At 55.0% G+C, this 115343-nt stretch carries 73 protein-coding genes, 1 tRNA gene and 1 pseudogene (2 of these 75 running past the window's edge); 58 read left to right on the top strand and 17 right to left on the bottom strand.

Annotated elements, in window-relative coordinates:
* Both SH421x_RS16100 and SH421x_RS16095 read left to right on the top strand, forming a co-directional pair.
* Positions 1-617: the end of a serine/threonine protein kinase gene (locus SH421x_RS16100; protein WP_488850407.1), read on the top strand. 1786 nt of this gene lie to the left of the window's left edge; 617 of the gene's 2403 nt are visible here — the last part of the coding sequence; its start codon lies beyond the left edge, outside the window; the stop codon is at positions 615-617.
* 109 nt (positions 618-726) lie between these two features.
* On the top strand, positions 727-1683 hold the full coding sequence (locus SH421x_RS16095; protein WP_488850406.1) for a helix-turn-helix domain-containing protein: 957 nt from the start codon (positions 727-729) through the stop codon (positions 1681-1683).
* Here SH421x_RS16095 and SH421x_RS16090 read toward each other — a convergent pair.
* The gene (locus SH421x_RS16090; protein WP_488850405.1) at positions 1680-2249 is read right to left on the bottom strand and encodes a hypothetical protein; all 570 of its coding nucleotides are present in this window, start codon (positions 2247-2249) and stop codon (positions 1680-1682) included. The two genes, SH421x_RS16095 and SH421x_RS16090, sit on opposite strands and share 4 nt — an antisense overlap.
* A 266-nt stretch (positions 2250-2515) precedes the next feature.
* Here SH421x_RS16090 and SH421x_RS16085 point away from each other — a divergent pair, with 266 nt between their 5' ends.
* From SH421x_RS16085 to SH421x_RS16060, 6 genes are all read left to right on the top strand, one after another.
* Positions 2516-4633, top strand: a complete 2118-nt coding sequence (locus tag SH421x_RS16085) for an aryl-sulfate sulfotransferase (protein ID WP_488850404.1) — start codon at positions 2516-2518, stop codon at positions 4631-4633.
* Between the two features lie 99 nt (positions 4634-4732).
* The gene (locus SH421x_RS16080) at positions 4733-6880 is read left to right on the top strand and encodes an alkaline phosphatase family protein (protein ID WP_488850402.1); all 2148 of its coding nucleotides are present in this window, start codon (positions 4733-4735) and stop codon (positions 6878-6880) included.
* Positions 6877-8922 (top strand): alkaline phosphatase family protein, encoded by a 2046-nt coding sequence (locus SH421x_RS16075; protein WP_488850400.1) that lies wholly within the window; start codon positions 6877-6879, stop codon positions 8920-8922. Before SH421x_RS16080 ends, SH421x_RS16075 begins: the two co-directional genes overlap by 4 nt.
* A 30-nt stretch (positions 8923-8952) precedes the next feature.
* Positions 8953-9138 carry a hypothetical protein gene (locus tag SH421x_RS16070; protein WP_488850399.1) on the top strand — a complete coding sequence of 62 codons (186 nt, stop codon included), beginning with the start codon at positions 8953-8955 and terminating at the stop codon, positions 9136-9138.
* A gap of 4 nt (positions 9139-9142) precedes the next feature.
* Positions 9143-9976: a hypothetical protein gene (locus tag SH421x_RS16065; protein WP_488850398.1), complete on the top strand. Its 834-nt coding sequence runs from the start codon at positions 9143-9145 to the stop codon at positions 9974-9976.
* A 39-nt stretch (positions 9977-10015) separates the two neighbouring features.
* Positions 10016-10600 carry a sulfotransferase gene (locus tag SH421x_RS16060; RefSeq protein ID WP_488850396.1) on the top strand — a complete coding sequence of 195 codons (585 nt, stop codon included), beginning with the start codon at positions 10016-10018 and terminating at the stop codon, positions 10598-10600.
* A gap of 439 nt (positions 10601-11039) precedes the next feature.
* On the opposite strand, the gene SH421x_RS16055 is transcribed toward SH421x_RS16060, so the two are convergent.
* Positions 11040-11330 carry a hypothetical protein gene (locus SH421x_RS16055; RefSeq protein WP_488850395.1) on the bottom strand — a complete coding sequence of 97 codons (291 nt, stop codon included), beginning with the start codon at positions 11328-11330 and terminating at the stop codon, positions 11040-11042.
* Positions 11331-11447: 117 nt separating this feature from the next.
* Positions 11448-11675 (bottom strand): annotated as a pseudogene (locus SH421x_RS16050) (efflux RND transporter permease subunit); the annotation flags it as partial.
* A gap of 65 nt (positions 11676-11740) precedes the next feature.
* On the opposite strand from SH421x_RS16050, the gene SH421x_RS16045 reads away from it, so the two are divergent.
* The 8 genes from SH421x_RS16045 (at position 11741) to SH421x_RS16010 (ending at position 53899) form a co-directional block, all read left to right on the top strand.
* Positions 11741-12055, top strand: coding sequence for an SMP-30/gluconolactonase/LRE family protein (locus tag SH421x_RS16045; protein ID WP_488850394.1), 315 nt, complete (start codon positions 11741-11743; stop codon positions 12053-12055).
* Between the two features lie 582 nt (positions 12056-12637).
* A complete protein-coding gene (locus tag SH421x_RS16040; RefSeq protein ID WP_488850393.1) occupies positions 12638-13987 on the top strand; it encodes a DUF1501 domain-containing protein in 1350 nt (449 codons plus the stop codon).
* 191 nt (positions 13988-14178) lie between these two features.
* Positions 14179-15597 carry a DUF1501 domain-containing protein gene (locus SH421x_RS16035; RefSeq protein ID WP_488850392.1) on the top strand — a complete coding sequence of 473 codons (1419 nt, stop codon included), beginning with the start codon at positions 14179-14181 and terminating at the stop codon, positions 15595-15597.
* A 99-nt stretch (positions 15598-15696) separates the two neighbouring features.
* Complete coding sequence (locus SH421x_RS16030; RefSeq protein WP_488850391.1) at positions 15697-20292, top strand: DUF1549 domain-containing protein; 4596 nt, start codon at positions 15697-15699, stop codon at positions 20290-20292.
* A gap of 107 nt (positions 20293-20399) precedes the next feature.
* Positions 20400-21746, top strand: a complete 1347-nt coding sequence (locus tag SH421x_RS16025) for a c-type cytochrome domain-containing protein (RefSeq protein WP_488850390.1) — start codon at positions 20400-20402, stop codon at positions 21744-21746.
* Between the two features lie 822 nt (positions 21747-22568).
* Entirely contained in the window at positions 22569-49226 is a 26658-nt protein-coding gene (locus tag SH421x_RS16020) for a right-handed parallel beta-helix repeat-containing protein (protein WP_488850388.1), read from the top strand.
* Between the two features lie 567 nt (positions 49227-49793).
* Entirely contained in the window at positions 49794-52436 is a 2643-nt protein-coding gene (locus SH421x_RS16015; protein WP_488850386.1) for a PSD1 and planctomycete cytochrome C domain-containing protein, read from the top strand.
* The gene (locus tag SH421x_RS16010; RefSeq protein WP_488850384.1) at positions 52433-53899 is read left to right on the top strand and encodes a DUF1501 domain-containing protein; all 1467 of its coding nucleotides are present in this window, start codon (positions 52433-52435) and stop codon (positions 53897-53899) included. Before SH421x_RS16015 ends, SH421x_RS16010 begins: the two co-directional genes overlap by 4 nt.
* On the opposite strand, the gene SH421x_RS16005 is transcribed toward SH421x_RS16010, so the two are convergent.
* Positions 53889-55349, bottom strand: coding sequence for a high affinity choline transporter 1 (locus tag SH421x_RS16005; protein ID WP_488850383.1), 1461 nt, complete (start codon positions 55347-55349; stop codon positions 53889-53891). The genes SH421x_RS16010 and SH421x_RS16005 overlap by 11 nt on opposite strands.
* 410 nt (positions 55350-55759) lie before the next feature.
* Between SH421x_RS16005 and SH421x_RS16000 the strand changes: the two genes are divergently transcribed.
* The 3 genes from SH421x_RS16000 to SH421x_RS15990 are packed head-to-tail and all read left to right on the top strand — an operon-like array spanning position 55760 to position 57755.
* Complete coding sequence (locus SH421x_RS16000; protein WP_488850381.1) at positions 55760-56152, top strand: GntR family transcriptional regulator; 393 nt, start codon at positions 55760-55762, stop codon at positions 56150-56152.
* The gene (locus SH421x_RS15995; protein ID WP_488850379.1) at positions 56152-57084 is read left to right on the top strand and encodes an ABC transporter ATP-binding protein; all 933 of its coding nucleotides are present in this window, start codon (positions 56152-56154) and stop codon (positions 57082-57084) included. The genes SH421x_RS16000 and SH421x_RS15995 overlap by 1 nt, the downstream gene beginning before the upstream one ends.
* A complete protein-coding gene (locus tag SH421x_RS15990; protein WP_488850377.1) occupies positions 57078-57755 on the top strand; it encodes an ABC transporter permease in 678 nt (225 codons plus the stop codon). Before SH421x_RS15995 ends, SH421x_RS15990 begins: the two co-directional genes overlap by 7 nt.
* A gap of 69 nt (positions 57756-57824) precedes the next feature.
* Here SH421x_RS15990 and SH421x_RS15985 read toward each other — a convergent pair whose 3' ends face one another.
* The 7 genes from SH421x_RS15985 to SH421x_RS15955 form a co-directional block, all read right to left on the bottom strand.
* Positions 57825-58442 (bottom strand): non-canonical purine NTP pyrophosphatase, encoded by a 618-nt coding sequence (locus SH421x_RS15985; protein WP_488850375.1) that lies wholly within the window; start codon positions 58440-58442, stop codon positions 57825-57827.
* A gap of 6 nt (positions 58443-58448) precedes the next feature.
* Positions 58449-60965, bottom strand: coding sequence for a U32 family peptidase (locus tag SH421x_RS15980; protein WP_488850373.1), 2517 nt, complete (start codon positions 60963-60965; stop codon positions 58449-58451).
* Positions 60966-61063: 98 nt separating this feature from the next.
* The gene (locus tag SH421x_RS15975; RefSeq protein ID WP_488850371.1) at positions 61064-61468 is read right to left on the bottom strand and encodes a hypothetical protein; all 405 of its coding nucleotides are present in this window, start codon (positions 61466-61468) and stop codon (positions 61064-61066) included.
* 108 nt (positions 61469-61576) lie between these two features.
* A complete protein-coding gene (locus SH421x_RS15970; protein WP_488850369.1) occupies positions 61577-62614 on the bottom strand; it encodes a DUF1559 family PulG-like putative transporter in 1038 nt (345 codons plus the stop codon).
* A gap of 512 nt (positions 62615-63126) precedes the next feature.
* Complete coding sequence (locus SH421x_RS15965; protein ID WP_488850367.1) at positions 63127-63864, bottom strand: TVP38/TMEM64 family protein; 738 nt, start codon at positions 63862-63864, stop codon at positions 63127-63129.
* Positions 63865-63956: 92 nt separating this feature from the next.
* Complete coding sequence (locus SH421x_RS15960) at positions 63957-64127, bottom strand: hypothetical protein (RefSeq protein WP_488850365.1); 171 nt, start codon at positions 64125-64127, stop codon at positions 63957-63959.
* 390 nt (positions 64128-64517) lie between these two features.
* Positions 64518-64778 (bottom strand): hypothetical protein, encoded by a 261-nt coding sequence (locus SH421x_RS15955; protein WP_488850363.1) that lies wholly within the window; start codon positions 64776-64778, stop codon positions 64518-64520.
* Between the two features lie 294 nt (positions 64779-65072).
* On the opposite strand from SH421x_RS15955, the gene SH421x_RS15950 reads away from it, so the two are divergent.
* From SH421x_RS15950 to SH421x_RS15840, 23 genes are all read left to right on the top strand, one after another.
* Entirely contained in the window at positions 65073-65624 is a 552-nt protein-coding gene (locus SH421x_RS15950) for a hypothetical protein (RefSeq protein WP_488850361.1), read from the top strand.
* A 151-nt stretch (positions 65625-65775) separates the two neighbouring features.
* The gene (locus SH421x_RS15945; protein ID WP_488850359.1) at positions 65776-66852 is read left to right on the top strand and encodes a GNAT family N-acetyltransferase; all 1077 of its coding nucleotides are present in this window, start codon (positions 65776-65778) and stop codon (positions 66850-66852) included.
* 159 nt (positions 66853-67011) lie between these two features.
* Complete coding sequence (locus tag SH421x_RS15940) at positions 67012-67386, top strand: hypothetical protein (RefSeq protein ID WP_488850357.1); 375 nt, start codon at positions 67012-67014, stop codon at positions 67384-67386.
* 329 nt (positions 67387-67715) lie between these two features.
* Positions 67716-68069 (top strand): hypothetical protein, encoded by a 354-nt coding sequence (locus SH421x_RS15935; protein ID WP_488850355.1) that lies wholly within the window; start codon positions 67716-67718, stop codon positions 68067-68069.
* Complete coding sequence (locus SH421x_RS15930) at positions 68062-68391, top strand: hypothetical protein (RefSeq protein WP_488850353.1); 330 nt, start codon at positions 68062-68064, stop codon at positions 68389-68391. Before SH421x_RS15935 ends, SH421x_RS15930 begins: the two co-directional genes overlap by 8 nt.
* A complete protein-coding gene (locus tag SH421x_RS15925; RefSeq protein ID WP_488850351.1) occupies positions 68381-68866 on the top strand; it encodes a hypothetical protein in 486 nt (161 codons plus the stop codon). Before SH421x_RS15930 ends, SH421x_RS15925 begins: the two co-directional genes overlap by 11 nt.
* Positions 68867-69724: 858 nt before the next feature.
* A complete protein-coding gene (locus tag SH421x_RS15920) occupies positions 69725-70894 on the top strand; it encodes a C1 family peptidase (protein WP_488850349.1) in 1170 nt (389 codons plus the stop codon).
* 9 nt (positions 70895-70903) lie between these two features.
* Positions 70904-71197, top strand: a complete 294-nt coding sequence (locus SH421x_RS15915) for a hypothetical protein (protein WP_488850347.1) — start codon at positions 70904-70906, stop codon at positions 71195-71197.
* A 656-nt stretch (positions 71198-71853) separates the two neighbouring features.
* Complete coding sequence (locus SH421x_RS15910; RefSeq protein WP_488850346.1) at positions 71854-72402, top strand: thioredoxin family protein; 549 nt, start codon at positions 71854-71856, stop codon at positions 72400-72402.
* Between the two features lie 71 nt (positions 72403-72473).
* Positions 72474-72854 carry a hypothetical protein gene (locus SH421x_RS15905; RefSeq protein ID WP_488850344.1) on the top strand — a complete coding sequence of 127 codons (381 nt, stop codon included), beginning with the start codon at positions 72474-72476 and terminating at the stop codon, positions 72852-72854.
* Positions 72805-74085, top strand: coding sequence for a phage terminase large subunit (gene terL, locus SH421x_RS15900; protein ID WP_488850342.1), 1281 nt, complete (start codon positions 72805-72807; stop codon positions 74083-74085). Before SH421x_RS15905 ends, terL begins: the two co-directional genes overlap by 50 nt.
* A gap of 122 nt (positions 74086-74207) precedes the next feature.
* Positions 74208-75743 carry a hypothetical protein gene (locus SH421x_RS15895; protein ID WP_488850340.1) on the top strand — a complete coding sequence of 512 codons (1536 nt, stop codon included), beginning with the start codon at positions 74208-74210 and terminating at the stop codon, positions 75741-75743.
* 183 nt (positions 75744-75926) lie between these two features.
* Positions 75927-77045: a hypothetical protein gene (locus SH421x_RS15890; RefSeq protein WP_488850338.1), complete on the top strand. Its 1119-nt coding sequence runs from the start codon at positions 75927-75929 to the stop codon at positions 77043-77045.
* A gap of 102 nt (positions 77046-77147) precedes the next feature.
* Positions 77148-77876: a hypothetical protein gene (locus SH421x_RS15885; RefSeq protein WP_488850336.1), complete on the top strand. Its 729-nt coding sequence runs from the start codon at positions 77148-77150 to the stop codon at positions 77874-77876.
* A gap of 197 nt (positions 77877-78073) precedes the next feature.
* A complete protein-coding gene (locus SH421x_RS15880) occupies positions 78074-79303 on the top strand; it encodes a phage major capsid protein (protein WP_488850334.1) in 1230 nt (409 codons plus the stop codon).
* Positions 79304-79393: 90 nt separating this feature from the next.
* Positions 79394-79816, top strand: a complete 423-nt coding sequence (locus tag SH421x_RS15875; RefSeq protein WP_488850332.1) for a hypothetical protein — start codon at positions 79394-79396, stop codon at positions 79814-79816.
* A gap of 130 nt (positions 79817-79946) precedes the next feature.
* Complete coding sequence (locus SH421x_RS15870) at positions 79947-80189, top strand: hypothetical protein (RefSeq protein ID WP_488850330.1); 243 nt, start codon at positions 79947-79949, stop codon at positions 80187-80189.
* On the top strand, positions 80186-80515 hold the full coding sequence (locus SH421x_RS15865; RefSeq protein WP_488850328.1) for a hypothetical protein: 330 nt from the start codon (positions 80186-80188) through the stop codon (positions 80513-80515). Before SH421x_RS15870 ends, SH421x_RS15865 begins: the two co-directional genes overlap by 4 nt.
* Before the next feature lie 271 nt (positions 80516-80786).
* Positions 80787-81230: a hypothetical protein gene (locus tag SH421x_RS15860; RefSeq protein WP_488850326.1), complete on the top strand. Its 444-nt coding sequence runs from the start codon at positions 80787-80789 to the stop codon at positions 81228-81230.
* Positions 81231-81233: 3 nt separating this feature from the next.
* A complete protein-coding gene (locus tag SH421x_RS15855) occupies positions 81234-82142 on the top strand; it encodes a phage tail tube protein (RefSeq protein WP_488850324.1) in 909 nt (302 codons plus the stop codon).
* Between the two features lie 35 nt (positions 82143-82177).
* Positions 82178-82552 carry a hypothetical protein gene (locus SH421x_RS15850; protein WP_488850322.1) on the top strand — a complete coding sequence of 125 codons (375 nt, stop codon included), beginning with the start codon at positions 82178-82180 and terminating at the stop codon, positions 82550-82552.
* 17 nt (positions 82553-82569) lie between these two features.
* Positions 82570-82956, top strand: a complete 387-nt coding sequence (locus SH421x_RS15845; protein ID WP_488850320.1) for a hypothetical protein — start codon at positions 82570-82572, stop codon at positions 82954-82956.
* Positions 82957-82964: 8 nt separating this feature from the next.
* Positions 82965-83576, top strand: coding sequence for a hypothetical protein (locus SH421x_RS15840; protein WP_488850318.1), 612 nt, complete (start codon positions 82965-82967; stop codon positions 83574-83576).
* Positions 83577-83629: 53 nt separating this feature from the next.
* Here SH421x_RS15840 and SH421x_RS15835 read toward each other — a convergent pair whose 3' ends face one another.
* Positions 83630-83977 (bottom strand): hypothetical protein, encoded by a 348-nt coding sequence (locus tag SH421x_RS15835; RefSeq protein ID WP_488850316.1) that lies wholly within the window; start codon positions 83975-83977, stop codon positions 83630-83632.
* A 69-nt stretch (positions 83978-84046) separates the two neighbouring features.
* Between SH421x_RS15835 and SH421x_RS15830 the strand changes: the two genes are divergently transcribed.
* From SH421x_RS15830 to SH421x_RS15810, 5 genes are read left to right on the top strand one after another with little or no spacing between them, the layout of a single operon-like run.
* Entirely contained in the window at positions 84047-84769 is a 723-nt protein-coding gene (locus SH421x_RS15830) for a hypothetical protein (RefSeq protein ID WP_488850314.1), read from the top strand.
* A gap of 22 nt (positions 84770-84791) precedes the next feature.
* Positions 84792-87674: a hypothetical protein gene (locus SH421x_RS15825; RefSeq protein WP_488850312.1), complete on the top strand. Its 2883-nt coding sequence runs from the start codon at positions 84792-84794 to the stop codon at positions 87672-87674.
* A 9-nt stretch (positions 87675-87683) separates the two neighbouring features.
* Positions 87684-88502 (top strand): hypothetical protein, encoded by an 819-nt coding sequence (locus tag SH421x_RS15820; RefSeq protein WP_488850310.1) that lies wholly within the window; start codon positions 87684-87686, stop codon positions 88500-88502.
* The gene (locus tag SH421x_RS15815; protein WP_488850308.1) at positions 88503-90146 is read left to right on the top strand and encodes a hypothetical protein; all 1644 of its coding nucleotides are present in this window, start codon (positions 88503-88505) and stop codon (positions 90144-90146) included.
* On the top strand, positions 90143-91288 hold the full coding sequence (locus SH421x_RS15810) for a hypothetical protein (RefSeq protein WP_488850306.1): 1146 nt from the start codon (positions 90143-90145) through the stop codon (positions 91286-91288). The genes SH421x_RS15815 and SH421x_RS15810 overlap by 4 nt, the downstream gene beginning before the upstream one ends.
* A gap of 141 nt (positions 91289-91429) precedes the next feature.
* On the opposite strand, the gene SH421x_RS15805 is transcribed toward SH421x_RS15810, so the two are convergent.
* Entirely contained in the window at positions 91430-91717 is a 288-nt protein-coding gene (locus SH421x_RS15805; protein ID WP_488850304.1) for a hypothetical protein, read from the bottom strand.
* A 772-nt stretch (positions 91718-92489) separates the two neighbouring features.
* Here SH421x_RS15805 and SH421x_RS15800 point away from each other — a divergent pair.
* From SH421x_RS15800 to SH421x_RS15755, 10 genes are all read left to right on the top strand, one after another.
* The gene (locus SH421x_RS15800) at positions 92490-92681 is read left to right on the top strand and encodes a hypothetical protein (RefSeq protein WP_488850302.1); all 192 of its coding nucleotides are present in this window, start codon (positions 92490-92492) and stop codon (positions 92679-92681) included.
* A gap of 96 nt (positions 92682-92777) precedes the next feature.
* Positions 92778-93491 (top strand): GDSL-type esterase/lipase family protein, encoded by a 714-nt coding sequence (locus SH421x_RS15795; RefSeq protein ID WP_488850300.1) that lies wholly within the window; start codon positions 92778-92780, stop codon positions 93489-93491.
* Positions 93492-93673: 182 nt separating this feature from the next.
* Positions 93674-96235 (top strand): DUF1592 domain-containing protein, encoded by a 2562-nt coding sequence (locus SH421x_RS15790; RefSeq protein WP_488850298.1) that lies wholly within the window; start codon positions 93674-93676, stop codon positions 96233-96235.
* Positions 96236-96290: 55 nt separating this feature from the next.
* Positions 96291-97616 (top strand): DUF1552 domain-containing protein, encoded by a 1326-nt coding sequence (locus SH421x_RS15785; protein ID WP_488850296.1) that lies wholly within the window; start codon positions 96291-96293, stop codon positions 97614-97616.
* Positions 97617-97706: 90 nt separating this feature from the next.
* Positions 97707-98099, top strand: coding sequence for a hypothetical protein (locus tag SH421x_RS15780; RefSeq protein ID WP_488850294.1), 393 nt, complete (start codon positions 97707-97709; stop codon positions 98097-98099).
* Positions 98100-98356: 257 nt separating this feature from the next.
* A complete protein-coding gene (locus SH421x_RS15775; RefSeq protein ID WP_488850292.1) occupies positions 98357-99598 on the top strand; it encodes a hypothetical protein in 1242 nt (413 codons plus the stop codon).
* Positions 99599-99600: 2 nt separating this feature from the next.
* Positions 99601-101946, top strand: coding sequence for a carboxypeptidase regulatory-like domain-containing protein (locus SH421x_RS15770; protein ID WP_488850290.1), 2346 nt, complete (start codon positions 99601-99603; stop codon positions 101944-101946).
* A gap of 600 nt (positions 101947-102546) precedes the next feature.
* Complete coding sequence (locus tag SH421x_RS15765) at positions 102547-102909, top strand: SpoIIAA family protein (RefSeq protein ID WP_488850288.1); 363 nt, start codon at positions 102547-102549, stop codon at positions 102907-102909.
* 525 nt (positions 102910-103434) lie between these two features.
* The gene (locus tag SH421x_RS15760; RefSeq protein ID WP_488850286.1) at positions 103435-105126 is read left to right on the top strand and encodes a glycoside hydrolase family 88 protein; all 1692 of its coding nucleotides are present in this window, start codon (positions 103435-103437) and stop codon (positions 105124-105126) included.
* A 55-nt stretch (positions 105127-105181) separates the two neighbouring features.
* Positions 105182-105505 carry a hypothetical protein gene (locus SH421x_RS15755; protein ID WP_488850284.1) on the top strand — a complete coding sequence of 108 codons (324 nt, stop codon included), beginning with the start codon at positions 105182-105184 and terminating at the stop codon, positions 105503-105505.
* Between the two features lie 559 nt (positions 105506-106064).
* Here the strand turns inward: SH421x_RS15755 and SH421x_RS15750 are convergent.
* The 4 genes from SH421x_RS15750 to SH421x_RS15735 form a co-directional block, all read right to left on the bottom strand.
* Positions 106065-106138 (bottom strand) — tRNA-Met (locus SH421x_RS15750).
* A 255-nt stretch (positions 106139-106393) separates the two neighbouring features.
* Positions 106394-108184 carry a TolC family protein gene (locus SH421x_RS15745; protein ID WP_488850282.1) on the bottom strand — a complete coding sequence of 597 codons (1791 nt, stop codon included), beginning with the start codon at positions 108182-108184 and terminating at the stop codon, positions 106394-106396.
* A gap of 614 nt (positions 108185-108798) precedes the next feature.
* A complete protein-coding gene (locus SH421x_RS15740) occupies positions 108799-112335 on the bottom strand; it encodes an efflux RND transporter permease subunit (RefSeq protein WP_488850281.1) in 3537 nt (1178 codons plus the stop codon).
* Positions 112336-112347: 12 nt separating this feature from the next.
* Entirely contained in the window at positions 112348-113529 is a 1182-nt protein-coding gene (locus SH421x_RS15735) for an efflux RND transporter periplasmic adaptor subunit (RefSeq protein ID WP_488850280.1), read from the bottom strand.
* A gap of 1515 nt (positions 113530-115044) precedes the next feature.
* Between SH421x_RS15735 and SH421x_RS15730 the strand changes: the two genes are divergently transcribed.
* Positions 115045-115343, top strand: partial view of a CehA/McbA family metallohydrolase gene (locus SH421x_RS15730; RefSeq protein WP_488850279.1) — the 5' end (the start) only. The gene runs 1240 nt beyond the window's last position; 299 of the gene's 1539 nt are visible here — the first part of the coding sequence; it begins with the start codon at positions 115045-115047; its stop codon lies off the right edge, out of view.

Genomic DNA, 115343 nt, shown 5'->3' with positions numbered 1-115343 from the left:
GCCAGGAAAAAGCGATTGTTCTCTCCCAGAGGATCGACGCGATCCGGCAAAGCGAGAATGAACAAGAGTGGGTAGACTCGCTCCCGTTTTCAAAGGAGCGACGCCATCGCCCAGGCGTTTCACGCGATCATTTTTCGATGCCCCCGTTTCCCGGAGGTGGACCTCATCGGTTTCCGCCTGGGTTTGGGGGGCCGTCCGGTATGCCGCGCGAACTCCATTCGTATGTCGCCGGCCTGGCCTATTATCGCAGCGGACGTTCGGAAGCGGCGATCCAAATGCTGCGGGATGTCGTGGAGTCTGACAACAGTCATCCGATCGGCAATTTGATATGGCCGGTCTTGGCGCTAACCGAACACGATCTTGGTAATCACGAAAAGTCGCTCGCCGCACTCGATCAGTCTCAGCAGATAATCGATCGCTGGCTCAACGAGATGACGGCCGATCCAACCTTGCAATCGAGCTTACCCTGGTTTGATTTTTTGGAAATTAACATTCTCCACCGCGAAGCGCATCTGAAAATCGACGGCCATCCGCTCCCCCCAGACCCACGATTTGCCGTGATAGAAGCCCATGCGCAAGCGCTTCTAAGCGGCGAAAACTTGGTTGAGCCGGATTAACTCGGCGATTCTCGGCATGATTTTTGGCACCTTGGGGAGCGCAAATTCGCATTGGACTCTGACTGTTTGCCCGCGCACAGGATGTTCGCCCCGTCCAGCCGAGAGAGTGATGCAGAAACTCGTCCCCCAGGATTCGACTCACGCGAAACCAAATAGCGCCGAACCGGTTTCCGCTGAGAGTCAGCTCGAACTTGATCCTACGGCCTCCTTAATCGACCACTTGAAACTCCGTTGTCTGGTGACAACTGTCGCCGATTTAACGCCGGATGCGCCGCTCAAGCAGAGTCTGTCAGCGCCGCTGTTTTACTACGTCGTCAGGGGGCGTTGTCGATTTAAAACGACCGATCACGTGCAGACCGATTTGTTGGAAGGGGATCTCGTCGTTTTGTTTCAACAAGTTCCGCATGAGATTCGCTCGCCGGCGTCGTCGTTGCGCTCTGGCGACGATCCACTACCCAATCAAGCGCGGATCCTTGCGGGGCGCATCAAGTCGAGCGGAATTGATCTTTTTCCACTGCTGACCGATATTCCCCTCAGCATCTATCACGCGTCGGAGTGGGGAGACGATTGTCTTTTAAGACGCATCCTGCCGTTGATCACTCCAGAGCTTGTCGATGATCGGCAAGGCGGCATCGCGGTAGTCAATCTGATGCTGACGTTGGTGGTGGTCGAAATCTTGCGAGACCGGCTAAGCACGCTACGCCAGGACGCGACCGGCTGGATAAAAGCGCTGCAAGACGAAGAAATCAGTCCCATCTTGGCGGCGATGCTGCATCAGCCTGAGCATCCTTGGTCGGTCGAACGATTGGCGGCCGTTAGCTGTATGGCCCGGTCCACCTTCGCCCGCAAGTTTCGCGAGATCGTTGGAGAGGCGCCGATGGACGTGCTGACAAACATTCGAATGCAGATTGCGACCGATCTGCTTAGCTCCGGCGCGAATCTGAAAGAGATCGCGCCTCGGGTCGGATATGGATCAATCCAGGCATTCACGTCAGCCTTCCGGCGCAAGTTCGGGATAACCCCCACGAAGTATCGCAATCTTGAATCAACCAGAACGCCGGGTTAGGCGATTTCGTCCACTCCAAACAGGCTCGATACCAACAGGTCCGAAATTTTGCTGGTCGTTTCAGAGTCGTCGCTTTCGGCCAATTTGTCCAGCAGTTCCTGCAGTGTTTCCGTCAGAGTCGAATCAGAATCGGTCTCTTCCGTACTCTCTTCAGACGCAGCGCCCGCTGGAGGTCCGCCGGGAGGAGGCCCACCAGCGCGCGGTCCACCGGGTGGCGGTCCGCCAGAGGGTCCGCTTGCCGCAGCTGCGCCGCCAGCGGGGACTCGTTGGCTCGCAAGTTCCTCCGCATTCAGACCGTATTTCTCGAAGACGTTAGAAATGGTTTCTTTCACCGCTTCGGAATCGGGGCGCGTGTCGCTCGATTGAAACAGCGCTGAAAGAGCGTCGGCTAGATCCGATTCGAGCGAGGCCTGTTCTTCTGAACTTAGCCCTTCCGCTGCCAACACATCCCCCAGCGTCTGCTGCAGCCCAGACGGCAGTTCCGCTGATCGGGAAGACTTTTGACTGCCGCCGGTCGACTGCAAGTTGTAGATGGCCGAGGCCTGCGTGCTTTGGATGGATGTCATGACACGGTTCTCGCGTTGCTCTAGCGATAGGAGGATTCGATCGGTTTGTCTACCTACAAGATCGGTCACAAACCGATTCCAACGCAGAATTTCCCGTCTCAAACTCCATTGATAGCGTCTCAATCGGGGCGCAGGACCGTCCAGCCGACGATGTCGCCGGGACCAACTTTGCGAAAAAACTTGGCACCGAGCGGTCGCCGATGTCGCATTGGAGTTTGTGACCCCAAATTCCCCCTCGTCACCTACACTGGGAGCTGCTGCGTCGAATGAGCTATTCACCACCAGTCGTCCGACTGCTAACCGCCGGCATCTTGATGGCCTCTACGTGGGGCGTCGCCAACGCTGAAAATTCTAGCGACCGTCCTTTGAAAGATCCCAAGAATGGCGTGACCGTTCATCAGGCATCCGCGTTTCCAGGCTACTCGTTGATCGCTCCCTTGAATTCGACAAGTACATATCTAGTCGACATGGATGGGCGAGTGGTGAATCAATGGAAAAGCGATTACACGCCCGCGCTGAGCGCTTATCTTTTGAAAAATGGCCATCTGCTACGTCCTGCCGCGCAGCGCGAACTTGGCTTTGGCGGACCTGGCGGCGGCGGAAGAATTCAGGAATTCGACTGGGACGGCAAGTTGGTCTGGGACTACTCCTTTGACGGCAGCAAACAGCGGCCGCATCACGATATCTGTCCGTTACCGAACGGCAACGTGTTGGTCGTCGCAAGCGATCCGAAGACGAAGGATGAATCGCTCGCTATGGGGCGTCGCGCCGAGCTTGTGACGGAGCAACTGCTGCCAGATTGCATTCTTGAAATTAAGCCGACTGGCAAAACCACCGGAGAAATCGTCTGGCGTTGGCACGCCTGGGATCATCTGGTCCAAGACATCGATCCTGCCAAACCTGGATATGGCGATGTCTCGGAACATCCAGAACTAATTGATGTCAATTTCTCGACCGCGATGATGGATCGCATGATGCAAGATCCGGCTCAACTCGCGAAACTGCGCTCGCTCGGCTATGTCGGCGGTGGAGCTCCAGTCCCCAAAGTCGAACAGCCAGCCGAAGGCGCCGTAGAGTCGCGTGATGAGGGGCGCGACCAGCGTCCCAATGATCGTCGTCGAGGCCCAGGCGGCCCCGGCGGCATGGGTGGAGACTGGATGCATGTCAATTCGGTGACATACAGCGAAAAGCTGGATCAGATTATGGTCAGTGTGCATGAGTTCAGCGAGGTCTGGATCATCGACCATAGCACGACGACGAAAGAAGCGGCCTCGCATGCCGGTGGCAAGAGCGGGCGCGGCGGGGACTTGCTCTATCGCTGGGGAAACCCGCGGGTCTACCGATCGGGATCGAACGCCGATCAGCGTCTATTCGCACAGCATTGTGCGCATTGGATTGCAGATGGACTACCCGGCGCCGGCCACATGCTGGTCTTTAACAACGGACTGGGACGCCAAGATGGAACTTACTCCAGCGTTGATGAAATTGTATTGCCGCTCAACAGCCAAGGACTTTACGACAAAGACGAATACGTCGCATACGGTCCGGCGGCGGCGGAGTGGACCTATCACGATCCAGAGAAGAGCGACTTTTACTCGATGATGATTTCGGGCGTTCAGCGTCTTGCGAATGGCAATACTTTCGTCTGCTCCGGCGCTCAGGGAATGCTATTTGAGGTAACACCAGAAAAGGAAGTCGTCTGGGTTCTCAAGGTTCCCGGCGCCGGAATGGGCGGTCCCGCCGGGATGCGTCCCGGCCAACTCGTGCCAGAATTTCTGGCGCGAGACCTAAAGATCAGCGAAGAGCAACAACGAGAGATCGCCAAACTGCAAACCACCATCGACTCAAAACTGGCTGAACTGCTCACGGAGGAGCAGTTCCAGTCACTCGCCCAGCCGACTGGCATGGATGGGCAGCGCGGGCCAGGTGGTCGCCGAGGATTCCAACCTCCGAAAATTGGTGAGGTCATTCCCCGTGTCGCGATTGAAAGCTTGAGTCTTACCGCAACGCAAAGCGAGACCCTCCAGCAACTGCAACAACAAGTCGATCAGCAGCTCGCGGCGATTTGGAGCGACGAGCAAAAGGAGACGTTGAAGGAATTGGACGTGCGATTCGCCGCCGGTCCTGGTTTTGGGCCGTTTGGTGGTTTCGGTCCTCCGCCTGGAAATGGCCCGCGCGACGATGATCGACGAGGACGACCTGATCGCGGCGGCCCAAGAGGACCAGGTGGTGGACCCGGCGGCGTGTTCCGGGTTTATCGGTATGCAACGGACTATGCCGCATTCGACGGTAAAGCGATGACGGCTGGCAAGCTTTTGACCGACGAGATGGCCGCTAGCGGTGGTCGTCTCCCAAGCGGTCCGGGGCCACGTCCGCAAAACTAGGGCGGCCTTGTTTTCAAATCCCCAGATCCCGCGGTGTGGTTGATGTTTGCCCCTGAAGCTGCACCGTGGGATCTCTTATTCGCGAGTTGGGAGCCTGTCATGCAATTCGGATTTTTGCCAACGCTACAGCATTGCGTCAGCTTGATATCGTTCTCGCTGATCGGGTACATAGGCCCCGGCGCCGGCTTTGCGCTCGCAGGCTCCTTCATGGCCGTTTTCGGAGCGATCATCTCAGCGATCTCGATGGTTCTCTTGTGGCCGCTGCGACGTCTCTTGCGCCGATGGTTGCGGAAGCGCCCACCGCGCAAGCCGCGATTTCAACGCGTCGTAATTTTGGGACTAGATGGACTGGATCACCGACTGACGCAACAGTTGCTGGATGCCGGCAAGCTGCCGAATCTTGCCCAACTGCAAGCGATAGGAAGTTTTCATTCGCTACGTAGCACGTTGCCGCCGATCTCACCGGTCGCTTGGTCGACTTTTCAAACCGGCGTGAATCCCGGCAAGCACAATATCTTTGACTTTTTGACACCTGACGAAACGACGTATCAGCCCAAGCTAAGCTCGGTCGAAATTCGTAGCGTCAGCGAAAGCATCAGAATCGGCCCGTTTCGCTGGAACTATTCAAAGCCCGATGTGCGGATGCTGCGCAAGAGCAAACCGTTTTGGAGTCTGCTGAGCGACTACGGCATTTTTAACAGCATCATTCGCGTGCCGATTACCTTTCCGCCAGAAAAACTGCGCGGCGTTCAGCTGTCGGCGATGTGCGTTCCCGACTTGCGGGGCACGCAGGGGACCTTCTCGCAATACACGACGAAGCCGCGTGATGATCGTCAAAAGACCGGGGGCGAAGTTCACCATGTCCTTCGCGAAGGGAATCGGGTCGCGTGCGAACTGTTGGGGCCGCCGCGCGGCGATCAGTCAGGCGATTCGTTGAAGCTGCCGTTTCAGGTGCAGATCATTGATGACAAATCAGCCTGGCTGAAGATCGGCGGTAAGAAACATCGCTTAATAAAAGGGGAATACACCGCCTGGATCCAGGTTGCGTTTCGCGTCAGTTGGGCTGTTTCGGTTCACGGAGTCTGTCGCTTTCTACTTTTGAGCACCGAGCCGCAGTTCGAACTTTATGTAACGCCGATCAACATCGATCCCGAAAATCCAGCGATGGCGATTGGCTATCCGTCGGTCTATCCGATCTATCTGGCCAAACAACAAGGCCCGTACGCGACGTTGGGTTTGGCGGAAGATACGTGGGGACTGAGTGAGCAGGTACTGAGTGACAATCACTTTTTGCAACAGTGTATGGACATCGACATCGAACGCGAAACGATGTTCTTCGACAGTCTCGAGAAAGTTCGCCAGGGGCTGTGCGTTTGCGTATTTGACGGGACCGATCGCATGCAGCACATGTTTTGGCGATATCTTGACAAGTCGCATCCGTCGCGACCGGCGATCGTTCCGCCGGCGCTGGAAAATGCCGTAGAGGATCTCTATGTGAGGATGGATAAGCTTGTCGGTCGCACCATCGAAAAGTGTGCAGGGACCGACACGCTACTGATGGTCTTATCGGATCATGGCTTCAATACGTTTCGTCGCGGGATTGATCTTAATCGCTGGTTAGAGGAAAACGGCTATCTAGTGGTCGATGACGCGCGGCGCGGCGAAGACTATCTCGCCGCAGTCGATTGGTCCCAGACCAAAGCGTTCGCGATTGGACTGACCGGTATCTTCATTAATTTGCGAGGCAAGTTTGAACAAGGCGCGGTCGAGCCCGGCGACGAGGCCCAGAAACTGCGAGCGGAGATCGCGCAGCGACTCGCGCGAGCGACCGATCCGCAGACTGATACGAAGGCGGTTCGGCGCGTCTATGAAGCGGTGAAAGCCTATCGCGGACCGTACAAAGAGAACGCACCTGACCTGATCGTCGGTTACGAAAGCGGTTATCGCGTCTCGTGGGACGCGGCGGTCGGGCGAACCAGTCGAGAAATCTTTCACGACAACACCAAGGCTTGGAGCGGCGATCACTGCGTTGATCCGTCGGTTGTGCCGGGCGTCTTATTTTGCAATTACGCGATTCAAACCCAATCACCTCGCTTATTAGATTTGGCGCCGACGGTTCTCGACTTGTTCGGCTGTCCCATTCCTGACTACATGGATGGTGAGCCGCTAACGATCGGAGATTCCCAAATTCCGATGGCTGAATTCACCGAAATACGGGTCGAATCTCCTCAAAAGGTAGCGTCATGACCCAAACTCCAAGCAATTCCATTACCCGACGAACGATCTTGCAAGGCGCAGCGGCAACCGTCGGTTTCGGCGCGTTGGGCGCGACCTCCTATTGGCTCGGCGGGGTCAACCGCGTCTCTCGGAGCTTCGGCAAAAAGGTGATTGTCATCGGTGTCGACGGCATGGACCCGCGACTCTGCCGCAGTCTAATGAAGTCTGGACTGATGCCGAACATGAAACGGATGTCGGCCGCTGGAGGATTTAGTAACCTTGCGACGAGTTGCCCGCCGCAAAGTCCCGTGGCTTGGGCCAACTTTATCAATGGCGCTGGGCCCGGCTCGCACGGCATCTTTGACTTCATTCACCGTCATCCGCAGGATCAATGCGCGCCCTTTTATTCTGCGGCCGAGACGCTCCCCGGGAATGGTTCTATCGAACTGGATGGCCACAACTTACAGCTCGACTTTTGGCCCTTTCAGCATGAACCGCCGAAAACGGTGCTGCGGCGGCAGGGAGTTCCCTTTTGGGACTTCCTTGATAAAGAGCGAATCACGTCAGTCTTTTATGACTTGCCTTCTAACTATCCTCCCAGTCCGTCGCAGTATGGCTATCACCGTTGCGTCTGCGGGATGGGTACGCCTGACATGCAGGGGACCTACGGCACGTATCAATATTTCAGCGAAGACTCACCGGCTAAGGGGGTCGAAGAAGGAGGGGGAAAGCGATCGAAAGCGCTTTTCGAGAACGACTCGGCCCGGATCACGCTGATTGGTCCCGAGAATAGCATGTTGAAAAATCCGACGCCGATCACGGTCGACATCGACGTGCACCGCGATCGCGATTCCAACACGGTTTTGCTTGAATTGCAGGAGCAGAAAATCATGCTGAAGCCGGGCGAGTGGAGCCGGTGGACGAAACTCGATTTCGCGATCTCAACACCCCGACCATTGCCAAATCAGCACGCCGGCGGGATCTGCCGCTTCTATCTTCAAGAAGCTGCGCCGAACTTTCGCCTGTATGTGACGCCGATCAATGTCGACCCCTCGAACCCGGCGGTTCAACTTTCGGAACCGGCTAATTTTATCGAGGATGTGTCGCAAGATCTTGGCTTGTTCTACACGACGGGGTTTCAGGAAGATCACAAAGCGCGATCGAACGGCATCTTCGACGACGATGAATTCCGCCGTCAGGCGATTAGCGTGCTGGAAGAACGACTCGCATTGTTCGAGTACGCTATCGACAACTATGACGATGGTCTCTTGTTCTTCTACTTCTCTAGCAGCGATCTCCAATCGCACATGTTTTGGTGGGATGCGGACGAAGATCCCCACCATCCAACACGCTCTTCCCCTGAAGCGGCAAGTCGCTTTCAGTACGTGAAGGAGCTTTATCAGCGGCTCGATAAAATAATTGGCGACGTTTATGATCGCTACGGCGACAAGGCGACGATCTACGTCATGAGCGATCACGGCTTCGCCAACTTTGGCCGACAGTTCAATGTGAACTCTTGGCTCCGCGACTTTGGATACTTAAATCCGCGCGAGTGTACGTCGATTTTGACCGACGTCGATTGGGCACGCACGCGAGCCTATGGATTGGGAATCAATGGACTTTATTTAAATCTCAAAGGTCGCGAGCGTGATGGGATAGTCGAGCTTGGTGAAGAACAAGAAAAGCTTACGCGGCAATTGATCGCCCGCTTGAAAGCGGTTCGCGACTTCAACGGCAAGCAAGTCATTCGCGATGTTTACCGGTCGAGCGAAATATATAACGGTGCTGCGACTGCGTTGGCGCCGGATCTGATCATTGGCTATGCCCGCGGATATCGAGCTTCGTGGGAAACTTGCTTGGGCGAACTGACGCCGGACGTGCTGTTGGACAATACGTCGGCCTGGAGCGCCGATCACTGTGCCGATGCGTTGGAAGTGCCGGGAATCCTGTGCTGCAACAAACCGATCCGTTTGGTCAATCCCGCGCTGACTGATATCGCTCCGTCGATTCTCTCTGACTTTGGTATTCCGACGCCCAGCACGATGTCGGGACGCAGCATCTTTCAAATCTAGCAACATGCACCTGCAGACAAGGAGCCATCCATGGCCAAGATCAATATCGAAAACAATTTGTACGAGCGAGCCAGACAGGCGACTGCAAAGGAAGGCTACAGCAGCGTCGACGAACTGATCGCTACCGCGGTTGAAAATGAGATCAAGCGGATCGGCGAAGCGGACGCCGAGAAGCAAGTCGCCGATCAACTTCGCGGCCTGGGCTACATTGAGTAACACGATGCTGACGCAGCTACTTATTTGGTTGAATTATTTCGCTTCGGCGATCGCCGATCTGGTGCTGCGACCGATTGGTTGGACGCCGGGCTGGCTATCGATCACCGTGATCGGCGCCGTCACAGGCATCGTGATGTTGGTCGCGTTTAAATACACTTCGCCTCAAGAGGCCATCCGACGAACGCGAAATCAGATCAAAGCTAATTTGCTCGCGTTATCGCTATTTAAAGATGATTTGCGAGTAGGTCTTCGCGCCCAAGGTGGCCTGTTGATGGGCGCCGGTCAACTGCTAGGGCTATCGCTGGGGCCGATGCTGGTCATGTTGATACCCACTTGCCTCTTCTTGGGTCAACTGGCTTTATGGTTCCAAGCGAGGCCCTTAGCAGTTGGCGAAGAAGCGATCGTGACGGTTTATACGCTGCCAAAAGCGGAAAGCGTCGATAGACTTGAAATCAGCGCTGCCTCTTTTTTTGAGATCACCAGAGGTCCAGTCCGCGCGCCGCAGCGTGATTTCGTCAGTTGGCAAGTGAAGGGACTGCAACCGGGAATTCATGCTATGACTTTTGAACTTGGCGACCACCAGTTCAGAAAACTGTTTTCGGTCGGCGGCGGCTATATGCCGGTAAGCATTACTCGTCCTACGTGGAACTGGAGCGAAGTGTTGGTGCATCCGCGTGAGACTCCATTCGCTGTCGATTCCGCTGTGCAATCGATTGAGATGGTTTATCCCGAGCGAAGCTCCTGGACCAGCGGTTCGCAGACATGGCTGATCTATTGGTTTCTCGTTTCTATGCTCGCAGCCTTCGCTGCGCGTCCATTATTGAACGTCAATATTTAGACGCAATCCCGTGTTTCAGGAACTCGAGAAAATAGCATCATGTCAATCGCCACAGAAATTACCATTGTCTCGGGACTTCCTTGCTCTGGCACATCGTTGATGATGCAAATGCTCGATCGCGGCGGGATTCCCGCACTGACTGATGAGATCCGTACCGCCGACACTGATAACCCGCAGGGCTATTATGAGTTTGAACGGGTGAAACGAACGAAAGAAGATCCCTGTTGGTTAGAGGCCGCACCAGGCAAAGTGGTCAAAATGGTCTCGGCCCTGCTTTACGACTTGCCGAACACGCGCCAATACCGCGTCATCTTCATGCGCCGCGACATCGATGAGATTCTCGATTCTCAGGATAAGATGCTTGCACGACTCGGTCGTCCATCGGCCCGACGAGAAGACATCAAACAAGCTTTTTCCATGCATTTGGATCGCCTATTGCTGTGGCTACCAAAGCAGGACCACCTGGAGATGCAGCAAGTGAACTACAACGATCTGCTGGCTGCGCCCGAGAATGAGAGTCAAAAGTTGATTCGCTTTCTAGATGCCGAACTCGATCTTTCAGCGATGGTCGCCGTGATCAATCCCAAACTTTATCGCAATCGTAATTCGAATCTGTCAATCTGAGTAACGAGTTCGGGGATAGCCCGCTACAAGAACAGCCCGCCCGGCTCGTCATCTGTCGCAGTACAGGATTCCCCGTGTGGCGAAAATTTCGAGGCAATACTATCTCTATCAGACTCTTGGAAAGGGCTGACGTACTCGCGTAGCCAGTTGCGACGCATTCCAACGACCGATGACTTCACCGGCGATGCTTAGATCTACCTCTGTTGAACTTTGGGAATCGGGAAATGGTGCGTAGTCCGTAATCCAAAAGCATGCCCAAAATCGACTACACTCTTCTACGCACTTTCGACTCAGACCAAACGTATTTCCCGAGAAAAAACGCTATCGAAATCGACCATTTGCAATGCCTGTTGAATCTTCGTAAACTAAGTCCAGTTCACGGTTTCAGGTGGGAAAAGTAGGACTTGCCGAACAGGCTCATAACCTCGAGGTCGTCGGTTCAAATCCGGCCCCCGCCACTTTCTATCGAAATAAGCCCTTTGGCCAACAGGTCAAAGGGCTTTTTCATTGTGACGTAAAGAGTTACGTCATCGAGCTTGCAGTTCAAGCAGGTGATTTCGAGGATTCGACGCTTCGCAGCGTAATCCGCCGTAACCCACTTCTCTCTCAAGCTTTGCGAAAGTTCAAACGCTTTTATCGCAACGTCGATGATTTCGGTCCGATCACGACTGCAACGTTCCATCCGAAGTCGTAGCTCTGCTTCTTCGTCTCGTAGGTCTTGAGCCTTCATACGAAGCAGGAAATCTTATTCTTGATCGGCTTCTTGCGAATCGTCGCTTTGCATACCACCTTCGCCCGCGTAGTTTGCTACCTGCTGACGACTTAATAACGTCCATTGATCGACAAATCAACTTCCCCGTTCGCACGAATCAGGCGAGCGAAAAACATGTTCACACAAGTCGTGATAGATCGAGTAGAAAACGGGGACCATATATAGGACCAACAACGTGCTGACCATCAGCCCGCAGGCGATGCTGGTGGCCATCGGGATCAGCATTTGCGCTTGACGAGAGGTTTCAAACATCAGCGGCATCAGGCCGCCGATGGTGGTGACAGAGGTTAGCAACACGGGACGACCCTGCTCGCGAGCTCTACTTTTCGGGCATCTATCGGCTGACGCCGTCCGGCGAGATAGCGCTCTTGAATGACAAGCTGATCTTTCCCAAAGGCATCGCCTTCAGTCCCCACGAGAAGAAGCTCTACGTCGCGCAGTCAGAACCCCATGCGGCTTTTGGGATGGAGTACAACGTCGATGAAGATGGCCTGCTCGATGAAGGCAAGGTCTTCTTTGACGCGACCAAGTTTGTCGCCACAGAAAAAGGTTTGCCCGACGGCCTGAAGGTCGACGTCGACGGTAATATCTTTGCGATGGCTCCAAGCGGAGTATTTATTTTTTTCGCCGGACGGAACGCACCTCGGGACGATCGCCACAGGAGAAGCAACGGGGAATGGTGACTGGGGCGATGATGGAACATCGCTCTATATCAACGCCGACATGTACCTCGGGCGCGTAATGACAACGACCAAAGGAAAATAGCCCGCAAGCAATTTGATCGAGCCGGTACAACACCAGGAAGACTGCACAGTGCACGCGGCCTGGGCTGCCTGGGCCGGGTCGACATTCACATCTCCAGTTGTCGGTCGACTAGCGCACGAATCCATTACAGTCGATCAAGCGTCTGAATCACGATCGACAAGCTTTGGCGATCGTTTTATGCCTAAATTCGCGGGACGAGAGTGCTGGACTCGTGACGATAGAGTACGCAAAATCTCCGTAAGATTAAGTTTTGTATCGGTTTTAGAAAACTCTTCCGTCGGCACTTTTAGGACGATCGCTCTGCGGCTTGATTCGAGCCGTCGGGTACACACCATGATTGCAGCCTTTGTCAATAATTCTGTTGCAATTTTAGGCGCAATGCTCGACATTAGAGCAGCCCACCCATCCTTCCGCATCCACTGCGGATCCTACCCGCTTGCCACAAGCACACAAGACTCGCCATGCCTATTACACCGCTTTTTGGATTGGATCGCCGAAACATGTTGCGCGTCAGTGCAGCCGGGGTCCTTGGTGCAACGTTGCCCAGCGTTCCGCTGACAGCGAGCGACGCGAAGGATCGGTCGATTGGGTTTGGGAAAGCCAAATCAGTCTTGATCGTGTTGCTAAGCGGAGGGCCAAGTCAACTTGACATGTTGGACCCCAAGCCCGACGCCCCCATGGAAGTGCGCGGAGAGTTCAAACCAATTGCGACCAAAATTCCCGGTGTCGCAGTTTGTGAGCATCTCCCCAAACTTGCGAGTCACGCTGATCGTTGGTCGCTTGTGCGTACTTTAGCGCATCAAGAGCACAATCATCTTTTGGCCACGCATGTGGCGTTAACCGGTCGCCCTACCCCATTGGCACGCGGCGGATCCGATTTGGACCGGGTCGAGAGTCGGAATGACTTTCCTAATTTCGCCGCGGCGCTCAATTTCGTCCAACCTCGGACCGATGGCATTCCTAGCGGCGTATCACTACCCAACTATCTGATCGAAGGCCCGCTCACTTGGCCAGGTCAGCACGCTGGTTTCCTGGGGGCCAAACATGATCCGTGGCAAATCAATGGCGATCCCAACGACGGCGACTTCCGCATTCAAGCGCTGTCGATGCACGACGGGATGTCGACGGATCGGCTTCAATCGCGTCGCCAATTATTGGACCACCTGAATCGCGGCCGAGGAGCCCTAACGGGCAGCGAGCCTGATTCACTCCGCGATCAACAAGATCTCGCCTACGGCTTGTTAACCTCTGGAAAGCTTACCCAAGCGTTTCAAATCAGTCGTGAGTCGGATCAAACTCGTGATCGCTATGGCCGCAATAAATTCGGCCAGTCGTTGTTACTGTCGAAACGAATGATCGAAGCAGGCGTGCCGATCGTGCAAGCCACGATGGGGATCGTGCAGACTTGGGATACCCATGTCGACAACTGGGGCAAGTTAAAGAACACCCTGTTGCCGCAGTTGGATCAAGGGTTGGAAGCACTTACTGACGACCTGAACACCTCCGGTTTGCTGGACCAAACATTGGTCATCGTCATGGGCGAATTCGGACGCACTCCGAGGGTTTCGACCCTACCTGGCCAGACCATTCCGGGGCGTGACCACTGGGCTCATGCATATTCCGGCCTGTTCGCTGGAGCAGGCGTTCGAGGAGGCCAAGTCCTTGGGCAAACCGATGCCCAGGCGGCGTATCCCATTACGAATTCATGGTCGCCTGCCGACATTTGCAGCACGATTTTCAACGCCCTCGGCATTGATTCTGAGGCGACGATTTCAGACCCCTTAAACCGTCCTCATCACCTGCTCAACGGCAATGTCATTTCCAATCTTTATACCGGAGCTAGTGCATAAACATGTGGTCGAAGCAAAGCTCGCCCCATGCCGAATTGAGAAGCGTCCTCCCTTGATTTTCCCCACCGAATCCATCACCGATTTGCCTTAGTTTTGTCAGCGTTTTTCCGTCGGCTACAGAACAACAAGCCGGCGGTCCTCCCTCCGACAATCTTCCTCACTCACCGCTCCTCCCTTTGGGAAAATGAATCATGTCTTCGCGTTACCCAAAACAACCCAGCGGATGTCGTGAGTTTCGACAAGCAACGACGTTTAATCGTCGTCAATTGCTCCAAGCGGGCGCACTTGGCGCTTTGGGACTTGGCATGGGAGATTTGCAGTCGCATTTAGCCGCCGCAGAGACAAACCGAGAGTTCCCACGAAAGGGAAAAGCCAAGGCCTGCATTTTTCTTTTCATGTGGGGAGGACCGAGCCAACTAGAGACCTTCGACCCGAAGCCAGATGCGCCGGCCGAGATTCGCGGAGACTTTAAACCGATCGCGACGAAAGTTCCGGGGACGCAAATCAGTGAGCATTTCAGTCGCGTGGCGAAGTTGACGGATAAGCTGGCGATCATCCGCTCGATGACTCACGACGACCCTGCTCACTTGTCCAGCGGTCATGCAACCTTGACTGGCAATCTAGCTCCGATTGTGAAGAGCGATGCGGATCCGCCGAGCGCCAAAGATTCGCCCCATCTTGGTTCGCTCATTTCAAAGCTACGCCCCAACGACTCGGGACTTCCCTCGTTTGTCGCGATGCCCTGGAAGGCGCTTCATCCGGCGGCCCCTGGCGGTGAAGCCCCAGGACAACACGGCGGTTACCTGGGCTCCGCCTATGATGGCATGCTTTTAAGCGGCGACTTGAACGATCCAAATTGGCGTCCGCAAGGGTTAGAGTTGCCTGCCAATATGCCGTTGGATCGGCTGGAGTCGAGAGTCGCGTTGCTGAAGATGCTCGATGCTCAGCGTGCAAGTCTCCAGCAATCGCTCGCCACCACTTCCTTTGACAACCACCAATCTCGCGCCATGGAGATGATTGGTTCCACGAAGGTTCGGAACGCGTTCGACCTGACTCAGGAATCCGATGCGACACGCGAGCGATTCGGCCGTAATATCCACGGGCAGTCCGTTTTGATGGCGAGACGCTTAGTTGAACATGGAGTCCCTTTGGTCTCCGTCAATTGGCACAACGACGGCAAAAACTTTTGGGATACCCACGGCGACAATTTCAATCGATTGAAGAATGAACTAATTCCCCCGGCCGATATGGCGCTCGCCGCTCTTTTGCAAGATCTGGATGAGCGCGGCATGCTTGACGAAACCATCGTCGCGTGGGTCGGAGAATTCGGACGCAAGCCGCAGATTACGGCGAACAACGCCGGTAGAGAACATTGGCCTTTTTGCTACAACGGCATTCTCGCCGGTGGAGGCGTCAAGCCGGGTGTCGTTTACGGCGCTAGCGATAAACATGCCGCCTATCCGGTCTCCAATCCGGTCGCGCCTCAAGATTTCGCGACGACCATCCTCCATGCGATGGGCGTACAGACGACTGCTTCGCTCCTGGATCGAGAGAATCGTCCCCACCAAATTTGTTCTGGAAGAGTCCTTCAGGATTTGCTGATCGGATAGATTTACGATCGCTCTATGAGCGCCGCGTAAACGACCGCCTGTCAACCTACTTCAAATCGGGCCGACTCTGGCTTAAAAACCATGCGAACGAAAACAATCTTGAGTTCCGTCATCGGCATGCTGCTTATTTTGTGGCAGCTCCCAGTGAATGCGGATACGGTCGAAGCGATTCGCCCCCGCACGTGTAAGCCTGGCGCTACGTCGATGCTGACGATTCACGGCAAAGATCTTTCGACCGACTTGCGTCTTGCGTTCAGCGCGCCTGGCGTCACCGCGCAGATCGAAAAGCTCGAACCGACTCAGGCCGTGGTCGCGATCACCGTTCCGGAAAACCATCCCCTGGGCCCTATGCACCTCTGGAACGCCTCCAATACCGGAGCCATTCAATCGCATACGCTGTTTGTTGACGATTTAGAACCGGTCACTGATAACGCGAACAACCATTCGATCGAAGCCGCTCAAGAGATCTTTCCACTCGCCGCGATTGAAGGCGTCTGCGATCCGTCGACCAGTGATTACTATCGTTTTCACGTTGCCGCCGATGAGCGTGTTACGTTCGAGGTTCACACCCAGGCTCTCCATTCTGCGATGGATCCAGTTTGCCGGTTGCTGGATGCCGCTGGTAATACACTGACGCTGGCCGACGATACTAATATTGGCCCCGATGCCCGCTTTAGTTTTCAGTTTCCCAATGCAGGGGAATACTGGCTAGAAATTCACGACAATCGAAACGGCGCAGCCGGCGCTCCCTATCAGTTGCGAATTGGCGATTTTCCCTTGGTCAGCGGAAGCTTTCCACTGGCAGTTCAAACAGGTCAAAAGACAAGCGTCTCGTTTTTGGGCCGTGACGCCGAATTGTCAGAACCGCAAATTGTTGAAATTCCGGCCGGCCTCACTGAAAAAGTCACAGTTCGCGCTAAAGTGAAAGATGGAAAATCCTCTACTTGGGTTCCCTTGCTCTGCAGCAATTATCCTCAAGTCATCGAACCCGCCTCGACAGAAGTCTTGACACTGCCGGTCGGCATCAGCGGTCGACTATCAGCTCCGAAAGAAGTTGACCACTATTCGATCAGCGGCGCCAAAGGACAAACAATCAGGGCAACTTCCAAAACGCGAAGTCTCCATTGTCCAACACTGCTGCAGATGCAGCTGTTCACCGCCGCAGGAGCGAAAATTGCCGAAACGATTGTTACGGATAGCGACGAGTGGAGCATGGACGTCGCTTTTCCAGAGGATGGCGAATATCGCCTTGACGTATCAGACTTGCTGGGACGCGGTGGAGCGGAGTTCGGCTATTGGGTTGAAGTGACGCCTGCCGGCGTCTTTTCGGTGTCGCTCAAAGGAGATGCGAACACTCGTGAACAGTTCGGCGTCGAACTTAAGAACGGCGCATGTGCTCTAGATCTGACCGTGTCTCGTTTCGGCTTCGATGGAGAAATCGAACTCTCGTTGGCGCATCCCGATCGTGGAATTCGGTTTCTCAATCCGACGATTCCCGCGAAAGTCGACTCAGTTCGCGTCTATTTGACGTCCGACGAGACATGGCGTCTCGATCAATTGGAAGTTCTGAATATCGTCGCGACCGCCGTGGGAGATCCCCAAAACTATTGCGTGGTCAACAGTCACGCGATTCGTCGATTAAAAGAACCGTTTGTCTTGTCTCCCAATCCAGAACTAGACGGAGCAATCGTCTTGGCGGCCAAGCCCGCCACAGAAGCTCCCTTTGCGCTTGAGCCGACAGCGTCCATCGTACTGGCTCGTCCCCTACTTACCCACACCGCCGTGCTGAACCTAAAGCGAATTCAAGCCGAATTCAAATCAGGCGTCGAAGTACTAGGCAATGCGTTGCCAACGGCTTGGCAAGGTAGTGCAACCGCAGAGAATGACACTTACACGCTAACGATGAATCGCAATGATCCAGCGGCAGGCGAGCCTGATCACGTTTCGCTGCTGACCTATGGCGAGTTCAACGGGGCTGGTCGTCTAGAAAAAACAGACCTGCCGATCCAGTGGATTGATCCGCTTAATGTGAAACTGGAATTTCCGGAACCCATGGTTCGCGGTGGGGTCGCCAACGTCCGCGCAGCCGTGACACGCTATGGAGACGAGGCTCCACCCGTCACGCTATCATTCGCAAATCTTCCACCAGGAGTCACAGGCCCTGAGTCCATCACAATTACTGCTGAACAGTCTTCCGCGAATTTTGACTTGCAAATTGCCGCCGATGTTGCGATTGACGTGGCGCACTCGTTGACTTTGAACGCCGCCAGTAAGTTTCGTGGACAAGATTTTACGGTAAGCTCGACGCACGAATTGCCTAAGCTTATCGACGGACCGCAAAAGTTAAGCGTCTACCCCCAGGCAATAGAACTGAATGATTCTTTGGGTCGACAACAATTCGTCGTGACAGGAACATACGACGACAATTCATCTCGCGATTGGACACGATACGCACGAATTACTTCGTCTCACCCCGAGATTGCCCAGGTGCGAGGTGGGGTCGTATTTCCGGTCGCCGATGGAGAAACGAAAATCACGGTGAAGGTAGGAAATGTTGAGCAAATTATTCCTGTTCACGTTTCACAGATGGGGACGCCTCGCAGGATTGAATTCGAATCGGAAGTTCTGGTCGCGTTATCCAAGCAGGGTTGCAACTCGGGGGCTTGCCACGGCTCGCCCAGCGGCAAAGGAGGCTTTCGTTTGTCGCTTCGCGCCTTTGACAAGCAACTGGATCAACTTACCTTGATCCGAGAAGATTTTGGACGCCGCACGAATACGCTCGAACCCGAAAAGAGTCTCTTACTTCGCAAGCCGCTGATGAGCGTCGCCCACGGCGGCGGCAAGCAATTGCGTAAAGAAGATGAAGCCTACACGATCTTACGAGACTGGATTGCAGCGGGCGCTGTCGCAGATCCCCCCAACTCGCCGCGAATCGCCAAGCTCGCTACGTTTCCTGCAGAGAAGATGACTCGCTCGGTAGCCGACGGTGGACAACAATTATCGGTTACCGCACATTTCACCGACGGCAAAATTCGCGACGTCACGCATCTGGTCGCCTACGAGACCTCCGACGGAGCCATCGCCACGGTAGACGCGCAGGGGATGGTTCATCCGCATGAGCGCGGTGAAGTTGTCATCCTCGTCCGATTTTTAGAGCATATTGAATCGGTATCGTTGACTTTTGTTGAAGAACAAAAGGATTTCAAATGGGTGTCATTGCCCCCACACAACTACATCGACGAATTAGTGAACGCCAAGCTGCAACAGCTCCAATACTTGCCGGCGAAGACTTGTAGCGACTCCGAATTTATCCGACGCGTCTATTTGGATCTGCTCGGCATTTTACCGACCGTGGACGAAACGACAACGTTCCTCGCTGACCCGGCCGAAGATAAGAGATCACGCCTGATTGATAGGGTGCTAGAGCGCGAAGAATACGCCAAATTCTGGGCGTTAAAGTGGGGCGACTTGTTGAAGATGACCAGCAAGCAAGTTGGCGACGATGGGGTCTACAAATATTATCGCTGGGTCGAAGACTCGCTTAACAGCAATATGCCCTACGACAAATTCGCCGAACAGCTGATCACTGCTTCCGGCAGCACATTGGCCAATCCGCCTGCCAACTTCTACCGCACTTCGGCCGATATGAATGACTGCGTCGAAACGATTTCTCAGGTTTTTCTCGGCGCTCGCTTGCAGTGCGCCAAGTGTCACAATCACCCTTTCGAGCGTTGGACCCAAGACAATTACTACGGTCTGGGAGCGTTCTTTAATCGGGTTCAACATCGAAAGACCGATCGCCCCGGCGAGATGTTCATCTACAACGCGACGTCAGGCGAGGTTACGCAACCCCGAACCGGCGAGGTCATGCTTCCTTGGCTGCCTCAGCAAGGAGCCATCCCGCGACCTGAAGACGTCGATCAACGAGTCGCGTTCGCCCAATGGCTGGTGAAACCCGACAATCCGTATTTCGCGCGGATCGAAGCGAACCGTATTTGGAGCCAGCTGTTTACGCGCGGCATTGTGGACCCAATTGACGATTTCCGTGATTCGAATCCCCCGTCGAACGCTCCGTTACTGGATGCCCTGGCGAAAGAGTTTGTTGACTCTGGTTATGATCGAAAGCAGTTATTGCGATCGATTCTGTCTAGTCGGACCTATCAAGCCAGCCATGCGACGAATGAGCACAATCAAGACGACAATACCTATTTCTCACATCAAGAGCCGCGGATGCTAGGCGCCGAACAGTTGCTCGATGCGATCAACCGTAGCTTAGATCTGAAGCAGCAATTTGGCAGTCTTCCTCAGGGAACGATGGCGACCCAACTGCCGGCGCCAGATGTGGTGAAGGTAGAGTTCCTGAAGGTGTTCGGTCAGCCAGAGCGGAGCAGCGTCTGTGCTTGCGAACGCGCCGACGATTCCAATCTCGGAATGGCGATCGAATTGTTTAACGGACCGTTCATCTATCAGAAACTGCATGACGAAAACAATCGCTTTCGCAAGGGAATCGCTGCGGGAAAGAGCGTTGAACAGATCGTTAGTGAACTTTATCTAGCAGCCGTTTGCCGCCCTCCCTCGGATGTTGAGCTGAAAGCCGCAATCGATCACTGTGCGAAGAACCCTGATACCGTCGTTGGTATTGAGGATATTTGCTGGGCGTTGTTCAACACCGACGAATTTTTGTTTCAGCACTAAAACAACGCATTCCAGTTTTGCATGCCCGTGCGACGTTGCATTTAGTCGAGATTGAATACTTGCAGGCAGCTTGCTGCAACAGCGAATATAAAACGGCCGGATACATTATGAATCACCACCACTTAACGACGATTCTTCTCTTTTGTTTTGCGGTCGGATCAACGCACGGCGCCGAAGGTTCCGTTAGCTTTTCCTCCGATATTGCGCCTATCCTGCTGGACAACTGCCTGGCTTGCCATGGGGCCAAGAAGGCCGAAGGGGGTTATCGCGTCGATAGCTATAACGAGTTGTTCAAGGCCGGCGATTCAGGCGAATCGCCAATCGCTGTAGACCCCAAAAACTCTTCCGAACTTCTGCGAAGAATTAGCTGCTCTGACGAATTCGAACGCATGCCTGCCGAAAGTGAACCGCTTGCAGCCGAACAAGTTACCTCGATTCAGCAGTGGATCGCCGAAGGCGCCAAGTTCGATGGTGACGATCCGGCTCGCGCTCTTGAGTTGGTGATTCCCCCACGGCAATATTCGCCGCCCACTGAAAATTACGCTCATGCACTGCCGATCACGGCGGTCGCTTTTTCGCCCGACGGAAAGTTTGTGATTGCCAGCGGCTATCACGAATTGACCGTTTGGGATACCGAAAATGGAGCGCTCGTTCGTCGCATCAGCAACATCGGCCAACGCGTATTCGCAATCAGCTTTTCACCTGATGCTGCAACTTTGGCGGTTGGCGGCGGCGAGCCAGGCAAAAGCGGTGAAGTCAGGTTGGTTGATTTTGCAACAGGCGAAATCACAGGAGTCGTCGCAAGAACGGATGACATTGTGATTGACGTCGCCTATCGCCCAAGCACGCCGGAACTTGCCGTCGCTTCAGCCGACAGTTCCATTCGAATCGTCAATACGCAAACTCTAGAAGAAGTTCGCACCATCGCGAGTCACGCAGACTGGGTGACATCCGTGGCCTGGAGCGACGATGGCACGGTTCTCGCATCCGGCAGTCGTGACAAGTCAGCCAAGGCCTACGAAGCTGCGACCGGAAAATTACTTTCCACCTATGCCGGACATGGATCCATCGTGCGAGCAGTTAGCGTTCTGCCTGACAGCAAACAAGTTGTTTCGGTCGGAGCCGACAACAAATTGCATCGTTGGGAAATCACGGAAGCAAAAAAGGTGGCCGAAATTGCTCTCGGCGGCGAAGGCCAAAAAGTTCTACGCCGTGCGGACCAACTCTTCATCCCCTGTACCGATACGCGTCTGCTGCGGATTGATTTGAAGGAAAACAAGATTGCTCAAGAATACAAAGGGCATAGTGACTGGGTTCTGACAATCGCGGAGCAGCCAGCGATGATCGACGATTTGAATAATCGGCTGCTGGTCAGTGGATCGTTCGATGGCGAAGTGCGGCTGTGGAAAGAAAGTGACGGGACGCTCGTGCGCGCTTGGATCGCCAAACCCTGATGGCGGTCATAGTCGTAAACCGCTGACTTTGCGAAGCTCCATGGCGACGATCTCCGTTTTCATGGGAAGCGGCCACTGGCCGATCCTTGCTCGGCGCTCCATTAACCCCGCCCCGGCACGATCTACGGCACAACGACATGTGCGGTGCAGATTAATTGTCTTTTGAGCTAATTGATCAGCAGATCTCGACTTCGAAGAGCAGGGGGTGAGTTTAGGGCAGAAACGCAGCAATTTGGCCTCGAAAATCGAGCTAGACTCAGCGTTCACTAGCCTCAGGGTTGTAGGCAATCTTGAGGGGCGTGAACTTGGTTAATCGCTCTCGTTTCATGGGCGATTCCTTTCTTCTGTGTGAATGAAATCACCTCCGATTCGGGGGGTGAGCTGTTGTCTGAGTGGAACGCTGTCGCTGCTAGCTCTCGGCTTGCATATGGAGGCATAAAGCAAACGTAATGCGTTCTAACCTTATCCTAGAAAGGTAGTTGCCTACGTTTTCTCGCTTTTCTGTTTCTTTTACGTTATTTTGATTGCGCTAATTGACACCCGCATTTTGGGCTATTAGCATTCTCCGGTGGCGGTGCGATCAACCGGGATGATGTGTCGACATGTCTGAGGGAGGGGTGGGCAAACAACCTGCCAATTCGCCGTTTAATGTCGCCAGTACACGAAGTCTGCTGCGTGTTTCGACTCGCTGGGCCATGGCTTATCTATTTCTATTCCTGTTGAAGCTCAACCTCTATGAATCCCAATGACTCGTCCGCGAGCAAAGGTCTTACCCGTCGCCAACGCAACAAAGCTCGCAGGTCAAAGGACCGGCGTCTCTCGGTGCAGCAATTAGAATTGCGGCTATTACTTGCCTCGCAGCCAATTTCGTTTTCCCAACAGCAGCTAATCGGCAGCGCACTGCAAGACACGGGAAGTTGGTTAGTAGAAGTCCAGGGCATTGAGCCGTTGAGTCAGGATCTTGCTGGTGTCTTGGACGCTAATGGGGTCAACGTCTCTCTAGGAGAGTTGCTTACCCTAGATGCGATTTGGGATCTGTCGCTAACGGCGCCAAGTGAAACCTATTTTGAAAGTCTCGTGGGGGCGGAAGGCTCAACAGGCAGCTTTGCCCAGGCAATTGGCGCCGAAGACCTGTCGGATTCAGATAAATTGCGATTCGCCATCGCGTTTGATGGAACCGCTACCGGAGTAGGGCAATTCGATCTGACACTCTTGACGCAGACAGGGTGGCTTGATGCTGCGGAGTTGCAAGACATTCCTGTCAACGTAGAGGCCAATAGTCACTTCGTCCTGGAGTTTGGCCTCGATCTTAACGCTAGTCCCGAATCTGCGTTTTTTTTGAAGTTTGAAACGATTCATGTGGATTGGAGAGTCTCTGGAGACGACCTGAGTTTTGAGATGCTTGCCGGCGTACTAGAAACGTCCGTAGAAAGCGGACACGTCGAAACGACCGTGGGAGGTTCACTTGTCGTCGGCAATCCTGACGCTGATCCGAATGACTATTTGACTATCAACGAGATCCAGAATTGGCCGATTGATCAAACAATCGAATTGATGATCGGCGCCAATCAGTCGGCTGGAACATTGTCTGTGCAAGCGCTGCCGATCGCGAATGGCGCCAATGCTGTTATTGACAAGCCGGCAGATCTTATATTTACGGTTGACCATCTAGTCGACGCTTCCATTACCCAGACGCAATGGGAGGGAGAAGGTTCAAGCGACTTTGCCAAATTTCGTCGCATTACCGCGGAGGATCTCGTCGGTGCGATGTACGACATACGGAGTATGCTGCAAGAGTATCGACAGTCTTCGCTCTTCGATCAGGCGCTCCCATTAACTGTCGATGGCTCGCTCGCAGATCTGGCCGCCTTTGATCAACTTTTTGAGACAGCAGTTATCGAACCTCTGCTCGATGAGAACGCGAACCCCAAGTTTAACTCACTCCAACAGTTTGCCGAGATGCTTAGCCAGCAACTCGGAATGAACGAGAACGAATTTGCCCTGCAAATTGATCCCTCAAATGGCCGCCTAGCATTTCACCTGAATATCCCAACCGGAGAGTTGGCCCAGCAGGAAATCGCAATGGCCTGGGACGATGAAACCTCCCCGCTTGAAATTGAACTGGGCGAAAACTCGCTTACTTGGAGCGCGTCTAGTGACCATTTTTCCCTCGATTTTTCCCTCGATTTGTCTCCCTATGTGGCCAAAGTGATCGGCCGGCAACCGCTGCCGCAAAACGGTCAGTTATCAGCGGACGCCACGTTTAGCCTGATGCTAAACGACTTGGGGGGGAGCGAAATCACGATCCACCGAGACGCAACGAATCAGTCCCCGCAGGATTTGGTGGATGACGTCAATCAAGCGTTTGCTGCGGCGAATATCGTTGGCGTGGTCGCAGTTCTCGAAAATAACCATCTGGTCATCATTGGCCCTGCCAGCGATACGATCGGCCTGTTGATCGTGACCTCAGACGCTCACACCCCAGTGCAGGATGAACTTGGGCTCGGCGAGATCGTCAACACCGGTCAGGTGGCGATCATTTCCTCGCGACAACTTCCCGCAGACGGTCGTCTGCAAGCCGCGGCACAATGGGAACTTCGCGTTAATGGAGGATCAAAAGTTCTCGTTACGGTGACGGCGGAACAAACGAGCGAAAATCAATCGTCCAACGACTTGCTTGCGGACATTCAACAAAGCCTTGACGCAGCCGGTTTGAGCGTTGTAATCGCAGAATCCATTAATGAATATTTGCAACTGCGTTTGAGCGGCAATTCACCCAATCCGATTATTGAAATCTTCACCAACTCAACAGACGCGGCAGTCACGCAACTCGGACTGCCAACCTACGATAGAGAGCGACGGGATACGCTGGTAGCCGGCGAAATAGAGTCGTATCACAGCCGGGTTTATGTAGACAACCTCGTTACTGACATGACGATTCAGGCAAGCGCCATCGATCTAGACCTGCAAGGCCGATACGGGCTGAGTGATCTGAGATTGGATGGTTCGTTTTTGACGTCAACCATGACCGTCAACACCACCTTCGGGGCCGCAGGCGCCGTCCGACCTTTTGAATTTTCTGAACTTCTGAATGACTCTTCGCAAAGTTTTGTCCAAGCGAAATCAGGGTTTGCGCTACTTAATCTTTCGATTCCTGTATCCACCGATCTCGGCAGCCCGGTGGCGGATGGCGCCCAGATTCAGATCCAGGTTCAAGATATCCTCGATAATCCGCAGGTTACGACCCTTCTGACCGGTCTCGATCAACTCGCGTCGACGCGCGATTTAACTTGGGAACAAGTCGTTGGTGGGCTACGACAGTTAGAACAAGCGGTAGCCGAGGCGTTTCGCAGTGAGGCTGCGACCGGCGACATACCCTTGACCGGCAGCACCCCAGCCGAGCTTTCGGATCTTTTGATGACGCTTGGCGCCGCAATTGATCGCTTCGAGCAGTCGCCGCCGGCGAGTTTAGCGGAGTTGCCGTCTGCGCTGATGGCTGCGCTGGGAGCAGGCGGGCACGCCTTGCAAATTCGTTTGACTGCGGAAGGGGATCTTGAATTCTCACTCACGTTTGATGGAGGCGCTAAAACCGGCACGACTCCATTGATCATCGACGTACCTGCCTACGTGCAGGCTATGGGGGGCGTTGCAAATCTTGACGGTGTGGACATCGTACGCGAATCGCGAACGGCTTCTTTTTCGTATGCGGTTTCCAGCGGGGTTACCGCAACCTTCGGACTGCACTTCAATCCGGGCAATGAACCGTCGACCTATATTCGTGACGATTTCAAGGTTCAGGTAAATGCCGAGCTAAACGCAATCAATACGACGTTTAAGGGATTGGCCGATTCCATACCGCTCTTTATAACCAACGGAACCGCGCACGTCGGAGGGATGACTTCGGGGCCAGCAACGTATCAATTCAAACTTCCGACGGTGGGTTCCGGCAAATATTCTCCCGACCAGATTACGCCAGAGCTTGTCGTTCCGGTGGTAGCCGGGAAGGCTTCAGCTCAGCTTCCCATTTCCACTACCCAAGGTGGAATGCCTCTTGCGCCTCCGTTAACGGTTTCTATCGCGAACATCGCCGTGGGAAGTGCAGTGATCGATGGTCCGAATCTGGCGAGCATCGTCGCATCCTTTGACCAAAACGACGATCAGCGGGCCCTTCCCGATCAGGTCCGCGAAATGTTTGATACTCTGCAAGCCATGGTCAACACGGGGCAGTCTGGCCTTGTGCTGCCGATTGCTGGCGAAACTCGCTTGAATGACTCCACGATTCACGATCTGGGCGAATCACTCGCCCAAGACCTTGAGATGGAGTTCGTACTGAACGGCGCGAACACGGCCAGCGTAATAAGCGTCCTCAATCGATACGGAGAGGCCGAGGACGTTTCGATGCTGGAGTCGGAATCATTCGCGCTTACCAGTGGAGCTAGTTCGTTCTCGGCGATATTACCGTTTCTGATGCGACGCTCGCCTTACATCATCACTGAGCGGACAAAAGAGAGCGTCGGCAAAACATCCATCCCTGATCTTGAATTCGAAGCATCGGCGATCACGGAAAAGAGAATCTCACTTAGCTTGCGATTTGGCATATCCCACAGCGGCGTATTTTACGTCTATTTGGGCCATCTAAACGAAGTTCAAGCGTCAACCTTCACCTATATTCCTGAGACCTTTTTCGAATCGCCTGTCTCGGCGACTCTTGGGGCGCTTAACGTTTCCGTGCATGACGGAAACCTAGATTCATTCGCCAAGCCGGTCGGAGTTTTGCCAAACTTTCCGACGATGACGACATCCTATAGTTTGTTGTCGCCTGACTTCGATTTGACGGCAGGCATGCCCTTCGTAATCGCAGCGGAGCGTTCGACCGCTCAAAGTGCGCAGATCCACCTTGATCTACTCAACACCGGCACCGGGCAATACAGTGTGATTGCAAGTTCCGATGTGGAAACTAGTCCAGAACTCACGTTGGGGTTACAGCTTCGGTATGGCGGAACGTTTCGCGTTCGGGTCGAATACCGGAATTTGCCGGCGAATGCTGGCGCTCAAAACGTAAGCATGTCCTATGGAACGCCTGGGACCTACGTTACGACTTCAACCTCCATTGACCTATTTGATAAAGGAAGCCCCTTTAACGAAGACGGATATCTGACTTACGGGGAAATGAAAGCGGCGGGGGTTACACCCTCGTCCCTCATCAAAAATCCCAGCCAGGTTCCTGCTCAGTCAGCCACGATCGGAGTTACTTCGGCGTTTAACTTCCAAGTAGCGGCAGACTACCTGGAAGGTTTTAACGTGCTGTCCCTGCCGTCGTTTGAGATTCCTGCGGAGAACGATCACGATGAACATATCGGCTCTGTATCGCGATTGATCGACCCGGTCGAAGAGCTGGGCTATTCGACGCAAAATCTCGATTCTGAAAAGTTCTACGTTCACTTCGCTGGAAAAGTACGTACGACGGAAGCCGGAGAGTATTCAGACGCATATTTGGGCGTGCAGTTTCTGGGAACGAATGGAGAGCTTCTAAAACTTTCATCCATCGACCTGAACGACGCTGTTGCTGATCCAGGCATTTGGAGCGTCCATGGAACGACGATTAGCAAACGGATTGAGATTCCAGCTGGGACGCGTCAAATCCGGTACAAGTTATCGGTCGCACCAGGGGACGAAGATTTCGTCTTTTTGTCGGAAGCATCGCTCAGCATTCGTAGTATGCAGCCGCTCCTCTCTTTTAAATTGCAGACGACCGCCAGCGGCAGCCAGACCTTCTCTGCAGCGCCAACCATGGCCGAGGTCAATCAATTGATCGCGGGGAGTCTAGGGAATTATGATTTCGTCGACGTAAAGCTCAACGTCAAGGAAGTGGTCTCGCAATTCCTTAAACCAATGTTCGGTCAGGCAAGCGGGTTGGTCTCAATCCTCCGCGACCCGATCGGGCAGCTTTATAGCGGAACAGGGACGATCAGCGGACCTCTCGCCAAGGTGTTCGGGAACATCACTTACGGCGAACTCTTGTTGGGGCCTGTCGATACGGGTGAGGTTAGCGATTTCGTTCGCGTTCTCGATGCGATCGACCGGATCAACGCCGCCGACCCCAATGTGAGCGGACTGATCCCAATCGGGGATTTCTCGTTCGCACTGAATGGCTTCAATCCGCTTCAAAGCGTTTCGAAGGATAACTCTCCCTCGCTGATCTCGTTCGTGTTGACCAGCAACTCCCCCAACGTCCTGACCGACTTTGACAATGCAGCCGGCGATTATGCGATTGAATTGAAGAATATCGCTCCGGCCGACGGGGGTGGACTGACGTTTGACATTCTCCGCGACACCACGTTGTTCGCCTATTTGCTACTACCCCAGCAACAAGCGTACTCCATCCTGTCGCTCGATTTGCCGGAATTAAAAATCAATGAAACATTCAATCGCAAGTCGCAATTGTCATTCAGCGAAGCGGCCGCTCGCGAATTCGTTAAAGCGGCCTCTGCGGTGCTTATTGGCGTCGTTACCGGAGTTCCTGTTCCCATCGACCTCAGCGGAAGAGTCAAGATTGAGGCGGACTTCAATCTGGGATACGACACCCTAATTGGACCATTTATCGATGCCCGAAACGGTAACTATTTCAAAATCGACGTCGATATTACTCAGAATGACAGACCCATTCCGGCGCCTTATCAGTTTGTAGACTACATCACAGAAAAAGTTAAAAGCAATTGCAGTAAGTATTTGGGAGACACTGTCTGCGACATCGTGACCAAAGTAGTCGAAAAGGTCGTCGATGCTACGGGTGACGCAGGCATACGTGGAGGAATCAATCTCAAGGTCGACATTAGTCTACGTGATCCGAACAACGACGGCAAAATCGCCTTGGAATCCGAGGTGATGAACTCCACAAGGTTTTTGAATAACGTCGACCAATTGACGCTTAATCAGTATCTTGACTCCGAAGGCAATCGGGCGGATCCCCAGTCAATCGCAGTCGACGCCGGCGTATGGTGTTTGGTTGATTTTCAGGCATCGTCCAGCTTCATTCTAGAGGCATATTATAGGCTGCCCTATTCAGAATCGCGTGACGTTAAACTGATCAACGTTCCGTTGGTTACGATCCAGGGCTATGAAAATGCGGAGGTTTTCCAAACCTTCAACCTCCCTCTAGGGTTGGCTGATTGCGGCGTGCCGGCGCCCGTTTTGGCCGAGCTAACATCGGATGGAACGCTTCTGTTAAACGCGGGATCTCGCGCCGCTCTGCGCCAGACCGTAAACACGCAGGATGGCGACGAATTTTTTAAGATCACACCTCACGCATTTCCAGGCGTCGTCACGGTTCAATTCGGACCCTTCATTCAAAACTATGGAAACGCCCAGAATCCCGTAACCCTGGTGTACGCCGATATGGGCCGGGGAGACGATACGGTGCTTGTCGATGAGAATTTCGCGGTCCAAGTGCACCTCTACGGTGGTTCCGGTAACGACCAACTCCAAGGGAGCTCCGTCAACGATATTCTCTATGGTGGAACGGGGAACGATACTCTAGACGGACGCGTCGGCGACGATCTGCTCTTTGGCGGTAGCGGTCAGGACTTTTTGTATGGCGGCGACGGAAATGACACGCTGCAAGGAGAGGATGGTGATGACCAACTCGAGGGCAATTTTGGCGATGACGTTCTGGTCGGCGGAGCTGGCGACGATAAATCGTTCGGCGGTGATGGAAACGACCAACTCTTGGGTGGAGACGGGCGCGACTATCTTTCGGGAGAGGGTGGCGATGATGAATTGCGCGGCGAAGCAGATGACGACCGCCTCTTCGGCGGCGCAGGTAATGATCTGCTAGAGGGTGGTCTCGGAAGTGACCAGCTTTACGGTCAAGGCAATAGCGACCGACTTTTTGGAAATACGGTCGCGAACGATACTCTCGACCTGTCCGGCGATTTGCTGAGCGGCGGAAGCGGAAATGACAAGCTGTATGGCCAGGATGGGGACGATGATCTTTATGGCGATACGGGGGACGATCAGATTTGGGGCGGCGGCGGCGAAGATAATATCTATGGCGATTCCGGTATCGATACGCTTTATGGTGAAGCCGGAAAAGACAGGATCTACGGCGGCTCTGAGGATGACATTATCTACGGCGGCTCCGAAGACGACACCATGGATGGCGAGGAGGGCAACGACTCTATCTATGGTGAAGCTGGTGCAGACCGACTGAGCGGGGGAACGGGAAACGATCTGATCGAAGGTGGACAAGGAACCGATTGGGTCATTGGTGAAATTGGGGACGATACTCTCTTCGGTCACACCGCCTCCGGCGCCGGGGATGATAATGCTTTGGACTACATCTGGGGTGGAGATGGCGATGACGCCATTCGGGGAAACGGCGGAAACGACTTGCTCTGGGGCGAGAAGGGGAACGACTCGATCTCGGGCGATGCGGGCAACGACGAGATTTTTGGGGGATCGGGAAACGACTTGGTCCAGGGAAATGCCGGTAGCGACTTCATCCTAGGCGGCGACGGAAACGACTTCCTGTACGGGCACAGCGTAAGTGGGACTTCAGACGACAACGCTTCTGATTCGATCTACGGCGGCTCTGGTGACGATTTCATTATCGGCGGGGGCGGTGCTGATCTCCTATTAGGAGAATCTGGAAACGACGTCATCTTTGGCGGTTCCTCTACTAATGATACGGACCAAAGCGGCGACAGGATCTACGGTGGAGCCGGCGACGACTGGATCGATGGAGGTGCGGGAGATGACGAAATCGACGGCGAAGCCGGCCATGACGTTCTATACGGCAGATCGGGTAAAGACATCCTCCGCGGCGGTGATGACGAAGACGAGATTTACGGCGGCGATGGTGATGACCAGATCGAAGGTCAGGTCGGCGATGATCTGCTCTTCGGCGAGGCCGGTAACGATACGATCTTGGGCGGTAATGACAATGATGAGATTCATGGACTTGCGGGCGCAGACATCCTCCGTGGTGACGCTGGAGATGACCTGATCTTCGGCGGTGATGGTGACGACGAGATTGAAGGGGGAGCCGACGACGATCGCATCTTCGGCGACTTGGGAAGCGACACGATCCACGGTAGTTCGGGGGATGACCACATCGACGGTGGGGCCGGTGAAGATGAACTCTTCGGTGATGAAGGGGACGACCAACTCGACGGGGGTAACGGAGCTGACAATCTGTCAGGGGGGAACGGCAATGACGTTCTCAGAGCCGGTCTTGGGATGCCTGGCGTTTTAAATGGAGATGACGGGGACGATGAGATTTACGGCACAGATTACGGCGCTCCGATCGACCCCAACTTCTTCGATGCTATTTATGTGGGGGATCAGATTTACGGCGGACGCGGAAACGACCGAATCTTTGCGTTTTCGGGAGCCGACTATATCGATGCCGGTGATGGGGATGACTTCGTCGACAGCGGCGCTGGCGCTGACTATGTACTGGGAGGGATCGGCAACGACCGCTTGATCGCAGGCCTTGACCTAGGCGACACGATCGACGCTGGTCTAGGGAACGATGTTGTCTACGGTTCACCGGTAGGAGACGATCGCCTATTCGGCGGCGACGGCAACGACACCCTGTACGGCCAAGGGGGGCAGGATGAACTAGATGGCGGCGCGGATAATGATATCCTGGACGGAGGCGGTGACGCGGATGTGATTCACGGCGGGAGCGGCGACGACGAACTGTATGGAGGAGGAGGAACCGACGATCAACTCTTCGGCGATGCAGGCAACGATACCTTGTTCGGTTCGGAAGATGGTGCTGACGTGTTGCTTGGCGGCGACGGTAATGATCGTCTGTCGGGCGGCGGCGGCAACGATCATCTCTCAGGTGAAGCGGGAGACGACATCCTGCTAGGTGGAGATGGTGACGACTTGCTGGAAGGGGGCGCTGGTTCCGATATTTTACTGGGACAAGGTCATCACGATAGGCTGTATGGGCACACGCAATCGGGCAGCGGAGACGACAATCGCGTCGACTATCTGTATGGAGATTTCGGAACTGATGGCAACGAGGCGACGGCCGGTCAGGATCAGCTGTATGGACAGGGAGGAAATGACGTTCTCTTCGGCGAAGGAGGAGACGACCTTCTCGACGCCGGAGCCGGCTCCAGCAACAGTGTGAACTTCGGCAGCGGCGAATCAGCGATTCCCTCTAGCTTTGCGGCGCCTGCGCCGACCGCTTCACCTGGACTGTCGCTAATTGAAAATGCTGACCTGATTGACTACGAATTGCCTGTGGCCGGTGTGTCCCACGGGAGTTGGTCGAACCCGGCCGTGCTGGGCCCGCAGGGAGGTTTGGCCGAACAGGCTCAAGACGTCGCACTGGCTACGGGCAATAATAATCAGTATCTGGCCTGGAGTGATGCACGCGACGGAAATCACGAAATTTATGTCGCATTCCAAGACTCCACAGGCTGGCATGCGCTGGCCGGCAGCGCAGCAGGCGGGGGCATATCGCAGACGTCGGGCGCATCGGTCCGCCCCGCAATCATGCTCGACAGCCTGGGGCAACCGGTTGTGGCCTGGGAAGAATGGACGCCGTCAGGCTCCGAGATTCGCGTGCTGCGCTGGGATGCCAGCGGACCTGGAGCATGGGTCGCTCTTGGCAACTCAAACGCTTCTGGCGGCGTGAGTGGGACAAACGCAGCGGAACGTCCCCAACTGGTTCGCACCGAGTTGGGGATTGTCGCCGCTTGGATGGATTCATCGACCGGCGCCGCCAACGTCAAGGCTCTTCGATTCGATGGCGCACAGTGGGGGGAGTTAGCCGGCAGTAATTCCGCTGACGGTATTACATCGTCTTCCACCGGGGTTACGGCCTTTGGATTATCGACCGACGGTACCAAAGTGGCCGTAGCTTGGTCGCAACCAACGACCGCAGGCAGCGCCGTCTTTCTGAAAGAATTTGCCAACGGCGATTGGTCGGGACTGGCCGGAAGCGCCTCAGGCGGAGGTATCAGCGGTTCGGTGGTCGCGGCAGTCACACCGAGCGTCGCCTACTACGCCGGCACGCCGGTCGTTGCTTGGCAGCAAACGAGTACTGACGAAGCGGAGTCCGGCTCTTCTCTGTTTGCAGCACGGTACTCTGGCTCCGTTTGGAACGCCATCGGCGGCAGCACAAACGCTCCGGGCCAGATCTCAATGACAGAAGAAATTGCCAGTCAACCAATACTGTTGTCTGGAGGTGGGAAACTGCGTCTTGTGTGGGTTGCTGGGCCCCAATCAGCAGACGTGGATCAAGCTACGTCCGTTCGCAGTCTGGTATTCAACGGAAGCAGTTTCGAAGAAGCGTTGCCGCAAGAATCAAGCCTTGGAGTTCCCGGAACCGCGACCTCCAATGCCGTGCACTTGGCTGCAGCCATCGACGCTGCGGGGCGAACCGCGTTGGCGTTTAGCGGCAAGTTGGGTGTTAGCTCGCGTCCACTGCAGATCCGCGTAGAAGAGTCAGCGCCAGTCACGGTTCATCATGCTTACGATATTCCTGGTCTGACCGTGCAGGATATTTTGAATTCCGGCAGCCTCGGTCTGAACGACTTAATTTTGGTCCACGGATCGATCGCTGAAAACGTCGTGATCGGTCCAGACGATTCCGGAGTCACGATTTTTGGAGACGGGCAGAGCCTTCTCAGCGGCAATATCCAGATCCAGGGAGCGGTGAATGTCACGCTCGAACGACTGACAGTCGCAGGAAATATCAGTGCCGAAAATGCGCAGAACTTGACCATCGGCTACACGTCCGCGGTCAACGTGACAATCACGGGTGGATCCTGGGTACAACTGACAGGCAACAGCGTGACAGGCATTTTAGCGCTCACCGGAACAAGCAACTTGCTGGCGAGCGGTCAATCGCTGGAAACCTTGAAGATCGAAGGTGGTAATGAGAACCTACTCAAGAACAACCAAGTCAAAATTCTACAACTTCTGACGTCTGGCGATGTGAGGATCGTTCATAATACGATCGGTTTTCTGCAAGCACTCGCAAGCTTCTCGGGGGAGATCTCCGGAAATACGATTGGCGGAGGAAGCGTAGCGGTCGATTATCAGGCCGATATCCCTTTGCATGATAATTTTATCACCGGCAGCCAAACTGGCGTGATAGTGAATTTTGGAGCAGGAGGACTCGGTACGTCGCAAAGCGGCGCCAACCTGATTGCAGGAAATCAAGTCGGTGTTTCGCTTGTTGCTGGGAGACTTGAACAGCAACACATCCGTGACAATCAGACAGGCGTTGTGGGAAGCGGCGTGCTGGGTGGAGACTCGCTCGATACGGCCAATGTGATCGAGGCCAATCAAGTTGGAGCAAGGTTCAGCGGAACGATTCGCTTTAATAAATTTGTCGCCAACAACGTACATATCTCGGCAACCAGCAATCAGCAAATCGAACGCAACTGGTTTTCAGGCGATACGGAGCACGCAATTGAGATTGGAGGAACGACACGCATCTCCATTTTGGATAACAGTATTTTTGCCCCTATCGGCGACGCGATTCACGTTTACCAATCGAGCAGCGAAGTCGAAGTCCGTGGCAATATTATTTGGGCCGAGCAGGGGCACGGCATCTATGTCGCCGCCGACAGCGAAGCAGGCTTTGCCAGCGACTATAACCTGCTGCATCGTGGCGCCACGGGGATTCTGGTCCACTTTGCAGACACGGACTTCTTTGACATTCTAGACTGGCAGGTCGAAGTTAACCGATTCGATCTACATTCAGTGGGAACCACAGTTCTTGCGCCGTTGGGCGCGTTGCCGGCCTGGGTCAATCCCTATCACGGCGACTTGAGCGTTTGGAGCCCCGTGGCGTTGCTCGAATCGTCAAGCGTAACGATCGACCGTAACAGCGTCTTGTCGAGTTCCGGAATCCAGCAGACTTACGCCAATCTACTGAACAACCCTGGTTTTGAATCAGGACTGACTGGATGGATCGCCAACGCTCAATCGACTACGACGTCGACTCCATTAGCAGCTTATCAGGGGACGCAAGCTTACAGCCCCGGCGACGTGGCTGTTGGCGCACTACAGCAAACGATCGACCTAGTGAGTTTGGGATACTCAGCAGCCGAACTGAATAACGACCAATGGAGCGTCGTGTTCGGCGGACGCATACGAACGTCGAACGAGTCAAACCCCGACTCTGGGCAAATTACGCTGGTCTTCCTAAATGCACTAGGGGCAGAAATAGCTCGGATTGACACTAATTCTGTCGCGTCCGTCGATCATTGGGATCTCATCGGTAATCGTGCCAATATTCCTGCTGGCACGCAAAGCTTGCGGCTAGAATACACTGCCTCGCGCGGAGCCGGACCTGCCAATACGGCGCTGCTTGACGAGGCATCGGTGCGATTGGTTCCGCGCAACGTGGCTCCCGACTTGGGGGCGTCGGCTGGCGCCACGGAGGATCTGGACTCCACTTCCCCGCGGATCGTGTTGCGTTCGCCTGACCTGTATGTCGACTGGGAAAGAGACAAGCTGAAGGAGATTCGTTGGGAGTCATTCGGAAATGACACAGGCGCCACCGTCCGAATCGATTTGCTACAGGATGGTCCCGATGGGCCAAGCTTCATCTCGAATATCACCGCCGCCACTGCGGATGACGGAAGCTATTTGTGGAAGCCAATCGACAATTCGATTCCGTACGGAACATATGGACTAATGATCCAGGTTTCGCTTGTCGGCAAGTCCATCGTCTTCGATCGCTCTGCCGAGTCGTTCACGGTGCCTGAGAACACGGCGACTTATTTTGTGAACGACCACTCGCTAATAGGAGACGAATACACATCGAGCCTGGGAGATAACCGCAGCACAGGTAAGATTGCTAGCGCACCCAAGCCAAGCATGGCGACGTTACTTCGTACTTATCAGGTGACGCCCAATCAAACCATCTACGTCGATGCTGGTAACTATCGTTTGTACTCTACGCTGCTCATCTCCGGCGCCGGCGTGCGAGGAAACGATGAGGGGTTCGACATTGTCGGACCGACCTCAGGCGGCAGCACGGCCACCCTGCAGACTTATCGAAGTTCGGTGTTGTTCGACTTGGTGGAACTGGACGACGCCGACGCTGTCGGAATAAGCCATTTAGAACTGATCGGCGGCAACTATGGCATACTGGTCGATCATTCCAGCACGTCTTTGCACATAGATCACCTCACAATACGTGACTCAAGACTGGGAGGCATCTTGATTAAGGGGGATTCGATCGGCGCAGCTGTGGATTCCGTCCATATTACAGGGGCTGGCGGAGATGGGATCGCGGCGTACAACCAGCTCCAAAGAATAGCCTCTAGCACCATCGAAAATAACGATGGTCGAGGAATCTACTTAGACAAGCCTCGTTCCGCGATCGTCACAGGCAATACGGTCCGCTTGAATCTTGCGGAAGGGATTTTGATTCAGGACGACGATCAATCGACGACGATAGTTGGCAATCTCGATCTTGGTCTCGGACTTGGCAATCTGGTTGAGTTCAACGGCCAAACTGGAATTTCCGCTTCCGGCTCGGTTCTAATCGCAGGTAATACGGTGCAGGGCCATTATGGCTGGAACGTTTCTGGAATCGCCGGCTATGGAATAGAGGTGATCCGGAACGTGGTGTTCGACAATACCATGGGGATTGCCGCATCGGGGTCAGCCCGAGTAGAAGAAAACCGTGCGTATCGCAACGATATCGGGATTCAGAACATCGGATACGATGCCTTTGTGGCGGCAAATGTTGTCTATTCGAATGACCTCGGTATCGATATCCAAGGCTTTCAGAGCGGTTCATGGACAACTGGAGTTGTGCGCAATAATACGATTTACGGTAACGGCAGCCTGGGGTTGTCTGTGAGTTGGGCCCAGGGGATCTCGCTAGAAAATAACACCCTTTACGAGCCGGTCGCCGAAGCAATCAAGATTATCGGATCAGAAGATGTCATTCTTCGCAACAACTTGATCTTGGTGGGGAGCGGTGTCGGAATTACAGTCGAGAGCAACGCTCAGCACGGTTTCGATAGCGACTACAACTTGATTCATGTAACCGGGGCCGGCGCCGTTGGGCGTTGGCAGAATTCAACCCGAGCCACGCTTCGAGCCTGGCAGGCGGCAACAACCGGTGACACCAATAGCCTTTCGACTGACCCGCTGTTCGTCAGCCCTCTAGGCGCAGATGGAGTGCTGGGCGCCGGCGGATCCAGTGGCGGCGCGGATGATGATCTTCACCTACAAAGCGCTACGGGAAGTTACCACAGTGGTTCTTTGGCTCCCATTCGAGGGTCTTCCGGACTGCCAGAATTCCTCATTGCTACGCTGACGCCGGATGCGCTCGACTCGCCGGGACTCGATCGTGGGGATAAGTCGTCTGATTTCTCTCAAGAACTTCCGCCTGCCGGTGGCTATATCAACCTGGGGGCTTACGGTAATACGATCCAGGCCTCGCTCAGTCCAACGCAGTATCTGACTTTGTTACGCCCAGCCACCGGCGCCGTTTGGCCGATCGAACGCGAAGTACTTATCACTTGGCGTTCTCACGATGAGGCGGGCTCCGTCACGATCGAGTTGATGGATGGAGAGACCATGATCGAACTACTTTCCGCTAATGCGGTCAACAGCGGCGAGTTCCAGTGGGTTGTTTCTGGGGAGATCGAACCTGGAATTTATTCGCTGCGGGTAACTCGAAATGCCGACGGTGTGAACACGACCAGCGGCCCTATAGAAATCAGTCCACCGGTGAACGCTTATTATGTAAACATTGCTGGAGACGCAGACCTAAGCGACAATCAGTATACGACGGCGATGGGTGAGTTCGCTAATGATGGACTCACGCCTGGTACGCCTATGGATTCGCTGCAAACTCTGCTTTCGAGCGGCATCCTTTTCAAACCCGGCGACGTGATTTACGTCGACCCTGGTATTTACGCCAGCGAAACCGATATCATTCTGACGACGCAGCACCAGGGAATCGTGATTCAGGGACCCACGGATGCTGGTAAACATGCCGTACTCGATCGGGGCAATGACTCGGGCGGTACTTTTGTGTTTGAACTAAATGACGCGGATGGCGTAACAATCGCCAATCTGGGAATCACCGGCGCATATACAGGAGTGGGATTCAGTTCGGAGAACGACAGTGACGGCGTAACGTTGTCCGGCAATGACATTTTCGGCAATGCGTATTACGGCATCGATATGGTGAGTCAAATCAACGATTCGGCTCAAATTGTTGGCAACACAGTCCACGACAATTATAGCATCGGAATCTATGCGGCCGGATATCGAACGCTGGTCTCTCAGAATTCGGTTTACAACCAGTCGACTGGAATTAGCACTAATCTTCAAAATGACTGGTACGAGACAATTGAGCAAAAAGATTGGATCCAAGTTGTCGAGAACCACATCTTCGCCAACACGAGCGTCGGACTCTACCTGAATCCGAACTCCATCGCAGTGGGGAACGACATCTATGGTCAAAGGCTTGATAGATCGTACGAGAACATTGCGTCGTCACACTATGGAGGGACGGGCGCGATCGTCGCAGATAACGCAATCTTCCGCGGAAACCGGGTATTTGACAACGAAATTGGGATCACTGACACCCACGGCGAGGTCTCGCACAACGACATCTTTGCCAATATTTACGGGGCGCTGGGAGAAATCACAGGTTCGTTTAATAACAACCGCGTTTACTCGAATGTGGTGGGGATCGACGCCGGAACCGACTACAACTATACGGGGCGAATTTCAAATAATGTCTTCTACGGCAACGAGATCTACGGTCTTCGTACCTCACAGGTCAACAAGGGACTTGTAATCGAGTTCAACACGTTCGTACACGCAGGCACGGCCGCGTTGAGTGTCAGCGAACAGTCGAGGAATATCCAAGTTGAGAACAATATCTTCTCGATCACAGAAGGGGTCGCTATCCAGGTCGATGCAAATAGCCAAGTTGATTTCTACAGCGACTGGAATCTGTTCGATCTGCAATCAAGTACGCAAATGGGCGTTTATGGAAGTACTCCCTTTGAGACGCTTGCAGATTGGAGTGACACGCTGCCTTTCGATAGGAACAGCCTGGCTGGCGCTCCGATGTTTGTATCCCCGCAGGGTGCGGATGGGACATCAGGATTCTCGTGGACGCAGACCGCAGCACCACAGTTTGCCAACGACCAGAACGCCCAGTTCGTTGGGGATGTTCCTTGGAGCAATCTGGAAAGCCCATTCCTGGAAGGAACCGGCGGCGCTCATTGGGAGTGGCCCATTCAATTAGAGGAAGGCATCCCCTTTGAATTTACCGTTACGGTGACTTGGCCTAGCCATCATGAACTAACTTCGCAGTATTGCACGTTCTATGTGGCCGGTCTGGGAAGTGCATCCTGTAGCGTTGATCAGACGATGGAAGACATGGTCGTGGTAACCGTCAGTGGAACTCCCACCATAACTGAATCCTCGCTGGCGGAGCTCGACATCAGCGGAGGCCCAATCACGGTGGGGCTGGCGAATGGCGAGAGCCCCAATTTTGTGACAGGCAATCTAACAAACTCAAGCTATGCGGGAGACTATCATCGTTCGGTGACTTCCGCAGATCCTACTTTTGACGACTGGTCGGAAAACTCGTTTCGTTTGGGCCAGCAGGCCATATTTACGATCGATAATCTCGTGCCTGGCGATTGGTATGATTTGTCGACGACTTGGACAGCCGCCTCTTATAATTCGTACCGCGTTCGCTATGAGATTGCCGATACTGACAAGCTGGTTGGTCTAAAATACATCGATCAAAGGGACAACCCGAACGACTTTGTAGACGCTGGGCAGGATTGGGAGCGCTTGGGCATCTTCCAAGCTACATCAACATCGCTAACGGTTCATGTTCTCTCGTCCGACGCCAGTTCGTTCGCCGTAGACGCAATCCGCGCTGTGGCGATCTCTGGTGACCGATCCGCAGATGACAACTTCGGGTTACAATCGGAATCTCCAGGAATCGATCGAGGCAATCCGCAGTCGTATTATGTGGCGGAGCCGAAACCCAACGGCGGACGCGCCAACCTGGGATCCGATGGCAATTCAGCCCGGGCTACGACCGGTCCTTTGCAGCAAGTTCAGCTATTGTCCCTTAATCAGGGAGATCGGGTCAAAGCAGATTCGACGGTCGAGATCATCTGGCAAACCGACGGTTTGTCATTAAATTCTGCTGCACTTCAGATGAACGTAGGGGGAGACCGGTTTGGTCGCTGGCTAAAAGAACAAGCTTATCAAAGCTTAACGACCGCAGAGACCATCTCTGAGCCGGTCGATTTGTCGCAGACGATCGATCCTGCCGATCCCGCTGTCTATCAATCCTATCGTGTAGGGGATCGAATTCAGTATCACTTTAATGCTCCTGCAGGAACTTACCAAATTCGGCTGCATCTAACTGAGCCATACGAGGGCGTGGAAGAGGGAGATCGCATCTTCGATATCTTCGCACAAAAAGAAATGGCCGTTGAAGGAGTCGACATCGTTCAACTAGCAGGCGACATCGGTAAGGGAGTTGTCGTCGAGTTGACGGTCCAGGTCAACGGTCAAGATGGGATCGATCTAGAGCTGGTATCTCGGTCCGAGCTAAATTACAAAGCGATACTATCGGGACTGGAAATCTGGCACGCCAATCCTTTGGGGACCGCCGATCCTCGCTTTGATCTGGATCTGTCGCTTGACAACGGAGCCACTTGGCAATCGATTGCCGAAGACATGCAGATTGACGCTCTTGGAGCTGGCTCGTTCAGCTGGAACGTACCCGCCGAAATCGACCTGACAGTCCCGACGGCTCGAATTCGAGTTACTAGTCAGGATGGGATTTACCCTCAGGCCACCAGCGAAGAAGGCTTTCTAATCGTTCGGGATACGCATGAATACTATGTGAACATAGCGGGAGATTCAGACTTCAGCGACAACCAGTACACGACGGCCGCTGGAAACGATACCAATTCAGGGAATACCCCAGACCGTCCGATGGCTAGTCTCGCTGCGGTGCTGGCCGTGTACGACTTGAATCCTGGAGATGTCATTTACATCGACAGCGGAACCTATCTTGTACCGAACAATATTCTGATCAGTAACGATGATTCCGGCGTGACGATTCAAGGCCCCACTCAGCCCGGCAAGCAGGCGACGCTCGATCGTGACAACACGAGCAGCGGCAGTTACGTCTTCACTCTCGACAATGCGGACAATGTGACGCTTTCCAACTTACGAATCACAGGCGCCAGTATGGGGGTGCATGTCGCGGAGAATAGTGGAAGCGACTTCCTCACGATTCAAGACAGTGAAATATTTTCAAACTCTTATCGCGGCGCCTTTGTCGGCGTTGGAAACGATAACGCGGTCATCACTCGCAACACAGTGCATGACAACGATGGGGATAGCTTCGCAGCTAGTATTGAGAGCAATGGACTGGGATCGCGAATCACTTTCAACACAATTTTTGGAGTCGGCGAAGGTCTCGTCGTGAGCGCTGTCATTAATTTCCACGAAGCGGTTTCCTACGATGATTGGGCCGAAGTCGTGAATAATGTGATCTACAGTAACGATGTCGGGATCCGCACCGGAGATAACGTGCGCGTTATCGGAAACGACCTTTTTGATAATCATACAGGACTTCAGCTGGGAACCAGTATTGCCCGCGGCAATACAATTCGCGGTAATCAAACCGGCGTCGTTTCGTATGGCGAGATCGAGAACAATCGAATCTTTGACAACAACCTTGGGATCGAAGCGAGAGGGGGCAATATTGCAGGAAATCGGATCTTCTCTAATCACCGTGGCGTCCAAACAGGTTCGTCGTTCCACGGCAGTATTACTAACAACGTGTTATACGATCATGAAGACGTCGCCATCGATGCTCAGTACCAATCGAACGGTAGCGTTGATCTGCAGTTCAATACAATCTACGAGCCGACCGCTACTGCGATTCGCGTCAACGATAACTCGGGCCCCGTCTACGTCGCAAACAATATCCTGGCGGTGGAGCATGGTACGCTCTTCGATATTGGTCGTTTCGCCGGGGACGATTTTCAAAGCAATTGGAATCTGCTCTTCGTTGCTCCTACTGCCACACTAGCGAACTTTACCGGATACGTCGTCACTGATTTGAAGACTTGGACGCTCGAATTGGGACGCGATCTGCAAAGCGTCGACGCCGATCCACTTTGGATTTCACCGGCAGGCGTCGACGGTCAGTTGGGATACGATCGGATCGGCGGCGTCGACTTTTCGCTGGATGATAACTTCCACCTGCAATCAACTTCTCCAGCAGTTGATCGGGCTGCCCCCACCGCCTATTATGTCGGCGAGCCCCGGCCCAACGGCCTGCGAGCCAACCTGGGAGCGTATGGCAACACCAGCGAGGCGGTTCCCAGCAGCACCCCCTCAATTCAATACCTTTTTCCAATTTCCAGCGATCGCGTTCAGGTCGGCGAGACACATCTCATCGAGTGGCGAACGGGTGGCCTGTCTTCGTTCGAACTTGCCGTACGGGTTGACGCCTCGGAGGACGCGACAGGCGGATGGATTTCAGATCAGCCGTACGTCAACTCCAGCAACGTCGCTACGAATACGCAATCAATCGGACTGAGCGGGGTCAGTTCGCCTGCCCCGCAACAGGTCTATCAAACTTTCCGTTCCACTTATGGAGAGGGATTGCGTTATGAACTTCCGGCCAGTGCCGGTACGTACCGACTGCGGTTGCATTTCGCCGAAATCTATTCGCTCTCCGTCGGCGATCGCGTCTTTGACATATACGTCAACGGCCAAATTCGCCAAGCGGACGTCGACGTTATCGCGTTGGCTGGGGACTTAAATAAAGGGTTGGTGCTGGAGTTCGATGTTTCGACCACTGGCGATCCCATCGAGATCTTCCTCGCCAATCAGACCGGCAAGTTTGAAGCGATGATTTCGGGACTGGAACTCTGGCGCGCCGCTTCTAACGCTCCAGCTAACGTCACCACCGATTTGGAAATCTCGACCAACGGCGGAACTGTTTGGCGGACGCTAGCGACTAATCTGTCGTTGGATGCTTCTGGGCATGGACGATTCAATTGGACCGTCGCCAACGCCGATGTTGGACCGTCAACTCTGCTACGAACGACCGCCAAATCTGGGCTGCAAGTCCTGAGCACCAAAATCTCCCTGGCGATTTTGGTGGCGGCGGGTGGTCAGTCCTACTACGTCAACATCGCCAACGACACGGATCTCACCGACAACGAATACACCACCACTGCCGGCGATAACGCCAACAGCGGTAAGTCGCCGGACGTACCGATGGCCAGTCTGTCGGCTTTACTGCGGACGTATGACTTGAAAGCTGGGGATGTCGTCTACGTAGACGCTGGTCACTACCAGTTGATGACAGATATCAACTTCCTGGCGGACGACAGCGGCGTGACGATTCAAGGCGCCGTCAATCCGGCGCATCCGACGATCCTTGACCACTTGCATCAGCCGACGATAACCGCTGGGGGAACCGTGGATTCCGCCCTACAAGGCTCGGTATTTGCGTTTCTGGGCGCAAGCGACGTCACGCTGTCGCATCTGACCTTGACCGGCGGCGTGTACGGCATCGCAAATGCGAACTCTGCCATCGACGGTTTGACGATTCGCCATGTCGATATTCATTCCAATAATGACGGTATCTCGATCCGCGACAGCAAGGAAATCCTCATCGAACAAAGCCGGGTCTACGAAAACCAAGGATACGGCATTGACATCGGCAGCGGATTCAATGTCGTAATCCGCGAGAACGAGGTCTTTGGCAACGCCACTGGTATTAACACGACGAGCTATTACTGGGACGAGCCCTTCCTGATTGAGGGAAACAAAGTTCATCACAATACCGACTATGGAATCCGCGATGCATATTCGTTGATCATCAACAATGAAGTGTACGCTCAATCAACTGGCAGTGGCCTCGGCATCGATGCTTACTTCTCTACCGTCAAGAACAATCAGGTCAATGAGAACATCATCGGCGTATACGCCAATGGATCTAGCGTCGAAGAAAATCGTCTCTTTGGCAATCACTGGGGTGTAAAAGCAGGCAGCAATAGCGTAATTGTTCGCAATGTCATCTACTCAAATGACATTGGCGTCTATGCCGATCAGTCGGGAAATGGCGAATTCAACATTGCGATTAAAGGCAATCTAATCTACGCCAACACTGACTTAGGATTGCAGTTCTTGCAATCCGAACACGTAAGCATTCTTAATAACACGATCTACCATGGATTAGGAGACGCCGTAAGAATCGAATCGCAGTCGTCTCATGTTACGTTGGTGAACAACGTCATTCGAGTTGACGCCGGCTTGGCGATACGAGTCACGACCGATAGTCGGAGTTATTTTTTTAGCGACCGAAACGTTTTTGACGCTGGCGTTGGCGCCGGCGTAGGAGCGTGGGACGATGTCGAACAAACAACGCTGCTTGACTGGCAGTCAGCATCCAATGGCGACGCTCATTCGTTCTTCGGAAATCCATTCTGGATTGATCCGAACGGGGCAGACAACCAATTGGGTTACGACCGTAGTCTGAAGATCGATGGCGGGCTCGATGACAATTTTCATCTCTCGGCCAAGTCCGTAGCCATTGATGCCGGCGACGCCGCTTCGTCTCCGATCGATTTGGATGGAAATTCTCGCGTCGATGATCCTGGTACCGTTAACCAGGGACCGCCGATTATTGTTGAGGAACTATCTGATCCGCTGTTTTTGCCGCGATCCCCAGGGGCGGCGCAGGATTGGCGAGGAGACGACCAGGCCTGGACATTCGATCTTGCTTTTGCGTTTCCCTATCAAGGCCACTCGTGGTCAAGCTTGCAGGTCTCTTCCAATGGCCTGCTGCAATTTGCCGGCTCCGGCGCTGCTTCCGATCCCCATAATACCGCAGCGGGATTGGCGGAAGGTATACGAATCGCGGCGCTATGGGATGACTTACGAACGAACGGAATGGGGGACGATATCTTCATCGACGACTCGGTCGCCGATCAAGTTACTATTCGCTGGAACGCGACTCACAAACTGAGCGGCAGTGATGTTCAGTTTTCGGTGACCTTAGCGGCAGACGGAACCATTCGGTTTGACTATGGAGCCGACAATCAGGAGTTGACTCCCACCGTGGGACTATCAGGGGGAACTTCTGACAGCGTTTATCTTTCGTCGTACGATGGCTTAGCAAGTCTGCATGATGCTGCTTCGTTAGAGTTTAGTTCAACCGCCAGCGCGATAGTCGCCACCATTCAAGCGGACAATCAGTTTCTGGAACTAGGCCAACCTCAGGGTTGGCAAGGGGATGATGAAGCGTTTGATTACGATTTGCCTTTCTCGTTTTCCTTCTACGGAAAAGCTTACGATTCTGTATCCGTCAGCCTGAATGGTAGTCTTGACTTTTACGATGCGGAGAACGGTGGCTTTGCTTCGATCAGTCCGCTCAATACCGATCTCACCACGCTTCTGCCAGGTCACGACATTTACATTGATGTCCAGACTGAGCAGGTGACATTTCGCTGGCAAGCTTCTGAATATTCGGATGAATCACCATTCAATTTTTCGGCGACCCTTTTTTCTGATGGCTCGGTACGATTTGACTATGGTGATGGGAACGAGGCGGACTATTCGTTTGTAGGCTTAAACTCTTCTTCCTACGAGGATTACCTCGATGTTGAAGCGTACTCTGACGCAGATTCCTTGGATAACGCCAACTCGATTCTCTTTCAAGCAGCGACTAGGCCCATCTACGTTGAACATATTCGGGACGCCAACGAGTTCTATCAGGTCCTTGGACAGCCGATGTACTGGAACGGAGACGGGGAGACTTGGTTGCTTGATCTGCCCTTCAGTTTTCCGATCGCGGGTGACTCATATGCCCAAGTCGAGGTCGCAGCGAATGGATCGCTAACGTTTTCCGGGATCGGTAGCAACATCGACTACGAGTTGGGCAACGATGTACGAATCGCTCCCTATTGGGGATCCTTCGACACGAGCGATCCGCAGCAGAACGATATCTATATCATCGACGCCATCGGTGGTCAGGTCACCGTGATTTGGGACGTCTCCGACAATTTCGGTGGCCAGGCATTGTTTGCAGCCACCCTCTATGCGGATGGCGCTGTGACCTACAGTTATGGTCCAATAAGCAGTGAAGTAGTGCCGCTGATCGGGATTGGTTACGGCGCAGGCCAAGCGTATGTCGCCAGTTACAGCGGACGCACCGATCTAAGCAGCGCGTCCTCCCTCACTCTGAGCTGGCAGACCTCGTTCGCCGATATCGGCGCCTACGAATTTCAAGGCACCTCGCTCGACATCACTCCTCCTACTTTGATCAGCAGTCAGCTTGCCTTCACGTCGGACGGCCCACAATTGTCGCTAAACTTCAGTGAAGCGTTGGATCCGATCGACGCCAATGCGCCGGCCAATTATGTCGTTCGAAGCGGTGGGGCCAATTTGACGCTTGGTGACGGTGACGATTTGATCATCCCGGCGATACCTCATTACCTTCCGGGGACCACTACGGTCACGCTACAATTACAGACTAGTGCCGCCAGCCTGAACGGGACCTCCCTGGAAATTCTCCTCAGAGCCGATTCGACCATTCATGATTTAGCTGGATTGAAGCTAGATGGTGATAACGACGGTAATCCCGGGGGTGAACAGCCGATCGCAAATCGCCCGCCGGTGATTTCTCCACTGAGTCCGCAAGTGGTCGAGGAAGGAAATGAATTAGTCTTTGTGATCTCGGCAGTCGACCCAGATGGGGATAGTGTGCGTTACTCTTTGGGCGAGGGAGCGCTTCCCGGTATGGTGATTGACTCGCTAACAGGGGAGTTTCGCTGGACGCCGACAGAAGACCAAGCCCCCGGTGAATTTCAGCTCGAAGTGATCGCCACCGATCTTTCGCTTCTCCAACTTCCCGCCAGGATTGTTGTGGAGATCACGGCGAATGAAGTCAACGCCAGGCCGATCGTTTTGCCGATTTCCGCGAAGCAGGTAGTGGAAGGAAGCCTACTGACATTTACCGTGTTGGCTACTGATCCAGAGCAAGACCCACTGCGATTCACTATAGGACCAGGTGCTCCTCTAGGGGCAACCATCGATCCAATCTCAGGCGTCTTTCAGTGGACGCCATCCGAAGCTCAGGGGCCTGACACTTACTCCATCGAGATTGTCGCTACGGAAGATCGCCCAGACGGACTTTCGGCCTCGAACACGGTGGAGATCCAAGTGGGGGAACAAAACAATGCGCCCGTGGTGACGCCTGTGCCCAACAAAAGGGTGTCGGAACTCCTGGAAGTTTTGTGGCAAATCGCCGCGACCGATCCAGAGCAGGGAACATTGACCTATGCCTTCGATTCGACTCCTCCCCAAGGAGCGACGCTCAATGCTGCCACCGGGCTGTTCGCCTGGACGCCAACCGAGGGGCAAGGGCCAGGCGTATATGTGATTCGTATTCAAGTGACTGACGATGCGCCGGAACCGCTGGCTACCATTGTAACCTTCCAAATAACCGTCGATGAAGTGAATTCGGCGCCGGTGATTACGCCTGTCTCGTCGCAGACGATCGGCGTGAATCACGCATGGAGCCTGGCAATGCAGGCGTCCGATAGCGATACCCCGGTAAATACAATCACATGGTCGCTAGCAGCAGGAAGTCCTGCCGGCGCAACCATAGACGCTTCAACCGGTGTGGTTTCGTGGACGCCGCAGCAAAGTGATCTCGGTAATCACACCCTTTCCGTCGTGGCTACCGACAATGGAGTTCCTGCTCGGTCGACAACCAGGAACGTGGCTATCTTGGTAGACGTGAACGTCGCCCCCGATGTCACCATCGAAAACAACGTGGTGACGATCGACGAAGGGGCCATTGCGACGAACGCCGGTACGTTCAACGTCCCTAGCAACGATACTGTCACCATCTCCGCGAGTTTGGGCAGTATCGAGCAAGATAATGAAAACCAGACCTGGACCTGGTCATACAACGCACTCGATAGTCTTAATAGCCCGCAATCGATCACGATCACCGCGACCGATTCTACGGGCAATGCGTCATTTTCAACCTTTATATTGCATGTTAACAACGTCGCTCCGACGATTACCCCAGACGTCTCGTCCCCGACCTTCACGATTGGAGCGACGGCTATAGTTACCGGCACTTACAGCGATCCCGGTAATGACACTGTCACGCTTTCGGCGGCGGTCGGAGTTGTGGTTAACAACTTGGACGGCACGTGGACTTGGTCCCTTGCCGATGCTCAGCCTAGCGATAGTCAAACGGTGACGATCACCGCCGATGACAATGAGGGAGGCGTAACCCAGACGACCTTCTCGCTGACCATTCTACCGCAAGCGGAAGTGCGCCTAACGATCGGCAGATCTGCCGCGGTGACCGATGCTTCAGGCGAATCGGTTCAGCTGCCGGATGACCTTGCGTCGATCCACGAATGGAGTACCTTTACGGTCAATGTCTGGATCTTGCGCGATCAGCAAAATATTGACAACTTGACCAGCATTACGCTGAGCCTGAACTACAACAGCGACTGGTTCCGGCTTGATAGCTCGACACCCAGCAGCGGCGTCGGCCAGTTGAACGTCAGCAATACCGGGAACTCACTGGAAGTTAACGCCAACCAACTTATCGGCGGCGATGTCGGACAAGACGGCTACTTCCTGGTCGGAAGCTTCCGTTTCAAACCGGCTCTTGATAATGTTGTCCCGAATGATATCAACGGCGCCTATGTTGTGCCGATCACCGATCTGCAGTTCAGTGTGACCGACGTCCAGTTGTCGCTCGACAATTCTGGAGCTATTCCCGGTCATCAGATCGGAGCTCCGGCGACTCAATTAGAAGTTGTGCCGTATGACGTCAATGACGATGGTGCGATCACATTAGTCGACCTCTCCTACTTGGTCCGCAGCATCGGGAATCAAGTCACCAGCTTCCCTGCGGCTTACAAGTATGATTTCGATCGAAACGGAGTCGTTTCGCTGATCGATCTGACTTATTTGATTCGCAACCTGGGCGCCAACTCTAACGACGCCGGTCATCTTCGTTTGCCTAGCAGCTACTATGTAGTGCAATCGCCTTCAGCGCCGCTTGAGAACGAATCGATTGTTGCCAATCCAAGTTCTCTGCCAGCGATAATTACTACCGACTTGGTGGAGGCAGAAGCGGTTGATCTCAGTGACGAAACTGCCAACATCGATGCAGCGTTCGGAAATCTCGGCACAATTAATGACGCCTGGGAATTTCCGGCCGACGAGCATGAGTTTCCCAAATCATCACTTCACTTCGCTCACAACGATTGGCGGCCGCATTTTCTGCCTGACTGGGCATTACTGGAATCAGTGATCAGTGATTGCGTCATTGACAAGGCAGTCGATTTATTGGAAGACCTAGAAGCGGATCTTCAGCAGTATGAGGAGTTTCAGAGGGGGCAAAAGAATCGTTCTCAGAACCTCTAGCAGGCTTCCTATCTCCTACATCGGTGACTGTTCCAGAGAGAAAAGGGATCTCTCGGGTAAGCTTATCGATTTACGCGCGGTATCCCCTCCGAGGATTGTTAAAAAAAGAATTTGGGGAGCTTCAATCGGTCGAATCTGAGAAGTATTTGCTTCGCTGGCTCACTTGATTGAATCAGATTCACCGCTGACCAGATCATCGCGATCGATGGCAAAAACGGGATTTTCTGGTACGGTGAATCCGTAAACGAGAGCTACCCGGAATTGGCTGGTTCGACTCCAAGCAAAGCTTAGTAGTCGGTCTTAGCCTTGATCAAGCCGAAGAAATCGACCTTAACCCGTGGTCCGAACTGGGGTCCACTTCAGAGCGTAAGCTAGGCAAGCAGAATTCATCGCCGGATTTTAAGCCACGAGATTGCTTTGATCGGACCACGGCTGCGCAGCTGGCCTGGGCGGCAGTTTTTGATTTCGCGAGAAATCATTTCGCTTTCCTGGTAACGATCGGGTATCATCAACGGCGTTGATAGAAACGTCGCAGTCCCGCCTTCTTCGCTCCTGCCGCGCAATGCTATGAGACTTTTCCTTACCGCGATTGTGTTTCACCTCTTGGTCTTTTCTGCGATGGCGGAAGAAGGTGACTACACCCAACAGATCCAGCCGCTGCTGGCCACCAAATGTTCTGCTTGTCATGGGGCGCTGAAGCAGGAGTCGGATTTACGACTCGATGCTGGGCAGTTGATTCATGCAGGTGGAGCGAGTGGCGCGGTCATTGACTTAAAGAAGCCGGCCGAGAGTTTGCTGCTAGAGCGCATTCAATCGCACGATGTCGATCTGCGAATGCCGCCTGAGGGATTGGGAGAACCGCTGACCGCCGAACAAGTAACACTGCTAAAAACTTGGATCGAAGCGGGGGCGCCTTTCCCGGAATCGGAAGAAATTCCGCCTGACCCACAGCAGCATTGGGCCTACCAAGCACCGCTGAAAGCCGACGTTCCGCAAATCAAGAATGAACTGGGCGAAGTCCATCCGATTGATGGATTTCTGCTTGCCAAGCTGCAAGCTCATCCGTTGCCTGCCGCTCCCATGGCTAGTCCCGCGACTTTGGTGCGCAGGGCTTATCTGGATCTGATTGGGTTGCCTCCCACGGTGGAACAACAGAAAGCATTTCTGAAGGATCCGACCGAGAGCGCCTGGAGTCAGTTGGTCGATCAACTGCTCGAAGATCCCGCCTATGGTGAGCGGTGGGGACGCAGTTGGATGGATGTCTGGCGATACAGCGATTGGGATGGGTACAAGGACGAGCTGAGGGGAAGTCAGCGGCATATCTGGCGGTGGCGCGATTGGATCATCGAATCGGTTAATGCCGACAAGCCGTATGATCAGATGATTGAAGAAATGTTAGCTGCCGATGAGCTGGCGCCCACTGATAACGACACGTTGCGGGCAACCGGCTATTTGGCTCGCAATTTTCACAAAAGCAACCGGGATATCTGGCTGGATGCGACGGTGGAGCATACGGCCAAAGCGTTTCTGGGGATGACAATTGATTGTGCGCGTTGTCACGATCACAAATTTGATCCGATTGAGCAGCGCGAATATTATGCGATGCGGGCCATCTTTGAGCCGCATCAGGTTCGTACTGAACGGCTTCCCGGTGAGGCCGATCTGCTGAAGCAAGGCTTGGTTCGCGCGTACGATGCAAAGCCTGACGCACCCACCTATTTGTACGCGGCAGGCAACGAGAAGTTTCCGGACAAAGAGCATCCGGTCGAGCCAAATCTGCCGAAAGTGATCGAATTGACCTATGAGCCGCAGTCGATCGAATTGCCTCCCCTCGCCGCCTATCCCAGTCTGCGTGAATTCATTGAGCAAGAAGAGCGAGCAGCTGCCGCCGCCAAAGTGAAAGTCGCCGAACAGAAACTGGCCGAGATGGCGGAATCGGCCAATCCCGAACTGCTGCAACAATCAGTTGTCGCCGCCGCGGCAGAATATGAATCGCTGCAAGCGCGCTGGACCGCCGACCAAGCGAAGCACGGAAAAATGGCGCCAGAAGACCAACAGCAGCAACTCGCCAAGCTGGCCGCAGCCGCCGAACGCCAAGGCAAGTTCGAGCGAGCGCGACACACGGTGCTGCAAAAGCAACAGGCTTTGCAGCAGGCGAAATCGAGCGAGCCGGCCGATGACAAGCAAAAAGTCGCCGTTGACAAAGCTCAAAAAGAGCTAGACCAAGCGATCAAGCAGCGTGATGAAGCAGAGCAGTTGACTAAGGAGACTGAAGCCGTCAGCTACGCACCGATCGGCGCTGTTTATCCTGCCACTAGTACCGGGCGACGTTCGGCGCTGGCTCGATGGATTACTGATCGCCGCAATCCGCTTACCGCTCGCGTTGCGGTCAACCATGTTTGGATGCGGCACTTTGGCGAGCCGCTGGTCCCCAACGTGTACGATTTTGGTCTACGCTCTCCCCGGCCAGAACATGTTCAATTGCTCGACTGGTTAGCGGTTGATTTTATGGAACATGGTTGGAGCATGAAGCACTTGCATCGCTTGATCATGACCTCGGTCGCCTATCGTCGGACGTCGAGCGCGACAAGTGCAGAGTTCGCAATCAATCATCAGCAGGATCCCGACAATCTATTGCTCTGGCGGACAAACGTGCAGCGGCTGGATGCAGAGATCATTCGTGATAGCGTGCTGCACGTGACTGGCACTTTAGACCGCACGCTGGGTGGGCCTGATATTGATTATCATCAGGGGGAAGAGATTCCGCGGCGCAGTCTTTACTTTCGGCATGCTTATGAAAAGCAGATGGAGTTGCTGGTGACGTTTGATGCCGCGGCGCCCAACGATTGTTATCGTCGCTCTCCAAGCATTATTCCACAGCAGGCGCTGGCGCTATCTAACAGTTCGCTGCTGGTTGAACAATCGCGACGCTTGGCCGCCACGCTTAGTGCTGCGGCTCCGGCTGCCGAAAACTTTATTCCGGCGGCGTTTGCCGCGATTCTTTGCCGACCCTGTACCGCAGAGGAACTTGCCGCTTGTCAAGACTTTCTGACAAATCAGGCCAAGCAACTAAGCCATGCGGAAGATTTAACGCCGATTGTCAGCGCTGTGAAGGCAAGTCTGCCAGCGGCTGCTGATGCTGCCCAGCGTGCGCGCGAAAATCTCGTGCATGTGCTTTTCAATCACAACGATTTTGTGACGGTCCGATGAGCCATTTCACCCACCAAGCTGCGCGTCCCTTTGATTCGCTTACCCGTCGATCGTTTTTGACCGACATGGGACTGGGATTCGGCAGCATCGCCCTCTCGAGCATGCTTGCCAAAGAGGGGCTCGCTGAATCGCAACTGCAACAGATCGCGCCTCGCGCGAAGAGTGTGATCTGGCTCTTCATGATTGGAGGAGCCAGCCACTTAGAGACTTTCGATCCGAAGCCGGCGCTCAACAAATATGCAGGCAAATCGATCGAAGAAACTCCGCATGCGGCGGTGCTGAAGTCGCCGTTTCTGAAAAACGAACGGGTCGTCGCTTTTGATCCGAATAATGGATTCATCCGCAACGAGCTGTTTCCGATGCAGGTCGGTTTCAAGCCGCGCGGCGAGAGCGGATTAGAAATTAGCGATTGGCTGCCGCATGTGGGCGCTCAGGCCGATGATCTTTGTTTGATTCGCTCGATGTGGACCGAAGACAGCAATCACGGCGCTCAGTTGCAGTTTCATACCGGCCGGCATCGCATTGAGGGATTCTTTCCTTCGTTTGGCTCCTGGGTTAACTATGGCCTCGGCTCGATTAACGAAAACCTGCCGCAGTTTGTGGTCATGGGCACGCCGGTCGCTGACTGTTGCGGTGGGCGCGAGTGTCATCGAGCCAATTATCTTGGTCCTAGTTATGATGGCGTTCCGCTGGCGATCGACCCCAAGAATCCTCTCCCCTACGCCAAGCCGCCTGCTGGGATTTATCAGGAAGAACAAGCGGGACAGTTTGAGCTGCTCCGCAAATTGAATGGGCTCACCGCTGAAAATTTCCCCAATGATGAAGCGCTGGTAGCTCGCATTCGCTCTTATGAGCTTGCCTATCGGATGCAAACGGCTGTGCCTGAGGTGGTCGATTTTGCGGACGAAACGAAAGCGACCCGAGAGCTTTACGGAATCGATCAAGAACCCACCAAATCGTTTGGACAGCAAATGCTGGCAGCGCGCCGCTTGGTCGAACGGGGTGTTCGATTTGTGCAAGTCTATCACGGCAGCAACGGCGGAGCTGGACAGTGGGACAGCCACAAAGGACTGAAGGTCAACCACACGAAGCTCTGCAAGCAAATCGATCAGCCGCTGGGGGCGTTGCTGAAAGATTTGAAGCAGCGAGGTCTGCTCGACGAAACGCTGGTGGTCTGGGCTACCGAGTTTGGCCGCACGCCTGGCTCGCAAAGCAGTGATGGTCGCGATCATCATCCTTATGGATTTACCGTCGCGATGGCCGGCGGCGGCATCCAAGGAGGCATCGCCCATGGCGCGACTGATGAAGTCGGTTTTCATGCTGTCGAGAATCGGCATTATGTCACCGACATTCACGCGACCGTCTTGCATCAATTAGGGCTTGATCCGCGCGCGATGCAAGTGCCAGGCCGCAAGCGATTGGAAAAAGACTTTGGGCATGTGATTCAAGAAATCATGAGCTAGTCGTATCTGCTGGCGATTGAGCCCAGCGCATTTGCCAGGGCGGTTCAAAGACCAAATACGCCAACAACGAAATCGCGGTCGCAGCGATCTCGACTGGAATCGGAAATGTTTCCGCGAGCCATGGTTCTAGGAAGGTCGCATATCCGGCTGTTTGATGTAGTCCCCAGGTCACCACACCGGCCAACATGCTGGCGACCCCAGACCAGCGATTGCGTGGCGCAGTGTAGATGCCGAACATCAGCGGCACAAACAGCCCGACCAGCGTCATTGCATAAGCCGTTTCTAGTAATTCATACGCGGTTTGGCCCAAGTAGGCCATTACTAATGCACCCGAGGCGACGATCAGCGTGGCGATGCGGTTGAGCAACAGCATCTCGATTTTGGTCCAGCGGCCAAGTAGATTTTGTGCCAGGACACTGGAAGGGGCGATGATCGCGCTATCGATGGTCGACAGCACGGCCGACATCAGCGCCAGCACAAAAATGATCGCGACCGGCGGGCTCAAAAACGCAGCGGCCAGTGTCGGCAGTACGCTTGCCGTGGGGTCATGCGGTAACAGATTTGCGGCAAGGCCGAGTCCGACCGGAATGAGCCCAAACGTTAGATAGGCGCCTCCGGCGATAAAGCAGGCTCCTTGCGCGACGCGGGCACTTTTGGCGGCGAAGATTCGCTGCATCAGGTCTTGTCCCGGCAAGTTGCCAAACGTTGCGACCATCAAAACAGCGACCCACTCCCAGCGCGCCGCAGAACTGTGCTGCGGAATCCAATTCAAATGCTCAATAGGCGTTTCGGCCAGAATCTTCGTATAGCCGTGTAGCAGTTGCCCTTCGCCGATTTCCCACAGGACGACGACCGACATCACCATCAAGCCCAGCAGCACCAGCGAGATCTGCACGGCGTCGGTAAGCGTTACCGACCACATTCCGCCGGCGACGGTATAGCCGGTCCCAATAATCGCGACCGCCGCGATGCCGATCGAGAGGTCGAGCCCAAAGTACAGCTCCAACATCTTGGCCAGCGCTATATACTGCGCCGCAATCCAGCCGAAGTAGCTGGGGATCATGATCAGCGAAGCGACGATCTCGGCGGAGGGCCCGAATTTTTGTCGATATAAATCTGGCAGCGTCAGCAGCTTCATCCGCCAGATCGGTCCCGCGACAAACATGCCGGCAACCAGCAAACAAAAACCAGGTCCCAGTGGATCAAGCGCCGCAGCTTGCAAGCCTTCGGCGTTCACTTCATCGGCGGCGATCAGCAAAGTTCCGGCGCCAAACCAAGTCGCTAGCAACGTCATCCAGGCCAGCGACAACGGCAGCTTGCGACCGGCGACGATATAGTCTTCGCTCGTTTCGACCTTTCCCTGAGCGACGTAAGCCAAAGCGTACATCCCGATCACATAAATCGCGATGACTACGCCCAACGTCCATTTCAAACCGACGCTAATTTCCATCCGCTCGCGCTCCGGTCAAAAAGTAAATCATGCAAACGCGTTATCTTAGTCCGCTGAAGTGAATTCTGCCTAGCGTCAGAAGGGAAGTTGCGCTATTCGTGGGAAAGATGTAGGGTACTCGGCTAAGCTACGGATGAAGGACGTTAAAAACACGATAGGAACTTTGTCGAAAACGTCGACACTAGCCCGCAGCGCCAGCGAGGGAATTCGGTTGACCACTTCAAACCGCGTTGGTATCGCCAACCGAATTCCCTCGCTGGCGCTGCGGGCTAGTGTTCCATCTCACGGCAGTCCTCGGGCGCATGAATCTCATGATTTTACGCCGCCGAGAAAAAATTGCTTGCATTCTTTGTCGCGATAACGGACACTGCACTAGTGCACCAAGGCAATGCAGGAGATTGGTTCGGCGGATGATCATTGATCCCAAAAGTGCGACTCCCATCTATCGACAAATCGTCGAGCAAACGCGCGATGCGATTGATGCGGGGATATATCGCGCCGGCGAGGCGCTCCCTTCGTTGCGAGCGCTCGCCGTCGAAGTGCGGGTCAATCCCAATACGGTGCAGCGCGCCTATGAAGAATTAGAACGACTAGGCGTGATCGAAACGCGTCGCGGACTCGGTGTGTTTGTGCGTCCCCTCAAGGGGAAGGCAGCCAGGATCAAAACCGAGAAAGAGGTCGCGGCCGCGTTTCGCTTGGGAATCGAAGCGGCGATTCGGCATGAATTGCCGCCGGCTCGGATTCGAGAGTTGTTTGCGGAAGAAATGGATCAGTTTGTCACCAAGGTAAGGAATCGATCGTGATGTCCGCCAACACTAATACGATCCAGTTCAGCCATTTGACGAAAATGTTTGGACGTGAAGCCGCCGTCAATGATCTTACGTTGGCCGTCAAACAGGGGACGACGTTAGGACTGTTGGGGCCAAACGGCGCAGGGAAGAGCACCACCATTCGGATGCTAATGGGAATGCTGCGCCCCACCAGCGGCCAGGTCCGCGTCTTTGGGCGTGACATGCAGCATGATTCTAGTCTACTACGGCGAAGGATCGGCTTTGTGCCAGACAGCCCCACCGTTTACCGCTGGATGTCAGTGAAGCAGGTCATCCAGTTTTGTCGGCCGATGTACCCCAGTTGGAACGACGCGCATTGCGCGGATCTACTCGATCAATTTCGCTTGCCGCAAACAACGCGGGTAGGGCGGTTGTCTTTGGGGATGCGGGCCAAATTGGGACTGTTAATCGCGCTGTCTCCGCAGCCTGAGTTGTTGGTGCTGGATGAACCACTTTCGGGCCTCGACCCGATCGCTCGTGATGAGTTTGTCGAAGGCGTCCTGCAAGGGATCTGCGACGGTAAGCAAACAGTACTGATGTCGAGTCACCAATTGGACGAAGTTGCTCGCTTAGCGGATGAAGTAGTGATTATGAATCACGGAAGAATTGTGCTGCATAAGCCGCTGGAAGAACTGAATCAAAATGTCAAGCAAGTGCGGGCAGTACTGCAAGATGGTTGCTTACCAATCTGCATTCCGCCCGGCACGATTCATCAGACGGTCAAAGGGCGTGAATGGAAGATAACGTTGATGGGCGATTCAAGTGAAGTGATCGAACAGATCCGCGCGTCGAATCCTGTAGAGAGCATCGACCTGTTGGATGTCCGTCTGGACGAGCTATTTCGGGAGGTGATTCAAGGGGACGATTCACGCAACTCAGCACAGCGAGAGACCATCTCATGCTAAGCCAACTGTTTTGGAAAGATGTACGAATTTGCCGAATCGCGATTGTCGCCAGCATCGCGATGATCATCGGCGCCTATCTGGTGGGGTATTTAACGGTCCCGGAAGATGTTTGGCCCGAAGAGCCGCGGATCTTGTGGTCTTTAAGACTGTTAGTGGGCGGAAGTGTGGCGGTCTCCGCTGTGCAAATAGCGCTGGCTATCGCCGCCGGATCGCTGATCTCAACCGAAAGAACGGAAGGAACCGCCGATTTTTTAGGGGCGCTCCCACTTTCTAAGTTCCAGATTCTAGGGAGCAAGCTGCTCGTGCTTGTGCTCTTGGGCGTTGTGACAGCGATTTTCTCTTGGGGAGGAATCTGGCTTTCTCCCCTCATTGCCGTGGTGCCGCCCCGTGCTCAAGTCGGCTTCGATCTGGGGCCGATGATCGCTTTCGGAGCAGCCGCGATCGGAACCGGTTGGTGTACATCGGCGCTGCTACGCAGCTCTGGATGGTCGGTCGGGCTTGCGCTCGCACTGCCGTTGATCATGTTCCTGTCATTAGCGTTGTTCAATGATCGATTTCAAGTTCTTGGTAACGCAGAATTTCAAGTCGCCTTCTACGCGCTCAGTTGGTCAATGGGCATTGGACTATTTATCGTCGGCACCGTTTGTTTTTTGCGTCGGGTGGAGTTTTAGGCCGTTCCTTGCCTACGGCCAAGCTGAAGTTAGGGGAACGGTCGAACCAACATTCATCGCCATCCCTGCTTACTTCTGAGACGATTGGCTTTTTATCTGCCGCAACAACCGAGACATCGCGCGTCCCCGATGCCCGATCAGCTGCGTTGCGGCCGGGCTTAGCTCGGCAAGTCGGCGACGGTATTCCACAATCTCCAGTAGCGCGTCATAGCCGATACCATATGCGCCGCGAGCGTCCTCGCAGATCCGGCCGTGACATTGCCCGGTCGCTTCAAAGCGGATCTTGCCCGTGGGGTCGGCGATCGCCAGGTGACAGACGAAGCGAGCGGTACGCTTTTTCAGCGGAACATCTCGCAGCGCATGCAACAGCTTTGCGCGGTTGTCTGGGGCTGTCGCTTGATCGCCGGCGTAGCGAGCCGATCGGACGCCGGGTTCGCCGCCGAGGGCTGCGACTTCTAAGCCGGTGTCATCGGCCAAGACCCATTGTCCTAGCTGTTGCGCGTAGCCGGTTGCCTTCTTCAGCGCGTTGTCACGCAAGGTAGCGCCATCTTCGACGACCGGCGTGACGTGCGGAAAATCGCGCAGCGACGTGAGCGGCACGCCCAGCGGCGCCAGCGCTCGCGTTAGCTCTTGGACTTTGTGGGCGTTGCCGGTCGCTAAGGTCAGAGCAGGGAAGGGGAGCTTCATCGAGGATTACAGAATCGCGAGCGGATTGCGGCGTTCTTCTAACGTGCCGCGGGTCACGCCGACGCGGTTGAGCGCTTTCAGCTCGGTCCAAACTTCTTTGCCGCTGATCTGCCCAGTCAGCAGCGATGAATAGAGATCAAGCGTGTTGTAAACCTGCGACTTGTTCGCTTCGTCCAGCAGTTCGACACGGAAGTAACGGATCCCTAGGTCGATCAGCGCGGCGACTGCTTCGGCGCCGCTTTGCGGAGCCGCGTTGTAGAGCGTGTTACGACAGCCGACATCTGCGGTCAGCAAATGTTCGCTGCCGACTCGATCGCGTAGGCGGACGACATGATCGTCGCACGGCCGGCCGCAGTTGGTCTTGTTGGTGCCTGGCGAAAGAACGGCGCAGAAGACGCAATGCTCCATGTGGAACATCGGCATGTGCTGGTGAATTACAACTTCCAGCAACTGCGAGGGCGAGCGTCGCGCCAACTCAAACAACTGCTCACGGTTCAAGTCGTACGAAGCGGTGATGCGTTCGGCGCCTTGTTGTCGCAAGAAATCGACGGTCAACTCGTTGGCTGCGTTCAACGCAAAGTCAGCAACGCAGGCGATTTGCCGATCGCGGTAGTAGCGGAGTCCGGATAAGTTGCGAACCAAGATCCCGTCGGCCGCTTGCTTTTCGAGCGCCTTGAAAACTCCGATTTCGCCCGGCTTTTGAATGCGCGGAGTGGCCAGAAAAATCTCGGCGCCAGAAGCGTGTGCGATGTCGACCGCTTGGCGATACTCGCGGATATCGGCAAACTCGGTGTAAAGCCGCTTGATGCCGATCTCGCTAGCCCAAGTCAATTGATCCAGCGTGCGACAAAGCAGGTGCAGATGTGGCGTCTGTTCGGTCGGAATCGACGCGGGGATATCGGCGCGTAGTCGCGGCAACACCGGTTGCGGATCGACGGCATGCGCACGAATTGCAGCTTCGCGGCGTGCGGCTGAAAGCTGCTCGACCATTTGTTTACGCAGCGCCCCCAACACGCTGAGCGGCGCCATCGGCGTGCCGCTGATCTCGGCGGTCAGTTGCGTCAGACGGAAGCCGGTCTCCCCCAACCGCGAGAACTGCTCCTGCAGGCTCTCAGCCGTCAGCGGATGTTTGCGGGCTGCTTCTAGGGGTTGTTCGGTTTGCAGTTGTAGCTGCGGCAAGCCAGCGACGGTCGCGGTCAGTTGCAGCGGCTGGTCGATCGCCGCGGCGACGTGCAGTTGCAGATCAACTTCGCGTGGTGTGATTTCGCCGTCGAACGATTTGCGAAGGCGGCGATTGAGTTCGGGATCGTCGCTCTTCCAGATCTTTTGGCCGGGGGAAATTTGCGAAAGATCGACCGAATCGCGCATCAGCGCCATTTCGACCACGCCGTGCGAGACTTCTCCTTCAAGCCGATTTTGGCCGCGATAGAGTGCGAAGATGCGGCCCCCTTGTTCGTCGCCGGTGCTGCGATCGCCATCAAAGACGACGCCGTCGCCTGCTTTTAACGCACGCCGCAGCGCGACGCGGACGCGTTGACCTTGCACTTTTTGCACTTCGCCAACCAGCACGCCGCGCTTGGCCGAGCTCACTGCCGGGACCAGCATTTTGTGATCGCAACCTTGCAGCCAACCGACCGAGAACCCTCGTGAGAACGACAGCTCCATCTCTTCAACATCGCGCGGCGTGAACTCGATGGGGCGTCCTGCGACGGCGGCGTCGATTGCGCTGCGATAGTGCCGCGTTATGTTGGCGACATATTCAGGCGTTTTTAAGCGTCCTTCGATCTTCAGTGAAACGACGCCGGCGGCGATCAGCTCTGGGGTGATCTCAAACGCGGCCAAGTCTTGCGGGCTCAGCAGATATTTTTGATCCCCTAGGTCGACATCGTCGCCGTCGCAGATCAACTCGTACGGCAAACGACAGGCTTGGGCGCATTGACCACGATTGGCGCTGCGTCCGCCGAGAGATTCGCTGGTCAGGCATTGCCCGCTGTAGGCGACGCATAAGGCGCCGTGGACAAACGCTTCGAGCGGCATCGCGGTTTCGGCATGGATCGCGGTGATCTCTTCGAGTGATAGTTCGCGGGCCAAGACGACGCGCTCGACTCCCATTTCGGCCGCCAGGGCGATGCACTCGCTGCTGGTCATGGTCATTTGGGTCGATGCGTGGATCGGCAAGGTGGGCGCAAGCTGGCGGATCAGGCCGACTAGGCCAAGATCTTGCACCAACAGGGCGTCAACACCGGCGGCGGCGATTTGGCGAATCAGCAACTCGACCGCTTCTAGCTCTGGTGAAAAAGCGAGCGTATTGAGGGTGACGTAGCCGCGGACTCCGTGCCAATGCAGAAACGACATCAGCGGCGCTAGGTCTTCGACCCCAAAGTTATCGGCCCGCGCGCGTGCGTTAAAACCGCTGGTGAGCCCAAAATAGATCGCATCGGCCCCGTTGGCGACGGCCGCTTTGGCGCAGTCCCAATTGCCGGCAGGCGCCAGAAGTTCAGGAGCAGCACGGTTTTCTGACATAGAGAGAGCGATCGCTAGAGGGTGGCCGAAACTCCCATTCTAGCAATCGCGGGGCTTGTTTGTCAGACGATTTGTTGCGGGTAGTACCGAAGGTTGCTTTACTTGGTCAACTCGACGGTCAGCGTATTCTGACCCGGTTTTACGTCTACACTTGGTTCTTTGGGTTTCAGATTATCGTAGCCCGAGGAAGGGAGCGGATCGCCCGGTCTGAGGTTCTCTGGAATTTTCACCGTCGGAGGGGAGTAGGAAATGGTTCCCTGGCCCAGCACGACTCCTTCCCCTTCTTTGGCGGTGATCATTTTAAATGTGCCGTCTGCTTGAACGGCTCCAGAGGCTGGTTTACCGCCTGACGAGGGAATAAACGTGATTGTCCCTCCGGTGACCGGTTTGCCGCCGGTAGCGACGGTTCCCGAGACTGGAGCGAGAGTTGGACCGCTCTGGCCGCAACCAACCAGCCAACCCAGGCAAGGCAAAAGCAATGCAAGTAATAGTCGTTGTCTCATGTTTGTCATTTCAAATCTCGCCGTGTAGCGCACGCAGGGATGAAAGAAAGAAACAGGCTCTCCGCGAAGAGTCACGCGGAGAGCCATGCGATTGAGGTAGATCAGAGACTACGGAAGCTCGACCGGTAGGCCGTCGTTGCGGCTGCCGATCGCACGATAGACCGTCAAGTTGACCGTCTCCGGTACAAAGTGAACCGAACCATCGCAAAACAGGAACTGTGCTCCGCCTGGATGCTGGCTACCAAAGCTTTGATCCGATTCGTCGGTATTGTCGTTCCGGTTGATGTAAAAGTTCGAGTCCATAATTCGTAGGCAGGCCGCGATGCTGCGACCATTGCAGCCGCCGCCGTTGCCGCCAGACCAGATGGGGAACCGGCTCTCGTTGGTAGCTTGAACCGTGACATGGAAGCTCGCTGTCACTTCGCCGATCGCAGCGGTGTTGCTTGATCCATCCGTAATCGTGGCGAAGTTGGTCATATAAGTCTCGTTGTTCTGGTTATCGAACAAAAAGACCCCGTTTTGCCTAGAGCCCGAAAAAGCAGCGCAGCCATATTGGGCAGTACCGTCATGGTTGACGCCATCTTTCATTTCCCAGCCCATGTTGCCGACATAGTTGCTCTTGCCGTTGCCTTCGTCATCTTGCCGCGGCAGGATGTCGGACGGGCAGATAAAAGCATCCAAAGCAGATAGTCGCAGGTTCGCGCTCCAGGCACTGTTGCGGTTCTGCGACCAGGCTCCGCAAGTATCAATGTTGACCGGGTCTGTACAAGGCGACGTCAGCTTGTGACGACCTGGGCGAGTCATCAGAACTGCTTTCTCGCCGCTACCTCCGGTGTAGTTGGTGATCAGGTTGTAGATATTTGTTTGTTCTAGCTGCGGCAGTATGTGAAAGCCCCATCCAAACGAGTCATTGTCGTCGTCGGTCTGACCATTGGGGAAATAGTTGTAGGTGTCGTGCCAGGTGTGCATCGCCAGGCCCAGTTGTTTCATGTTGTTACTGCAGGACATGCGACGAGCTGCTTCCCGCGCTTGTTGCACCGCAGGCAATAGCAGCGCGATGAGCACGCCGATGATCGCAATGACCACTAGCAGTTCAACCAGGGTAAAACCGGGCTTTCGGCCCTTTTTTGATAACAGGATTTGCATGAAGTGGTTTCCTTGTATCGAGTGAATAACAAAAAAGATGAGATCTGATGGGCCGAAATAAAATTCAAAGCACGTACTTCGAGGGGGGCAATTAACTCCCGCAGGCAAATTTCCGCGGAGTAATGAATGGAGAAGAACGTTGCCTTGAGCTAGATTTGCGGCTGCATATTGGCTGTAAAATGGATAGCAAAAAAACGTCTGTCTTATGGGAATTTATAACTAGAGCCAAGCCGGCCTGTCTAGACATAATTTGGATGCGCTAAGTCATTGCAGGAGTGGGACTTTTGTTCGCCTGCGAATTAACCGGCAGCTTTGAGAGAACAAAGCAGAGGTCAATCTGTAGAAATATGACACAGTCGCGATAAGAAACTCAAATAAGCAACTGCTTATTCCGAAATCTGAGGCCGAAATGCGCAGGATGGCCCATGAATACATCGAATGAGGGGGACTTGAATTGAGCCCTTGCCTCCATCGCGACGGGACAAGAATTTGTCAAAAAAAATGCAGATCTCTCACCGATCACGGCGCTGCTGGCGAACTCGATTGGCGATTTGTTTCGTGACCAGCGGCAGTAGGCCCAGTAGGGTAAACGCGAGCAGCGTGGGCCATTGGACGATTGCTCCCAGGCCGTCGGTTTGAATGGTCTGCATTGACGGCAAACTGGCTCCTGCCGATACGTAGACCACGGTGCCGGCTAACATGCCGAGTTGGCTGACCCACCAAAAAGTACGAAGTCGAATCGGGGTCAGCCCCATCAGCAGATTGACCAAAAAAAAGGGGATAACCGGGATCAAACGGAGCGTAAACAGATAGTAGGCGCCTTCGGCCGTGATCGAAGCGTTGAGCTTTTCTAAACGCTGTTGATAGTGGCGCTGAATTGTTTCACGAAACAGATAGCGGCTCAGCGAAAAAGCGATCGTCGCGCCGAGGGTCGAAGCGAAACTGACCAACAGCACGCCGGCAACCGGTCCGAAGAGCCAGCCGTAAAAAATCGTCAATAGCGCCGCGCCGGGAAGCGAGAGCCCGGTGATGACCACATAGATTAGAAAGCCGCCGACGTAGGAGAGCGCCGCGTGCTGTTGTTGATACGCGCGCAGCGATTCTTCTTGCGCGACCAGCGTTTCGATCGAGAGTTGCCGGCCCACCGCCAAATAAACGCCGACAATAGTGACCAACACCAGCAGACCGATCCCCCATTTCCACCATTTCGCGGAACGAGCAACGCTGTGGTCGTCAAGGGTCTCGGTCATGGTGGTTTCGGCCAGCTTATTCAAATCGACGCAAGCAAGACCAGCTTGCTTGAGGATCTCTACAGGGCTGAAGATTGGTCCGACTTGCAGATCTACCAGAGATACGTCGTCGTTTCTTCGATATCGTCCCCGCCGTTTGGTTCCAATTTTTGATTGGGGCCAGCGCTGCGGATGGTGAGCACGATCTTGGAGTGCATGCCTACATCATTTTTCGCATCGGCATGGCGGATATCGAGTTCATATTCGGTTTCCCAAGCGTCCAATGGATCCGGATGAAGACCGGTTACCAGTTTGTTGGCCAGCAGTGGACAATCACGAAGCCGTGAAACTCCGCAGGCTCCGCCGGACTAGCGAGGCGTGTTAGTAGGTCCTTCATTTCATGTTGGGTCGCCTGGATTCGATTGAGTTGAAGTCGCTGCGAATATTCACGATATCCGGCCAGGCCAAAGATGGTCGCGACGCAAACCCAACCAACCAAGAGAAACCAACGCATGAGGGACATAAAAACAGGCGCAATTTGAAGTGCGAATTTCGTCGGAGACCAATAGTCAGGCGGCCCCCTTTGTGGGGGCTACCCTCAGTCAATGCGCCGTTTGCGCAGCCGACCTCGCTAAGTCCGAATTGGAGCAAATTTCTCGCAATAGACTGAGTTTTTATTTTTTCCTCTTGGCCTGCACTTTCTTGGCTTCCACTTTGTTTACTGCTTGTCTGGCGCGGGTCAGACGCGCTTGCTGCAGCGGCGTCCAGGCTTCTAGGTAATCGATCGAGCGGATCGCCATGGTGGTCTCGATCATGACCTCGGCTGGCCCTTCATTGGCCCAATCTGCCCGAAATTCCCGTAGTTTTGCGAGAAATTTGACCAGCCGATCCTCCATCTTTTTGATGTCGTCGACGGTCTGATATTCCATTCCCATGATTGTTCTCCGCAGGATTTGAAAGTTTCTAGTGATCCATCTTATTGCCACAGAATAGCTTACGTCAACTATCCATAAGTATTTATTACTTTTCGGCACTTCGCGGCAAATTAAGCCTTGCTAAAGTCTAAGACTTTCCTTAGAATAGCGTAAGACATTGGGAGTGAGAGGAAACGCCGGATCGAGGCTTTTCGGCCGGGTGATTCCTGCTCACTGACACAGTCTGGAATCCCTGAGACTTGGTCCCGTTGATTCCAGATCCATTCATTCGCATCGGCAACAGAGGGGTCTTGGATGCTTACTATTCCTCCAGCTGCGACGCCTACGCCGCTTAGCTATTACCGAATCCGTTCGATCCAGGACAAAGTCGACGGCGTTTACTACTGGCTGAAAGCGGCTGCAAAGCCAGAGCAGCAGACTTTGTTGGCCGATGTCCAGGTTGCACGAACTTTGCTGAGCGATTTGCCGGTGTTGCTGGACGCCGAACGGAGCGAAATCGATCGCCGCTGGCGCTCGGCGGTTCAATCCATCGTTCCGGTACGCAGCACGACGTGCGAATCTCCTTCGCAATCACTGTCGGCGCCGCTTGCACCCATTGGCTGGCGCGACATCAACGAAGACCACCCCACGCAACATCATTTCGAGAGTCATGAGACCGGCGTCGGCTGTTACGAGTTTGATGCGCAGTTCCATTTCGACCGCAATCCCCCAGCAGATCAATTGCGTGGAGTGACGATTACGTCGCCACTTTGTTTGGAGCAGGAAGAACTAATCCCCGTAACTCGCGCCGCCGAGCTGCGGTTGTTAGCTGCGGAAGCCGAAACCTGGTGGGAGCGACAGCAATGAGCCGTGAAGAAGCGAGCCCTCCCCAGAAGCCGCGCCGCGCAAAACCCAACCAACCAACGGTTTGCCCGACGCTGCATCAAGTGGTCGCCGAGTGCGCAAACGAACAGCAGCAGCAAAAGTTGTACGCCGAGTTAAAAGCGAAAGGATACCGATGCCGGTTATTGAATCTCTAGTCTCGTGCCGTGTGCCGGATTCGTTCCGCGTGCAAATGGTGAGCGGCATGTTTGACGTTTCGCTGGATGAAAAGCTGACCGATCGGTTTTCGATCGAGATCCCCACAGACAACGATTGGCGCGTCGGCATGATCGTCGGGCCTTCCGGTTCGGGCAAGTCAACCATCGCCGCCAAAGCGTTTGGCTCGCAGGTTTATCGCGGCTTTCGTTGGCCTGCTCGTCAAGCGATTGTTGACGCATTTCCCCAGGATTTAGAAACGCGTGACATTTTGCGGACGTTGATTTCGGTAGGGCTCAGTTCGCCGCCCGCTTGGTGCAAGCCGTATCGGGTCTTGTCGACCGGCGAGCAATTTCGCGCCGACCTGGCGATGTCGCTGGTTTCGTCCGATCCGCTGATTGCATTTGACGAGTACACCAGCGTGGTTGATCGCTGCACGGCGCAGATGGGCTCGGCGGCGCTGCGCAAGTCAGTCGACGCCGGCCACATTGACAAACAGTTTGTTGCAATCACGTGTCACACCGACGTCATCGATTGGCTGCAACCCGATTGGGTCGCCGATATGGCGAGCGGCCAGCTCACGCGGAGGCGTCTTCGGCGACCGCAACTCGATTTACAAATCCGCGCCGGCAACCTCAACGATTGGCCCCTGTTTGCGAAGCATCACTATTTAGACCCGCGGCTAAATCCGGCCGCGCGTTGTTTTGTGGCGACGCTTGACCAGCAACCGGTCGCGTTTGCTGCGGTGCTAAATCATTTTCGCAAAGCTGCGTTTCGGTTTACCCGCTTGGTGACGTTGCCCAGTTTTCAAGGGCTCGGCGTCGGCGGCGGTTTGTTAGACGGGGTCGCCGCCTATCTGGTCGAACACGAACAGGCCGAGATGGTCTCGATCAGCGGCAGTCACCCAGCGGTGATTCACCATTGCAACGCCTCGTCGCGGTGGGAGTTTCGTGAATTGAAAAAAACAGGTCGGCGGGCCAGCGGTTTTTTCCGTACGCATCCCGACTGGAAAGTGTCGCTCGGCCGAGCCGTCGCATCGTTCCGGTACCAACCGTAGGGTCAGGGGAAATCGGCCGCCAACCAGAATGACAAGGATGTGCAATCTAAGTGGATTGCCACCGTAACTTGTACGACGAATCTAAACCGGATTCCCTCGCATGCACAGCCAGCGAGTGTCTCCCCAAAAATACCCACTTCCCCTTAGGAGATTTTCAGCATGCCCCGAATTACGACTGCTCAAGCGTCGCAGGTGGCGCGGCAAATTGAATTGCAATTGGCGCAAGGGAATTTTGCGGCCGCAGATACGATCCTCGCTCGTTGCATCTCTGAGGTGAGAGCGCAGCGACGCAAGCTGTGTGACGAATACGCGTCACCGTGCCAAGTTCCGTTGGCCCGGTTGTCATTGGAGCCGCAGATCTTGCACGCGTTGGAGTATTGCGAGGTCATCACCGTCGGCGATCTGCAAGGGGTCAGCTACGAGCAGTTGCTCTGCGTTCCCAACGTCGGATTGGCGCGCGCCAATGAGGTGCGCGACAGCGTACGGCAATTAGTCCGCGACTTCAAAACACGCAGTTTTGAGCAAGCACTGTAGAGGTATCGAACTTAGTTTTTACGGGAGGTGCAAGCGGCGGTAGTCGCTTACTCACCGGTCGGGCCAACGCGACTGATCATCGCCGAGTCGCCCAATACGACGCTGCCCGATTGGGAGGGTAAGCGGCAAGCAGTCTGTTGAAACATGCCATCGCGGCACGTTTCAACTTCGCCAGGCTTAGAGCGAAGCTCTTCGCGGCTCACTAAAAATCGACTTGCGTCGCAATTTAGGCGTCTCAGCCATGAGACGTAACAGCCGAGAGGAGAAAGCCAACAGACTGCTGTTCGCCGTTTGCGCCTCCCATTTTTTAGGTATCGGAGCAACGTTTGATGGTCACGACATTCACTGACAAGCTGTCTGAACTACTCGCGGACGCCCAGGCCAAGCTGCGACAAGGCTTTACCTGGGATGCGTTCAGCGAAGCATTTCTCACGTTCATCCATTCGGCGATGTTCGCCGCGAAGGATGAGCTGCTGAATCCTGGTCCTGAAAAGAAAGCGGCCGTGCTCGAGTGGGTCGGCGCCTTCTGGGATTTTGTGATCGCCAAAGTTCCCCTGCCAACCTGGTTGTTTTGGGTGAAGCTGCCGTACATCAGCGCGGCGATTCGCGGCATCATCCTGACAATCGCCGCCGGCATGATCGAATCCCTGTACACCCAAAATCTGGAGCAACTCCGTGCTTAACTTTTTCCTTATCGCGGCCCTCGCGTTTGGCGTCATCGGCATAGTTTTGTTGGTCTGGTCCCCAGCGCTGACCGCGCCGGCCAGCAGCAACACGCTAACATCCGCATCGTCCTCCAGATCAGCGCCGCTAAAGCTAATCCCCAAAAATCCGCAACCTCACGAAATGCCCAAGCAGCCAGATCCGGTCGACGCGTTTCGTGCCTGGTTCACGATCGTGCGGCCGGTATTAGTCGCCAGTCAGGCATCGCCGGACGAAATCCGTCAGGCCGGGCTCGACCTTGTGAAACACCTAATCATGGAGGCGCCGACCAATGAAGCCTAACGTTTGCTTTTTGCTGATGAGCATGATGTTGGCCGCAGCCGGGCTATCGCAGCTCGATCTGTGGCCGACGATTACGCCGCCGCCAGAGAACCCTGGCGCACCAGATTTACTTAGCGCATTTCGCGAGAGTGAAGATCGTGGCGCCGCAAGCCAAGATGCTCGCCGCTTTGCAGAACTTTGCAGTGCATTGGCCGATGTGATGGAGTACGACAGCGCACGCGTAGAACCGCAGCTACGAAGCGGCGTGCAGCTAGAAAACTTGCGCATGATCGCTCGCGATACACAATTGAGCGGGGCCAGTTATGCGGCCAAATATCCGCGGCTCGGCGGCGAGATCAAAGTCTATCTCGATCAGCAACTAGGCGTTGACGGAGGAGTGCTCAGCGACGATCGACGTCGTCAATGGATCGCCGCCTATCGCCAACTAGCAAGCTCGGCCAACTACGCCGCCGATTACCTAGCCTGGAAATCATAACCAACATCACTCAATTCAAGATATCACACTAGCCCGCAGCGCCAGCGAGGGAAACCGGCCCCCAATCCAAACGACAAGGACGCGTAATTTGAACCGATTCAAATAACAACTTGTTCGACAAATCCAAATCGATTCCCTCGCTTGCGCTGCGGGCTAGTCTCCCAGCCGCAACCGTAGGGTCCGCTGTGCGGACCAAGCAGCCTAACCAACGTCACTCAATTCAAGATATCACACTAGCCCGCAGCGCAAGCGAGGGAAATCGGCCGCCACTGCAAACGACAAGGATGCGTAATTTGAACCGATCCAAATAACAACTTGTTCGACAAATCCGAATCGATTCCCTCGCTTGCGCTGCGGGCTAGTATCCCAGCCGAAACCGTAGGGTCCGCTATGCGGACCAAGCAGCATAACCACCGTCACCCAATTCAAGATATCACACTAGCCCGCAGCGCCAGCGAGGGAAACCGGCCCCCACTGCAAACGACAAGGACGCGTAATTTGAACCGATCCAAATAACAACTTGTTCGAGAAATCCGAATCGATTCCCTCGCTTGCGCTGCGGGCTAGTCTCCCAGCCGTAACCGTAGCAACCGTAGGGTCCGCTATGCGGACCAAGCAGCATAACCAACGTCACTCAATTCAAGATATCACACTAGCCCGCAGCGCCAGCGAGGGAAACCGGCCGCCACTGCAAACGACAAGGATGCGTAATTTGAACCGATCCAAATAACAACTTGTTCGACAAATCCGAATCGATTCCCTCGCTTGCGCTGCGGGCTAGTATCCCAGCCGAAACCGTAGTGCGGACCAAGCAGCATAACCAACGTCACCACCAGGCAAAGGAGTACAAATCCACGCATGTCAAACGTTCAAAAAGATCGAACTTCCTATCCGAAAGATACCTTAGCTGCGATTCTGGCCCTGCTGATAGTCGGAACGATCGTCGGGCTCGCTTACTTCTCTAGCGATGAGCCCCGACGAACCGTTACTGATACCGACGCCAGCGGCGCAGAGATCCGACAGGCAAAGCCTTCGGCCGATGTCTTGCCCGATCAGCATCAACCGGCGGCCGCGTTGTTTGGTTACAAACCGCAACCGGCTGCAACGCGACAGTTTTTGCGGACGTTGCCGCAAGCCAACTTCCGCGATGCGGCGCCGCAATTGTTCGCCGCGCGAGGACCCCCGCAAGATGCGCTGTTGTATCGGGCGCTCTACAAGGCGCATCGCGACAAGTATGGAACCGACTGGGTTGTTGGCAGGCAAGGGATTGGGGATTGCGTCTCCTTTGGTTGGGCCCATGCGTGCGACATTCACCTGGCGATCATGTATTGCCAGGGAGACAGCGCCGATTGGCGACCGGTCGCAACGGAGTCAATCTACGGCGGCTCGCGCGTCGAAGCTCGGGGAGTCAAGTCAGGCGGTTACTCCGACGGCAGTTACGGCGGCGCTGCGGCCAAGTGGGTGCGCGACTATGGCTTGATTTTTCGCGAGCCTTATCCGTCAGTCGACCTATCCAACTACTCGTCAAGTCGCGCCAAGGATTGGGGAAACTACGGCAACGGCGGTCGCGATGATCAAGGGAAGCTGGATACCGAAGCGAAAAAAAGCCCGGTCCGCACCGTCGCGCTGGTCAAAAGCTTTGACGAAGCGGCGGCCGCGATTCAAAGCGGCTATCCCGTGCCGGTTTGTTCAGGACAAGGCTTCAGCAGCCAACGCGATAAAGATGGATTTTGCAATCCCTCAGGAAGCTGGTCGCACTGCATGTGCTTTATCGGCGTCCGGCATGATCGCCGTGGGCTGCTTTGCTTGAACAGTTGGGGACCGAACTGGGTCAGCGGGCCCAAGTGGCCAGACGATCAGCCAGAGGGAAGCTTCTGGGTGGATGAAGCCACGGTCAACAAGATGCTGCGTCAGAACGATTCGTTCTCGGTCAGCGGATACGACGGATTTCCTTTTCGCCAATTGGATCACGCCGCTTGGGTGCATCGTATGCAGCCTGACGAGCCGATCTTTGCTCTCGCTTTATAAGGTGTTGTGATGAAAGTTCTCGTAGCTGGATTGTTTGCTTGTGCGTTACTGCTGGGCGGCTTGTTGCTGTTGGAAAAAGTGGATGACGTCGTCAACGGACCGGTACCGACCGACGCCCAAAATGACAGTTTGCGCAAGCGATTCACTCGCGCGATCGCCAATTGGATGATCGACAAAGGAATGCGCGACGGTCCGCCCCAAGATCCAGACCAACCGCCGACTGCAATGCTGATTTACCCCCAGCCCCCCAGCGAATATCTGCTGCATGACGGCGACAACATCAACCACGACCAAGGCTGGTAACCAGTAGGTCAGGCTTCCGCCTAGCGAAACCTACCGGACACCATTACCAAGTCGGGACACTAGCCCGCAGCGCCAGCGAGGGAATGCGGCCGCCAACCAACGCGATAGGGATGCGCAATCCAACCTGGATGAAATCGCATCCCGTTCGATAAATCCAAATTGATTCCCTCGCTTACGCTGCGGGCTAGTGTCCCAGCCGTAAGGTCCGCAATGCGGACCGAGCAGTACAACCAACGTCCACCCAATTATCGAGATCACACTAGCCCGCAGCGCCAGCGAGGGAATGCGGCCGCCAACAAACGCGACCGGGATGCGCAATCCAACCTGGATGAAATCGCAACCCGTTCGATAAATCCAAATCGATTTCCTCGCTTGCGCTGCGGGCTAGTGTCCCAGCCGTAAGGTCCGCAATGCGGACCGAGCGACACCACCAACGTCCACCCAATTATCGAGATCACACTAGCCCGCAGCGCCAGCGAGGGAATGCGGCCGCCAACCAACGCGACAGAGAAGCGCAATCCAACCTGGATGAAATCGCATCCCGTTCGATAAATCCAAATGGATTCCCTCGCTTGCGCTGCGGGCTAGTGTCCGAACGTAACACCAAATCGCGCGTTAGTAGGGTGCTCCGAATTATAGAAAGGAAACGAGAGAAGATGACAGATTTAATACAACGTCGATTGTCCTCAGGCCTAGGCCTGACCTGCGTGATGCTGATCCTGCTGACGCCTGCGTTCGTTTGTGGCGATCAACCAGCGCGGGCCAACGCGGCGGCCTGCTTGGCTTATGCGGCCGTCCTGCGTGAATCGCCGGTGTTGGTGACGCCGGTCAAGCCCATTCCACCAGGTGCGTCTGGCAATGAGCCGATCAGCTATCGCGCTGCGTACGCCGTGTACAAGTCTCAGCAACGACCGATGGTGGTGATGGTTACAGCAAGTTGGTGTCCTTATTGCCCAGCAATGCAGCGCCAATTGCTGCAGCTGAAGCTTGACGGCAAGTTGCGCGATGTCTCGTTGGTGATTGTGGATCACGATCAAGATCGCGTGATTGCTCGCAGCGTGATGGGGAAACGTAAGACGCTGCCTGCGTTGTCGGTCTATCAGTATGTCGAAGGCAAAGCACAGGAATCACAGCCCACGCAGGTTCGCGAAATCGCCGAAATCCTGCAACCGGTTCGGCAACCAACGAGAACACCACGCGAGTAAAACCAGGCGACCATCTGCTGTCGCTTGCCCTGCAGAAAACCTAGTCCATTCCGTTTCATCACGAAGGACCTATGACAGAAAAACATGCTTCCGACCAAGCCGCCAACAACTCGCGACGTGAAAAAATTATCGCCTCGCTGCAAGACGCTAGTTGCGAAGGTTGGCGGTTGGATGACGACCTGCGACGTCTCTGCGTAGAACAGGCTCGCGAGACGCTTCAACATCCAGACTCGAACAATCGCGACAAGCTTAGCGCCGCAGCCTTTGTGTTGAAACTCAACGATTCCAATCTAGATCGTACGCTGCTGGCGGTCGAGATGGTTTCGATCCTTGACGAACGGAAGGACCAACAACAACCGATCCGCGTAACGGTCAACAAAAAATTCTTTGGGAACGATGCTCATGAAACGACTCAATCTGCGGCACAAAACCTATCTGGCGAAACAAGCTAAAAATTGCGAAATCCAAGTTCCGCTTCCGCTACCGCATCAACTGCCGATCCTACTTGATCGGCATCGACACAAGCGAGTTATCTGCGGGCGACGATGGGGTAAGACCGGCGCCGGCTTGATTGCGGCGATCTTGGGACATGGAGATCCGACCGGCCCCGGACATTTGAAAGGGATGGTCGACGGCGGCAATTTGTACTGGGTCGCGCCAACATTCGCCCAATCGAAAAAAATCGAACGCGACATCATACAAGCGTTTGCTTTAAGCGGTTTGACCTATTTGAAAAGTGAAGGCCGGATCGAACATCCCAGCGGCGGCAGCATCACCATCAAGACCGCAGCAGCGCCGGTCAGTCTCCGCGGCGACGGGCTCGACGGAATCGTCGGCGATGAGTTCGCTTTTGTCCGGAAGGAAGTCTGGACTGACGCGCTGCGGCCGTCGTTATCGGATCGTCGTGGTTGGTCGATGTTTTTGACAACCCCCAACGGACCCAACTGGATTAAAGATCAGCGTGACATGCAGTGGGTCGATCCGACCTACAAGTCCTGGCAATGCCCTACCAGCGAAAATCAATTGATTGACCAAAGCGAGCTCGACTCGGCGCTGTTGGACCTGGGGCAGGCCTCATTTGATCAGGAATACCGAGCCCAGTTTGTCGATATCAACGGCGCCGAATTTTCGGGGCTCTATTTTCAGACTCCTGACTTTTGGTTCGATGATTGGCCGCTAGAGACAGAGATTCGTTATCGCGTGATCGGGCTCGATCCTTCGAAAGGGAGAAGTGACAAGAGCGACTACTGCGCTTTTGTGATCTTGGCCCTGACTTACGACGGACAGATCTTTGTAGACGCCGATATCGAACGCCGCGATGTGCGCAAGATCGCCGAGCGCGCGGTCGAGCTGTGTGGGCTGTATAAACCGCTGGGACTGATCGTTGAAACCAACCAATTTCAAGAGCTGTTGCGCTGCAATATCGAGGATCTTACGAAGCAGCAAAATTATTCACAGCCGATCTTCGGTCGGACGCATAGCGAGAACAAGCTGATGCGCATTCGCCGCACGCTGACGCCGTATCTGTCTCGCGGAGAACTGCATTTCAAATCCCAAAGTCGTGGCGCCAAGCTGTTGGTCTCGCAGTTGAAGGAATTTCCGATCGGCGCCTATGACGATGGCCCAGATGCGTTGGAGATGGGGATTTCGCTGTTGTCGGATTTGCTGCACGGCAAGAGATAGCCAGGAGAAAAAGTCGGGCCGAAAGTAGTCGTCGTGGCTGCGCAGCGGACCCGCATTAGACAAAGTTCAATCCGCAACTTTTCCGTGGATATCGCGAACGCTTTCAGGATCGATTACTCCTCATGAATGAACAAACGACAAGTTGGGTGACGCGAGAGCAAGAGCTGCGAGCCGAGATTGAGGTCCGTAGTCGCTTGCAACCGCTTCGCGATCATCTAGTACAAGCAGCGTCTCGTCCGCAACAGGTCCGCGAGTCTTTTGGCGATCTTCGTCTTGCTCACGGTCCGGCTGTCACGCGGCCGATCGATTTCTACGAAACCGTCAGCCTAGAATCTTGGGCGACGCCTGATCTGGCGACCAATCGAAAAGATGGCCACTATGGGCCGCTGTTTCGATCTGAGTCAGAGCTATCGCTCTATCGCGGTATTGCTCGCGCCTTGGCGGACGGGGACGAAACGGCAGTGGGGATCTTGGGAAACCTGGTCCACTATGTCGTGCATACCGGCTTCACCTATGCCGTGAATGCGATTGAGAAATCGACGAGCGTCGACCTGTTGCGGGACGAGGCGCGCACGTGCGTCGAACAATTTTTGGCGCAAAACCAGTGGGAGCTTGAGTTTGAACAAGAGCTGATCAAAGACTCGATCATCGACGGAGAAATGTTGATCGCGCTCGAGCATGACTCAGGCGGGGTCAAAGCGCGCCATGTCGAGCCAGCCTGGTTGACCCAGCCGACCGATCCACGCGCGCTCGAAGAGCAACTGCATCGCCAATTGCGGGTTCCGCACGCGATTGACTGGCGCTACGGTATCGCGACGCGGATGGGAGATGCGACCGAGATTTACGGCTATTTCGTCAACTGGAACGGCGACCGCGACCAGTGGAACTTCTATCCGCCTGCTCGCTTCTTGCACTTGAAGCGAAACGTCCCGCGGCATGTGAAGCGGGGACTTACTGACTTTTATCCGGTGAGCAGCCGGATCACCGGCGCCAGCGAATTACTAAGCCGGATGGGAACCGGCGCCGGCATTCAAGCGTCGATTGCGCTAATCATCAAAAATGCGACCAACGCTGGAGTCGGGGGCTCGATCGAAAGTTTGACCGGCGGATCAGCCGACCACGGACGCCCTGCGTTCGCGACCAGCAATTGGCGCAACGGCGAGGTGATCGACACCTTCGGACGCGAGTTTCAGGCTGGTCCGATGGCCGGTCAACAAGCGGCTAACTTTGTGCAGATCTTACAAGCGATGCGCCGCGCCACCGGCGTTCGCTGGAGCATGCCAGAGCACATGATCAGCGGCGACGCAAGCAACAACAACTACGCTTCGATCCTAGAAGCGGGCGCCCCGTTTACACGATCGATTGAAGCGGCCCAACAAAAGTACATCACTGCTTTCGAGTTGCTGCTGTGGCGCGTGTTGCGAATCTATTTCGAGCTGGGACGTTTCAATCGCTGCGGTTTCGCTTGGCGACAGATTCGCTCGCTGTTAGCGATCACGATCGAAGGAACATCCCCAGCGGTGCGCGACAAAGAACAAGAGCTTCGTGTCGCCCAGTCCCTTCGAGCCGCCGGCGTGATGTCACGCCGCACCCTGGCCAGCCGCTTTGATCTTGATCTAGCAGAAGAACAACGCAACGAAGCCAACGAAAACCGATAGGGTCCGCTGTGCGGACCAAAGTAGCAGCAAAGTCACAACCATCTACAACATTAGCCCGCAGCGCTTGCGAGGGAAATCGCTCGACAATTTGTAGGCAGATTGATGTATCCCCACGCATTTCCCTCGCTTGCGCAACGGGCTACGAAGAGCGAGGCCCCTACTTTTAAGGAGACTTTATCGGCAATGACCAAACGACACAAACAACGACATTTGCAAGTCAAAGAAGCGGTTGGCGTTTCGCAATCGGCGCGACAAGTGGATCGCGACGCAGGCGTGATTCGTCAAGTGCAAATTTGCGGCCCGCGGTCACGCAATGGTCGTAACTATACGCAAGCACTGGATGCGGCGGTCGCCTTGTACGAAGGGGTCAAGGTCAACATCGATCATGGATTTGCACCGGGAGAAGAGCGCTCGTTCTTTGTTGGCTTCGGCGTGATTCGTCAGCCGCGGCGGCAAGGAGATGCGATCTACGGCGACCTTCATTTTTTGAAATCGCATGAACTAGCCGAGCTTGTTTGTGAACGAGCGGAGCGTTTTCCCGAAACGTTTGGACTTTCGCACGACGCTGATATCGACGGCTACGTCGACGGCGCCGGCATTTTTCAGGTGACCAAAATCACCGCCGTGCGATCAGTCGATCTGGTAGGTGATCCGGCGACGGCCCGCGGCATTTTTGAATCGGAGCGAACTGGAATGAAGAACACGATACGCAAGTGGATTGAATCGCTGGACGCAACCGCCTATCCAGCAAAGGCAAAAGTGTTGACCGAGCTGAGCGCGCTTCAGTTGGGCGAATCACCGCTGTTGGATCGCACGATCGAAACCTGCGAAGGGACGCCGGAAGAGATCCTTGTCGCCAACTTTCGCTCGCTGGTGATCGCCGCACTAGATGCAGGCGCGAACATGGTAACGATTCAGACGATCTGCGAAGCCCAATCGCTGTTACAGGGGGGAGAAACCGATCCCGACGAATCGACCGTGCAAGAGAGTTTCCGCAAACGGTTGCTCGCCAGCGTTCAGCGGATCGACCAGCGTCTGGATTTGCTCGAACGCGAGCAATGGGCCGCCGCCGTCTTGGAATCAGCCGGCTTGCCAAGCAGTTCGCCGTTGCGAGCCGAGTTGGGCAAGTTGAGCAGCCGCGCGGAGATGGAAGCGTATATCGACGCCGGCGACTTGGGACGTTCGTTCGCTCCGATCCACAGCGGTGAGCTGCCGATCTGGGAATCAATCACGCAGCCAGCAGGACGCCAGGTTCGGACACGAGAAGAAATGTTCGCGGCCTGGGGAATCACAGCCGGGTAAATGACGAATGTCGAAACCAGAATATCGAATTTCAGAGTTTCGACATTCGACATTCGTCATTTGAAAACCATTCACTATTCCATTTTTTGAGGACCCACAATTATGCCTTTGACATTGAATCCCAACAGCCCCATCTATGGGCTCGACTTTCAGGCCGCGTATGCGGATCACTGCTTTGGCTTGGACGCCAATGTATTTGAAAAGCTCAGCGACAACGGTTCGGCTGCGATCGGCGTGACCGATGCTTCTGGCGGAGTTCTTTCGATCGCGACTGGCGCGTCGACTCCGGCCGACAATGATGGCTGCTATCTGGTGACCAAAGGAGAGGTCATCAAGATGGACCAGGCGTTTGTTTTAAAGTCGAAGTTCAAGTACAGCGAAGCAGGCGCCAACGTCGCCAACGCGGTAGCGATCGGCTGCATGAACAACGCCGCCGTCGGGACCATCTTGTCCGCGAACGGCGCCGGTCCAGCCGCCAGCTTTTATGGCGCGATGATTTTTAAGGTCGACGGCGGAACCACTTGGAAGTGCATTAGCTCGGCCGGCGCAACCCAACAGATTGACGATACCGGTATCCCCGCAGCATCGCTAGAAATGGCTGACTTCGAGATTCAGTTTGAAGTCTTGCCCGGCGGCGCCTATGGCCGGTTTGTGTTTTTGATCAACGGACACGTTTGCATCAAAGCCAACTCGAACCTCAACGAACCGATCACGCACGAAGTCCCCTTGGCCGGCGCGACCGAAATGAACGTTCTATGCGGAGGCCAAACCGGCAGCGCCGCGCAGGAAGTTTTCTACGTCGACGCGATCGCCTTCGGCATGACCACTTAGGGGGCTAGTCGAAATGACGAATGTCGAAACCAGAATGTCGAATCAAGCACGAAGCACGAAGTTGGCATTCGGCATTTGTACATTCGTGCTTCTTTCGTCATTCGATCCTCGGCATTCGTCATTTTCCCCCCATTCCGCCACATCGCCCTACAGCGATCCAAACGCAGTAACCACAAATCCCAACAACGGAGCTCTCTATGAACTATTTGGAATTAGCACACGATTTTGAAGTTGGCGAACATCAGCGTAAAGCGGTTTGTCGACGGATGGGCGTGCATGAATCGATCAGTTATGACGAAGTGCCGAATCCGGCGATGGATGCGCTGAAGACCGCATTGAAGTCCGGACAACTGCGGCCTGACGAGATCAGCATTCGTAGCATCTTTGAAGCGACCGTGACCGATCGCATGGGCAAACGGTGCGGCCGCGAGATGGTCAACAGCTGGCGCGACACCAAGGATGGCCGCGTCACCGGGCACCGGATCTACGAGTCTGGCGTCCGCAGCGCGGCGTTCGCCAATCTGATTGGGCAAGTCTTTTATTCGCGGATGATGGAAGAGTTTAACAAGCCCGAGCTGATCGGCATGTCGCTGGTCGAACTGATCCCGTCGACACATCAATGGGAGAAGTTCGCCGGCATGACAATGCTGGGCGATCATGCCCAAGAGGTAAAAGAAGGGCACGACTATCCAACGGTCAGCCTGGCTGAAGATTGGGTCATGTCGCCGGAGACCAAGAAGTACGGCTTTATCGTGCCGATCACGCGTGAGGCGATCTTCTTTGACATGACCGGAATGGTGCTGCGTCGCGCAGGCGAAGCGGCGATGATCTTGGCCGTGAATCGCGAGAAACGAATTCTCGACACTTGCTTGGGGATTGTTAATTCGTACCGGCGCAAGAATCGCCCGATCATCGATACTTACGGCGACAACAGCGGCGATCATGACTTTGACAACTTAGTCGCGTCCAATGCGCTGGCCGATTTTCAGTCGCTGATCGCCGTGCATGATCGCTTTCAGGCGATGACTGACCCGCAAGATGGCGAGCCCATCGTACTGGGCCGCTCGCAACTGGTCTGTCCGAAGTCGCTGGAGTGGAAAGCGAAAGCAATCCTCAACGCGACCGAAGTGCGCGAGACCAGCGGGGATCGTCAAACGATCGTGCAAGGGAATCGCCTGCCGCGCGATTACCAGATCCGCTCCAACGAGTATGTCCAATCGCGGACCGGATCGGCGTCGACCTGGTTCTATGGCGACTTCCCCGGCGCGTTCGCCTATGTCGAAAACTGGGCGCCGGAAGCGGTCGAAGCGCCGACCGGCAGTCATTTAGAAATGACGCGCGACATCGCCGCTCAGTTCAAAATCAGCGAACGCGGCGTGATGGCGGTCAAAGAGCCGCGCAAAGTGGTCAAGTCGACCAGCGGTTAACGCGCAGTCGTGACGATATCGGTGTGCCACGGCGCACAGAGCCGTGGCGCATCGATTGTTGATATTTTCTTTTCCTATCACGAGACAAATATGACCCAAGTCAAATCAAACGTTACTGCATTGGCCACCGAGCGGACCGAGTTGGACAAGCTACGCGCCGAGTTGCGCGAAGAGCGCCAGATCCTGGACGAAGAAATCGCCGAGCATGAAAAGAATCTGCAAAACGCCGCCAAGCAGCAGCTTGCCGAGCAGTCAAATCTGCCTCAGACGCGCATTCATCGCCGCGATATTCCTCAAAATGTCGAGAACATCCAAGCCTGGCTCGCCGCACACGGCAAGACGCTGATAGTTCAAGACTTTGAAGTGACGCTTCGCAGCGGCAAAGGACGCCCCCGGGTGGTCAGCCCAATCGTCGCGGTGGATGAATCGGAAGCGATTGGCAAAGCGTTCGCCTCGCTGAAGATCGAGAACACGCAAGCATACAACCCCTACGTACGGCGTCTGATTCCCTAGGTCGATCCCCGTAGGGTCCGCTGTGCGGACCAATGCAGCGTTATCGATTTGCAAAAAAAAAACTCACAGGGGCCGCGGTCCGCACAGCGGACCCTACGCCTGAAGCAGTTCATCTTTTACAGGAGATCCGGTGTCTCTCACCAAGTTCCAACAGCTCGAAGCATTGCAAACGCGGCGCGATGCGGTGTTATCGCAAATCGCGGCGCTAACCAACAGCGATATCGGCGGCGGTCCCGATACTGCAGGCCCCGGCGATCATGTGCAGCAGGTCGCCTATCGAAAAAGTCTGTATGACGAATTGCAACAGATCGAGCGCTCGATCGGTTTGTTGCAAGGACCGTGGAGCGTGAAACGGCAAGGGCGAATGACATGAGCTTTTACGACGCATTGAAAAACAATTGGCGAGCCTTTGGCGACATCCAGCAGGTCACCTATGCCGACGCCGCAGGAGAAGTCAGCGGCGTAAAGGCCCGGCTGATCGATCCCGACGAAAAGCTGCTCACGATGGTCAACGGCCTAGCCGCCCTGCAAGGTAACTACGCGACGTTTAATTTGTGGGACGTCTCACTAAGTGGCAAGCAACCAGCCGGCGGCGGCGTGATCACGCAGGCCGACGGCGCCAAATGGACCGTCCAAGCGGTGCAAGCCGCCCAGTGGAAAACGCAGTGGCATTGTGTGTGCATCCGCCAAATTGCGTAGGGTCCGCTGTGCGGACCATTGAAGCACAAAAAATCTTGCAAGCAACTAACCATAGCGAATGGTCCGCACAGCGGACCCTACATTTACTAATTCGACCCAACACTAGCCCGCAGCGCAAGCGAGGGAATGCGGCATCTATTCAAAAAGAGAATGAAAGATCGCTTGATTCTGCTGCAAGGTTTTAACTTCCAAACGAATTCAACCGCATTCCCTCGCTTGCGCTGCGGGCTAGTTTCCGAGTCCTCACACTTTCTACAAAGGTGATTTCCTAATGCTGAGTACGTTCGAGACGATATGGGATGCGGTTTACGAGAAGATCTTGGAACTCGATCTTAGCGGCGTGACCAGCGCTAACGTCAAGCAACAACAATGGCCGTTCAATCCCAAGAGCGGCGAACTGGCGGCCGGCATCTTTGTTTGCCCGGTTACCGAGACGCTGCATTCGATTGGGTCGAACCAGCGCAGTGAGATTGGATATGGATTTGAAGTTTGTTTGATCAAGGCCAGTAATCAAGTGCTGGGTAAAGGGACGCTCGGCACGTTGCTCCAGTGGCGCGAAGCAATTCGCTTGGCGTTTCATGACAAGTTGCCGTTTCAAGCAGGCGGCGTCTTTCGCACTTGGTGCGAGCCAGGCAAGGTCGCGCTGCCGGATGCTTTTGCAAAACAGTATGACGCCAGCGCGCTCATCATTCGCTGTTACACCTACGAGGGGTAATTCATGACGGTATCACACGTTTCTGGTTTTCAAACGCAATTGGGGTTGGGCCCGCAGCATGACAGCAATCTGGCGACGCGGCAGTTTGAGCATTTTGGCGTCGACCTCGACAAGCAAACGACGATCATCCGTACTGACGGCATGCTTGGACAGCGTTCGCCGCTGGGTGACTCGGCCCAGCATGGGACTTCCACCGTGGGAGGCTCAATCTCCCTACAACCGCGGCCTGACGATCTATCGTTTCTGCTTCCCTTTATCTTGGGCGCCGCTGAAGTGGATGATACGTTCGCGCTGGCCGAGACATTGCCAGAATTGGTCGCGACGCTTGATCGTCAGATCATGGTCAACACCTATCGTGGTCTGAAAGTTGACAAGGCGACCTTTCGCAGCAGCAAAGGCGCTGTCCTCTCGTTGGAGCTCGATCTGCAAGGGAAGCTGGCCGATGCAACAGCAGCTTCGGGTACATTCCCCAACATTGCGGCGACTCTGTCGGGCAAACGTCCATTTGTCCATCATCAAGCGAGCGTCACGATCGATGAGACCCCGATCGAGATCGACAACTTAGTGATCACAATCGATAACGCGCTGGATTTGGATCATTTCAACAATAGCCAAACGCGAACCAGCCTTCCGGAAGGCACGCGCAAGGTATCGCTTGCGTTTGATAGTGAGCTGGACGACAGCGTACTCGCGCAGCTGATCGAGACGGCAGCTCGCGGAGTATCCGCCGAAGTCGAATATGCCAACGGCGTCGATACGCTCACTTTTACGTTTGGATTAGTGCAGCAGCCCAAGGTCCCAATCCCGATTCGTGGGAAGGGGACGACGCGCCCGGCACATCAATTAGAGGCGCTGGCCGATTGGACCCAGAGTGTTGCTCAATTGTTGGTCGTTTGTACGGACGTCTCTTAATTACTTGTTTCAAAACTCTTCTCGCAGGTGCAGTGATGGTTGTGGATACCGACTACTTCATTGATGACGGATACTTTGAAAACGGGCGGATCGCGGCGCTGGACGGCGTGCATGGTCCGCTTGAGTTTGTCTATCGACCGATGATTCATGCCGATAAAGAAGCCTACTATGAACTCGCGAAACGCCCCGGAGTCAGCCCGACGCAGGCGATCGCGCAAGTGCTGTCGCAACACGTTCATCACTGGTCGCTGCCGCGCGAGATTGCGATGGCCAATCTGCAGCGTTTGCGGCCGCGATTGTTAGAGCGACTCTTTTACATCGTGATGGGCGAGTTGGCGTCGGATCGATGCGGCGAAAACCAAAGTGACGAGTCGACCAGCGATCAGGAAGCGACTGACCTAAAAAACTAGCCAGCGGCGTCGCGCTTTTGCTTTCGCATCCCGGCGCCGCATCGATTGATTGCGATGACTGTCAGCAATTTTTGTATGACCTAGAGACCGGCAAACGCGTGCTGGTGCGACAAGGTCCGCAGCGCGCCGAAACGCCGCAGCCGCGCTTGCCAGGCATGTCGCTGCAATGCGGCGGTTGTCCCAAACGCTCGCCTGACGAAGCAAAAAAGTTAGAGCTGTCTGCTAAGAATTGGAAAACCTATCAACTGTGGCGCGAAGTTCGCGCTACGCACGGGCGATGCTTATCGCCGGTCATGGCACGCGATGCAATCGTCCGCCGCAATTTGGCGCTCCTCGATACGATCTACGAACAGCATCAACGGACCGAAACGGCGAACCTGCTCGCATCGCAATTTTTGAAATAGGCGCTGAAATGAAGAGATCTGACGCAGAACGAATTGTGCAGTCTGTGCTATTGAATAGCACCGACCAGCGAAACCAAGCGGCGAAGCGATTGGGCGCCGCTCTTGCAAATAGTCAGCGTGAAGCGACCGAGATCACGCGACTCGAAGCGGCGCGACGTGAGCGGATCGAAGCAGAATCGACCGCAAGAATTTCGGCCGCGCAGGTCAAATCCTTTCAGCAGCGCCAACAGCAAGAGCGACCATTCTCGCCGCATCGGCAAGTCATTCGACCAGCGGAAAACGGAGAACCTCTCGCTGAATCAGCAATCCCTCGCAAGCATCCGTTGGCGCGCCAAGTAGTCGATACGCCATCGCCGTCGACTCAAGACAAAGCAAAGTATCACGGCGGCGTTGAGCGACTCAATCAAGCAGCCGTTCGAGCGGCGACACCCGAGAAAGCGCGGCTTGAACTCCAAGTGAAAGCTAAACGCGAGTACATCGTCAAAGTAGAAGAGAATGTCGATCAACTTGTCGAGCGAATTGCTGAGCAGATCAACATGCAACTGGCTGAGCGCGAACAGGTAATCATGTGGCGATTGAATAAACGCCTGGCGGATTTTGTCGCAAACAGGTCTCACTGAACTTGGCGTCGTCGACTCAGGTGCTTGGCAGTGCGAGCCTTGGCGCTGATGTCTCAACACCAAGGATTTCTTTTGTAGGTGAACCCATACAAACCCATCAATGCAGCCTGAAAGACCGCCGTGGCAGTCAGTCCGAGGAATTTGACGCTATCTAACTCGGCCAAGCACATCACAAGTATGGACAACGCCAACAAGATCCAAGCCAAGATTCGAGCGGTCCATCGAGTAAGCCATGTCAAAAAGAAGAGGAGCAGTAGGATCGTTATGACAAAGACGGCTACCGAAATGTAAAAGAGCCCCGGTTGCAGACCGTAATTGAAGAGCGCGCCTCCGAAGATCGCCCACAAAAACAACCCGAAACAAAAGAGCACCAGATTACTGTTCTTATCCGAGAGCTGCACGTTTGAAATCCTGTTTTATCTTCCATTTCCCAATTGGAAACAGAATAACAACTACAGAGCGCATAACCAATGTACTTAAAAATCGGCAACTTCACACACGAAATCGGCGGCCCGCAACTGGCGATCACGCAGCGGCCGGTCCTTAGCGAAGGGGGCGTTCCGCTGGCTCAGCTGCATACTTGGCAGATTCAAGGGATCATCACCGGCAGCGGGCAAAGTGACATCGACGGCAAGATCGCGGCGCTGGTCGCGGCTTATCAGCAGCGCGGGTTTGACGCGACGCTATTGCTTAGCGACGGCGTGACGCCTAGTCAGCATGTGTTGAAGAACAGTCGCGCCGTTGGCGGCGTGCGTGTTGTCAGCGGGCCTGACTTTCCTAACGGCGGCGGCGCCGAGTACGCAACCAAGCGAACCTTTGCGGTCACGCTGGAAGCGGAGATTCCGATTTTGGACGCTGCGACGGCGCTGCTCAACTTTCGCGAATCTCTTTCTCTCTCGGGCGGCGATCGTCGCATTGAGTGGACCGAAACCAAACTGGGGCCGCCGCGGGCACAAATCACACGCCGCCAAACGGTGTATCGCGCCGTGCAAAGCGGTCAAGCGGTCGGCTATCGGCAATATCCCAACTTCCCCGGCTTTCTGTTTCCGCAGCAGTACGCGGTCGAAGCGCCGCGGATCACTTACGGCGGCGGAAAGCGTCGCAGCGGCGGCGACTTGACTGATTTTTCGCTCAGCTGGGAGGTCCGTTACGAGTCGGATCGCCCCTTGGCCGGCCGTCCTCATTTCGCATAACCCTTACGGAGCAAGAAACCCAATGGCACTTTTTGTATGGCGCGGCGACGCCCAAGGACGCGCCCAGGTTGCGGCGGTAACAGCCGAATTTGTGGAAGCAGGTGACATCGTCACGTTAACAATCAATCGCAAAGCAGTCCGTTTCACCGCGCTCGGCTCGACACTGGTTCCCTTGTATGAAGGCTTGGCCGCAGCGATCGAGGCCGCCGATCTGCCGGAACTGGCCGAGGTAACGGCCGAAGTAATTGCCGACGCTTCGCCTGCGTATTTGAAATTGACCGGCGCTGCCAGTGGTCGGCCACTGGTCGTCACCGCTAGCGCGGTCAACGGCAGCATCGGTCAGGTAGCGATCGCGACGACCACTTCTGCATTTGGCGGCGCGAACGAGCAGCAGCAAGTCACATTGCCTAGCGGCGTGACCGGCGGAACCTTTACGCTCTCTTGGGAAGGACAGACCACAGCGGCCATCGCTTACAACGCCGCTGCGGCGACAGTTCAAGCAGCGCTGGAAGCTCTGTCGAACATCGATAGCGGGGACGTCGAAGTCAGCGGATCGGCGGGCGGTCCCTGGACGGTAGAGTTTCAACAAGCATTTGCGCACAGCGATGTCGCAACGCTGACGATGGATGCGACCAGCCTAACCGCCGGCGCGGTCAGCATCACCGAACTGGTAAAAGGTTCAGCCGGAACGAACGAAAAAATACGAGTCTCGATGATTCGCAGCGCTGCGATGCCTTACGGGACGATTACCCAGTATTCCATGTCCTTTGGCCCCGGGAATATCATCTTTTACGACAAGGATTTTAGCGAACTGGATACGGCCGCCAAATTTCAAACCGCGATGTACGAAGCGTCGGCGACCTCGCTGAATTCTTCCAATGTGTCGGTCTCGCTGGTCTCCTCTGCGTTTAATCAGCGGGTCTATGATGTCGAGTTTTTCGGTTCACTCGGCGGAACCAACTGGAATGTCAGCTTTGACGAAGCTACAAGTTGGGGGATCGATAGCAGCGTCACCACGCTGCAAAACGGCAGCGCTACTGGAACCAATGAGGTGCAATCGGTAGCGCTGTTGGGGGCGCCCTCAGGCGGAACCTTTACGTTGACCTACAGCGGTCAAACGACCAGCGGCATCGCCTATAATGCGGCGGCGTCAGCGGTTCAAGCGGCGCTCGAGGCGCTCTCGAATATCGGCAGCGGTGATGTGGCGGTATCCGGCGCGGCGCCCACTTGGTCGATCGAATTTCAGTCTGCACTAGCGGCGCAAGATATTGCGCCATTATCGGGCAGCGGCGCAAACTTGACCGGCGGCGCCGGCACGATTGATACGATCAAGTCCGCCGCCGCGCCCCTTAACGAAAAACAGACCGTCTCTCTATCGTCCGGCGTCAACGGCGGAACCTTTACGCTGACCTACAGCGGGCAAACCTCGGGCAACATTTCGTACGCAGCAGCCGCTTCAAGCGTGGAAGCCGCGCTCGAAATGCTGTCGAACATCGACGCAGTTGCAGTCACCGGCCCCAGCGGCGGACCTTGGGTCGTTGAGTTTCAAGGCGCACTGGCCGCAACCAATGTAGCGCTGATGGTCGGCGGCGGTGACAGCTTGACCGGCGATGATTCTCAGGTGCTAACGGTGACAACGCTGGTGACGGCGACCGGCCCGCATCACTGGAACGAACCGACCAATTGGGATCAAAACAGCATCCCCGTAACAGGCAGTGAGGTGCGGATCGAAAACTCGGCGTCCGATATTTTGTACGGACTAGACCAGTCGGCAGTAACGTTGCTTTCGCTCGACATTCGCGCCAGCTTTTCCGGCTTGATTGGTTTGCCCAACGTCAACGTAGCAGGCTACTACGAGTATCTGCCGACGCACTTGGCGATTGCGGCGACTGCGGTCCGCATCGGCGACGGCGAGGGGATCGGTTCGCCGCTGATTCGGCTTGATACCGGATCTGCTGAAACCGCGGTGACGGTCTACAGCACCGGTTCGCCGGTCTCAGCGTCAGGCTACGCAGTCGAGTGGATCGGGACGCACGCTAACAACACGCTTTCGGTCTACAAAGGAACCGTTGGGGTCGCGGTCGACGCTGGTCAAGCGGCGGTCTTGGCGGCGCTTCACGTGAGCTTTGTCAGCAGTCGCCAGGCAGACGCGCTGGTTTATCTGGGCGATCAGGTCACCGTAGGCGACATCTTAAAAAACGGCGGCGAACTCAATATCGCCGGCCGCAGCGGAACCAATATTACGTCGATCAAATCGTCGGCCGGCGACTTCTTTTTACGCGGCTTTACTGGGGTCGAATCACTGATCATCGAGGGAGGGGATTTCTATTACTGGTCGACCGGCCAGCTTGGCGAAGCGGCGGTGGTCAGCGGCGATGGGCGGCTGATCTTTGATGGCGATCTTCAAGCCAAGCAGGTCGCAGGAGTGATCCACGTATACGGCGATTCGGCCAATGTGATCGACACCGCCGAAGTGGCCAACGCAGACGGCTTGTTGTCGCTGCATTATCAACGCACATCGCGATTTGCCGATCTCGGCAGCAACATCATCATCTCGCGGGGGATGCCCGCAGAAAGCGAGGAAGAAGTGACGACCACTTTGTTTGCAGCAGCGATCGGCATGATCGAGGTTGCCGTGGATAGCGAGTTAGAAACGATCGCCGCCATGCTGACCACCGCCAGCTATTCGCATCCTGCCGGAAAAGTAGAAGCCGACATTATTCAGATCGACGTGATTGCTCCGACTGAAGATATCACGCTGCACGATGCGACCAACGATACCGATGGGCAATTGATCGCAGGCGGCGCAACCGAATACATCCCGGTCGCGGGCGCTGCGGTGACGGCACTACGCATGATTACCGAGAGCGCTGCGTCCGTACTGTTCAAGATCTACTACAAGTAAGGAGCGGCGATGTCCTACGAAAGTTTAAAAGCCGAGTCGATCGGTTGGTGGGAATGCCAAGATGCATCAGGGTCGATGATCGTCGACGCGTCCCCCAATGCTGTCCACGGCACAAGTTACGTTTCTTACGGATCGCCTGGTTTCCTCGGCGGTGTTACAGGGCCAACCGCATGGCTGCCGAGTGCGATCGAAGTGAGCAGCGGGGGAGGGGACAATGCCGGCGTTCTGATTCCCACGCTCTCTCCTGCTTTCGTCGCCGGCGCCAATCCGCGGACGTATGGGATTTGGTGCCGGTCGAATGACTACGGTTATGAAAATTATCTCCTCTCAGCCGGCTATCGCTGGACTGGTGCATCGGACATCGCTGGAGCCAGCTTTACGCTTGCAACCTCGATCGTCTCTGGCAACCCGGTCCGGATGTTTTTTCGAGGGGTCGTGATGCAAGCAGCATCGCCGCCATCGATTGGTTACGAGGAGTGGTTCCATATTGCGGTGCGAGTTCCTGACATCGCATCACCGCTGGCGTCGGATGTTGAATTGTTCATCAACGGCATCCAATATGCGACCGAGATTCAAAGCGGTAGCGACGTAGCGATAAATACGTTGCTAGACTTCAGCCCGACGGTTGGCGCTTTCTGTGCCGAGGCGAGCGAAGCATACATCACCGCATCGTACAAAGGTCGCGTTGCTGGAGTGACTTCGCACAATCGCGCATTATCCGATGCGGAAATCATGACGCTGGTAACCAACATCGGCGGCGGAGCAGTCGCTGCCGCGATCCGGCTGCGAGCCCTAGGACTGGGCGGTCACATGGGGGTCCGACGTTAAATGAGTATTGCCGAAGCTTTGTTCAGCTATCCCGGCGTTTCTGACTATGTCGAAGCGCGCTACACGTTGGCGCACGGCGTAAGTCCTGGTCGGATAACCTTGCGCACTTTGCCTGGCGCCGCCAATCCAGCGGCTTTGGGAACGGCGAGCTTTCGTTACGCAGGCGCTGTGATTCCAATCCCCAACTGCCGGGTTGACTCGGTCACGGTCGAGACCGACTACGCAGGACGCTCGATGATGCGGTTTGAAATTCTCGATCAGCGCTGGGCTTGGAAATTTGGGTCGATCTCGGGTCAATACAACCTTCGCACGCACGACGGTAAAAGTATCCAGCCGGGGACCGAGAAAACGCCGCGTGAACTGGCGCAGCTTTGTCTGACGGCGATGGGCGAAAAGGGGAACGTCGCCAAAATGCCCAACCAACTTCGCCCCTACATCAACTGGGACTACAAGATCCCAGCGCTGGCGCTGGCCGATCTGGCCGATGCGTGCGGCTGTCGCGTGGTGTTAAAGATTGGTGGTCTCGTCTCGATTGAGCCCGCCGGCCAAGGCGAGTTGCTGGCGATCAATCCCGCCGCAATCGCGGGAGAAGCGGCGTATGATCTTCCTGATTCGCCGCACGCGCTGAAGTTTGTCGCGGCGCCTAACGTCTATCAAATGGACTTTGTACTGGCGCCGGTCGCGATTCAGCCAGGCGGCGATATTGTTCCACTGGATCAGGTGAAATACGAGCCAAAGCATGGCTGGCGCAATGAAGGGTTACCCGATCTGTTAAACGTCACGGCCGAGCACCGCCGCTTGGCGAAAAGCTGCGTTTGGAAGTACTACCAGATTCAACCAAAGTTCGTCTTGCCAGGCGATCCCAAGCAGCGAGAAAACATCATTCAGCAAATCACAGAAGTCCTCCCGCTACTGCCGCATCAGGTCGAAGCGGATCAACTGCCTGACAAGACGATGCGGCGGCGGCCGCCGTGGGTCTACGGATTGTTTGAAAAGGGCGCAGCGACCTTTCCGCAGCCGCACGAAAGTGAGCAGCCCAATCCAAATTTAAATGATACGCCTGAAGACCTCTATACCCGGGCATTCACCATCGATCATGAGCGCGGCTTGGTGATCTTTGCCGATCCGGTCTTTCTCTACAAACAGGTCGCCGGCAACTACGAGCCGCATCCGGCTCGGTTGAAGCTGCGGATTGCCTGCAATCGCCGCGATCCGCAAACCCGTAGCATTGCTAGGTTGGAGGTAGCCCCGGTGAAACCGGCGCGTCAAACAGTCACGCAAACGATCATGCGAGATGATATAGCGCGGGAAGTTTACATCAATCACAAGTCAAAGAAGCTCGTCAGTAACGAAGCCGAAGTGAAACGGCAAGCCGAGTATTATCTGGATGCGACCGCCAAAGAACTGCAAGCCTCCCAGCCGGGCACATTGACCTACGACGGTTTTTGGCCGATTCAACCCGATGGCGCGATCCGCCAAGTGACTTGGAGTCTCGGCAGCAGCGGCAAGGGAACGACGATTGTCAGCCGCAATCGTGAAGATGATCTGGTCGACATGAGCTATCGCGAACGACGCCTGTTGGAGCGCGTTGTCGAAATGACGCGCGGCGAACGTCGCCGAGAACAACGAGGAGAACGCCGATGATTTCGACTGCTTGCTGGCTGCCGTTTGTCAACCGCGGTCGCGAAGAGATTCCGCCGTTTGCGGTGATGGCGCCGGCCACAACCGCCGCGCGTTCAACCACGCGGTTAGGCGCGATCGAAACCGCCGATGAGGATGCGCTATTGCGGTTGAGCACGATCGACGCACCGCATGCCGAGATCCAAGATGCCGGTCTGTTGTTTGTGAACGGACCGCAAGCGGTCCCGTCCGGTGCGCGAGGAAGTTGCCGTCAGGGAGAGATCCTGCAAGTGCTGATCCGCCAAGACGTCAGCAACGGCGTCGATCACCGAGCGCTGGTGCGGCCTGATTCGCTGTTAGGCGTCGCGGCGGATAGCTTTGGGTTGGTCGCCGGGGGCGGTGCGTTTCGCTTGCTCGGCTTCGATGGTTGCCCAGTGATCGATTTTCGGGATCGTCGGCAGCCGCAACAGCGTTTTCGCGTTGGTTGGGTGACCCCTGCGTATTGGGCGCCGACGCGCTACTTCAAAACCGAAGAGCTCCGCCGCCAATACGTTTATCCCTACGCCGGCACCGGACTGATCCTCGAAAGCAATCGCGCGTCATTGGCCGGCGGCGCAACGCGTCCTCAATTATCGAGCCTCGTCGATTTCGACTATCGCGCGTACGATCCAGCTGTTGCGCCCGACGCGGCGCCTAACTTCAAACAGACCGCCTGGGGCGTACCCCAATTGCCGCCAACTCGTGCCGGCGATACGCAAACGCCGATTGCGGCCGCCGAGAAAGGGGCGCTGCAAATCCGCTGCAACCAAGCTGGCGTTTACCAAATCGGATTCACCGCATCGATCAAAGCCGTTGAGGCAGGGCTCGACCTGCGAGGAATGACGCTCGGCTTTTTGGTCGAACGAAATCGGTTTGATTCTGTCGCCGATCGCGACGATCAGCTCGCCGACAACGAAAGCGGAATTTTTCGGCCTGACTGGCAAGAAGGAATTTATGTCCGTCCAGAAAATTGGGCCCAGTTTGAAGAAATCGATTCGTACTTTACCACCGTTTCTGGCGCAACGATCGTGACCGCACAACAGGGAGATCGCTTTCACGTGGTCAACGCAGCAACCGGCGTGTTGGAGATCCGGTATCTAAACTGCTGGGCCAGCTCGTTGGCGTAGCAGAAAAAAATCTGAACACTAGCCCGCAGCGCCAGCGAGGGAATACGCTTGGCGATGCTAACCCGGCATTCAGTAGCGGCCGTATTCCCTCGCTGGCGCTGCGGGCTAGTGTTGCGTCACCCGTCGCTTTGCTCTATCGAACTACTGCGGCGTCAAATGCGTCGCTTTTTTATGGGCGATCGATTTTAAACGTTCTACTTCGCGCTGGGACGTGATCAGTTGGCTTTCGAGATCCATGCACTCGCGCTGCATGTCGCGGAGGATCATCGCGTTATTGCCTGGCGCCAACAGGTTGCCGACGTCGCTGCGATTCAACTCGTTCAATTCGCGGTAACATTCTTGATAGCCACAGTGATAGCCGCCAGCGGCGACTGCAACCAACACGATCAGACTGCTGGCGCCGATCAGTAGGTATCGTAAAGCGGCCATGATGCTTCACCGTTTATTAATTTTGTCGGAGCGTCACAAGAACCCGCGCGGTAGAACTAGGACGCCCATTACGATACCCTCAGTTGTGGGGAAGGGCAAATCGCTGGGGAACAATGCAGCGATCACGTTTGGCCAGAGATCACGCTGAAATAGGAAGCGGGCATGTAGGGATAACGTGTGCGAATGAATAGGTTTTCTTCCCATTTTTACATCACCTATCGTTACGCCGCAGATCGCCGTTTTTTGTGGTTTTGTGACTAGTTTTGGGCTTCTCCGGTTTCCACTTTTCGGTTTCTGCTTTTCCCTCAAAAACCCCGTAAAAACAAGGCTCAAAATAGTGCTTGCATAGCGCACGGATGTTCACTATCCTATAGGTCGTACTGAAGAGAAACGTACCAAGCCAGCGCAGGGTCGCTGCCGGCCGCGACAGCCGTTGACGTCGCCTCTTTCGCTCGAATTCTTGAGCCGCCGAAACTGTCTTAATCTCTATCGACCCAAACCCTCTTGCGCCGAAGGTAGGTACCCATGTCGCCCAGACGAACTCACTTGTTCATACCCGAGCATGAACGGCTCACTTCACTAATTCAGCATCGCTGTTTATTACGGCGCTGCGCTGCTTGTGCGCGGCAGTGGAACTGTACGCTGCAAATCGACTCTGCCAGCGGGGAAAGTTTCTGTCAGGACGACACCGCATCAGGGGACCAATGCGCGATTGTCGCGACCACCCACTTTGAATTGAGCCATATTTAGGGAAAGCAGAACGATGAAAAACATGAGTAAATATCTGGTCGTTACCTACACGCGCTACGCGGCCGAAATGCCGGTTGCAATCTATCGCGCCGAGTCGCTCGAAGATGCGCACGGCTTTATCCTGGAGTTTGAAAAACAGAAGCTCCCGCTGGCGACCGAGATCGTGCTTGATCGAACGGACGCTCAGTTCAGCGATCAGCACTCGGCGGCATGAGCGCGATGTAGATGGGCAATCCGCGCAGTCTGTTGTAAAATGTCATTGCGGCGTTTTACAACAGACTCTTTATTCTCTTTAGACCAAGGAAAAGAGATGCCTTCTCGATACGCCTTTGGATTGTTATTCAGTCTGTTGAGCTTCTGCAGCGCGGCGGCGCTGGCGGATGAAGAAAAAACAATCACGATCGGCTTGATCGGCGACTCTACCGTGGCCAGCACGTATGGTTGGGGGCCGGCGTTTGCAGAGCAGGTTACCAACCACACAAAAGTGCTGAACTTTGCCAAGAATGGCGCAACGCTGCAGTCTCTTTCAAGCAAGCTAGACGAACTGCTGCTGCAGAAACCTGACTATGTGTTGATTCAATTTGGACACAACGATCAAAAGCGATACGACACGAGCGTCTACCGCGAAAAACTAACTTCGTATATCCACCGCATCCAACGTGCCGGCGGCGAGCCGATCGTGGTCACCTCGGTTACGCGCCGCGGCTTTGGCGAAGATGGCAAGATCGTGCCGCGTACCTCGGATCAGCTGAAGGCCCCGCTTTCGCAGTACGCCCAAGCTGCCGCTGCGGTCGCCAAACAGGAAGCAGTGCCGCTGCTCGATCTCTACACGATCAGCGTCGCGCATCACAACCAACTGGGCCCCATCGAAAGCGCCACCTACAACCCCGAACCAACCGACATCACCCACTTCACCCAAAAAGGCGCAGATGCAATCGCCGCGCTCGTGATCGCTGAACTGAAAGTAGTGGAGCCAAAGTTAGCGGGCCATTTGAAATCACCACCGGTGCGCAGGAAACCCTAAATCGCTAGATTTACGGATCTGGAAGTCCTCTGGCGCCATTTCCGTCGCTTGCTGACCGCCTTGCGGCTGGGCAGCAAATCTTTTGGTCTTTTGCTGGTAGATGGTTAAACTAAGCTGCTTCCGCAAATCGTAGATTGCGGCTATTAACCTTACCTGCCGCTGGCCTCTCGATGACGACTTTCATGATGCAAATCCGTTTTTGCGTTTGCTGGATTCTTGGTGGTGTGATGCTGGTCGGTTCGTCGGCCAATGGTCAACCTGCGGCGAGTTTTACGCCAGACGAAACCGGTTTCCGGCAGCATGCGTCCGGCTTTTTAAAACAGCATTGTCTTCGCTGTCACGGACCGGACGCAGCGGAGGCAGAGTTTCGTGTCGACACGCAGTTAAGCACGGCGTTTGATGACCTAACCACCAGCGGTCGATGGCGCGAAGTGGTCAACGTGCTGAACAGTCACGAGATGCCGCCTGAAGCAGAGCCGCAACCACAGGCCGGCGAAGTTGCCCAGTTTGTCGACTGGATTACCGGCGAGATGATCCGGGCCGAGCAAATCAAACGAGACAACGTAATCATCCTGCGACGGATGAATCGAGACGAGTATCGCAACACGATTCGCGATCTAATGGGGATCGACTATGACACTTCTCACTTTCCCGAAGATCCGCCGACCGGCGGCTTTGACAACAACGGCGGCGCGCTGACGATCTCGCCGATCCATCTAGAGCAGTATTACAACGCAGCGCGAGATATTCTCGACAAGTCGTTTGTTGTTGGGAGTCAACCGCCGAGCATTCAATGGAGATTCCAGCCCGAGTCTGGCGACTCAGACAGTAATCGTGTCGAGTACGACAAGCAGCGTTTGATTGTAAACAGTGGTAAGAATCGAAATGTCGGAGACGCCATTGTCATGCACCACAATTCGTGGGATCGCAACTTCAATGTGCGCGACTTCGCTGTCAAAAACCCCGGCAAGTATCTCGTGCGGATTCGGGTCGGCGGCAGAGTGCCGACGCGTGACGAAGTGGTCGAGTCGGCCAAAGGCTTTTTGCAGCATCGCTTGGACGAAGCGCTGAAGCAGAATCCGAGTCAAGAAAAATGGAAGCGCCAAGAATTCGAGCGAGGGCTCGAGCATTTTCAAACTTTTCGTGACTATGACTATGGTCGGCCACGGTTAAAAGTCACGCAACATTTGGCGGGCCAGCCCAAAGTGATCGCTGAGTTTGACGTTGACGCAGATTTCCCCGCGATGCAGACGATTGAGATCGAAACCGATTTTACCACCGCCAAAGCGGGCCTAACCATCGACTACGCCTACGACATCCCCAAAGAAGTCGAAAACTTTTGGATGCAAGGACACGATGCGTTTGCCCGACCTGAAGCCACCGTCGACTGGATGGAGTTAGAAGGGCCCATCTATCCGCAATGGCCGCCAGAATCGCAAACCCGCTTGCTGCCTGATTCTCCCTTGCGGGCTAGCGATCCGCGAGAATATGCTCGCAGCGTAATTACTCGTTTTCTTCAGCGGGCCTATCGACGTCCGGCCGATGCAGCCGAAATTGAGCAAAAGCTCGCGTTGTTCGATCAAGCCTACAAACAGTCAGATACGTTTGAAGCGGCGATCCGCGCTCCGCTGACGGCGATTTTGATCTCGCCCCATTTTTTGTACTTGGCCGAGCCAACCGACAGCGGCGATCAGGTGGCCGCACCGCTGGATGACTTTCAACTTGCGACGCGACTCTCTTATTTCCTTTGGAGCAGCATGCCGGATGACACGTTATTTCGCGCAGCCAAAGCCGGCAAGCTGCGCGATCCGCAAACGTTGGATCAGCAAATTGATCGCATGCTGGCCGATCCAAAATCGGCAGCGCTGGTTCAAAACTTTGCCGGACAATGGTTGAGTCTGCGTGAAGTAGGAGCGAATCCGCCGGTCGCCGAGCTGTTTCGCCGTTACGATCGGCATTTAGAAACTTCGATCGTGGCCGAGTCGCTCGCCTTCTTTCGTGAAGTGCTGCAACACGACTTAAGCGTGATGAACTTTATCGACTCGGACTTTGTGGTGATCAATGAGCGGCTGGCCCGCTTTTACGGCATTGATGGAGTAGAGGGCGACGAGCTGCGCCGCGTCGAGCTGCCCAGCGGTATCCATCGCGGCGGCGTACTAACGCAGGCTTCGATGTTGTCGATCACCTCCAACGGCACGCGCACTTCGCCGGTCAAACGCGGTGTCTGGATCTTGAAAAACATCCTGGGGACCGATCCTGGTCTGCCGGTCGCCAACGTCGGCGAGATCGCTCCTCAGGTTCCCGGCATCGACAAAGCGACGGTTCGTCAGCGGTTAGAAATCCACCGCGAACTTGCCCAGTGTGCACGCTGCCATAACAAGATTGATCCTTTGGGTTTTGCGTTGGAAAACTTTGACGGCTCTGGCGATTGGCGCCAGCGTGAAGGGCACGGCTATCAAGGGCGGATCGGGGCGAATGATCCCCTGATTGATGCGTCCGCCACTCTGCCCGATGGAACCAAGATTGACGGGATCGAGTCACTGCAGCAGGCCTTGCTCGCCAAAGAGGATCTCTTTCTGCGATGTTTGGCCGAAAAGATGTTTACCTACGCTTTAGGGCGAGAGATGAGCATTGTCGATCGTCCGCAAATTACCGCCGCGGTCGCCGCGATGAAAGCCAAGGACAAGTCGCTACGCTCGCTGATTCATTTTATCGCCCATTCCGCAGCGTTTCAGTCCAAATAAACAACCAGCGTGTTATCATCACCAACGGGTGAACGATTCCTAGCAAAGGAAAAAAATGTCGAAAACGATCTCACGCCGGACAGCACTACGCGGACTAGGAGTTTGTCTTAGCCTGCCGCTGCTGGATGCGATGACGCCCAGCTCCCATGCGGCGCCTTCACAGTTTAAGCCGCTCAAATCTTCGCTTGCTCGTCAGCCGCGGATGATCTGTTGCTATGTGCCCAACGGCGTGAACATTTTGGAGTGGTCTCCCGAAACCGCCGGCGCCGATTACCAGCTGTCGCCAACGCTGGAGACGCTGGCCGATCATCGCGACGACTTCACCATCTTTTCTGGACTAGGGCATCCCAACTCGACCGGCGGACATAGCGGCGCCGATACCTGGCTGACCGGCGCGGATCTGGCGGCGACACCCGGCAGCGATTACACCAATTGGGTTTCGGCCGATCAGATTGTCGCCGACCATCACAGCAAAGAGACCCGCTTTGGTTCGTTACAATTATCCGATAGCAGCGGCACCGGTTCGGCCGGGCATTCGCATACGCTCTCGTTCAATCGCCGCGGCACGCCGATCCCAGCCGAGAATTCTCCGCAGCGGTTGTTTGAACGGCTGTTTGTGCCTGACAGCGCCGGCGATCGCGCGGCGACGTTACAGCGCTACGCCGAGCAAAAATCGATCCTCGATAGCGTACTGGCCGAAGCCCGTTCGTTGCACAAAAAATTAGGCCAAAAGGACCAGCAGAAGCTCGACCAATACCTCAGCAGCGTGCGCGAAACCGAGCTGCGGGTCGAACGTTTAGAAGCTTGGATCGACGTGCCGAAACCAGAGCTGGAACCGAAGTTTCTGCAGCTGGTCAGCAAGTCTGGCGACGCGCATGATCGCCCAATGTGGATTGATGTAATGCTGGAACTATCGTACCTGTCGTTTGTGACCGACACGACGCGCGTGATTACCTTCGAGTGGTCTCGTGAAGCAGGCGGCTACGGCGGCGGCGGAGAAAACCATCATGAGCTGTCGCATCACGGCGGCGACGCTGGGATGTTGAAAAAGCTAGGTGTGATCGACCGTTTCCATTTGTCGCGACTAGCGAGGTTTCTCGATTTCCTCAAGCAAACCGACGACGGCGATGGCAACATGCTGGATCACACAATGGTGCTGTACGGCAGCGGCATGAATAGCGGCAAAGGTGGTGAACACTCACCCAAAAATCTGCCGCTATTGCTCGCCGGCGGCGACTCGCTTGGCCTGAAGCATGGGCGCCACCTGGCCTATGACGATAACAATCACCCGCCGCTCAGCAATCTGCTGCTGACCATGATTCAAAAGATGGGTGTCGAAACCGACCAGTTCAGTGATGCGACCGGGACGTTGATTTCTTAGGAGGTGAAAAGCTATCGTAGGTTCTGTACAACCAATCCAATCAAGTCGCTAAGTTTCTCCGTCCAGCTTTAAAGAGATACCGTGTAATCCATGGATTTGGATGAAAAACAAAAATCGGTAATTCGCTGGTTGCAAGCGACTGAAACTGGTCCGCTATACACCTACGAGGCGATTACCGGCGCGAATGATTTGAGCGACGAAGAATATGAATGGCTGATTCAATATCTCTGGAGAATCGAGGCCGTCTCCGTAGAGCCAAGGGGCGGCGATCCGATCGGCGCTGTTCGACTTGGTCCTAAGTTTAGGCAGCTCATTTATGATCTCGACAACCTGCCAAAGCCAGATGTTTGGGAAAGGTGGGCCAAGTCGATTCGCAGCAAGTGGTGGTCCTTTCCGCTTTGCGTGGTGCTGGTTGGGATTCCTTTGTTTCTGATCTGGGTCGACATTATTTTCGGCGTACTCGCGATCCTCGTTCAGGGATAAGTGCCTAGCAAGGTAGGTGTGCATGATCTAGTTGCTGTAGTCGCTCATGTTTGATTTAAGCATCCATTGGTTTTAGCTTGACGAGCCGAGGCAATCTGTTACAAAGCGGCAGTTGCACAGCTAGTCGCCTGCTGGTGGTGTTTTTTGGTAAGGGCGTCGTCTTCATGAAGTAGATGCGGCAGCGTACTAGTGATCGCAACAGCATCATCGGCGTCCCAAACATTGCCTGTTGGCAAACCCAAAAAGGTCGTACATCAATGACTTTTCACTTGTCTACGGCTGCTGCCGTTGTACTTTGCCTGACGACTTTCGCTTTCGGTGATTCGCCTGCGATTGTCGGAACCGTCACCGATCCTGCTGGTAAACCGTTGGCCGGAGTGCGCGTTGATGTTTCGACCGCCGGCCCGAAAGTGGGCGATGCGATCTTTTGTCCCAGCTGCTATCTCGATTGCGGCAAGTTTGCAACCACTGATTCGCAAGGAGGCTTCAAGCTGCAACAGCTCGATCCGGCGCTCAAGTTCCACTTGGTGCTGACCAAGTCTGGCCATCGAGCTTTGCAAACGCCGTGGATTGATCCGGAGTCAGGCCCCGTTTCACTCAAACTAGAAGCGTTGCCGGCAGCAGTCGATCCCAGCCGTGTGGTTTCGGGAGTTGTAACGCTAGACGGCAATCCGATCGCGGGTGCGCTGATCGATCCGCACGGCGCCAAGACCGCCGCGCGACGGTGGATGGGACAAGTCGATGGAGTCGATCCTACGATTACCGACGAGGCGGGGCATTTTTCGCTGATTGTGCCCGCTGATTTTTTGGCGCTCGATATCCGGATCACCGGATTTGGCTTTTGTGGAGTGCAGATCGATCAATTGGAGCCCGGGAAAGCCCCACGCTCGATTGAAGTCAAACAAGGCGCCAGCGTTATCGGCAAGATTGAAAGTCACGGCGAACCGATCGCCAACATGAGTATCGCGGTCGTGCAAATCGATCGATCATCCAGCGGGAGAATCTTTATCGCCGCCGTCGGGGACGTGACTGACGAAGCGGGTAGATTTGAATTTCATCATCTTCCGCCAGACGAGCGCTACGGCATTTACTCGGTTGTCGGCGAGGCGAATCGATCCCATAGCCCGCATGTGATCTCCACCAAAACGTTTCTCGCGCCCGCTACGGGTCAGGTGCGAGATCTAGGGACGTTAGATATCGCTTCCACTTACTCGATCTCGGGTCGGGTAGAACGGACTGACGGTCAGCCGCTTCCAAAAAACCTTAAGCTCTCTTTCTCGCGCGAGCCGGCCTGGGACTTGGTCAGCATCGTTGTCGCAGACGACGGAGCATTCCGGATCGACGGACTTCCTCCTGAGACCTACGAAATCCGGGTGGCTGATCGTCATCTCGTGATCGCGAGCGACCAGATGCCATTTCAAATGTTAAGTGAGAATTCCTTTGGCGTTCGTCTGCAGGATTCACTCGAAGACTTGATCATCCCGCTGAAAGGGAAGTAACCATGCTCACGAAGCTGCTGTTGGCAGTTGCCGTTGCCACCATCGGTTCGCCGCTGGCCATGTGTGACGATGTCGCACCTGAATTGACCGCCAAGCAAGCCGTGGTCGCGTCGCAAGTGATTGTTAGTCGCGAGCCTTCCCCGGCTACGCCAGCTATTTCGGTGCAGGGAGTCGTGCGCGATACGACAGGCAAACCGCTCGCAGGGATGCACGTCGTGTTGCGCAGCAATCTAGGCGGCATTCCCTATGCGACATTGGGGTTCCCGCATGTACGCGATATTCTCGCGCGCACGCAGACCAACAAACAAGGCGAATATCAATTCACGCAGATCGGTCTCCCACCGCGGATGGTTGAGCAAATTGACAAGTTGCGCAGCGGAAAAATCGGCGCGCAATTATTGGTCTGGGGCGACCAATACGGCTTGGCATGTCGGACGATTCAAGACTTCGATCCGGCCGACATAGACGTCACGCTCGACAAGCAGGCCAACGTTAGCGGCACGCTCGTTGATGAAGCAGGCCATCCGCTGGATCTAGCGACGCTGGAAGTCATCGGCTTGACCACAGCGACGGACAAAACGGATGGCTTTCTGAGGGGAGCTGACGATCTGAATCTGATTTCTTCGGAAGTGAAATTTAGTGCCGATGTGCGGCAGGGAAAGTTTAGCCTCGCGAATATGCCGCGGGATTATCGGATTTTTGTTCGCGGCGAGAGCCCGGTCGGGCACCGCACTCACTTTCTGATTGATACAGGTGACGCTGACAGCAGCGATGCTCCCTTTTTAACCGCCAGCAACAGCACGATGAAGAAAAATCGTAGCCCGATTCAGCTTGCTGTGGAAAAGTGTAACTACGTCCAACTTCGTATCTTGGATCAACATGGACAACCGGTAACCACCGGCGGCGTAGAAGCGATCAATTCGGATCGGCAGCCTGGCGGATCGGCGGCGGTGGGAGAGGATGGGATTGTTACTTTGGTGGTTAAATCAACCGGCGACTATCAAGTGTTGTATGGCGCCGATCCTCTGCAGCCGGTTGTAGGACTAGCGCAAACGGTTGCTATTGAAGCAGCCCCGACTGAAATTGTAGAGATGCGACTGCCAGCGTTTCGCACGATTCCCGGCCAAGTGATCGACAGTGAGACCGGCGAGCCAATCCCCGGCGTTTATCTCTCGTGTGGACGAAAATCCCCACCCGAAACACCACCTGATTCGCTGTCACGTGCGACCGCTGCTTTGGTAGTGTCTGACGTTGACGGCCGATTTGAAATGCCGGTGCTGCCGGGAGAATGCGTCTTTGCAATCCGTCATCAGGTCGATGGCTATCTCGCGCCGACCTACACTCACAATCAAGAAGCGCCTGACGCCAAGTTGCCCACAGTCACGGTGACTGCTGACAATCGCTTAGAAGCAGTGACCATCACGCTCTCGCGAGGACTGATCCTGACCGGAACGGTACTGGATCAACAGGGAAAGCCTGCGGCGGGGGAAAAGGTCACGATCAGCAACGATGGCGCTCCCTATCGACAGACCACCGTGACCACCGATGCGGCAGGGCATTTTCGGATTTCAGGGCTCTCTCCGTATGTCTCGACCCGACTTCGCGTCATCAGTGACGGTGGGGCCGCGGAAACCACGATTGCAGCCGACAAAGATCATCCCTGGCGAAAATCGGTGGTCAAATCGGTAGAGCTGAAAATTGAGAAACGGACCTCGGTACGCGGCCGGGTTGTTCGCAATGGATCACCGGTCGCCGGCGTTCGCGTGACTCTGAAACATTCGCCCCCCAGTTATCAAACGGCCAATAGTGCGAGATTTTTTTCGGTAGGGGAAACCCACACCGACAAGCAGGGACACTTCGAAATTGCCGGGTTAGGGAAGGGGGACAAATACAATTTAGAGATTGAACCGCAAGGCAACGCGGAGGTGCGTGATTGGCGCTACGCAAGTCCTTACAGCCATACCGTCGCGGTCGAAGATGGCGCGATTCTTGATCTGCCTGATGCTGAGCTAAAGAGTAATAGCCAAACGCTGTCAGGATTCGTTGTCGATCCGCATGGCGATCCCGTCGCCGGCATCACGGTCAGCGCAAGTTTGGCCTCCGGCGGGATGCTGTCGCGAACCAGATCGGGGCCTCCTCCTTGGACCGAGACCGATAAAGAGGGCCATTTTGAGTTGACTTACCTGCCGGACGAGCCGATACGCTTGATGGCCTACAAGGCGAACCCGCAAGGCGGGCGAATTCTTTACCCGAGCTACGTAAGTCCCCTGCCAAACGCACTCGATATCCGGATCATTTACGATCCCCAACTTGGCGCCGCTTTGGAAGATCTCGATGCGGCCAAATAATTGGATCGTGCTTTCTGAGTGAATCCAATCTTGGATCGCTCATTGCTTTTCCTGCACGCCAGAAACCACACACAGCGAGGCAATGACGGCGGCGGTCAATAGGGCGGCGATTTGAACCGGAATGATGATGCCGAACATGTTTTTCTCCTGTTGAGTCAAAACGGGGGGAGTGAAAATGCTATCAGCATTGTCACAGCGCTCCCTAAAACTCCCCTGAAGCGAATCTAAAATCTTCTTTATTTAGTCAGAATCTTGGGTTACTACCGCTTGGCGCCCGAAACCAAACAGAGCGAAGCAATCACGGCGGCCGTCAATGCGGCGATTATTTGAACAGGGACAATGATGCTGATCATCGCTTTCTCCAGTAAATGGAAAGATCTCGTAAATCGGTATCAGCATTGTTCCAGTCCCCCCTAAAGCTCCCCTGAAGTCAATCTAAAATCGGCTTTATGTTGCTAGAATGCTCGCCGCTTGGCTGGCTGGATCCACAGCGGAATCGTCCCAGATTCAGGGGGCATGTTTCCGCAGCGCCCCAAACCGCTTAAAAAGAAGGAAGCTGCTGCGAACCAATCAATCAATCTCAACCAAGGAATCCCTGCGATGAGCGACTCGCTAGAATTTATCTCCACCGGAAAGCTGCTGCACGTCAAAGTAACCGGCAAACTGACCAAAGAGTCGTACGAGAAATTTACTCCCCAGGTCGATCGACTGGTCCAAGAGTATGGCAAGCTGCGAATTTTGTTTGAGATGCACGATTTTCATGGCTGGACTGCCGGCGCGTTGTGGGACGACATCAAGTTTGACATGAAGCACTGGAAAGACATCGAACGCCTGGCGATTGTCGGCGAATCCAAATGGGAACAAGGCATGGCCTCGTTCTGCAAGCCGTTTACGATGGCCAAGCTGCAATATTTTGATCACACCGAATTGGACAAAGCGAAAGCCTGGATCGAAGCCGAGTAGTCGTACCGAAAACCTCGACACTAGCCCGCGCGCCCGTTTTGAAGTAGCGCTTTTCAGCAGGTTCGTAAGAAATAGAACGCGGAGGACACGGATCAGTCACGGAATTACACGGTAAGAGGGGATGTTTACAATTTCCCAATACGTCGAAACAGTTTACTAAGCAAGACTGTTTGAAACGCCTGCTTGCCGCACAAGCAGGCATTTCTGACCGTGAAACGCCGTGATTTATCCGCGGTATCCGTGTTCCATTCTTTGTTTGCGCTCTTCAGCAGGTTCGTAAGAAATAGAACGCGGAGGACACGGATCAGTCACGGATTTAGTCGGTAAGAGGGGAGATTTGCAATTTCCCATCACGTCCAATTTGTTTCCTAACCAAGACAATTTGATAATGCCTGCTTGCTGCACAAACAACGATTTCTGGCCGTGAAACACCGTGATTTATCCGCGGTATCCGTGTTCCATTCTTTCTTTGTCCTCAATTAGAAAACCTCGGTTCAAGCTCTTCCCTGATTCGATGGAGAATTGATGACTCGCATCGTCCTACTTCTGGCCGGATGTTGTTTCGCGCTGACGCTGCAAGTGGCGCAAGCAGACGAAAGTGCGCCGGCGATTGCGCAACCTCCTTGGCCGGGTGCGACCCCTTTGGAATTGGGACGTGACGACCAGGGACAGAGCATTGTCGCCTGGCTTGATCCAGCTGCATTGGATCCGCTGGCTGCGGGGCAGATGGTCGTAGTTGTTATCGACAAACCAACCAGCGAAGATCCGACTGGCCAGCTTGCCCAGCAGATGCACGAGACATTGCAGCAAAAATATGGCGCTAACGTGCGCTGCGCGATGATCTACTGCGAGCCGGGGCAAAAATATCCACCAACCGGATCCGCCTACAATACGCCGGGGCAACGCGCAGCGGCGACCATTTGGCGAGCGATCGGTTGGTTGGGGCCAAGTGTGGTCATCCAGGTCGCCAAGCAGAATGCAGAACCGAATGAAGCAACGATGCTGTGGAGAGCGGTCGGTACCCACCGCGTCGCAGGCATCGGCAAAGTTGCTTCGGAGCTGACGCGAATTCCGGATGCAACCGGCTTTAAGAGCGAAGGAGCGACGGCAGGCTTCACGTTCGTGCGGAACGATACCCTGTTGGCTAGCGGCAATCCGTTGGAACCGTTGTTAGGAGAACTACGGGAGCGGCTGCGTCGCACGCCTGCGGAGTGTACGCAGCAATTGGCCAGCGTTTATGGACACGACTTGAAAACCGTCATGTATCAGCCGGCGCTGGCGATCATGGCTCGGCTTGATCAAGCAGCCAGCTCTGGCGATGAAAAAGTGATCGCCGAGATCGGAAAAATCCTAGAGCCTTGGCTGGCAAAGTCTTCGGTGTCAGGCGCCCAGCCCAAGGGAGTCAACGGCAGCGCCAACGCAGGGCACTTGGTCTTTGCGGCCTGGGCCGAGCAGACCGGCGATCCGCGCGCGATCGAGCTGGTTCGCCGCACCGCGGATTTGGCGTTCGATGCGAAAGGTAACCCGCTGCCGGCGATGCCGGGGCACAATGAGATGAGCGACGCCGTCTTTATGGCCTGTCCGATTTTGACCGCTGCTGGCCGTTTGACCGGCGAAGTGAAGTATCTGGACATGGCCGAGCGACAACTGCGTTTCATGCAACAGCTTTGCCTGCGTCAGGATGGGCTCTATCGGCACTCGCCGCTGTGCGAAGCTGCCTGGGGACGCGGCAACGGGTTCCCGATGCTTGGACTGACGCTGGCGATCACCGATCTTGAAGCGATCGAGCAAGACGAGTCGAAGCAGCAGTCGTTTCGCGAGCGAGCGACCCAGCTCAAGCAAGAGTTTGTCAGCAACTTGCAACGTCACGCCGCAGCGCTGCTGCCGCATCAGGATCCAACCGGGATGTGGCGTCAGGTGATCGACGAACCGGCCGCCTATCGCGAAATGACGGCCACCTGCATGATCGGCTTCGCCCTGCAGCGCGGCATCGCCCACGGCTGGCTCGACGCCGCAAGCTACCAGCAGCCGGTCGATCAAGCCTGGTCAGCAGTCTCCCAGCGAATTAGCAGACAGGGCGTACTGTTTGACGTCTGCACCGGCACCGGCAAGATGAAGACCCTGCAGGACTACTTCGATCGAACAGCGATCCTGGACCAGGATGAACGGGGCGGAGCGATGGCGCTGCTGTTTGCGACCGAGCGAATGCGGGAGTAAAGAACACGCGATCCAGATGCGATGCGTTGAACCCCCCAACACTCAAATTCTTACCATGACCGATATTGAAGAATTCGATGCGGACAATGTTGCTTTGGACACGCAAACGGGATTTGTTGGTTTTGCGAGTACGGCCGACGAGCGTTATTTCTGGCTACAGCTGGGCGAGACTTTAGCGGGATTATCCACTTCCAAAGACGAGATATGGCTTGAGCGCGATGACCAAATGTTTGGGGGATCAGGTGGAGATTGGGGTGTTGTACTAAGTCGCAACTGGATGACGATCGATTGTCACCAAGCACCTTGGATGCAGTGCCAAAGCGCGTTGTCATTCGTTTTCAGATTGACGAAGCGAGATTTCGATCGCTCAAGGATCTAATGCAACGCGTAATGGCCGGATGTCCTCACGATCTTACGATTCGGGACTGACGTTTTCCAACGCTTGCAGACCGCTCCAGGGTACGCGGCGATCAGTTGGGGAGTGATCTCTGAACCACAACAATCGAAATCTAACCCGCGATGAACCTTGCGCACGATCGAAGGGGCCTCGCATTTCACAGTCTCGGAGGTCACCCGCGATAAGATGTCAAATAGATGTGAGAGTCAATCGCAAAGCAGATGATCGATAAGAAGCAAAAGACACCGGCAACGTTCAGGAACCCGAGAAATTCCGACATGAGCGTGCCGGCGACAAATAGCAAGCTCCAGAATAGGAACTTGGGGTGTTGAACCCAGAATCCGTTTCGCATCAGAAGTCTATCCCTAGGCGTCGTCTTTGTTCGTGGACTTGGATCCTCTCTCAGGGTATCCGACCACTGCTGAGGTAGCAACAAGATCGAGACGTATCCTCGGCCACGTTCCGTTTTGCGCGCAAAAAAACGAGCGACCCAAAAGTCACCCGTTTTGATGTAAGTTCAAGCTGAGAAACAGCTTAGAAGTAGCGGCGGAGGGATTCGAACCCCCGACACGCGGATTATGATTCCGCTGCTCTAACCGACTGAGCTACGCCGCCAGAAGATGGTTAAATCTAAGCATCACCTTTACATAGGTCAAGGAGGGCTAACGCGGTGGGGAGGTTCTCTTGGTTTTTTTAGGCGCGGCTCGAGCGAAATCGAGGTTGCCTGCGGGATTTCTGCGGGTTGGGTATGTTCGATGGGCCGTTAAGAGCGTGGGGGCTTTTTTATTTTTGTTCGCAAAGGGGGGGCAAGCTCAGAAGTTGGTGTCCCCCCATGATGGCTGTATTGGTTCGCCGCGCCGGGCGTTTGTACTACGGCCGTAATGGGTTGGCCAAATAGACCGGGGGAATTCGTTCGACCCGGTCCGAGCCGCTCAGCGGGAGCGACAGTGCGGTTTGCTGAATCACTGGCTGTTGCTGGGCAGCGTTCTGCGGCCCAGGTTGTTGGATCGCGTCGAGCGTTGCCGGGGTCAGCATGGCTCCGGCATCTGTAGGCGGAGTCGGCAGATTTTCATCTGGCGGCAGCGGCGGTCCGTCTGCGTTGTACGGAACCGGCGGTTGAATCACTTCGCCTAGCGTAATCTCTGGCGGTAGGCAGAAGAGTTCAGTGAACTCCATGCCTGCAGTCGTCACCAAGTAGCCACCGCCGAGTGCTTGATAGGCTTGAACAATGGCCGACAGTTGTTGCTGTTTGGTTTCGATCAATACGGTTCTCGCTTCCAGCAGGTCACGCTGCGAGAAGAGAACGTCAACATATTCTGCCCGAGCTCCTTGGAACAAGTCGTCCGCGACGCTGACCGACTCTTCCAAAGCAGTGACCTGTTGCTGCTTCAGTGCGAGACTCTCGCGGTAGTTATCGACTTTGGTCATCGCGTTGACCACTTCGGTAAACGCGTTCAGGATGGTCCATTGGTAGTTGTAGACGGCTTGCAGCTGCCGCGCGTTCGCGTTCATGTAGTCAGCTTGAATCGCCTTTTTGTTGATCAGCGGCGCGACCAGGTCGCCAGCAGCGTTGGCGATAAAGGCGCCTGGATCAAACAAGTAGCGAGGATTGAACGCTTCAAAGCCAACGCCAGCGGTGATCGCGACGCGGGGATAGAAGTTCGCTCTGGCGACCATAATATCAAGCCCCGAAGCGGCCACTTCGCGTTCGGCGGCCAGGATGTCGCGGCGGTTTCGTAGCAGTTGAGCCGGCACGCCGACTTGGAGCATGCTTGAGTCAAGACTGATGAAGTCCCAAGCTTGACGTTCGACCGGTTGGGGATATCGACCAACAAGCATGTTGATACGGTTCTCGACCTCAATAATGTCCTGCTTGACGATTAGCAACTGGCTTTCGTTTTTGCGAACTTCGGCCAAAAATCGTTGCACGCCCAATTCGGTGCCGCGGGCAGCATCTTTTTGGGCTTTGGCGACTTCGAGACTTTTTTGTTGAATTTGGATGGTCTGCGTGAGGAAGGCCATGCGTTTGTCGAGTGCGGCCAGCTCGTAATAGCTTCGGGCGGTCTCGGAGACCAGCTGCGTGATGAAGTAATTTCGCGCTTCGATCGCTTCGATATAACGCTGCATCGCGGCGTCACGTGAGTTTCGCAATTTGCGCCAGATGTCGAGCTCCCAGAAGAGGTTGGCCGAGAGTCGCGTATTTGTCAGCGGGTCGGGGAACTTGCCGCCCACGGGATAGGTGAGTTGCTCTTCGGCGGCTCCCAGAGGAGTGTACTTGCTGGTTCGTTCCATCCCGCCAGACAGGCCGGCGGTGACAAACGGCAAGTAGGCGCCGCGACGAGCCAAAATCTCGTTGTTGGCGATTTGGATTTCCTGGTTGCGGATCTTCAGCTCTAGGTTGCTAGCCAGCCCTTGGGTAAGCAACTGGGTGAGAGCTGGATCATTGAAGAACTCAACGATGCCGACATTCGCCGAGTTTTCGGCATCGATCCGCCCCGCATAGTCTGGCGGCAAAATCGGGCCTTGGTCGGCGCGTCGCAGGCACGGAATGTTGCAGCCGGTGGCCAGCAGCAAAATGACGCATAGACTGAGCGTCGTGATCCCGTGCTGTTTGGGCGTCATCCCAAAGCAGCGCAAGTGGAGTTTGGCTTGTCTCATCATGGAGCACCCTGCAATTGTCGTCACTCGACTGGCGATAAAGCGTTTGTTTGTCATCACGTCGGATCGAGAGCGAGTCATCGCTCGCCCAGGTTGACGGCCTCATGGGGAAATACCAGGCTAACCCTTGCTAGTGGTCCAGTTGGTATTGAACGCACAAGCGTGGAGATAGAAACAGCCTGCACAGAACATATCGGCAGTTCATTAAGCACAGGACAGACAATCACTACCTTCGCCAACTTGCCGCTACTAATCTGCCTGACTTGACAACGATTTGGCTCTTTAAACCCGAGTAAATAGCCTGTTTCAGCTTTGGTTTTGGCTACATTAAAAGCCGTTAATGATCTCGGCGGCACGCGCTAACGGCGAGCTTGCTAAGAGGCCTGGCGCGGCAAAGTCAACCTAATCGGAACGCGCGAAAGGTAACGGTGCTGGGGCTGCGGAAACAGAATCGCCAAAGAGCAAGACGCGTTTAAAGCGGCGCGTCTTCAATGCGCGAAAAAGCCACTTCGCGCTGGATGCAAATAGAAAAAGCTAGACAGCCCTGCAAAGTCTGCGAGGGCTGCCTAACCGTTACAATCGTACCTGGCTATTCCCATCCCGGGCGACTATTGCCATCACGGGTGATTGGGAGGGGATTCTTCATCTTTGGGGAGCGTGTCGACGGGTGATTCGTCGTCGCCATGACTCGTATCGACTGCGACAACGTGAGAATCCTCGCGCTCGAACAGTTCACTGAGCGGCTCATCGTGCTCATTGCGGATAAGCTTCTTCCCGTCCGAGATTTTCGCGAACAGGTAGTAGAGACCAGGGATCACCACGATGCCGAAGAGCGTGCCCATCAGCATGCCGCCGACTGCGGTGGCGCCGATCGTGCGGTTACCAATAGCGCCTGGACCGGTAGCACGTACTAGCGGAATCAGACCGGCGATAAACGCGAAGGAGGTCATCACAATCGGTCGGAAACGGAGACTACCACCTTCGATCGCCGCGTCTCGCAGGCTCAATCCTTCATGCCGGCGTTGGACCGCAAACTCGATAATCAAAATCGCATTTTTACCCAACAGACCGACCAGCATCACCAGCCCGATCTGGCAATACACGTCGTTGGCCAAGCCCAACGCTTTGAGCATCAGAAACGAGCCAAACAATCCTACCGGCAGCGAAACGAGCACCGCCAGCGGAAGGAGGAAGCTTTCGTATTGACCGACCAACACCAAGTAGACAAAGATCACGACGACCATGAAGATATAGATCGCCGTATTTCCCTTGTCGGCCTCGTCGTACGAGAGCCCTTGCCAGCCGATGCCGTAACCATGCGGCAGCGTTTGTGCGGCGACCTCTTGAATTGCCGAGATCGCTTGACCGCTGCTAAAGCCAGTCGCTGGAGCCCCTTGAATGATCGCGGTCGTATAAAGGTTGTAGCGGTTGATTTCGTTCATGCCCTGCATCTTTTTGAGCTTCATGAACGCGGAGTAGGGGACCATTTCGCCTTTGTCGTTTTTGACAAACATGTTCTCCAGGTCTTCAGGATAGCGGCGAAACTCCGGCGCGGCCTGAACGTAGACCTTGTAGAACTGTCCGAAACGAACAAAGCCCTGTTCCCACGTACTGCCCACCACGATCGAGAGATTGTCCATCGCATCGGCGATGGTAACCCCTTTTTGCATGGCGACGTCATTGTCAATGATGATTTCGTACTGCGGATAGTTGCTGGCGAAGAATGTAAAGATACCTTTCAGCTCTTTCCGTTTCTCCAACTCGGCCAGGAAGTTTTCGGTCACTTCACCAAATGCGTCGTAGTCGCCGCTGTTGGTTTGATCAAGCAAGCAGAGCGAGAAACCGCCTGCGGCGCCAAACCCCGGAACAGCCGGCGGTTCAAAGAACTCGAGCTTGACGTCGGCGATTTCTCGTCCTTTTTCTTCCAGCTTTTCAATCAACTCTTTGGACGTCAGCTCGCGTTCGGCCCACGGCTTCAAGTTAATCAGACAGGTTCCAGCGTTGGAACCGCGACCTTCGGTCAAGATTTCATAGCCGGCCAACGACGTGACCGAGGTGACTTCATCAAATTCTTTGCAGATCTTCTGTAGTTCATGCGCCTTGGCGTTGGTGTACTCTAGGGTCGAACCGGGAGGAGTTTGAATGATCCCATAGATGACTCCTTGATCTTCGAGCGGAATAAAGCCTGAGGGGAGGACTTGGTTCACCACCAAGATTCCATAGCTGAATGCTCCGATCACAACCATGGTGACCACGCGTCGCGTGACGATCAGTCTGACGATGCCGACATAGCCGCCGGTAACCTTTTCGACCCCTTTGTCAAAATAGTACAGAAAGATGCCGATCGGCCCGCGCACCTTCTTCTCGCCTGGTTCGGCGCCGGAGAAGACCGAGCGGAAGGTGAAGATGAACAGCAGAGCCATGACCGATGCAATGATGATCATCGTTTCATGCGTCAGCTCGACTTGCTCCGAAATCACCTCATGCACGATCTCGATATGCAGCACTTCAAACACGGCGTAACCGGCCGCCAAGCCAAGCAGGATCGATAACAGGCCACGCAGAATAAATGCATATTTGCCGGCGATCGTTTTGAAGGTGCGATTGGTGAAGCCGACCAAACCGGTTTGTTTCTCATGTCCTTTGACGTGCGGCTTCAAAATCATCGCACACAGCACCGGCGTGAGCGTCAAAGCCACCACGCCAGAGAGGACAATCGACATGGCCATTGTCAATGCGAATTCGCGATAGAAGACGCCAACGGCGCCCGGCATAAAGCAGACCGGAATAAACACCGAGGTCATCACCAACGTAATCGCGATGATCGCACCGCTGATTTCGCCTACGACTTCTTTGGTCGCGTGATACGGGGAGAGATGTTTCTCGTGCATTTTGGCGTGGACGGCTTCGACCACCACGATCGCATCGTCAACCACCACGCCGATCGCCAGCACCAAGGCGAAGAGCGTGATCAGGTTGACCGACATCCCAAACATGCTCATGAAGAAGAACGTTCCGATCAACGACACCGGAACCGCCAGGGTTGGGATGAGCGTGCTGCGGAAGTCTCCCAGAAACACGTAGACCACTAGCGAAACCAGGATGAACGCTTCAAAGAGCGTGTGCAACACCTTTTCGATCGACGCATCCAGAAAGCTGGAAACGTCATAGCTGACCGCATAGTCGACGCCGGGAGGAAACAGTTTGAGTTTAAACTCTTCGAGCTTCTCCTTGACCTCTGCGATCACGTCCGCCGCGTTGGAGCCGGGGATTTGTTTCAGCACGATGGAAGCGGAAGGGAGCCCGTCGATGTCTGAATAAAGGTCATAGAAAGAAGATCCGAGCGTGACTTTGGCGACATCCTTGAGCCGCAAGATTTCGCCTTCTTCGTTTTCTCTTAAAATGATCTCGCCGTACTGCTCTGGCTTGTCAAAGCGTCCCACCCAGGTCAGCACGTACTCAATCGTTTGCGAGGTTGTTCCTGTTGCTTGGCCCAGACGTCCCGGCGATCCGATGATGCTTTGCTCTTTGATCATCTCCATGATGTCGTCTGACGAGATGTTGTAAGCGCGCATGCGATCGAGATCTAACTCGACACGCATCGCATAAGCGCGATTGCCCAGGATCTTGGCTTGACCGACGCCGCGAACGCGCTGGATCTCGGGCAGCAGATTGGCGCTGACGTAGTTGAAGAGAAAGTTTTGGTCATGGGCGGGATCTTTGCTGTAGACGTTCACATACATCAACATGGACGTCATGTTTTGCATCACGATGATCCCCTCACGCTCCACGATCGGAGGGAGTTGGTTCTTGATCATCTGGATGCGGTTATTGACGTTTAAGACCGCCACGTTGGGGTCGGTGCCCGGCTCGAAGGTGATCATGATCGACGCTTCACCGGCACTGGTCGCAGCTGAGGTCATGTACCGCATATTCGGCACGCCGTTGATCGCTCGTTCCATAATGACGAGCGTCGAGTCCACCAGAATCTTGGCGCTGGCCCCGGGAAACGATACCGAGACCACCACGCTGGGAGGCGCGACCGAAGGGAACTGCGAGATCGGCAGAGCGGTAATCGCCAACCCGCCCATAAACAGGATGAGTAGAGAGATGACGATCGCCAGCGCTGGCCGATGTAAGAATTTCGAGAACATGACCAGGGCTACCTATTCGGCGTGATACTTCAAGTGAGCAAGAACTTCTTCAGGCGGCGTAAACTTGTATTCGATCTTGTCGCCATCGCGCACCTGACGAATTCCTTCGAGGATGATCTTGTCACCCTCTTCCAGCCCACTTTTGATCACAAAGATGTCATCTTGCTCGCTATCAATCACCAAGTCGCGCTGATGAACCACATTGTCTTTGTCGACGACAAAAGCGTACCGTTTGGCCAGAATCTCATAGGTGGCTCTTTGCGGAATCACGATCACATCCTTCAACGTGCGATGAATCAAAATCGTCCCGGTCTGGCCATTTCGGAGCAGACCACGCGGATTTATGAAATCTGCACGAAAGGCGATGTTGCCGGTCGTATTGTTGAAGTCGGCCTCGATCGCTCCGATATGCCCTGGCTGGGGAAAGATATTGCCGTTGGCCAGTTTCAGCTCGATCTGCAGCGGATCGGCGCTCGGGTTCTCGTCGAGATCGGTCTTGTACTCGAGATAGCGAGACTCTGGCACGTTAAAGTAGACCCACATCTCGCTGTTGTCCGAAAACGTCGTGAGGACGTCTCCTTCTTCGATCAAGCTTCCTAGCTGACAATGTTGGCGGTCGACGATGCCATCAAAAGGTGCGATGACGTCGGTAAAGTTCAGCTCGGCCTGGGCGAGCTCTACCTTGGCGTCGGCCTCGGCCAGTTCGGCCTCTTTGATCGCCAACTCTTGCGGTGAGACAATTCCTTTTTTGTTGAGATCCTGAGCATTTTTGAGTTGGATTCGAATCACATTCGCACGCGCTACTTCGGCGTCGAGCTTGGCCTTAAACAGAATCGGCTGGATCTGAAACATCCGATCCCCTTTTTTCACCGACTGACCTTCGCGAATGCCGATCTCGGTTAGATAGCCACCTTCCAACGCACGAACTTCAATGTGTTGGCACGAGTGGATCTGGCAGACGTACTGCTGCGTGCTGATCACATCTTTTCGCAGCGGGCTGGTGACCACGACCAAGTGGGCATGCTCGCCTTCGCCATGAGATTGGGTCTCTCCGTGGGCTTCCTCTTCGCCGTGCGATTCAGAATGCGACTCAATATGCGAGGCTGCATGCGATTCCGCTGTATGCGATTCGCAGCCCGACAAGCAAAAAGAAGCCAACGCGAGCAAGACAGCTGCAATAGCGGTGATTTTCATATCTCTCGTGCGTACCTCGAGGTTATCAGCCAGGGATGTCCTGGAGATCGATCGGTGGGGGCTATACGCGGTGACCCGAAACGAGGCAAAGGTAAAAACCCACAGAAGCCGAAACGCCACTGGTTGAATTGGATACATTGATTCGGAAACGACGCTACGTCCGCTTTAACAAACTGGGCGCGATGATGGGAGCAGCGACTGTAGGATCTCTGCCTGATGCCTTGGGTTCAGTTTTCAACGCCTTGGTTAAAACAAAAGTCGAAGTCTCACGTGCTGCGGCTGCACTTTGGGGGCGGGGGCACGACGTCGCTTTGCCACGACGCAAGGGGGGAACGCATGCCGATGGAGTGAAAAAGCGGACTCTTGAATGGCTCCATCGCGCCCTCTCTTGGCGTCATGCGCCGCTTTAGCGTTGCATCTTGGTGAAGCCAATCACTGACCTACGATAAAGAAATTTTTATCTCACGCTTTAGGTGTCGGCAACTGCGAGTACCCGCGGGCGCCATCCGCCTCCAATGGCCAAATTGGGTCTTTGTTGGGGCTCAATTTTGGCGCCCAAATTCGGTCGTTTTCATGTTCGGATTAGAGGCTCAAATCGGGGTGCGAAATCGATGTCGCCAGCAGCGCAAACAGATCGCTATGAGATCGATTTCAACCTGTTCGGTCGACCCTCTAGCCTGCGGTTGCAAGCTGGGTTGCCGTCGCCGATCACGCCAGTGCGAGCAACTCTTGAAGCAGCCTGGTTTGGCAGATGTTTGGGCCGCTATTAAATTGTCGCATCTTGTTAATTGGTAACGACTTGCAGTGTTGTTGGTAAGGCAGTTCGCCGCTCTGGGGCATGCGGATTTTCGCTGCCATCTCGCCCATTTTGGGGCGACATTCGGAGTTGCTGCTTGGTTGTCGGAAGTCCTCGCTTGCCCCCAATCGAGCACGTTAAAGTCGCCCTTGAGTCGCCTGCTTTCTCTGGCATTTTCGGAGCGATAGAAGCGAGCTTATTTCGGCTTCGATTTGACCTGCTTGGCGACACCACTTTTAGGACAAGTTAGAAGCGATTTTGAGGCACGGTTTGCGCTGCTTTTACTCCCCCTACATGAACACTTATTAATGAAGTTAGGCGCCGCGGGGAGAAAATATTTTCGCGACAACCAGGGCTTCAACGACGTCTGTCTCGACAGGGGTTGAGGGATCTAGTTGCGCACCATCGGCTGAATTTGAAGCTCGCTGGTTTGATTGCTCATTGGCTGCCGGCTAAGGGGGCCAACAGCGCATTCGCCGCTTGATATTGGGAGGGTAAATTCAATTATTCCAGCTGGAGCATCGCGCTGGCATCACGGCGTCGATCGGTCAGGGAGAAGATCCCCGCTTAAGCTGCATCCTATCGGCGGAGTTTGGGTCATCGCTCACCAGCTTGCTGTCGCCTGCGATCCAAGTCGAGCTAAAATCGCAATAAGCCTGTTTTTGGGGTAGGCTTGATGGATATGGGCCTCTTTGAATCCCTAGCAGCTTGGATTAAACGTGCGAAAACGGCTGAATCTAGTTCAATGGTCAGCGCTGGCGATCTTCCTTGCCGTTACGCTGATCTCTGCGTCAGCGTTTGCCGCCAAGGGAGTGCTGCATCTGAAGGTTGTTGATTCTCAGACCAAAGCGCCGCTCAGTGCGCGAATGCATCTAATCAATCCCCGCGGTAAACGGCAGCGAATCCCCGGCGTTCCCAATTTGGACGATCACTTTTCGTTTACCGGCGAATTGCAGCTGGAACTAGCGCCTGGCCGCTATACCTTTGAACTGGAGACCGGCCCCGAGTACCGTACGCG

The organism is Blastopirellula sp. SH421 (assembly GCF_057808535.1).
Note: the sequence above shows the minus strand (reverse complement) of the source record. Positions and strands in the feature narration are given on the sequence as shown.

What these genes read in the sequence shown, in the direction of transcription:
- SH421x_RS16095 (WP_488850406.1), top strand. Translation starts at nt 727, where the DNA reads ATGCAGAAACTCGTCCCCCAGGATTCGACTCACGCGAAACCAAATAGC.
- SH421x_RS16090 (WP_488850405.1), bottom strand. Translation starts at nt 2,249, where the DNA reads ATGACATCCATCCAAAGCACGCAGGCCTCGGCCATCTACAACTTGCAG.
- SH421x_RS16085 (WP_488850404.1), top strand. Translation starts at nt 2,516, where the DNA reads ATGAGCTATTCACCACCAGTCGTCCGACTGCTAACCGCCGGCATCTTG.
- SH421x_RS16080 (WP_488850402.1), top strand. Translation starts at nt 4,733, where the DNA reads ATGCAATTCGGATTTTTGCCAACGCTACAGCATTGCGTCAGCTTGATA.
- SH421x_RS16075 (WP_488850400.1), top strand. Translation starts at nt 6,877, where the DNA reads ATGACCCAAACTCCAAGCAATTCCATTACCCGACGAACGATCTTGCAA.
- SH421x_RS16070 (WP_488850399.1), top strand. Translation starts at nt 8,953, where the DNA reads ATGGCCAAGATCAATATCGAAAACAATTTGTACGAGCGAGCCAGACAG.
- SH421x_RS16065 (WP_488850398.1), top strand. Translation starts at nt 9,143, where the DNA reads ATGCTGACGCAGCTACTTATTTGGTTGAATTATTTCGCTTCGGCGATC.
- SH421x_RS16060 (WP_488850396.1), top strand. Translation starts at nt 10,016, where the DNA reads ATGTCAATCGCCACAGAAATTACCATTGTCTCGGGACTTCCTTGCTCT.
- SH421x_RS16055 (WP_488850395.1), bottom strand. Translation starts at nt 11,330, where the DNA reads ATGAAGGCTCAAGACCTACGAGACGAAGAAGCAGAGCTACGACTTCGG.
- SH421x_RS16040 (WP_488850393.1), top strand. Translation starts at nt 12,638, where the DNA reads ATGTTGCGCGTCAGTGCAGCCGGGGTCCTTGGTGCAACGTTGCCCAGC.
- SH421x_RS16035 (WP_488850392.1), top strand. Translation starts at nt 14,179, where the DNA reads ATGTCTTCGCGTTACCCAAAACAACCCAGCGGATGTCGTGAGTTTCGA.
- SH421x_RS16025 (WP_488850390.1), top strand. Translation starts at nt 20,400, where the DNA reads ATGAATCACCACCACTTAACGACGATTCTTCTCTTTTGTTTTGCGGTC.
- SH421x_RS16015 (WP_488850386.1), top strand. Translation starts at nt 49,794, where the DNA reads ATGAGACTTTTCCTTACCGCGATTGTGTTTCACCTCTTGGTCTTTTCT.
- SH421x_RS16010 (WP_488850384.1), top strand. Translation starts at nt 52,433, where the DNA reads ATGAGCCATTTCACCCACCAAGCTGCGCGTCCCTTTGATTCGCTTACC.
- SH421x_RS16005 (WP_488850383.1), bottom strand. Translation starts at nt 55,349, where the DNA reads ATGGAAATTAGCGTCGGTTTGAAATGGACGTTGGGCGTAGTCATCGCG.
- SH421x_RS16000 (WP_488850381.1), top strand. Translation starts at nt 55,760, where the DNA reads ATGATCATTGATCCCAAAAGTGCGACTCCCATCTATCGACAAATCGTC.
- SH421x_RS15995 (WP_488850379.1), top strand. Translation starts at nt 56,152, where the DNA reads ATGTCCGCCAACACTAATACGATCCAGTTCAGCCATTTGACGAAAATG.
- SH421x_RS15990 (WP_488850377.1), top strand. Translation starts at nt 57,078, where the DNA reads ATGCTAAGCCAACTGTTTTGGAAAGATGTACGAATTTGCCGAATCGCG.
- SH421x_RS15985 (WP_488850375.1), bottom strand. Translation starts at nt 58,442, where the DNA reads ATGAAGCTCCCCTTCCCTGCTCTGACCTTAGCGACCGGCAACGCCCAC.
- SH421x_RS15980 (WP_488850373.1), bottom strand. Translation starts at nt 60,965, where the DNA reads ATGTCAGAAAACCGTGCTGCTCCTGAACTTCTGGCGCCTGCCGGCAAT.
- SH421x_RS15975 (WP_488850371.1), bottom strand. Translation starts at nt 61,468, where the DNA reads ATGAGACAACGACTATTACTTGCATTGCTTTTGCCTTGCCTGGGTTGG.
- SH421x_RS15970 (WP_488850369.1), bottom strand. Translation starts at nt 62,614, where the DNA reads ATGCAAATCCTGTTATCAAAAAAGGGCCGAAAGCCCGGTTTTACCCTG.
- SH421x_RS15965 (WP_488850367.1), bottom strand. Translation starts at nt 63,864, where the DNA reads ATGACCGAGACCCTTGACGACCACAGCGTTGCTCGTTCCGCGAAATGG.
- SH421x_RS15955 (WP_488850363.1), bottom strand. Translation starts at nt 64,778, where the DNA reads ATGGGAATGGAATATCAGACCGTCGACGACATCAAAAAGATGGAGGAT.
- SH421x_RS15950 (WP_488850361.1), top strand. Translation starts at nt 65,073, where the DNA reads ATGCTTACTATTCCTCCAGCTGCGACGCCTACGCCGCTTAGCTATTAC.
- SH421x_RS15945 (WP_488850359.1), top strand. Translation starts at nt 65,776, where the DNA reads ATGCCGGTTATTGAATCTCTAGTCTCGTGCCGTGTGCCGGATTCGTTC.
- SH421x_RS15940 (WP_488850357.1), top strand. Translation starts at nt 67,012, where the DNA reads ATGCCCCGAATTACGACTGCTCAAGCGTCGCAGGTGGCGCGGCAAATT.
- SH421x_RS15935 (WP_488850355.1), top strand. Translation starts at nt 67,716, where the DNA reads ATGGTCACGACATTCACTGACAAGCTGTCTGAACTACTCGCGGACGCC.
- SH421x_RS15925 (WP_488850351.1), top strand. Translation starts at nt 68,381, where the DNA reads ATGAAGCCTAACGTTTGCTTTTTGCTGATGAGCATGATGTTGGCCGCA.
- SH421x_RS15920 (WP_488850349.1), top strand. Translation starts at nt 69,725, where the DNA reads ATGTCAAACGTTCAAAAAGATCGAACTTCCTATCCGAAAGATACCTTA.
- SH421x_RS15915 (WP_488850347.1), top strand. Translation starts at nt 70,904, where the DNA reads ATGAAAGTTCTCGTAGCTGGATTGTTTGCTTGTGCGTTACTGCTGGGC.
- SH421x_RS15910 (WP_488850346.1), top strand. Translation starts at nt 71,854, where the DNA reads ATGACAGATTTAATACAACGTCGATTGTCCTCAGGCCTAGGCCTGACC.
- SH421x_RS15905 (WP_488850344.1), top strand. Translation starts at nt 72,474, where the DNA reads ATGACAGAAAAACATGCTTCCGACCAAGCCGCCAACAACTCGCGACGT.
- terL (WP_488850342.1), top strand. Translation starts at nt 72,805, where the DNA reads ATGAAACGACTCAATCTGCGGCACAAAACCTATCTGGCGAAACAAGCT.
- SH421x_RS15895 (WP_488850340.1), top strand. Translation starts at nt 74,208, where the DNA reads ATGAATGAACAAACGACAAGTTGGGTGACGCGAGAGCAAGAGCTGCGA.
- SH421x_RS15890 (WP_488850338.1), top strand. Translation starts at nt 75,927, where the DNA reads ATGACCAAACGACACAAACAACGACATTTGCAAGTCAAAGAAGCGGTT.
- SH421x_RS15885 (WP_488850336.1), top strand. Translation starts at nt 77,148, where the DNA reads ATGCCTTTGACATTGAATCCCAACAGCCCCATCTATGGGCTCGACTTT.
- SH421x_RS15880 (WP_488850334.1), top strand. Translation starts at nt 78,074, where the DNA reads ATGAACTATTTGGAATTAGCACACGATTTTGAAGTTGGCGAACATCAG.
- SH421x_RS15875 (WP_488850332.1), top strand. Translation starts at nt 79,394, where the DNA reads ATGACCCAAGTCAAATCAAACGTTACTGCATTGGCCACCGAGCGGACC.
- SH421x_RS15865 (WP_488850328.1), top strand. Translation starts at nt 80,186, where the DNA reads ATGAGCTTTTACGACGCATTGAAAAACAATTGGCGAGCCTTTGGCGAC.
- SH421x_RS15860 (WP_488850326.1), top strand. Translation starts at nt 80,787, where the DNA reads ATGCTGAGTACGTTCGAGACGATATGGGATGCGGTTTACGAGAAGATC.
- SH421x_RS15855 (WP_488850324.1), top strand. Translation starts at nt 81,234, where the DNA reads ATGACGGTATCACACGTTTCTGGTTTTCAAACGCAATTGGGGTTGGGC.
- SH421x_RS15850 (WP_488850322.1), top strand. Translation starts at nt 82,178, where the DNA reads ATGGTTGTGGATACCGACTACTTCATTGATGACGGATACTTTGAAAAC.
- SH421x_RS15840 (WP_488850318.1), top strand. Translation starts at nt 82,965, where the DNA reads ATGAAGAGATCTGACGCAGAACGAATTGTGCAGTCTGTGCTATTGAAT.
- SH421x_RS15830 (WP_488850314.1), top strand. Translation starts at nt 84,047, where the DNA reads ATGTACTTAAAAATCGGCAACTTCACACACGAAATCGGCGGCCCGCAA.
- SH421x_RS15825 (WP_488850312.1), top strand. Translation starts at nt 84,792, where the DNA reads ATGGCACTTTTTGTATGGCGCGGCGACGCCCAAGGACGCGCCCAGGTT.
- SH421x_RS15820 (WP_488850310.1), top strand. Translation starts at nt 87,684, where the DNA reads ATGTCCTACGAAAGTTTAAAAGCCGAGTCGATCGGTTGGTGGGAATGC.
- SH421x_RS15815 (WP_488850308.1), top strand. Translation starts at nt 88,503, where the DNA reads ATGAGTATTGCCGAAGCTTTGTTCAGCTATCCCGGCGTTTCTGACTAT.
- SH421x_RS15810 (WP_488850306.1), top strand. Translation starts at nt 90,143, where the DNA reads ATGATTTCGACTGCTTGCTGGCTGCCGTTTGTCAACCGCGGTCGCGAA.
- SH421x_RS15805 (WP_488850304.1), bottom strand. Translation starts at nt 91,717, where the DNA reads ATGGCCGCTTTACGATACCTACTGATCGGCGCCAGCAGTCTGATCGTG.
- SH421x_RS15800 (WP_488850302.1), top strand. Translation starts at nt 92,490, where the DNA reads ATGAGTAAATATCTGGTCGTTACCTACACGCGCTACGCGGCCGAAATG.
- SH421x_RS15795 (WP_488850300.1), top strand. Translation starts at nt 92,778, where the DNA reads ATGCCTTCTCGATACGCCTTTGGATTGTTATTCAGTCTGTTGAGCTTC.
- SH421x_RS15790 (WP_488850298.1), top strand. Translation starts at nt 93,674, where the DNA reads ATGATGCAAATCCGTTTTTGCGTTTGCTGGATTCTTGGTGGTGTGATG.
- SH421x_RS15785 (WP_488850296.1), top strand. Translation starts at nt 96,291, where the DNA reads ATGTCGAAAACGATCTCACGCCGGACAGCACTACGCGGACTAGGAGTT.
- SH421x_RS15780 (WP_488850294.1), top strand. Translation starts at nt 97,707, where the DNA reads ATGGATTTGGATGAAAAACAAAAATCGGTAATTCGCTGGTTGCAAGCG.
- SH421x_RS15775 (WP_488850292.1), top strand. Translation starts at nt 98,357, where the DNA reads ATGACTTTTCACTTGTCTACGGCTGCTGCCGTTGTACTTTGCCTGACG.
- SH421x_RS15770 (WP_488850290.1), top strand. Translation starts at nt 99,601, where the DNA reads ATGCTCACGAAGCTGCTGTTGGCAGTTGCCGTTGCCACCATCGGTTCG.
- SH421x_RS15765 (WP_488850288.1), top strand. Translation starts at nt 102,547, where the DNA reads ATGAGCGACTCGCTAGAATTTATCTCCACCGGAAAGCTGCTGCACGTC.
- SH421x_RS15760 (WP_488850286.1), top strand. Translation starts at nt 103,435, where the DNA reads ATGACTCGCATCGTCCTACTTCTGGCCGGATGTTGTTTCGCGCTGACG.
- SH421x_RS15755 (WP_488850284.1), top strand. Translation starts at nt 105,182, where the DNA reads ATGACCGATATTGAAGAATTCGATGCGGACAATGTTGCTTTGGACACG.
- SH421x_RS15745 (WP_488850282.1), bottom strand. Translation starts at nt 108,184, where the DNA reads ATGATGAGACAAGCCAAACTCCACTTGCGCTGCTTTGGGATGACGCCC.
- SH421x_RS15740 (WP_488850281.1), bottom strand. Translation starts at nt 112,335, where the DNA reads ATGTTCTCGAAATTCTTACATCGGCCAGCGCTGGCGATCGTCATCTCT.
- SH421x_RS15735 (WP_488850280.1), bottom strand. Translation starts at nt 113,529, where the DNA reads ATGAAAATCACCGCTATTGCAGCTGTCTTGCTCGCGTTGGCTTCTTTT.